Here is a 100875-nt window from a genome sequence, read left to right as displayed (position 1 = left end):
CGGTGGCAACCGGGGTGAAGGTGGCGACGGTGGCAACCGGGGCGAAGGGGGCGACGGTGGCAACCGAGGCGGCAATGGGGGCAGCCGCGCCGACAGCGGCCAGGCCGTGGCCACGGCCCGCGTCCGCAACAACGCCGCGCCGGGCAGTTACCACCTGACGGTCCGGTGCAACGACAGCCCGCGGACCGCCAGCGCCTCGTTCACCGTGATCTCCCCACGCGGTGCGGCGGGCGGTATCGGCGGGTCGATCGGCCCCACCAGCGCCGAAATGGCGGTCGGTGCCGGCCTGGTCGCCACGGCGGCCGTCGGCGGCAGCGTCTTCATCGTCCGCCGCCGCCGTACGGTCAGCGGTCAGGCTTGATCGGCCGAACCTCCCGATCGGAGCCAACCGCCCGTCGCCCCGAGTCCTGCGCAGGACTCGGGGCGACGGGCGGTTGGCTCCGACCAGTTGTGGAGTTGGTACGGCGGGTACTGCAGCAACACAGACGGCGGTGGCCGCTCATCAGTGACGGCGATCCGCCGAGCGCCTGCGGACGACGAAGACGGTCGCCGTGGCCGCGGCGGCGACCAGAGCGCCGCCCGCCGCGATCTCGGCGGTGTTCATGCCCTTGAAGCTGCCGCCGGTGCCACCGCGGACGCCGGAGGGGGCGACGGTCGTGACAGACCGGGTGGAGCCCGCGGTCGGCGTGGCGGTGCCGCCGGAGATGGTGAGATCGAGCGTGCCGATCCGCCCGATGCAGTTGAACTGGACCGAGTACACGGCACCCGGCCTGGCGTCCCAGTCGACCACCGCCGTGGCCGCGCCGTTCTGGGGAATTGTGACGGTGTCGAAGACACCTGACGTCACGGTGGTCGTGCTGGGGCAGCCGCCCGCGGTGAGGGTCACACGGCCGCCCGCGGCGACGGTCGAGGGCGTCACGGCGAAGTCGTACGGGGTGTTGTTGACGGCGAAAGCTGAGGTGGGAGCGGTCAGGGCGAGTGCGGCCGCTCCGAGCAGAGCGGCGGACGCGGCACGTATCGCGCGCATGGTCGGACCTCCGGGTCCCCGAGGAGCAGTAGCGGAACCGTTCCGCAGAGGTCGGGGAGTGCTCCTCGATCACCGAAACGCTAAGAGCGGCGGGGGACGCACGCGATCGGTGTAGGGCAAATGGGGCATGACGCTGCACCAGACGGGCGAAGCGCAGCGTGTCGGGGTGTCAGTGCCGGCCGTGGATGGGATGGGGGAGCGCGGCCGTGATCCGTTCGCGCATCGGTCGCCGGTCGAGCGCTTCGAGCGCCTCGGTGATCAGCTCGCTCAGCGGGTGGGACAGCTCGGTGTCGAACGCGGCTGCGGCGGCAGAGGTCGCCTCCCACTCGGTCTCCAGGGTGGGCAGCAGGTCCCGGGCCGTGGGGGTGAGCGACGCGAGGCGGCGGCGTGCGTCCCGACCGGTACCCACTCGCACGAGTCCCTCGCGGGCCGGCTGCGCGACCGTCTGGCTCGCGGCCGAGTGCGTCACGCCGACCACGGTGGCCAGGTCCTGGATAGTGGCCAGGTCCTGGATAGAGGAGGGGCCGCCGGCTGCGAGGGTGCGCAGAAACGGTACGTAGCGCGGGCGTATGCCCGCGAGGCCCAGGTCGGCGTGGACCGCCGCGACATCGGCCTCCAGGCGGCCGAGCAGCAGACGCAGCCGGGTGCCGAGCAGTTCGGGGCCGGGGCCGGCCGGGGCGGAGCGGGTCACGCCCATAATCCAACAGCACTGTTGTATTTCTTCGGGCCGGCCGCCGAGGCGGACCGCATCAGGGGAGAGGACGCCTGGTCATGGCTGAGCTGTATCCGCTTGTCGAGCCCCACGACGAGGGCATGCTGGACGTCGGCGACGGCAACCTTGTGCACTGGGAGGTGTGCGGCAACCCCCACGGCACGCCCGCGCTCGTCGTGCACGGCGGGCCGGGGTCGGGCTGCACGCCGGGCATGCGGCGGTACTTCGACCCCGATGCCTACCGGGTCGTCCTGTTCGACCAGCGCGGCTGCGGGCGCAGCACTCCCCATGCGGCGGAGACCGGCGCCGGCATGCGGCACAACACCACCGCACACCTGCTGGCCGACATGGAACTGCTGCGGGTCCACCTCGGGGTCGATCGCTGGGTGCTGCACGGCGGGTCGTGGGGTTCGACGCTGCTGCTCGCCTACGCCGAGCGGCATCCGGAGCGGGTCGCCGGCATCGTCATCAGCTCCGTCACCACGACGCGGCGTTGCGAGATCGACTGGCTCTACCGGGGAGTCGGGCGCTTCTTCCCCGAGCAGTGGGACCGGTTCCGCGCGGGAGTGCCCGAAGCCGCGCGGCCCGAGGACGTCGTGGCCGCGTATGCGCGCCGGATGGACGACCCGGATCCCGCCGTACGGGAGAAGGCGGCCGCCGACTGGTGCCGGTGGGAGGACGCCGTACTGTCGCTGGAACCCCACGGTGGACCGGACCCGTACAGCGGACGGCCCACGAAGGCGCGGCTGGCAATGGTGCGGATCGCCTCCCATTACTTCGCGCACGGCGCATGGCTCGAGGAAGGCGCGTTGCTGCGGGACGCCCATCGGCTGGACGGAATCGAGGGCGTGCTCTTCCACGGCCGTCTGGACCTGAGTTCACCGCTGGACACCGCCTGGGAGCTGGCGCGGCAGTGGAACGCCTGCGAGCTGGTCGTCATGGAGGACTCGGGGCACAAGGGCAGTGACGAACTGCGCTCGCGTGTGCGGGCCGCACTCGACCGCTTCCGTTGACGCGGCGGCGCGGGAGCGACACGAGCGCCGCATGGTTGAGTTGAGTTCAAGCCATTTCCCGTGCGGTGACTCAGGGGGCGAATTCGCCTGGTGACAACGGGATTTTTACCATTCGTGGCCACGGCTTCGAAGTTTTTCTCCCGCGCATTGAACAAGGGTCCGCCTTCCGTCCGTACCTAGGACCATGAACGGCGCCTCCGGGTGCCGCACCGGATGGAAGAACTACGGGAGTGGACATGAACACCTGGCGGAACGCCTCGCTCGCGGTGACCGCGGCGGCCGTACTCGCGCTGACGACGGCGTGCGGTCAGGACCAGGGCACCCAGACCCCCAACGGCCAGGCGGTCGGCGCCGCGAACCCCGCGGCCCCCGGAGGCGGAGGGTACGACTCGGACGCCGGGTACGGCTCCGACGCCGGAGGCGAGGCCGCCGCTGCGAAGCCCGCGGGCCAGCTCGCCGTCTGGGAGAGCAAGGACCTCGGCAAGGTCGTCACGGACAGCGAGGGCTTCACCCTCTACCGGTTCGACAAGGACACCGCCAAGCCGCCGAAGTCCAACTGCGAGGGCGACTGCGCGAAGGCATGGCCCGTCGTGGCCGCCGGCGGTGCGACGGCAGCCCCCGGTGTCGACCCGTCCCTGATCGGCGAGGTGACCCGGGCGGACGGCTCCAAGCAGCTCACCATCGGCGGCTGGCCCATGTACCGCTACGCCAAGGACACCAAGGCCGGTGACGTCAACGGCCAGGGCGTCGGTGGCACCTGGTACGCGTCCGCCCCGGACGGCAAGAAGGCGGCGCCCGGCGGTGGCGCGGAGGAAGGCGGCGCGGAGGAAGGCGGCGCGGAGGAAGGCGGCGAGGCCGCGGATCTCGCGGGCCTCTCCGTGCGCAAGGACCCCAAGCTCGGCGAGGTCGTGGTCGACAAGAACGGCATGACCGTCTACCGCTTCATGAAGGACTCCGCCTGGCCCATGAAGACGGCGTGCACCGGCGACTGCCTCGAGAAGTGGCCCGTGGTAGAGCCCGTCGACAAGAACGACACCGTGGGCATCCTCAAGAAGGGCTTCGTCACCTTCGACCGGCCTGACGGAATCGAGCAGCAGACCATCGACTGCTGGCCCATCTACACCTTCTCCGGCGACGCCAAGCCCGGCGACACCAACGGCCAGGGCGTCGGTGGCACATGGTACGCCGTGTCGCCGGAGGGCAAGCCGGTCGGAGCGCCCAAGTAGTCCCCACATCGCGCCTCCGACCCCGTCGGCCCGCCGCACACCTCCCGGGTGTGACGGCGGGCCGGCTGCATGTGCTGGGGGCCCGTACCGGGGGCCCGTGACGATCGGTCATGACCCGTGTACATGACCCATACGTGTGACCAAGAACGGACCGCTAATTTCCGTTTGGGGTCGCCCTCTTGGCGGGCGATCAGTAGCCTCGGCTCGAACGCTGGCCATGGACATGGCCGACCGCCGTGGCGACTTGTTGGAGACATCGATGGAGCGTCCCGCCTGGGCCCCGCAGAGCATCGACATATCGGTGCCGAGCGTGTCCCGCATTTACGACTTCTACCTGGGCGGCTCGCACAATTTCGAGGCCGACCGGGAAGCGGCGCGCAAGGCGATGCAGTTCCTGCCGGGTCTCCCCAAGATCATGCAGGCGAACCGGGCGTTCATGCGCAGGGCGGTGAATTACGCGGCGGGCCAGGGCGTCACCCAGTTCCTCGACATCGGCTCCGGCATTCCCACCTTCGGCAATGTGCACGAAGTGGCCCGCGCGGCGAACCCCGGGGCCCGCGTCGTCTACGTCGACCACGACGCCGTGGCCGTCGCCCACAGCCGCAACCTCCTCGACGGTGACGAGCGGTCGGCCGTGGTCTGCGCCGACCTGCGCAAGCCGCGGCAGATCCTCGACAGCCACGAGGTCACGGACCTGCTCGATCTGGAGCAGCCGGTGGCCCTGCTGCTCGTGGCCGTCCTGCACTTTCTCCCGGACGAGGACGACCCGTACGCGGCGGTGGCCGAGCTGCGGGACGCGCTCGCCCCCGGCAGCCTGCTGGTCCTCACCCACGCCTCGTACGAGGGGATACCGGTCCCCGAGGATGTGGCAGGCGGTGCCGTCGGTGTCTACGAGGACATCCGCAACCCCCTGATCATGCGCACCCGCGATCAGATCGCGGCCTTCTTCGAAGGATTCGAGATGGTCGAGCCCGGCCTGGTCGCGATGCCGCACTGGCGGCCCGACGCACCCGTCGACCAGGAGGACCCGTACGCCTTCTCGGGCTTCTCCGGGGTGGGGCGCAAGGCGTGAAGCCGTCGTCGCAGGCGACCGGTGCCGAGGTGGAGCCGGACGCTCTTGAGGACAGACTCAGGCGGTTCGCGACGATCTGGAGCCGGGCCATCTTCCCGGTGACGGCCACGTCGATGACACGACCCGAGTTCGAACAGCATCTGTTGCCCGTCGCGCGGGATCTGTGCCGCGCGCTGCGCGAGCGCCCGTTCGCCGCGCAGGCGGCCCAGCTGATCGGCAGGGCGCTCGTCGACGCGCACTGCACAAACCCCGACGCACTCAGCCGCACGCTCGGCGTCGTCGACTCCTACCTGGTCCTGTACTGCGGCGACCCGGAGCAGACCGCCGAGGAGAACAGGGCGCGCTGCGCCCGGCTCCAGCACGCGGTCGCCGCCGGATTCGCCCATGCCCTGCGCGAACGCACCCTCGCCGAGCAGGAGGCCATCGCCCGTTCCTCGCTGCTGGCGCGCAACGACGCCCTGGAGGCGATGCACGCCACCGAGGTCCGTTTCCGTGCGGTGTTCGACGGGGCCGCGATCGGTATCGGGATCGCCGACCTCGACGGCAATCTGCTGGAGGTCAACGACACCCTCATGCAGATGTTCGGCGGCCTGGAACACCATGTGCGCGGCCGGAAGGTCACCGAGTGGGTGCACCCCGAGGACCGGCCCCAGGTGTGGGAGCTGTACGGGGAACTGGTGCGGGGCGAGCGCGAGCACTACCGGACGGAGAAGCCGTTCTACCGCAACGACGGAACCGTTCTGTGGACCAACCTCACCGTCTCACTGCTGCGCGACGCCGAAGGAGCCCCGCAGTACCAGCTGGTCCTGCTGGAGGACACCACGGAACGCCGGCTGCTCAACCTGCGGCTGCGCTACGAGGCCACACACGACGCGCTGACCGGGCTGCCCAACCGCAGCCTGTTCTTCGAGCGGCTGGACAAGGCCGTGTCGGCGGGCAACGGCGCCCGCTTCGGGCTGTGTTACCTCGACCTCGACGGCTTCAAGGCCATCAACGACAGCCTCGGGCACGCCACCGGCGACCGGCTGCTCGTGGAGGTGGCGGACCGGTTGCAGAGCTGTGCCACCGCGCCGGGTGAGATGGTCGCGCGGCTCGGCGGGGACGAGTTCGTGGCGCTGACCACCGGCCCCGACACCGAGCGCGAGGTGGACGAGCTGGCCTCCCGTATCCTCGGCGCCCTCGCCACCCCGGTCGCCATCGACGGCCGTGAGTTCACCGTGCGCGGCAGCATCGGCATCGTCGAGGGACCGGCGGGCGAGCGGACGAGCGCGGAGGTGCTGCGCAGCGCCGACATCACCATGTACCGGGCCAAGTCGGCGGGGGGCAACCGTTCCGAGCTGGCCGACCCGGAGGCCGACGCCCGCGCCATCACCCGGCACGGGCTGACCAACGCGCTGCCCGCCGCGCTGGAGCGCGGCGAGTTCTTCATCGAGTACCAGCCGCTCGTGCATCTCGGCGACGGCAGCGTGCACGGCGCCGAGGCACTCGTGCGCTGGTGCCACCCGCAGCACGGGGTGCTCGGCCCGGACCGGTTCATCCCGCTCGCCGAACGGACCGGGCTGATCGTGCCGCTCGGCCGCTGGGTGCTCCAGGAGGCGGTACGCCAGGCCCGGTACTGGAGCAGACGGCACACCGACGGCGGTCCGCTGCGCATCAACGTCAACCTCTCGCCCGCCCAGCTCCAGCACCCGGGGCTCGTCGCGGACACGGTCGACGTGCTGGAGCGCTCCGGCCTGGAGCCCGGCGCCCTGTGCCTGGAGGTCACCGAGTCCGCGCTCATCGGAGCCGACGAGGACCTGCTCAAGCCGCTGCGGCAACTGGCCGAGATGGGCGTGGACATCGCGCTCGACGACTTCGGCACCGGCTACTCGAACCTGGCCAATCTGCGCCGGCTGCCGGTGAGCGTGCTCAAGCTGGATCGTTCCTTCACACAGGGCATGCAGCAGCACCCCGCCGACCCCGTCGATCTGAAGATCGTCGAGGGCATCGTGTCGCTGGCGCACAGTCTCGAACTCGCCGTGACCGTGGAGGGCGTGGAGACCGGCGCCCAGGCCGAGCAACTGCGCGAGATCGGCTGCGACACGGCTCAGGGCTGGTACTACGCGCGGCCCGGCGCGCCGGACCGCATCCACTCCCTGGTCCTCGTCGACGCGGTCTGACCGGCGCGGCCAGGGGATCGCGGGGCCGCGCAGGCTCGGGGCCGCCGGGGCACGGGCCCCGGCGGCCGCGTCGCAGGGCTCAGGCCCGCGAGTCCAGCAGCACGCGCTGCAGCTCGCGGGCCGCCCGCGGCGGCGCCACGTCGCTGCGGTGGGCGAGCGCGATCGTGCGCCGCAGGCCGGGAGGGGCGAGCGGGGTCACCCGCAGACCGCCTCCGGCTCCTTCGGCGACCATGCTCGGCACGACGGCGACGCCGAGGCCGGCCCGTACGAATCCCAGCACGGCGTCCATCTCGCCGCCCTCCACCGTGAACGTCGGCTCGAAACCCTCTGTCCGGCACGCGGCGACGGTCAGCTCCCGCAGGTCGTAGCCGTGCCGGAACATCACCAGCGGTTCGCCCGCGAGGTCCGCGATCCGCACCGGCGCCGACGGGGCAGCGGCCGCGGGCGCGGAGATCACCACGAGGTCCTCCCGCAGCAGTTCCACGGTGGTGAGCGCCGGCGAGGGAGAGGGGAGGGGCAGCACGACGAGCGCCAGATCGAGGGAGCCGCGGGCCAGGTCCCGTACGAGATCGTGCGAGCCGGACTCCTCGATCAGGATCTCGATCCCCGGGTGCAGATCGTGGAAGGTGCGCAGCACCTGGGGCAGCAGTCCGGTGCACAGGCTCGGGGTGGCGCCGAGGCGGACCCGCCCCCGGCGCAGCTGGGCCAGCTCCTGCACCTCGCGGCGGGCCGTCTCGGTGTCGGCGAGGATGCGGCGGGCCAGCGGGAGCAGCGCCTCACCGGCGTCGGTGAGGGCGATGTTGCCCCGGGCCCGGCCGAAGAGATCGGCGCCGAGCTCCTGTTCAAGCGCCCGGATCTGCTGGGACAGGGACGGCTGGGAGACATGGACGCGCTCGGCGGCGCGGGTGAAGTGGCGGGCTTCCGCGACTGCGACGAAGTAGCGGAGTTGCTGGAGCTGCATGCCACCACTGTAAAGGGTCGATAGGGGCAACCTATCGACATGAGCCGTATCATGTCTTGGACCTCTCGTGGTGTCCGGCCCTAGCGTCGACGGCATGGCTCTGGCAACGCGGACGGAACGGCAACCGTCCAGGACGCGCACCTTCTGGGCATCCACCATCGGCAAGAAGACCGTCATGGCCGTCAGCGGTCTGATCATGCTCGGCTATCTCGTCGCCCATATGTTCGGCAACCTGAAGATCTTCTTCGGACCGGGGGAGTTCAACGAGTACGGCCACTGGCTGCGCACCATGGGCGCCCCCGTCCTGCACGAGTCGTGGGCCCTGTGGCTCGTCCGCGTCGTGCTCCTCGCCGCGGTGGCCGCGCATGCCGTATCGGCGTACCAGCTCAGCAGGCGCGACATCAAGGCGCGCCCCAGCCGCTATGTCCACAAGCGGCCCCGCGCGAGCTACGCCACCCGCACCATGCGCTGGGGCGGCGTCATCCTCGCCCTGTTCATCGTCTGGCACATCCTGGACCTGACGACCGGCACCGTGCACACGGGCGGCTTCCAGGAGGGGCACCCGTACCAGAACGTCGTGGACACCTTCTCCACCTGGTACGGCAACGCCGTCTACATCGTCGCCATGCTCGCCGTCGGACTCCACATCCGCCACGGCTTCTGGAGCGCCGCCCAGACGCTCGGCGTCGGCAGCGCCGCCCGCGACCGCGTCCTCAAGACCGCCGCCAACGTGCTGGCGCTCGCGCTGACCGCCGGATTCCTCTCCGTACCCGTCGCCGTCATGACCGAAGTGGTGAGCTGAGATGAGTTTCCTCGACTACCGGACCGGCGCTCCGCTCGCCGACACCAAGGCGCCCGGCGGGCCCATCGCCGAACGCTGGGACACACGACGCTTCGAGGCCAGACTCGTCAACCCCGCCAACCGCCGCGGCCACACCGTGATCGTCGTCGGCACCGGGCTCGCCGGAGGGGCCGCGGGCGCGACACTCGCCGAACAGGGCTACCACGTCGAGCAGTTCTGCTATCAGGACTCCCCGCGGCGCGCCCACTCCATCGCCGCCCAGGGCGGCATCAACGCGGCCAAGAACTACCGCAACGACGGCGACTCGATCCACCGCCTCTTCTACGACACCGTCAAGGGCGGCGACTTCCGCGCCCGCGAGTCAGGCGTCCACCGGCTCGCCCAGATCTCCGTCGAGATCATCGACCAGTGCGTCGCGCAGGGCGTCCCGTTCGCCCGCGAGTACGGCGGACTGCTCGACACCCGCTCCTTCGGCGGCGTCCAGGTCTCGCGCACCTTCTACGCCCGCGGGCAGACGGGCCAGCAACTCCTCCTCGGCGCCTACCAGGCACTCTCCCGGCAGATCGCCGCCGGCAACGTCACCCTGCACGCCCGCACCGAGATGCTCGATCTGATCGTGGTCGACGGCCGCGCCCGCGGCATCCTCGCCCGCGACCTCGTCACCGGCGAGATCTCCACGTACTTCGCCGACGCCGTCGTGCTGGCGACCGGCGGCTACGGCAACGTCTTCTACCTGTCGACGAACGCCATGAACTCCAACGCGACCGCGATCTGGCGTGCCCACCGGCGCGGCGCGTACTTCGCCAACCCCTGCTTCACCCAGATCCACCCCACCTGCATCCCCCGCACCGGCGACCACCAGTCCAAGCTGACGCTGATGAGCGAGTCGCTGCGCAACGACGGCCGCATCTGGGTGCCCAAGGCGCGCGGCGAGACCCGCCCGCCGCACGAGATCCCCGAGGACGAGCGGGACTACTACCTGGAGCGGATCTACCCCTCCTTCGGCAACCTCGTGCCGCGCGACATCGCCTCGCGCGCCGCGAAGAACGTCTGCGACGAAGGACGCGGCGTCGGCCCCGGCGGCCAGGGCCAGAGGGGCGGAGCCGAAGGCTCCTCGGTTGAGGGCGGTGGTGGGCGACGGGAGGGCGTGTACCTCGACTTCGCCGACGCCATCGCCCGCATGGGCCGGGCCAAGGTCGAGGAGAAGTACGGCAACCTCTTCGACATGTACGAGCGGATCACCGCGGACAACCCGTACGAGGTGCCGATGCGGATCTACCCCGCCGTGCACTACACGATGGGCGGACTGTGGGTCGACTACGACCTCCAGACCACCGTCCCCGGCCTCTTCGCCATCGGCGAGGCGAACTTCTCCGACCACGGGGCCAACCGGCTCGGCGCCTCCGCGCTGATGCAGGGCCTCGCCGACGGCTATTTCGTCCTGCCCTCCACGATCAACGACTACCTGGCCCGCAACCCGCTGAACGACACCCCCGGCGAAGACCACCCCGCCGTGGCGGAAGCCGTCGCCGACACCGAGGACCGCCTGCGCCTGCTGCTCGCGGTCGCCGGCGACCGTACCCCGGACTCCTTCCACCGTGAGATCGGTGAACTCATGTGGGAATTCTGCGGCATGGCCCGCACCGACACCGGACTGCGCAAGGCGCTGGAGCGGATCCCCCGGATCCGCGAGGAGTTCTGGCGCCGCATCAAGGTCCCCGGCAGTGGCATGGAGTTCAACCAGTCGCTCGAGAAGGCCAACCGGATCGTCGACTACCTCGAACTGGCCGAGCTGATGTGCCTCGACGCACTGCACCGCACCGAGTCCTGCGGCGGCCACTTCCGCGAGGAGTCCCAGACCCCCGACGGCGAGGCCGCCCGCAGGGACGAGGCGTTCTCGTACGCCGCGGCCTGGGAGTTCTCCGGTACGGGCACGGCCCCCGTGCTCCACAAGGAAGACCTCGTCTTCGAGTACGTCCACCCCACCCAGCGGAGCTACGCATGAAGCTCAACCTGCGCGTCTGGCGCCAGAAGAACGCCGACGTCCCGGGTGCCATGGCCACCTACGAAGTGGACGGGATCTCCCCGGACATGTCGTTCCTGGAGATGCTCGACACCCTCAACGAGCACCTCATCCTGCGCGGCGAGGAACCGGTCGCCTTCGACCACGACTGCCGCGAGGGCATCTGCGGCGCCTGCTCGCTCGTCATCAACGGCGACGCGCACGGCCCCGAGCGCACCACCGCCTGCCAGCTCCACATGAGGTCCTTCCAGGACGGCGACACGATCGACGTCGAGCCGTGGCGGGCGGCCGCCTTCCCGGTCGTCAGGGACCTGGTCGTCGACCGCTCCGCCTTCGACCGGATCATCCAGGCCGGCGGCTACATCAGCGCCCCCACCGGGTCCGCCCCCGAGGCCCATGCGACGCCGGTGCCCAAGCCGGACGCCGAATCGGCCTTCGAGCACGCGGAGTGCATCGGCTGCGGCGCCTGTGTGGCGGCCTGCCCCAACGGCTCGGCGATGCTCTTCACCTCGGCGAAGGTCAACCACCTCAATGTGCTGCCGCAGGGCGCCCCGGAGCGCGAGACCCGGGTGCTCGACATGGTCGCCGCCATGGACGCGGAGGGCTTCGGCGGCTGCACCCTGACCGGCGAGTGCGCGACCGCCTGCCCCAAGGGCATCCCGCTGCCCTCGATCGCGGCGATGAACAGGGAGTGGCTGCGGGCGACCCGCAAGGTCAGGCGTTAGCGGCCGTCCTCGGCAGCATGTCCGCCCCGAAGACCGTCGCGTAGTCGGGGACGACCACCCGCGACGCCGGGCTGCACCGGTGGACCTCGGCCACGAAACCGTCGAGGTCCATTGCCGGATCACGCTGCGGCGGGCCGCTCAGTGGTCGCTCGAAGTTGTCCCAGTGCACCGGGACGACGGTCGCGGGGCCGCCGAGGGCGCCCAGCAGCCGCGGCACATAGCGATGCGTCGCCCGGCCGGCCGGCACCGCCGCCATCAGGACGTCCGGCCGCAGCCCGGCCACCGCGCGCTCGTCGAAGTCGCTCGCCCCCATGAAGAACACCGAAGGGCCGTCCGGCACCGACAACTGGAACGCCAGCGTGTCGCCCTCCGGCAGGTCCGAGATGGTGCGTGGGGCTTGCGGCGGCGGGGTGTTCAGGGTGCCCGGCGCGAAATACGACCAGTTCGCGTTGCGGCTGTGCCGACTGGAGACGACCTCGACCGTGCAGCCGCCGAAGTCCAGCACCTCACCGCCCTTGACCACACTGATCTGCGCCTTGTCGACACCGAGGGAGCGCAGCACGTGGTACGTCGTCTCCGTGCCGACGACCCGCGCGCCCGTGGACCGCGCGATGTACGGGACGTCGTTGACGTGGTCCCAGTGGGTGTGGCTGACCAGGATGATCTCCGGTCTGCCGGCGTGGCGGTCCACCAGCTCCCGGTCGCAGGTCAGCTCGGTGGCCGGGTCGAAGCTGCCCTTCGGGCCGAACAGCCCCGTGGGGAAACGTGTGATGTACGGGTCGACGAGGACACCGCGCCCGCCGATGCCGACGCGCCACCCCGAGGTGCCGAGCCACCGCAGCGTCGCACTGTCCGCGCGTACGCCCGCAGCCCCACTGCTGCCCTCCGCAGCCCCGCTGCTCCGTTCCGCCGCCCCCGCTCCCGCAGCCGTGGGCAGCAGGGGTACGGCCGCTCCGAGTGCGGCGCCGCGCAGCAGTGTCCTGCGGACCAACGACCGCCGGCCGCTGTCCTCCGTGCCGTTCATGAGTTCGCTCATGACGGGCAGAAGATCAGGCCCCGGCCGTCGGCGTCCAAGACCGCGGGCGCCCACGATCCATACCGTCAGGTGTATGTGACCTGGTCACAGGCTCTGCGCGTGGGCCGGTCCGCGCAGAAGATCCACCGCCGTCCGCGCCGCCGTGCCGATGGCCACGTCCGTGCCTGTACGGTTCGCCACCGGCTGTGGTGTGCGGGCGAAGACCGCGACCGCGTACCGGCTGCCGTCCGGGTACTCGGCCACCCCGACCTCGTTGTGCAGCCCCGGCAGGGTGCCCGTCTTCGCGGCGATCCGCACGCCGTCCTCGAACCCCGCCGCGAGGCGGTGCCGGAAAACCTGACGCGCCATCAGGGCGCGTACCTGGGCGCACGCCTGGGCCGGACCGGCCTCGTCGCGCCAGATCATTCTCAGCAGCCGCGTCATCTCGCGCGGCGTGCTCGCGTTCGTACGCGCCGGATCGAGGACGCCGAGGGCGCTCACCTCGGCGGCGGACAGCGCGGGGAAGAGGGCGGCGAACTCCTGCTCGTCACGGGCTCCCACCTCCGCGAGCATCGACTCCAGGACCTGCCGGGGGCCGCCCACGATCCTGGTGCGCGCGAGGCCCAGCTCCTTGGCCAGCAGGTCTACGGTGTCCACCCCCACCCGCTCCAGGAGCAGATCCGCGGCCGTGTTGTCGCTGACGGACATCGCGAAATGCGCGAGGTCCCGCAAGGACAGCTCCACATCGTCCAGGCACCCCGCCGTGCCCCAGCCCCCGAGCCGGTGCCCGGCCCTGACCAGCAGCCGCTCCCGCGGATCGAGCTGACCGGCCGCCGACTGCCGGGCGAACTCCAGGACCAGCAGCACCTTGAACACCGAGGCGAGCACGACCGGTTCATCGGCGCCGCACCCCACGTCCCGGCCGGAGTCGATGTCCACCGCGTGCAGCCTGCCCTCGGCCCCCGCCGCCGCGAACACCGCACGCAGCCTCTCCTCGACCGGCATCCCGAACTCCCGCCCATCGCCTACTGTCGTCTTGTGGATCTCTTGCGCCACCTGCGTATCTTCGTCGCCGTCGCCGACGAGATGAACTTCGGCCGGGCCGCCGAACGGCTCGGCACGGCCCAGCCGCCGCTCAGCCGCGCCGTCCGCCGGCTGGAGGAGGACCTCGGCGCCGAACTCTTCGACCGTTCACGGCGGCAGATCGCGCTCACCCCGGCCGGCGCGGTCCTCCTCGACGAGGCGCGGGACCTGCTGGCGCGCGAGGAACGCACGCGGGTCCTCGTACGGCGTGCCCGCGACGGCGACCTCGGCACCCTGCGCGCCGGAGTGCCGCCGGACACTTCCGCCGCGGTCCTCGGCGCCCTGCTCGCCGAGTGCGCGGACCGGGCACCCGCCCTGCGTATCGACCTCCAGGAGGTGACGACGGACGAGCAGCTGCGACTGCTGGCATCCGGCGGACTGGACGTCGGCCTGGTGCACGCCCCCGTCGACGCCACCGATGTCGCCCTCGGACCCGAGGTCGGCGTCGACCTCGGTGTCGTCCTGCCCCGGACCTCCCCCCTCGCCCGGCTGCCCGAGGTCGCGCTCGACGACCTCGCGGGCCACGACCTGGTGCTCTTCCCGCGTTCCGCCGCACCCGGCTGGTACGACAGGACACTCGACATCTGCCGCGCGGCGGGCTTCGTGCCCGGCCGCGTACGCCACGCCCGCAACCCCGAATTCCTCATCGGCCTCGTCACCGCGGGGCGCGGAGTGGCCTTCGACCAGGGACCTGTCGCCCGCAAGGAGCCCAGAGTGGCCTGGCGGCCACTGGCGGGACGGCCGCTCACCCAGCGGATCCGCGCAGCGTGGCCCCGGCAGTCGCCGCACCCCGGCACACGGGAGTTCGCCTCGGTCGCGGCGGACGTGCTGGCACGCGACCGTACGACGACGGCGCCACTGGACGGCTCGGCGGAGACGCCGCGCCCGTGGTCGGTGGTGTTCGGCTGATCGTGGGCCCGGCGTGCCGACGGCTCGCGGACCGCGGGTCGTGGTGAGTGCGTCGGGCGGAATGGTTTTGCGTCGGCCGCGGCGTGGCGTGGGCCGGGTGGGGGTGGTCTCGGGTCGTGGTGAGTGCGTCGGGCCAAAGGTCTTGCGTCGGCCGCCGCGTCGGACGGCCTGGAGCCGACCCACCGCAGGGGATCTCCTGGCCCCGACGGCCGCGTCCGGCGCCCACCGCCTGTGGGCCCTCAGCCGAGCGCCCCCGCCAGATACGGTGCGGTGCGGCTGCCCCGCGCGATGGCCACCTCGGACGGTGTGCCGGACGCCACGATCCTGCCGCCCTCGTCGCCGCCGCCCGGTCCGAGGTCGACCACCCAGTCCGCGCCGGCGACCACGTCCATGTCGTGCTCGACCACCACCACCGAGTTCCCCGCGTCCACGAGCCCGTTCAACTGGCGCATCAGCACCTCCACATCGGCCGGATGCAGACCGGTCGTCGGCTCGTCGAGGACGTAGAGCGTGTGACCTCGGCGCATCCGCTGAAGCTCGCTCGCGAGCTTGATGCGCTGCGCCTCGCCGCCCGACAGTTCCGTCGCCGGCTGGCCGAGCCGCAGATAGCCGAGTCCCACGTCCGTCAGCGCGCGCAGGCTGCGGGCCGCCGCCGGGACGTCCGCGAAGAAGGCGGACGCGGCCTCCACCGTCAGGTCCAGCACCTCGGCGATGTTCCGGCCCCGGTAGCCGACCTCCAGCGTCTCGGGCCGGTAGCGGGCGCCCTCGCAGTCCGGGCAGGGGGCGTAGGTGCTGGGCAGGAACAGCAGCTCGACGGAGACGAACCCCTCGCCCTGGCAGGTCTCGCACCGTCCGCCCGCCACGTTGAACGAGAAGCGGCCGGCCCGGTAGCCGCGTTCACGCGCCTCGCCGGTGGCGGCGAACAGCTTGCGCACCACGTCGAACAGGCCTGTGTACGTAGCCAGGTTGGACCGCGGAGTGCGGCCGATCGGCTTCTGGTCCACCGCCACCAGACGGCCCACGCCGGGCAGTTCCCCGGTGATCGATCCGACCAGGGTCGACTTTCCCGAGCCCGACACGCCCGTGACCGCCGTCAGGACGCCGAGCGGGAGGCGCGTCGTCAGGCCGCGCAGATTGTGGCGGGTCAGCGGCCCGAGCCGGAGGTGTCCCGACGGCTCCCTCGGCGTCCGCGCGGGCGCGGGTCCTGTGGCGAAGAGGAATCGGCGGGTCGCGGACTCGGCCACTCCGGCGAGCTCCTGCGGCGGACCGCTGTGCAGGACGAGCCCGCCGTGCTCTCCCGCGTGCGGCCCGACATCGACCAGCCAGTCGGCGCGCCGCACCACGTCCAGATGGTGTTCCACCACGAAGACCGTGTTGCCGCCCGCCTTCAGCCGGTCGAGGACCACCAGCAGCGCCTCCGTGTCAGCGGGATGCAGCCCGGCTGACGGCTCGTCCAGCACATAGACGACGCCGAACAGCCCGGACCGCAGCTGCGTCGCCAGCCGCAGCCGTTGCAGCTCCCCGCTGGACAGTGTCGGCGTCGCCCGGTCCAGGCTCAGATAGCCGAGGCCCAGTTCGGTCACCGTGGCGACCCGGGCCAGCAGATCCGCTGTGAGCACCCGGGCCGTCTCGCCGACCCCGCCGCCGCGCAGGACGGCCGCAAGCTCGGTCAGCGGCAGCGACGCCAGCTCGGCGATCGTACGCCCGGCGAAGGTGACCGCCAGCGCCTCCGGGCGCAGCCGGCCGCCCCGGCACACCGGGCACGGCTCACTGGTCAGAAACTGCTCGGCCCTCGCGCGCAGGGTCTGGCTCCTGGAGCCGGAGAAGGTGTGCATCACATAGCGGCGGGCGCTCATGTACGTGCCCTGGTAGGGGCGTTGGAAGCGCCCCGCCTCCCGGACCGGATGCACGGTGACGACCGGCTGTTCGTCGGTGAACAGGATCCAGTCCCGGTCCTTGGAGTCGAGTTCGCGCCATGGCCGGTCCACGTCGTATCCGAGGGCGTCCAGGACGTCCCGCAGGTTCTTGCCCTGCCAGGCACCGGGCCAGGCCGCGATCGCCCCCTCGCGGATCGGCAGGGAGGGATCGGGGACCAGCAGCTCCTCGGTGGTGCGGTGGACCCGGCCGAGACCGTGGCACTCGGGGCACGCGCCGGCGGCCGTGTTCGGCGAGAAGGCGTCGGAGTCGAGCCGTGCGGCCCCCTCGGGGTAGTCGCCCGCCCGCGAGAAGAGCATGCGCAGTGAATTGGACAGGGTGGTGACCGTGCCGACGGAGGAGCGCGATGTGGGGGCCGAGCGGCGCTGCTCCAGCGAGACGGCGGGCGGCAGCCCGGTGATCTCGCCGACCTTCGGTGCGCCGATCTGGTGGATCAGCCTGCGGGCGTAGGGCGCGACGGACTCGAAGTAACGCCGCTGCGCCTCCGCGTAGATCGTGCCGAACGCCAGCGAGGACTTCCCGGATCCGGAGACGCCGGTGAAGACGACGAGGGCGTCGCGGGGGATGTCGACGTCGACACCGCGCAGATTGTGCTCCCGCGCGCCGCGGACACGCACGTACGGGTCGTGGGGGCTGCTGTGCATGGAGGACGATTCTAGGCCGACCCGGGAAGGTCTCGCCTGGTCAGGCCGTCGGCCGCGGGGCCGGTGCGGCGCCCCGCAGATCTGCGACGCGGGCGAGGCGCCGGAAGGAGCCGAGCAGCGCGTCACGGTCGTACGTGCTCGTGGTGACCAGCACCTCGTCCGCGCCGCTGTCCTTGATCACCGCCTCCAGACCGTCCGCGACCTGCTCCGCCGTCCCGGCGACATGGCCCTTCAGCCCCGCCAGGAAGAAGCCGCGTTCCCTCTCCGTCATCGTCAGGGCCTCGATCCGCTCCGGCGGCAGCAGGGGCGGGAAGACGCCGTGCGTACGCGAACAGGCCCCGGACCACGCCTCGGACAGGAGCAGCCGCCGCGCCTCGTCCTCGCTCTCGGCCACCGCAACGGTCCCGGCGACGACCACGTACGGCCGTGCCGACCACTCGGACGGCTCGAAGCCGCGGCGGTAGTCCTCGACCGCGGACAGCAGTTTCTCCCTGTCGCGCAGATCCCCGATGACCAGCGGAAGCCCGGACCGCGCGGCGATCACGGCACCCTCACCCGTCGCCAGGACGAACGGCGGGACCCTCAGGCCCTCGGCAGGCCGGGCGTGGACCTGCGGATACGCCCGCTGCCCGCCCGTGAACCAGCCCAGCAGCTCGTCCAGCTGCGCCGCGAAGCCGTCGGCGTCCGTCTTGTCCCGGCCGAGCGCCCTGCGGATACCGTTCGTGAAGCCGGCCGAGCGCCCCAGCCCCATGTCGATCCGGCCCGGGAACAGCGACTCCAGCACGCCGAACTGCTCGGCGACCACGAGCGTTTGGTGGTTGGGCAACATCACCCCGCCCGTGCCGACCCGGATGGTGGAGGTGGCCGCGGCGACCGCCGCGGCGAGCACCGTGGGCGCCGAACCGGCGACGCCGGGCACGCTGTGGTGCTCGGACACCCAGAACCGGTGGTAGCCCAGGGCCTCCAGCTCCTGGGCGAGGCGCACGGTGTCCCGCAGCGCGGTCGGCCCATCCTGCCCCTCGCGGGTACGGGAACGGTCCAGCACGGACAGCCGGGTGGAAGCGATCAATGAGCTCACGCTGTGTTCAACGCCCGCGCGCCGGGCAGATTCCCGCACCCCGGGGCTCGGTCGCGTCCGGGCGCCTCGCCGCGGCGCTCCGTCGGACGCCGTCTAGTCTCATGGCGTGACGAGCAACAGCAGGCCGCTGGCCGTATTCGACCTCGACGGGACGCTCTCCGACGCCGGGCACCGCCAGTACCTGCTGGAACGCAGGCCGCGCGACTGGGACGCCTTCTTCGCCGCCGCGCCCCAGGACCCGCCGCTGCCCGAGGGCGTCCGGCTGTGCCTGGAGACGGCCGTGGAGTGCGAGGTCCTGTACCTCACCGGCCGGCCCGAGCGGTGCCGTGCCGACACCCTGGACTGGATAGCCGCCCAGGGACTGCCCGAGGGGCGCCTCTTCATGCGGCGCAACGACGACCGCCGGCCCGCCCGCAGGACCAAGCTGGACATCCTCCGGCGGCTCGGACGCGACCGGGAGGTCCGGGTGCTCGTCGACGACGACGAGCTGGTGTGCGACGACGCCGAGCGCGCCGGCTTCCGGGTCGTACGGGCACGGTGGGGTGCGCGGAGCACGAGCGAGGCCATGAAGGACGCGCAGGAGCGCGAGGGACGCACCTGATACTCCCGACCCTGCCCGGCCGGGAGCGTCAGTCGCCGTCCTCCAGGCGGAAGCCGACCTTCAGCCCGACCTGGAAATGCTCGATCCGACCTTCGACGATATGCCCCCTGACCTGCGTGACCTCGAACCAGTCGAGGCCGCGCAGCGTCTGGGACGCCCGCGTGATGCCATTGCGAATGGCCTGGTCGACGCCGTCGGGGGAACTGCCCACGATCTCGGTGACGCGGTAGGTGTGGTTCGACATGTGCGTCGCACTCCTCTCGGTGCATTGACTCCACGGTGCCCCACGGGGAGGCGTCCCGCGAGGCGTCGGGGCCGTGCGGTGGCATGTGGGGCGCGCCTTCCGGGACGCGCGGCGCTGCGGTGGCGGGTGGGGCGCGGGCCGGGACGCGCGCGTTGCGGTGGCCCGTATGGCGGTCGCGCTGCCGCCACCTCGAAGGCGGCCGCCTTCCCGGGCGCGCGAGTGAGTGACGGGTGTGGCCGATCCCGAAGGCGGCCGCCTTCCGGGACGCGCGAGTGAGTGATGGGGTGTCGCTCCGCGACGGCCCCGTCCCGCCGGTGCACCTCGCCGGGCGCCCGCGGCGCACGAGTCACGCCGCCAGCAGCTCGGCCCGGAACGCCGCCGCGGTCTGCCGGGCCTGACGCAACCCGATCCGCTCGAACTCGCTGTCCAGAGCGGTCAGTTCGGCCAGCGCCTCGCCCTGCGGGCGGCCCCGGCGGAAGCGTGACCGGGCGAGCCCCAGCCTGGCCAGCGCCGCACCACGCGCCTCGTCCATGTCCCGGAACGCGCTCAGCGCCACCTCGTACGCCGCGCAGGCCTCCTCGTAACGCCCGGCCCGGAACAGGACGTTGCCGCGCATCTTCAGGTTGTACGCGAGCGCTCCCGCCAGCTCCATCTCCCGGCAGACGGACTCCGCCTGTGTCAGCAGCGCGAGAGCCCGGTCCGTCGAGCCCCGAAGCGAGAGCACATCGGCCATGCCGCGCAGGGACCAGGCCCGCCCGCGGGCGTCGTCGGCCTCGGAGGCGATCCGTACGCACTCGGTGAACAGCTCCAGCGCCGTGGCGTGGTCGCCGCTGTTGCGGTGCATCTGCGCGATGCCGGACATCGCCCACACCACGTGCCGGGACTCGCCGTGCGCCCGGGCCTGCCGCAGCAGTTGCTCGTGCAGCTCCGCGACGGCGGCGTAGTCCCCCTGTATCCGGCCGGTCTCGGCGAGCCCGGCGAGGGCGTATCCGTGGGCGAGACGGTCGCCGGAGGCGTCGGCGAACGCGACGGACGCGGACAGCAGGCGCCGCGCGAGCCGCAGGGCGCCGCACTGGCGCGCGAGGGTGCCGCCGCTCCACAGCGCCCATGCCATCCCCGCCGGGTCACCGGCCTCCCGGGCGCAGCGGTAGCTGTCGTGCCAAGCGGCGCGGGCGTCGGCGGAGCGCCCCAGCCGCCGGTTGGCCTCGGCGAGCGCCAGGGCGGCCCTGGCCCGGTCGCGGGCCGAACCCGCCTCGTCCCGGGCGCGTCGCGCGGTGGCGAGGACCTCCTCGTAGGAGGAGTTCACACTGAGCGCCGAGCCCAGATCGCCCTGGTACTCCGGAGCGAATGCCTTGCCGTACATGTCGAAGGGGCCTCCTGACCGTGGGGGGTTCGATCAAGAAGCTATGTGCGGGGGGCTGTAGCGCGGATCAGCCTGCTTATGGGTTCGGGGGTCAGCCGCAAGTGCTACGCGACGGTGGCCGGTCATCATCGCGACGGACGGGGATCACGGCGAATCAGCGCACACGCGGGCACCGATCACGACCCCGCAGCACCAAGCGGGCCTGTCGGACGCGGGGTTGACCCGCCCTTTGGTCCATACCAAAATCCAGCCACACCCGTGCGAGCGCGGAGCGCTTCCCCCCATGTCGGGTCCATCCTCCGTGCCCTCACGCTGAAGGTGACCTCCGTGAAGAACCGCTCGCTCACCCTGTCCACCGCACTCGTGTGTGCGGTCACCCTCGGCGGCTGCGGGCTGATGCCGGGCGGCTCAGCCACCAGGACCGTGCACGTGTGGCTGATGAAGGACAGCGTCTCGCAGGACTTTCTCGACCGCTTCACCGAGGCGTTCGAGGACAAGCACCCCGACATCGAGCTCGATGTCACCTTCCAGGAGTGGACCGGCATCGGGAAGAAGGTCACCGAGGCACTGGAGGGCGACGACGCCCCCGAGATCATCGAGGTCGGCAACACCCAGGTCGCCCAGTACGCCGAGAGCGGCGGACTGCGCGACCTCACGCTCGAGTCCGTCCGCGACCTCGGCAACGAGGACTGGCTGCCCGGCCTCGCCGAACCGGGCAGCATCAACGGCTCCCAGTACGGCATCCCGTGGTACGCGGCCAACCGGGTCGTCATCTACCACAAGGACCTCTTCGCCCAGGCCGGCATCAAGGAGCCTCCGAAGACCCGTGCGCAGTGGCTGGCGATCTCCGAGCGGCTCAACACCCCTGGCACCGACGGGATCTACCTCTCCGGCCAGGACTGGTACACACTGGCCGGCTTCATCTGGGACGAGGGGGGAGAGCTCGCCGTGGACAGGGCCGGCGAATGGGAAGGCGCACTGCACACCTCCGCAGCCCTGCGCGGGATGGAGTTCTACCGACGACTCCAGTCGCACGGCTCCGGTCCGAAGGACGGTGACGAGGAGACCCCGCCCCAGGCCGAGGTGTTCGCCAAGGGCACGGTCGCCCAGATGATCGCGGTCCCCAGCGCGGCCACGGTCATCGAACAGGCCAATCCCGCGCTCAAGGGCAAGCTCGGCTTCTTCCCGGTGCCCGGCAAGAGCGCCAGGGAGCCGGGCGCCGTCTTCATCGGCGGTTCCGACCTGATCGTGCCGAAGAACTCCGAAGAACGGGCCGCCGCCGTCGAAGTGGTCTCCGCGCTGGCGAGCGACCCATGGCAGATCGACCTCGCCCGGACGATGAACTACGTGCCCAACAAGACCACGCTCGCCGACGAGCTGGAGGGCCAGGAGAGCACCTCGGCCATGGCCGCGGGCGCGGCCCGGGGCAGGGCGACCCCGAACTCCCCGCAGTGGGCGAACGTCGAGGCCGACAACCCGATCAAGCCGTACATGACGGCCGTTCTGACGGGCCAGGACCCGCGGCGCGCCGCACGGGCCGCCTCCGACCGCATCACCGCCGCCCTGCTGCCCTGACCGGCGGCAGCGGCGGCGCGGGTTGCAGCGGCGGGCATGGGACGGCACGGGCGGTACGGATCGGCACTGGCGGAACCGTGGGCACGGGTTCCACGGGCGGCACCTGTGGCACGGGATGCACCCTGGGCACGGGTCGGTGCCGGGCGGCAGCGGCGGCGCGGGTTGCAGCGGCGGGCATGGGACGGCACGGGCGGTACGGATCGGCACCGGCGGCACCGGCGGCACCGGCGGCAGTGGGCAGCACCGAAGCGCACACGGACGGCACGGCGGGTGGACGGATCCGTACACCGAATGCCCGGCATTCAGCGTCCGCACATCCACTCTCCGCCGGGCAGTCATGTCGAATCCAGTCGGCCACGGAAGAAGTAAGGAGCCGGGCCGCCGTACCCGCGGTCCGTCCCTTCGTCCGGCACAGGAGACCGCCATGCCAGCATCGCCCCTCGTCGCCACCGCCCCGGCGCCCGCCCTGATCCCGGCCCCCGCCCCCGCCCCCGCCCCCGGGGGCGACGAGCTCCGCTACATCGTCTCCCTCGCCCGGGACCAGGAGGACGTACGCGCCGCCCAGCGCCTGCGCCACCAGGTGTTCGCCGGCGAGATGGGCGCGCGCCTCGACGGCCCGGAGCCGGGTCTCGACTCCGACGCCTTCGACGCGTACTGCGACCACCTCCTCGTCCGCGAGGCGGCGACCGGCGATCTCGTCGGCACCTACCGGCTGCTGCCCCCCGAGCGCGCCCGCATCGCCGGCCGTCTGTACTCGGAGGGCGAGTTCGACCTCGCCCGCCTCGAGCCCATCCGTGACGACCTGGTCGAGGTCGGCCGCTCCTGCGTGCACCCCCTGCACCGCAACGGCGCCGTCATCGCGCTGATCTGGGCCGGCCTCGCCCGCTACATGACCCGCACCGGACACAACTGGCTGGCCGGCTGCTGCTCCCTGCCGCTCGCCGACGGCGGCACGCTCGCCGCCGCGACCTGGGACACTGTCCGCACCAAGCACCTCGCCCCCGAGGAGCACTGGGTCACCCCGCACAAGCTCTGGAACGCGGACGCCATCGCCCGCCCGAAGGGCCGCGTCGAACTCCCGCCGCTGCTGCGCGGCTATCTGCGCCTCGGCGCCTGGGTCTGCGGCGCCCCGGCCCACGACCCCGACTTCAACGTCGCCGACCTGTACGTCCTGCTCTCCCTGCGCCGGACCAACCCCCGCTACCTGCGCCACTTCCTCTCCCTCGCCCCGGTGCGATGAGCGTCTGGCTGCCCACGGCGCCCTGCACTCCCGAGGCCTGCGCCACCCACTCGGACAGGACGGCCGCCGCGCCGCTCGCCGTACTCCGCCTGTTCGCGGGGGTGTCGGCCGTCCTCGCCGGGGTGCTGCTGTCTCCGCTCGCGGCGCTGCTCGGCCTGCTGTTCGGTGCGCGGCTACGACACGCGCTGACCCGGTGCTGGGCGCGCGCCGTCCTCAGAGCCTTCGGCGTACGCGTCCGCGTCACGGGTGTCCCGCACGGCGAGCGCGCCTCGCTCGTCGTCGCGAACCACATCTCCTGGCTGGACATCCCCCTGATCGCCGCCGTGATGCCGGGCCGGATGCTCGCCAAGAGCGAGGTGCGCCGCTGGCCGGTCCTCGGCCCGCTCGCGGCCCGCGGCGGAACGCTGTTCCTGGAACGCGACCGGCTGCGCGCCCTGCCCCGTACGGTCGCAGCGATGGCCGACGCACTCCGTGGCGGCGCCCGTGTGATCGTCTTCCCCGAGGGCTCCACCTGGTGCGGGCGCGGCCAGGGCCGGTTTCGTCCCGCCGCCTTCCAGGCCGCGCTGGACGCGGGCGCCGCCGTACAGCCCGTGCGCATCGGCTACGGGCCCACCGGCGCGGCCGCGTTCGTGGGGGACGACCCGCTGCCCGCGTCCCTGTGGCGCGTCGCGGCGGCCGGTGCCGTGACCGCGGAGATACGGCTGCTGCCACCGATACTCCCCGGCTCTCGCACCGACCGCCGCTCACTCGCCCGCTCGGCTCAGCTCGCGGTGGACAGGCTCAGCGCGAACCGGGCCGCCTCGTCCGTCCACCAGTGCGTCAACTCCATGCCCGCAGTGGCAAGTTCCCGGCGCACGCCCTCCTGACGGAACTTCGCCGACACCTCGGTGCGCAGCTCCTCACCCGCCTCGAACGGCACCACCAGATCCAGCTCACGGATCTTCACACTCAGCGCGCAACGGGCCCGCAGCCGCATCTCGATCCACTCGTGCTCCCGGTCCCAGACCGCCACATGGTCGAAATCTGCCGGGTCCACGTCCGCCCCCAGCTCCCGGGCGATGACGGCGAGCACGTTCTTGTTGAACTGAGCCGTCACCCCGGCCGCGTCGTCGTACGCGCGCACCAGCACCTCCTCGTCCTTCACCAGGTCGGTACCGAGCAGCAGCGAGTCGCCCGGCGTCAGCAGATCCCGCACAGACCTGAGGAACAACGCGCGTTCGGCGGGCAGCAGATTGCCGATCGTGCCGCCGAGGAAGGCGACCAGCCGCGGTCCCGGTGTGCCGGGCAGCGCGAGACCCCGGGTGAAGTCGGCGATCAGCGCGTGCACATCGAGCCCGGGGCGCTCCGCGAGCAGCGCCTGCGCCGCGCCCGTCAGCGCGCTCTCGCTCACGTCCACGGGCACATATGTGTGCAGTTCCGTCAGCGCGTCCAGCAGGAAGCGCGTCTTCTCCGACGACCCCGACCCCAGCTCCACCAGGGTGCGGGCCCCGGTCGCGGCCGCGATCTCCCCGGCGCGCGCGGCGAGGATCTCCCGCTCGGCGCGGGTCGGGTAGTACTCGGGCAGCCGGGTGATCTCCTCGAACAGCTCGCTGCCCCGGGCGTCGTAGAACCACTTGGGCGGCAGCACCTTCGGCGTGCGGGTCAGGCCGTGCAGCACGTCGGCACGCAGGTCCGCGTCCGTCGCGTCCTCGGGCAGGGTACGGGTCAGCAGGAACGGGCTCACTCGGTTGGCTCCTTGAGCTCGGTCAGCAGGACTTCGGTGCGGGTGCCGGTCAGCAGCGTGCGGTCCGGCACCTCCTGCCAGCGGGGATCGTCGTCGTACGGCTCCGAGGCCACGACCAGGCGGCCGCCGGAGCCCGTGAGGTACCACAGGGTGTCGCCCCACGCGGTCGCGGCGATCGCCCGACCGTCCGTGAGGAGCAGGTTCAGCCGGGAGTCCGCGGCCGCCGCCGTGTCACACACGGTGTCGGCAAGGGCCTGACCGAGGCTGTCGCCCGTCCGCAGCCGGTGCAGCACCAGCGCCCAGATCAGGGCGGAGTCGTTGCGCGCCTCCAGCGACAGCAGCTCGGCCGCCGGCAGCGACGACGCCAGGCCCGCCATCGAGCCGGGCCAGCCCTTCACCGCGCCGTTGTGGCTGAACAGCCACCGGCCCGAGGAGAAGGGCGCGGCCGCCGCCTCGTTGTCCGCCCCGGGCTCGGTGGCGTCACGCACGGCCGCGAGGAGTGCCTCGCTGCGGACCACGCGGGCGAGGTCGGTGAAGGACAGGTCGGCCCAGATCGGCCCGGCGCGGCGGTAGCGGGCGGGCAGCGGATCACCGTCCGCGTACCAGCCGACACCGAAACCGTCCGCGTTCACCGTGCCGTAGCGCTGCCGGCGCGGTGCCCAGGACTGGCGCATCAGGGCGTGCTCAGGCTCGGTGAGCAGCGCGCCGAGCGGCTCCGGGGGCCCGAGATAGGCGAGGTGGCGGCACATCAGGCGGCACCTGCCTTGCGCACCTCGGCGTCCCGTGCGGTGCGGAAGCCGGAGAAGATCTGCCGGCGCACCGGCAGGTCCCAGTTGCGGAAGGTGCCTCGGCAGGCCACCGCGTCCACGGCGAACGAGCCGCCGCGCAGCACCTTGTGCGCGCTGCCGAAGAACACCTCCGAATACTCGCGGTACGGGAAAGCGGCGAAGCCGGGGTAGGGAAGGAAGTCGCTGGACGTCCACTCCCACACGTCGCCGATCAGCTGACGCACCCCCAGCGGCGATGCGCCCCGCGGGTAGCCGCCGGCCCGGGCGGGCCGCAGATGGCGCTGCCCCAGATTGGCGTGGAACGGCTCCGGATCGTCGTCGCCCCACGGGTAGCGCCGGGAGCGACCCGCCTCGGGATCGTGCCGGGCCGCCTTCTCCCACTCGGCCTCGGTCGGCAGCCGGCGGCCCGCCCAGCGGGCGTACGCGTCGGCCTCGTACCAGCTCACATGCAGCACCGGTTCGTCCGCAGGCACCTCCTCGGTGACCCCGAAGCGGCGCCGCAGCCACACCCCGTCCTCACGCCGCCAGAACAGCGGCGCGCCGATACCGTGGGCCCGGATCTGGTCCCAGCCCTCCTCGGCCCACCAGCGCCGCTCCGTGTACCCGCCGTCGTCGATGAACGCCTGATACGCGCCGCACGTCACCGGCACGGTGTCGATCCAGAAGGCGGGCACGTCCCGGCGGTGCGCGGGCCGCTCGTTGTCCAGCGCCCAGGGCTCCGTCGAGGTGCCCATGGTGAAGGGGCCACCGGGCACGAACACCTCGGCGGGCAGCGGCTCCACCGGATGGAGGGGCGGCTCCGGAGCGGCGAGCGCCGCGGGCCCCTTGCGCAGCTGATGGGTGATCAGCATCGTCTCGTCGTGCTGCTGCTCGTGCTGCGCGATCATGCCGAACGCGAAGGCGGCGTCGACGAGCGGCGCTCCCTCCAGCGGGGTCCGCTCCAGGACGTCCAGCACCCGGCCGCGTACGTCGGCGGCGTACCCCCGCGCCTCGGCCGGAGCCAGCAGCGGCAGTGACGGCCGGGCGGCCCGGGGATGCTCGAAGGCGTCGTAGAGGGAGTCGATCTCCGGCCGCAGCGCCTCACGGCCGCCGACCGCACGCAACAGCCACTGCTCCTCCTGGTTGCCGATGTGCGCCAGATCCCACACCAGGGGAGACATCAACGGCGAGTGCTGGGCGGTCAGTTCTCCGTCGTCGACGCACGAGGTGAGATGGGCGGTACGGGAACGGGCGCGGGTGAGCGCGTCGAGCGCGTGTCGTCGCAGTTCGTCGGTCATGTGACAGGCTCCCAGGCCACGGTGGAAATGCGCCGGTCGTCGGCGGGGCAGAGGCCCGGCAGGACATGGCGCTCGTTGAATGCGGCCACGCTCGCGCGCACGGCCTCGGACGCGCCGATGCGCTCCAGAGCCTCCAGAGCGGCGGCGAAGCAGGTGACGGCCGCGGCGTGCAGCTCCGGGTCGGACAGCCCCCGCCTCGCGGCGGCGACCCACAGCGGGTTGCGCGGCGCGGGCCGCGAAGCGGCGTACTCCGCAAGCGGTTTGACCGCCCGGTACACCGTCTCGGCCGCTTCCGGATCGTCGAACAGCGCGGTGGTGACGGCGAGCGGCACCATCCAGCCGTCCTCGCCCGGCTGGGCGTCGATCATGCGCAGTTCGAGGTGACCGCGCGGCCTGACCGGCGGGAACAGCGTGGTCAGGTGGTAGTCGAGGTCGTCTCTCGTCGGCGGCCGTGGCGCCCCCGAGCGCAGCCACTGCCGGAACGTGAGCCCGTCCGGGCAGTCCCAGGCCCCCTCGGCGCGGCGCAGGCACATCACCGGTGCGTCCAGCGCGTGCGCGGCCCATGCCGACCGTGGATCCCTCAACGGGTCCGGCGCCAGGGGCCGCACGGGGTCGAGGGCGTCCCACACGGCCTGCCTGGCCGAGCGCCAGCCGGTGCGACGACCGGCGCGGAGCGGGGAGTTGGCGAAGGCGGCGACGAGGACCGCGCCCAGCAGATGCGCGAGAACCCAGCGTCTTGCGTGTCCCAGCGGGCCGGGTTCCTCCTCGCCCGCGTCCAGGCAGACCTGGACGGATGCCGAGCTGCACATCATCGTGCGCCCGGCCGGACCCGAACGGTCCAGATGCCGTTCCATCGCGTCGTACCGCTGATCGTCGAGAAGCCTGCGGGGCGGGTGCCAGGGATCGAGACCGGATCCCGTCGTGGCCAGGCCCGCGGTGCGCAGCACGGCCCGTACGGCGCGCAGGTCGCCGGCGGTGGAGTCGATGCACTCCATCAGGGTCGCGGCGGGTCGTGAGCTGAGCTCCAGCTGGCCGCCCGGTTCGAACGTCAGAGCCGAGTCCAGCGGCAGGGCACGTACCTGGTCGAACGCCGCCGCGAGGCGCTCGGACGGTACCCGGGTCCGGGGCTGGTCGAGATCATGGACCAGCCACTCCACCTCCACCCCCACACGGCGGGGCGGGCCGGTCTTGAAGCAGATACATCGGAGCAGGTCCTCGGCCTCGTCCTCGGATATCGGGTGCCCGAAGCCGCCGGTATCTGGTGGATGCATAGATCGACTCCTCCTGTCGAAGGCCCCGCGGAAGGGCCTGATGTCAACCTAAAGCCACCGCCGCCGGTTCGCACAAGGGTGCCCCTGAGGAGCGGAAATCCGGTTGCCGGGGTCAGCGCCGACCGGCGAGCATGCCGCCATGAGCGCACGGCTGCGGGGGATCGCGAAGCAGAACGAGGAGATCGTCGCGGCGGGGGTGTACCGGCTGCCGGACGGCCGTGAGATCCCGCTGGGGGACGACATCGCCGCCGCCGCGGACGGCACCCGGCTGTACGGTCCCGAGCCCGTCGAGGTCACGCCGGACACCGACCGCGCCACCGCTGTCGAGGTCACCGCCGAGAGCAGCACCGAGGCCGCCCGGAGGATGACCGCCGTGGCACCGGCCCCCCTCGCCGTGCTGAACTTCGCCTCCGCGCGCAACCCCGGCGGCGGTTACCTGGGCGGCGCCCAGGCCCAGGAAGAGGCACTGTGCCGGGCCTCCGCGCTGTACACCACACTCCTGCGCGCGCCCGCGTACTACGAGCACCACCGCACGGACCGCAGCCTGTTCTACTCCGACCGGGTCATCCACTCGCCCAAGGTCCCGGTCTTCCGCGACGACCGCGGCCGGCTCCTCGACACGCCGTACCCGGCCGGATTCCTCACCTCGCCCGCGCCGAACGCGGGCGTGATCACCCGCCGTACGCCCGAGGAGGCGCACCGCATCCCCGCCGCGCTCGCCACCCGTGCGGAGCGGGTCCTGGAAGTCGCCGCCGTGACCGGATACCGGCGCCTCGTGCTCGGCGCCTGGGGCTGCGGCGTGTTCCGCAACGACCCCGTCGTCGTCGCCGGCGCCTTCCACGCGCTGCTGGGCCCGGGCGGCCGGTTCGCGGGGCACTTCGACGAGGTCGTCTTCGCGATCCTGGACCGCACGGCGGACAAGGCGACCCTCGGGGCCTTTCGCAGGGTCCTCACGGACGGGCCCGCGACCCAGCCGCAGACGTAGCACCCCGCGCCCCCGCGCCCCGGCGGGCCGGCGGGCCGGCGTGAGATCCGGCCATCCGCTGTTCCGGGGCCCCGGCCCGCACGGCGCCGCGCGGGCCCGCGACGCGGCGGACCCGCGCAGTACCGCGCCGCCCGCAGGACCGGATCGACCACGCAACGCCCGTCCCGGCAAGGCGAGTTCCCGGCACGGGCAATTCCGGCCATCCGCCCCGACCGGTGTGCCACCGGTCTGGAAGGATGGCGCGGGCGATGAGCCAGACACCCGAACTGCCCGTCCAACGCTCCGTCCCGACCAGTGCCGACGTCGCCCGGCTGGCCGGAGTCTCCCGGGCCACCGTCTCGTACGTCCTCAACAACACCGCGTCGGTCCGGATCAGCGAAGCCACCCGGCTCCGGGTCCGCACCGCCGCCGAGGAACTGGGGTACGTGCCGCACGCCGCGGCCCGCAGCCTGCGCGCCGGACACACCCGCACCGTGCTGCTCCCGACGGCCCATCTGCCGCTCGGCGAGCTGTCCCGGCCGTTCTCCGACGAGTTCCAGTGGGCGCTGCGCCGCCTGGACTACACCGTCGTCCAGTACGGCAGCCTCGGCCTGGAGGGCGACGAAGCCGCCCGCGCCTGGGCGGAGTTGCGTCCCGTCGCCGTCGTGTGCCTCGGGGACGCGGAACCGACGGCGCGCGGCGTGGAGGTGCTCAAGCGATCCGGTGCGCGCGCCGTCGTCACCCTGGGGCCGCGCACCGTGGCGGGCGCGCACGCGCTCGTCATGGACCAGCGCAGGGTCGGCGGCTGCGCCGTCGGGCATCTGATCCGGCGCGGGCGGCGGTCCGTTGGGGTGGTCGTGCCCGAGGAAGCGGCGCTCCGCCCGTTCGCCGAGCCGCGTCTGGAGGGCGCACGCGCCGCCGCCGAGGGCAGCGGCACGCGCCTCGTGCCGCTGCCCATGGCGTACGAGGAGGAGTCGGCGGCAGGGCTCGCCGCCCGCTGGCGCTCGCTCGCCCTGGACGCCGTCTACGCCTACGACGACGAGTACGCGATGCTGCTGATGCGCGCCCTGCAGGACGAGGGCGTGGACATCCCCGGCGAGACCGCCGTGATCGGCGCCGGCGATCTGCTGCTCGGCAGGCTCCTGCGGCCCCGGCTGAGCACGGTGGGCATCGACATGGTCAGCGGGCGCAGGCTCGCCGAGCTCGTGGACCGCGTGGTGCGCGAACCCGGCACGAGGCCGGAGCGGCACGAGCTGATGGCGGCGGGAGCGGTGCACCGCGAGTCGACCTGACGACGGCGGGACCGTGCGTGGTGAGTGCGCCTGCACGACGGTTGCGGAGTCCGCACTGCCGTGACTCCGCCGCGCCCTGCTCTCAGCCACCGTCTGGAGTCCTGGGCTGTGAATGCGCCTGTACGACGGCCGCGTAGTCCCGCACTGCCGTGAGTCCGCCTGCCTCGGTCCGCAGCCGCCGGCCGGAGCGGTGCACCGCGAGTGCACCTGACGACGGCCGTGGAGCCACACACCGCGGCGGTCCGCCTGCTCCGGCGCCCCCAGCCGCCGGCCGAAGCCCTGCACAGCGGGGTGCACCTGCACGACGGCCGGAGTCCTGCACCGCTGCCGCCCGACCCGCCCGCCGCGGGGGACGCCCCGTGCCGACGACATACGGGGCCGACGACGTGCGGGTAAGGCGGGGGGTGTCTAGCGTCGCCTGCATGAGCACTCAACCGAAGCGCTTCGGGATCCTGGTCCTGCCCGAGCACGTCGAGGGCGACGACCCCGTCACCGCCGCCGACAGCGCGATCCGCTCGGCTGTCGTCGACGCCACCGGTGAGATGGGGTCCTCCGGCTATCCGCGCTACGTCGGGGACGGGGTCGAGGCCGACATCGACCCGGAGACCCGCACGGTGGAGGCGCTGCTGGTCGACGGGGCCGAGCTCGCCTACGGGCTGACGGTACGCGTGGTGGATGCCACGGACGCCTGAGGGCGGCCGGGGCTGGGCCTCGACGGCCGGCCCCGGCCGTCAGGCCCGGCCCGGCGGCCGGCCCTCGGCGGGCGCCGTTGACACGGCGCGGCACCCGGCACAGACTCGGGCGACTCGATTGTGGACCATGGTTCCTCAGGGAAACGTCGGTCCTGGCCCGGGAGAGATTCGATGAGCATCCGCGACGTCTACATCGTCGACGCCGTCCGTACGCCGATCGGAAAGTTCGGGGGCGCCCTCTCCTCCGTGCGACCCGACGACCTCGCCGCCCATGTCGTCAGAGCGCTCGTGGACCGCACCCCCGAGCTCGACCCGGCCCGTATCGACGACGTCGTCTTCGGTGACGCCAACGGCGCGGGCGAGGACAACCGCGATGTCGCCCGGATGGCGGTACTGCTGGCGGGCCTGCCGGTCTCCGTGCCCGGTGTCACCGTCAACCGGCTGTGCGGCTCGGGACTCGAAGCCGTCATCCATGCCGCCCGTGCCGTCGCGCTGGGCGACGCCTCGATCGCGGTCGCGGGAGGCGTCGAATCCATGTCGCGGGCGCCCTGGGTGCTGCAAAAGCCGGAACGCGCCTTTCCGGCCGGTCACCAGCAGCTCCACTCGACCACTCTCGGCTGGCGCATGACCAACCCGCGCATGCCCGCCGAGTGGACCGTGCAGCTCGGCGAGGGGGCCGAGCTCGTGGCCGACAAGCACGGCATCGGCCGCGAGGAGCAGGACGCCTTCGCACTCGCCAGCCACCGCAAGGCCGCCGAGGCCTGGGCCAAGGGTCTGTACGACGGCGAGGTCGTCGCCTACGACGGCGTGGACCTCCCGCGCGACGAATGCATCCGCGACGCCACCTCCATGGAGGCGCTCGCCAAGCTGAAGCCTTCCTTCCGCCCCGACGGCACCGTGACCGCGGGCAACGCCTCACCGCTCAACGACGGCGCCGCCGCGCTGCTCCTGGTCGACGACGAAGGCCTGCGGGCGACCGGCCGGGAGCCGCTCGCCCGCATCCGTGCATCTGCGGTCACGGGCATCGAGCCGCAGCTGTTCGGCCTCGGTCCGGTGGAGGCGGTGCAGCGGGCGCTGGCCAAGGCGGACCGGTCGTTCGGCGACCTGACGACCTTCGAGCTCAACGAGGCCTTCGCCGCCCAGTCGCTCGGCTGCCTCGCCGAATGGCCGGAACTGGACCCGTCGGTGGTCAACCCGCGTGGCGGGGCCATCGCCATCGGACATCCGCTGGGCGCTTCGGGGGCCCGGCTGGCCGGTGCGGTCGCGCACCAGCTCGCGACGGCCGGCTCGGGCACGGGCGTCGCGGCGCTGTGCATCGGTGTCGGGCAGGGACTGGCCCTCGTGCTCGAACGCTGACGGAGCGCCTGCCGCGGCCGAGGCCGAGCCTGGGGCGCGAGGACACACGTACGGCCGGGGTGCCGAGACGGGCGAACCCTCGCGGCACCCCGGCCGTTCCCGTGCGTGCGGAGCGCCGGCCGCCGGCGTCAGGACGGCGCCGGGCCGCCCGCTTCCGGCGCGCCGTTCTCCTGCGCCGCCTCGATCGACTTGCGCACCTCGTCCATGTCCAGCGCACGCGCCTGGCCGATCACGTCCTCCAGCGCGGCCTCCGGCAGCGCACCGGGCTGCGCGAACACGGCCACGTTGTCCCGGACGATCATCAGGGTCGGGATGGACCTGATCTCGAAGGCGGCGGCCAGCTCCTGCTGTGCCTCCGTGTCGACCTTGGCGAAGACCAGGTCGGGATGCCGCTCCGAGGCACCCTCGAAGACCGGCGCGAACTGACGGCACGGTCCACACCAGGAAGCCCAGAAATCGATCAGGATGAAGTCGTTGTCGGTCACGACCTGATCGAAGTTTTCCTTGGTGAGCTCAAGTGTGCTCATCTCCTGTTTACCTCTTCCTGATGTCCGGTGGACTCGTCCCGCACAACGGCGCCCGGGGCCGTGCTATTCCTGCCCCTGCCCATGTGGCCAGGACGCACACCCGGCAGCAGACTTGACCGTATGACCCAAGCTGTGGAGTACGACGTCGTAGTGCTCGGTGCGGGCCCCGTGGGGGAGAACGTTGCCGACCGGACGAGAGCGGCGGGCCTGAGCACCGCGGTGGTGGAGAGCGAGCTGCTGGGCGGCGACTGCTCGTACTGGGCCTGTATCCCGAGCAAGGCGCTGCTGAGGCCCGCGCTCGCCCGTGCCGACGCCCGACGGATCCCCGGACTGAGCGTCGCGGTCCAGGGGCCTCTCCACACCCAGGCCGTACTCGCACGCCGTGACGAGCAGGTCTCCCACTGGAAGGACGACGGCCAGGTCGGCTGGCTCGACTCGATCGGCGCCCGCGTCTACCGCGGCCGCGGCAAACTGCACGGCCCCCGGTCCGTCGTCGTCGACGGCCCGGAGGGCGAACACCATCTGCTGACAGCACGGCACGCCGTCGTGGTCTGCACCGGCAGCCGCGCCGTCCTGCCCGAACTGCCCGGCCTCATCGGCGCGCACGCGTGGACCAGCCGCGAGGCCACCAGCGCACATGAGGCGCCCGGGCGGCTCGCGATCGTGGGCGGCGGAGTCGTCGGCGTCGAGATGGCGACGGCCTGGCAGGCGCTGGGCTCGCAGGTGACGCTGCTCGCGCGCGGCGACGGACTGCTGCCCCGCATGGAGCCGTTCGTCGGCGAACACGTCGCTGCGGCGCTCAAGGAGGCGGGCGCGGACGTGCGGCTCGGCGCCTCCGTCGCGGCCGTCGACCGTCCGGGCGGCGGCACCGGCCCCGTGACGCTCGTCCTGGAGGACGGCAGCCGTGTCGAGGCGGACGAGGTCCTGTTCGCCACGGGACGGGCGCCGCGCACGGACGGCATCGGACTGGAGTCCGTCGGCCTGGAGGACGGATCCTGGCTGTCCGTCGACGACAGCTGCCGGGTCGAGGGAACCGAGTGGCTCTACGCGGTCGGGGACGTCAACCGCCGCGCCCTGCTGACCCATCAGGGCAAGTACCAGGCGAGGATCGCGGGAGCGGCCATCGCGGCCAGGGCCCAGCACGTGCCCCTGCTGGAGAGCGACCGCTGGGGCGCGCACAGTGCGTCGGCCGATCGCCTGGCGGTGCCCCAAGTCGTCTTCAGCGACCCAGAGGCGGCGGCCGTGGGCCTTTCGCTCGCCGATGCGGAGAAGGCCGGCCACCGCGTACGCGCCGTCGACTACGACATCGGTTCGGTGTCGGGGGCGGCGCTCTACGCGGAGGGCTACCGCGGCCAGGCCCGCATGGTCGTCGATCTGGACCGTGAAGTGCTGCTCGGCGTCACCTTCGTCGGCCCGGGTGTGGGCGAGCTGCTGCACTCGGCGACCGTCGCGGTCGCCGGCGAGGTGCCGATCGAGCGCCTGTGGCACGCGGTTCCGGCGTTCCCGACGATCAGTGAGGTCTGGCTGCGGCTGCTGGAGACATACCGGGGCTGATCCCACCGAGCTGTGCCCGGTCCGGTGCGTGCGGACCGGGCACAGCCGTGTCCGGGTCCGGAAATCCTTGCCGGAAACCTTGACGAGGCGCTTGCCGCCCCCGACGCTGAGAGCGCTCTCAGGGGCGTCCTGCAGGGCGCGGGCGTCCTTCCCCCACATCGACTGCCCAGGAGGTGGGACATGCGTGTTCCACGAAAGTTGCTTGCGGCGGCGGCCGCCGCCCTGCTGTGTGCCGCGGGCTTCACGGCCGCCGGGCCCACAAAGCCGGCGGCCGCCGCGGTCCCGGCGACCGTACCGCTGACCTTCACGAACAACTCGGGCCGCAGCGAACCGATTTACCTCTACAACATCGGAACCGAACTCAGCAGCGGCCGCCAGGGCTGGGCCGACGCCGCGGGGACGTTCCACCCCTGGCCGGCCGGCGGCAATCCGCCGACCCCCGCCCCCGACGCCTCGATCCCCGGCCCCGCCAACGGCCGTTCCGTCACGCTCCAGGTCCCCAAGTTCTCCGGCCGGATCTACTTCTCCTACGGCCAGAAGCTGGTCTTCAAGCTCACCACCGGCGGACTGGTGCAGCCCGCCGTGCAGAATCCGTCCGACCCGAACCGCGCCATCGTGTTCAACTGGTCCGAGTACACGCTCAATGACGCCGGCATCTGGCTCAACAGCACCCAGGTCGACATGTTCTCCGCTCCGTACGCGGTCGGTGTGAAGGCGGCCGACGGCACGGTGCGGAACACCGGACGGCTGAAGCCCGGCGGTTACCGGGGTTTCCTCAACGCGCTGCGCGGCCAGCCCGGCGGCTGGGCGAAGCTCATCCAGACGCGCTCCGACGGCACCGTCCTGCGCGCCCTCGCCCCCGGCCACGGCATCGCGGCCGGAGCCCTCCCGGCGGGCGTCATGGACGACTACATCAACCGCGTCTGGAGCAAGTACGCCACCTCGACGCTCACCGTCACACCGTTCGCCGACCGACCCGGCACCAAGTACTACGGCCGCGTCTCCGGCGGCGTCATGAACTTCACCGACACCTCCGGCGCTGTCGTCACCTCGTTCCAGAAGCCAGACGCGGACAGCATCTTCGGCTGCTACAAGAAGCTGGATGCGCCCAACGACCAAGTCCGCGGCCCCATTTCACGCACCCTGTGTGCCGGGTTCAACCGCTCCACGCTGCTGACCAACCCCAACCAGCCCGACACCGGCAGCACCGGCTTCTACCGGGACGCGGTCACCAACCACTACGCCCGCAAGATCCATGCGCAGATGGCGGACGGGAAGGCGTACGCCTTCGCCTTCGACGACGTCGGCGCCCATGAATCACTGGTGCACGACGGCAACCCGCAACGCGCGTACATCACGCTCGACCCGTTCGACTGACCCGGCCCGCCGGCCCGCCGGCCCGCCGGCCCGCCGACAGGCGGCCGGCCCGTCGGTGCGGCCGCCTGTCGAGGACCGTCGGTCCCCGGGGCGGCCGCAGCACCTTGATCACCGTCGGGCATGCTGGGCCGGTGACTGTGCTCTCCGGCTTTCTGCCCATCTGGGCGATCACCGCCGTCGGCTGGGCCGCCGGCCGCTACGACGTGCTGGGCAAGCAGGCGCAGTCGGTGCTCGGCCGCTTCGCCTTCGCGTTCGCCATGCCCGCGCTGCTCTTCCTGACGCTCGCCCGCGCCGACGTCTCCCGGCTGGCCACCCTGGGGCTTGCCGTGTTCGCGGTGAGCGTGCTCGTCGTGTTCGCGATCGGACTGCTGCTGGGGCGCCGGGTGTTCCGCAGGCGCCCGGGCGACCGGGCCATCGGCGCGATGGCGGGCTCGTACGTGAATTCGGCCAACCTGGGCATCCCGGTGGCCGTCCATGTCCTCGACGACGCGTCGTTCGTGATCGCGGCCGCACTCTTCCAGACCCTGTTCATCACCCCGCTGATCCTGGTCCTGATCGACCTCGACGCGGGCGGCAGCGCCACGCGTGAGCGCTTCAGGCGCATCCTGCGGCTGCCCCTGCACAACCCGATCATCGCGGCCTCGGCCGCCGGGATCACCGTGGCCGCGCTGGGCTGGCAACTGCCGCACGCCGTGACGGAACCGGTGCGGATGCTCAGCGGCGCTGCGGTTCCGGCCGCGCTGTTCGCGCTGGGCATGTCCCTGAACGCAGGCCGGGGCGGGAAGCTGCCTCCGGCGGGCGAGCCGCGGCCCCGGCCCGGAGGCGCGGGCGCCCAGGAGCCCGCGGGGCCGCCGCCCCGCTCGGCCGCGCTCCCGGTCGGCGGCTCGCTCGCGCCGGGACCTGGGGGGCCGTCCGGGTCCTCGGCGCTCGTTCAGAAGCCCGCCGCACCGCCCCCGCCCGGCGGCCGGCTCGCCCAGAGGCCCGCCGCACCGCCCCGGCCCGCCGGCCCCCTTGCCCACAAGACGGACGCGCCGCCCCGGCCCACGGCATTCCAGCCCGTTGCTCGCCGCGCCGAACGGCAGGTGCTGGTGGCCCTGAAGACCGTCGTCCAGCCGTTGCTCGCCTACGCGCTCGCCCGCTGGGCCTTCGGCCTCGATGGACACGATCTTTTCGCGGTCGTGCTGTGCGCGGGTCTGCCGACGGCGCAGAACGCGTTCATCTTCGCGTCCGAGTACCGGCTCGACACCGCGCTGGCCAGGGACACGGTCCTGATGTCGACGTTCGTGTCCATGGGCTCGCTGTCCCTGATCACCTGGCTGCTGGCGTGAGCCGGGCCGGCCCCGGCTCACGGGCGTGGCCCGGACGTCAGGCCGGCTGCTCGCCGCCCATCGCCGCCGCCATCCGCAGATGGGGCGCCGCCTCGTCCGGCCGTCCCTGCCGTTCCAGCGTGCGGCCGAGCATCAGCCGCGCGTAGTGCTCGACCGGATCACGCTCCAGGACGGCACGCAGCTCGGTCTCGGCCCTGCGCAGCTGCGCCGAGTGGTAGTAGGCGCGGGCCAGCAGCAGCCGGGGTGCCACCTGCTCGGGCACTTCCTCGACCAGACCGCGCAGGATACGGACGGCCGTCACGTACTCCTTGGCGTCGAAGAACAGCTGGGCCCGGTTCCACCTCTCGGCGGCCGTCCCGAACTCGTAGTAGGTCTCGCTCACGTGCTTCCCTTTTCCTGGTCACGTGCCTGGCGCCCCCGTCAACAGCGGAGCGGTCCACTCCATTCCACTTCGGGAAGTCGGGGCCACGAAAGGACCGGGGCGGCGCACAGGAACTAAGTTGGGGCCATGAGCAATCTCGACCGTCAGGCTGCCCTGTCCGTGTGCGGCGGCCGGGGCTTTGTCGTTGCCGAGCCCGTCCGCGAGCTCCTGAGCCCCCGCCGCGTCCAGCTCGGCGAATCCACCGAGGTCCGCCGGCTCCTGCCCAACCTCGGCCGCCGCATGGTGGGCGCGTGGGCCTTCGTCGACCACTACGGCCCCGATGACATCGCCGACGAGCCCGGCATGCAGGTCCCGCCGCACCCGCACATGGGTCTGCAGACCGTCAGCTGGCTCCATGAGGGGGAGGTGCTGCACCGCGACAGCACAGGCTCCCTGGCGACCATCGGCCCGAAGGAACTGGGGCTGATGACCTCGGGCAGGGCGATCAGCCACTCGGAGGAGAGCCCCAAGAAGCACGCCCGGTTCCTGCACGGCGCACAGCTCTGGGTGGCGCTGCCGGACACCCACCGGACGGTCGAGCCGCACTTCCAGCACCACACCGATCTTCCGCAGGTCTTGGCCCCCGGCCTGACCGCGACGGTCGTGCTCGGCACCCTCGACGGAGCGACGTCGCCGGGTACGACGTACACCCCGATCGTCGGCGCGGACCTCGCCCTGGCGCGCGGCGCGGAGACCATGCTGCCCCTCGACCCGGACTTCGAGTACGCGGTGCTGTCCATGTCGGGCGAGGCCCACGTGGACGGCGTCCCGGTGCTGCCCGGCTCGATGCTCTACCTCGGCTGCGGCCGTTCCCAACTGCCCCTGCGCGCCGAGTCCGACGCCGGACTGATGCTGCTGGGCGGGGAGCCGTTCGAGGAGGAGATCGTGATGTGGTGGAACTTCATCGGCCGGTCGCACGAGGAGATCGAGGCGGCGCGCGACGACTGGATGCAGAGCACCCGCTTCGGCGAGGTCCACGGCTACGAGGGCGGTCGGCTGCCCGCTCCCGAACTCCCGCCTGTGGCGCTGAAACCGCGGGGGAGGGTGCGCTGACCTGCGTTGAGGGAAGGGGCTGGGTTGCCTGTCGAGCAGGCAACCCAGCCCCGCGCCGGTTAAGCGGATCAGTTCTTCCGCCCTCTCGCGGCCTTTGCCAACGGCTCTCGGCCGCCCAGGCCGTATGCCAACCCGGCTGGAGACACGCAGGGTCGACGTGGCCGGTGCAGGCCGCGCCGAACACACCGCCCGTTGATCCGACACATCCCCTGCTGTGCGGTCACCACTTGTACGTCCAGACCGTGTCGTTCTGCGCATCGGAGCTGTTCACGTAGATCCGGATGCGGGCGGTGTCGTCCTGGAAATACTGGCCGGGCTTCCAGGTCTGCATGTCCCGCGAGGTGCAGCTCCCGGTGGGCGCCGCGGCGTTCGGATTGGTCACCACCCGGATCGGCCCGTTGCCGGTGGTGATGGAGGTGTCGACCTTGTAGATGACCACGCCTGTGGCGCAGGCGTTGGAGTCGTTGTTGACGGCCTTGCGGGACTCGGCGACGTAGGCGGTGGTGGCGCTGGTCCTGATCACCGCCAGCTTGTAGGCGCTGCCCCAGTACTCCACTCCCTTCAGGGTGGTGGAGTACGTGCCATTCATGGACAGACAGGAGACCTGGTTGTCATTGATCCAGCCGAACTTCCACGCGTGCCAGCCGAAGTACTGCGGGGCCGGGCCGCTCATGTTGCCCATGACGTCCCAGCCGCCGACGTACTGGTGCAGCGTGCCGCTGAAGGCGTAGAGGTCGGGCAGGCCGAAGGTGTGGCCTGTCTCATGGACAGCGACCTTGTAGCCCGATGTCCAGATGTCCTGACCGAAGGTCACAGCCGAGTGGATTTTCACCCAGCTCTGCGTCGGTGTGTTCCAGACCCAGGTCACGTTGTTGGGGTCCTGGACGAAGGTCGGGGAGTGAGCGATCGCGGCCGCGGTGCTGGTCGGCACGATGTAGAACATGTCGTAGTTGGCCAGGTTGACGCCCGCATTCGCGGCGCCGGTGAGCGCGTCCTTGACGTAGGTCTGGTGCGTGTTCCAGGAGAATCCGCGCTCCCAGTTGTACTCGTTGGAGTTCTTCGGCATGCGCACCCAGTTGCCGTTCGGGACCTGCATGTCCAACCAGGTCTTGCCGTAGGAGGCGTCCCACAGCCATTGGGCCGCGCCGGAGATCTGGTTGTAGTAGGGGGTGAGGGGCAGGGTGGTCCCGACGGCGTCCGGGAAGTCCACGTAGAGCACGCCTACGCGCTTGGTGCCCGTCGGGTTGATGAACCGGTTGTAGTCGGTCTGCTGGCCCTCGTCGGTGTAGCCCGTCGTCCCCTGGAGCGCACACGCCGAGGTGCTCCCGTTGTACGCATGGGCGGGGCCGGCGGGGACGATGACCAGGGCGAGCAGAGCGAGCAGGGCGGACAGGACGAGTGGGGGCGCTGCGAGGAGAACGCGCCGCGCCCCGACGGAAAAGCTCATGATGTGCCTCCAGGGAAAGCGGTCCGGACTTCGGAATCGGGTGGCTGCGACCTCCTGGCAGGCGGCATGGCGACGCGGCGAATGCCGGAGAAGGGGAGCAGCTCTGTCAAGTGATGCGAGCGTGACAGTCGGAACTGTCGCGTCCTTGAGGTCGCGTCGGATTCCGGAGGTTCGCGCCGGATCACCGCATCGCGGGTCCTGCCTGCCCGTCCGGGGTGGGTGGCCTCCCGGAACCGCCACTGGCCAGGCTCCGTTGGTGGATTCGTTGGGGATAGGATGCGGATGCGGCGATGAGGGCGGAAGCTACTGCTTCGCCATAACATCGCACTATGAACCTGGACATGCGACGCCGCCCGGGTGCCCGCGACGATGTGCCGTTCACCGGCCGGTGGAACGGTCCGGGACAGGCCGCACATCTCCCCTCGGAAGGGCCTTGACGAGCGGATGCCAGACGCTCGTCGAACAGCCCTGCCCCCCGAACACGCCAGTCTGGGCCCGAGGCAGCCCGACGCAGGCGGCGGCCTCAAGGTCTTCGGCCGGCGCAGCCGCTGCGGAGTGGAGCCGCTCGCAAGCCGGTCATGCCCGGGGAACCTCGGCGCGCGGCCCGGAAGTTCATGACTGCCGGAAGCGCGCCCTCCTTCAAGCGCGCCGGTTCGGCGGCGCGGTGCGGGCAGACCTGCCGCGGGAGTGCACGTTCGGATCACTGAGCGGCGCGAGTCCCACCGGTGCCTGTAGCTCGCCCCTTCAGGGGGAGCCGCAGCCCGGAGGTTCAGGTGTCTCGGGCGGGGTGGCGCCCGGTGTGCCCGGCCGTCGTCTCCGGGATGTCCGGCGCGTCGCTGGTCCCCAGGGCGCCCTCGCGGGCATCTCCCGAACGGAACGAAGCGCTGTGCCACGGACGACCGGGACGCGTCGCTGGTGGCGGGGAGCGCCTACTGGCCTGTGACGCCGGCCAGAGCCGCTCGCAGCCGGTTACGAAACCCCGCCCAGATAGGCCTGCGCGACGCGGGGGTCGGCGGACAGGTCGGCTGCTGTGCCCTCCAGCACCGTCTCCCCGTTCTCGATCACATATCCTCGATGTGCGATCTTCAGCGCAGCCGTGGCGTTCTGTTCGACGAGGAGTACCGCCGTGCCGCCGAGGTTGATGTCCTTGATCACCTCCATCACCGCGGCGACCATGAGCGGGGCCAGGCCCATCGACGGTTCGTCCAGCATCAGCAGACCGGGGCGGGCGACGAGCGCCCGGCCGATGGCGAGCATCTGCTGCTCCCCACCGGAGAGCGTCCCGCCCTGCTGAGAGCGCCGTTCGGCCAGCCGGGGCAGCAACTCGTAGACTTTCTCGACCCGACGGGTGAGATCGGCGCCGTCACGGACCAGATAGCCGCCGAGCAACAGGTTCTCCTGCACGGTCAGCGTGCTGAAGATGCGCCGTCCCTCGGGGACGTGCACCACACCTCGCGCCACGATCTTCGACGGAGCGGTCCTCGTGATGTCTTCGCCCGCGTGCACGATCCGGCCTGCGGCGGACCGGACGAGCCCGGACACCGCCGACAGCGTGGTTGTCTTGCCCGCGCCGTTGTTGCCGAGCAGGGCGACGGTCTCCCCTTCGGCCACGTTGAGGTCGAGCCCCCGCAGTGCGTGCACTCCTCCGTAACGGACGTCGAGGCCGCGGATCTCAAGCATGGTGTGCCCCTTCCCCTTCGAAACCGGCGCGGGCGGCATGGCCCTCGTCATCGTCGGCTGCCCGGCCGAGATAGGCCTCGATGACGGCCGGATCCTGCCGCACCTCCTCCGGCGGCCCGTCGGCGATCTCCTTTCCGAAGTTCAGCACGACCACCCGCTCGGACACCTCCATGACCAGGCCCATGTCGTGCTCGATGAGCGCGATCGCCGTCCCCAGCTCCCGGATCCGGCGGACGAGGGCGAGCAACTCGGCCTTCTCGCCGTGGTTGAGCCCGGCGGCCGGCTCGTCGAGCAGCAGCAGCTTCGGCCGTCTGGCCAGGGCGCGGGCGATCTCCACCCGGCGCTGCTCGCCGTACGGGAGGTGACGCGCGAGGCCGGCCCGGTCGCCGCGGAGGCCGACGAAGTCCAGCCATTTGTGGGCCTCGTCGGTGCTCTCGCGCTCGCTGCGCCGGTAACGGGGAGTGTGGAGCACCGCGTCGAGGGCGCTCTGTCTCAGCCACAGATGCGTGCCCGCCCGTACGTTGTCCAGCACCGACAGCTCGCCGAACAGCCGCAGGTTCTGGAAGGTGCGGGCCAGGCCGCGGGCGGCGACTGCCGAAGGGCGCAGGCCCGTCACGTTCTCTCCGGCCAGCCGGATGGTGCCCCCGGTCGGCTGGTAGAACCCGCTGACGCAGTTGAAGGCCGAGGTCTTCCCCGCGCCGTTGGGACCGATGATCGAGACGATTTCGCCCTCGCCGACCGAGAAGGTGAGGCCGTCGACGGCGCGGACCCCGCCGAAGGCCAGCCGTAGATCCGTTACCTCGAGCATCATTCTTCCTCCTTCGCCGGCGCTCCGGGTGCGCCGGGCGTGCTCGCGACGCTCCGCGCAGCCGTGTGGCCGGACTCGCGCGAGCGGTGCGGCCACAGGCCCTGCGGGCGGAGCAGCATCACGACGATGAGCAGTACGCCGAACACGAAGTAGCGGTAGTCGGCCAGGCCCCGCAGCATCTCGGGCAGCAGACTGATGACCACGGCGCCGACCACGACGCCGGGGGTGGAGCCCATGCCGCCGAGCACGACCGCCATCAGGACGAGGGCGGACTGCAGGAAGGTGAAGCTGGCGGGGGAGATCGCCGAGAGCTGCGCGGCGAACAGCACGCCCGCGAGTCCTCCCCAGACCGCACCCGCGACATAGGCGGCCAGCTTGACCCGGTAGGTATGGATACCGCTGGCCTCCGCGGCGTCCTCGTCCTCCCTGATGAAGCGCCAGGCACGGCCGATACGGGAGCGGCCGAGCCGCGCGGCGAAGAGCACCGCGACCGAGACGATCAGTACGGCGGTGTAGTAGAAGACGACCGGGTCGGAGAGCATGTCACCGAGCAGCCCGGGGATGCCGTAGATCCCCGAGGGACCACCGGTGATGTCCAGGTTGCTCGCGACGATCCGGATGATCTCCCCGAAGCCGAGCGTCACGATGGCCAGGTAGTCGCTGCGCAGCCGCAGCGTGGGGCCTCCGATCACCACTCCGGCGACCACGGTCACCACGACGACGACCGGCACGGTGGCCAGGAGCGGGATCTTCAGGGACGTGGCGAGTATCCCGCCGGTGTACGCGCCGACTGCGAGGAAGGCGGCGAAGCCGAGGTCGAGCAGACCGCAGTAGCCGACGACGATGTTGAGGCCGACGGCCAGCATCACGAAGACGACCGCGCTGGTCATCACGTTCATCGCGTACGGAGTGGCGATGACGAACGGTGCGAGCAGGGCGGTCGTCAGCCCGGCCCAGCCCAGCCTTCGGCTTTCCAGCAGTCGCGTGACGGGGGAGGGGCCACGGCCCTTGACGGGCTTCACCGGGGGGTTCTGAACGGTTGTCATCACACGCGCTCCGTCACACGCTCGCCGAGCAGGCCGGTCGGCCGCACGGTCAGGAAGAGGATGAGGAAGCCGAAGGCGAACACATCGCGCCACTGGCCGCCGAGCCAGTCGGTGCCGAAGGACTCCAGCAGGCCCAGGATCAGGCCGCCCAGCATGGTGCCCTTCATGTTGCCGATGCCGCCGATGACGGCCGCGGTGAACGCCTTGAGCCCGATGATGAAGCCCATCAGGAAGTCGATCTTTCCGTAGTACGCGCCGGCCATGACCCCGGCGGCGCCGGCCAGGGCCGAACCGATGAAGAAGGTACGGGAGATGATCGCGTCGACGTTGATGCCCATCAGCTGGCACGCCTTCGGATCGAGCGCGATGGCACGCATCGCCCGGCCCTGGCGGCTGCGCATGACCAGGGTGTTCAGCGCCACCATCAGCCCGAGGGTGATCGCCATGAGGACGAGCTGGGTAGTGGTGATCTTGGCGCCGAGCACCGACACGCCGGTTCCGTCCAGACGTACCGGATAGACCCTCGGGTTGGGGCCGGCGAGGATACGGACGCCGTACTCCAGCGCGAACGAGGCGCCCACCGCGGTGATGAGCAGAGAGAGGCGCGGCGCCCCGCGCAGCGGCCGGTAGGCCACCCGCTCCAGTGCGACGCCGCCCAGGCCGGTCGCCAGCATCGTCAGCACGAGCACGGCGAACAGTGCGGTCAGCGAACCCGAGGGGACGAAGCCACCCGCGGCGCCGAGCATCGCGAAGCCGGAGAAGGCTCCGAGCATATAGAGGTCGCCGTGGGCGAAGTTGAGCAGCTTGATGATCCCGTACACCATGCTGTACCCCAGTGCGACCAGGGCGTAGAACGAGCCGACGAACAACCCGTTCCAAATGAGCTGTGCCATGTGACCGCTCCGGGTTACTTGAGGGAGTCCTGCAGGACGAACGCCCCGTCCTTGACGGTGAGGATCACGAAGCCGCCGTTGCTCAGCGTGTGTTCGGGGGTGAACTTCAGCGGGCCGGAGAACATCCGGAAACCGTCGATGTCCTCCAGCGCCGCCGTGACCTTGTCGCCGTCGGTGCTGCCGGCGTTCTCGATGGCCTCCGCAGCAACCCGCACGGCGTCGTAGGACTGCGTGGAGTACGGGCCGGGGTCGGTGCCGAACTTCTTCTTGTAGGCGGCGATCCAGCTCTCGGCGCCCGGGGTGGTCTGCGGGGTCTGGGTCATGGTGGCGAAAACGCCCTCGCCGTGCTCGGCGCCCGCGATCTTGACGAGCTTCGGGTCGACCGAGCCGTCGCCGATGAGGAACTTGCCCTTGTACCCGGCCTGGCGGAACTGCCGGATGAGCAGGCCGCCCTCCTGGTAGTAGCCGGTCCAGTAGATGTAGTCGGGGGCCGACTTCAGCACGCTGGTGACATTGGGGCTGTAGTCGCTCTCACCCGGGTTGACCGCTGCCTCGACGGCCTTGGCCGGAGCACCCGCGGCGCCCAGCTTGGCCCAGGTGAGGTCGGCGATGTCCTTGGAGTAGCTGGTGTTGTCGTCCATGACGGCGACCTTCTTGGCCCCGTCCTTGCCCAGCCAGGCGACCGCGGCGGCGGCCTGCTGGCTGCCGGTGCCGTTGATGAGGAAGACGTGCTTGAGGTGCTGGCTGACGAGTTGGTTGGAGTTGGCCGCTGGAATGACCATGGGGATGTTCCGCTTGCCGAAGATCGGCAGCGTGGGCAGCGTGGCGCCCGAGCAGTAGCCACCGACCGACACGGCCGCGTTCGCCGCGACCAGCTTGTTGGCCGCCGCGACTGCGGTCTTCGGATCGCAGGCGTCGTCTTCCACCTGCAGCCGCAGCTTCCGGCCGAGCACGCCGCCCTTGGCGTTGATCTCATCGACCGCGAGCTGTGCGCCGTTCTTCATGTGGGGGCCGGTGTCCGCACTGCTGCCGGACATCGGCACGGCCATGCCGAGCACGATGGGCCCCTCGTCGTCGCCGGCGGCGCTGCCGCCGACCAGCCCGTTGCAGCCCGTGGTGGACAGTGCGGTCACCGCGAGAAGTGAGGTCAGCGCCACGACGCGGGACGTGGTGCGGGCGGTGGAGGGCAGAACGGGGAGGGTGGGTCTCTTCACGGGGGCACGCTCCTCTGCGAGGCGTTGCGGGCGGTCACGGGTGCGACGGCCTGGGGATCGATCAGCGGGCGAGACGGTGAGTCGCAGTCGGCTCGGAACTCGGCGCTTCCTTCTGCGGGCCGAATCTCTGCTGTCACACGCTGCGCGCGATGTGGCGTGTGACATTGCACATCGCACTGAAGTGATCGGTCAATGGCTGGAACGCGACCGTTATCCGGCCGGTCTCCCGCCGGACCGCGGACAGGGGTGTGGAACGGGATGCCGTCGTCGCGCTGCCCGGGTCACCACCGCTTGCTGGGCCGTGGCTGAGGGGACCACCGTCCCGCGGGCACGGCGCCACGGCCGCGCATGCCGGAGGCAGCGCCACCGGATCAGACGGCTCCGGTCCGCGGTTCCCCGCGGCGTGGAGGGGTGGGAGCTCCAGCACCGTACAGCCGAGGCCGGTGATCCGTCCGACGATTGCGGAGGCCTCACGATCGTGCATGGAGAAGACGAACGGTCCGGGTACCAGCAGCACGTCGTAGGCGTCGCACGCCACCAGTTCCATCAGCCGTCCCAGGCTCGGCAGCGGCCCTCGGGAGCGCACGCCGTTGTCCAGGTAGAACCGGGGCTCAGGCAGGCCGAGTTCTCCGGCATACCTGCGGAGTGCGGACCGGTGCAGGTCCATTCCCCAGGTATCGAAGGGAAAGCACCGAAGGTACGCCGCGATCCTGGCTCTGCCGGGCGCATTGATGTCGAGGTCCACGATTTTCTCCTCCGCCATCGGATTCTCCGGTCACCAGGGGATGTCATCCGGAGACATAGGGCCTGTCATTCCAGGAGAGGGAGAGAAGGCCGCCGGGTCCATGGCCGGACGAACTCAGTCCGGTCACCGATGGCAGTCCCTACCGGGGATCGCTGGGTAGGGGAGTACCGCACGTAGGGCGGAACGCTACGTAGCGGACGAGGCGAGCCCATCGCGCCCGTACCTGCTTCACGCCACGGGTTGGTGGCCGCGCACCGGGTACCCCGCGGCGACTACGTGTCGTTGGTGGCAAGGGCGTCGCCGACGGCGTGCCGACTGGTGACGCCGAGTTTCTTCAGGACGCTGGCCACATGGTGTTCCGCCGTGCGGGGGGAGAGGAAGAGGGCCTGGGCGATGTCGCGGTTGGTGGCGCCCGAGGCGAGGAGGCAGGCGACCTCCTGCTCGCGTGGGGAGAGTTGCTCGCCGTAGCCGCGACGACCGACCGGAGAGCGGGCTTGGCCGAGGTCGCGCAGAGCGCGCCGGCAGCGGGCGGCGTCGAAGGTGGCCCCCAGGCGCCGATAGACCTCGTCGATCTCTGTCAGGTCCTCGGCCGCACGGTGGGGCGTGGTGGGGATCCGGGTGCGGGCGGCGCGTTCGGCGGCCTGGGCCGTGGGATAGGGGCGGCCGATGCCCTGGAACGTGGCGCGAGCACGGTCGAAGTGATCGCGAGCCCGGTCCGGGTCGTCGTCGCGCAGCAGCAGTCCGAGGCAGAGCTGCAGGTGGGCGAGGGCAGCCGGCGCGTTCCGGCCCTGGACGGCGCGCTCGAACTCCTTGGTCAGCCGCGTGGCCGACGCGCGCTCCCCGGCGGCCATGGCGGCCTCGACGGCGACCGGGACCAGGGCCGAGGCTCTGAGCGAGGGCCCGTCGCGCCGCAGGCTGTCCATGGCCGGGGCGGTGATCGCCCAGGCTGTCAGGGGGTCACCCTGGGCAAGCCTGACCCGGCCGATTCCCGCGGCCGCATCAGCGGTCCACACCGCATAGCCACTCGCGTCCCTCGCGGTGGTGTACCTCTTCAGAGCCTGGCCCCACTGTCCGCGGGCTTCGGCGAGTGCCCCAAGAACCAGCGATCCCTCGACTTCCAGCATCAGGATGTCCGGGACCTGGGCGAACAAGGAGGCATAGGCGTCCTCCAAGCCTCCCCAGGAGCCCTGGTACCAGGCGAGTTCCTGGCGCAGAACGCGGCATATGGCGTCGAGATGCGGGGCGCCGGTGCGGTGGGCGAGGTCCTGGCTCTGCTCGAGCAGGGCTCCCACCCGATCGTCGTGGCCGAGATCCAGCGCTGCGTCGGCCGCGTTGTACAGGGCCCTGGCGGTCTGCCTCAGCACGGACAGGTCCCTGCCTTCCCGGGGCAGGCGGTCGATCAGCACCCACACCTCCGGCTGCCCCATCTGGGCCAGCACCGCGATCTTGTTGGCGCGCACCGTGGCCCGCGCCGCCTCATCGGGACTGGCCTGCACAGCGCGCTCGGCGCGCTCGATCCAGGCCAGTGCCTCTGCAGCGGGCCGCCCTCTGAACGTCGCCCACAGCGCCAGATGACTCATCGCGTGCGCGGCGGTCTCAGGTCGCCGGTCGCCCAGCTCCTCGATGGCGCGTTCCAGCTCCCGGATGCCTGCCGGGTCGCCGGCCTGACTGGTGAGAAGGAGGCCGAGTCCGACGCGGATCTCACCGCGGGTGGTGGCGGACAGTTGGGGGTCGGAGAGGATGCGTCGCAGGACCGCAACCGACGCCGTGTATTCGGCGCTGTAGGTCGCGGTGCGGCTGAGGGCCAGCGCTACGCGGGTACGGACATCCTCGTCCAGTCCGGGTTCGGCGAGGATGGCGTGGAGAAGGGCGGCGGCGGTGCCCTGGTCACCCAGCGCGAGCGCTTGGGCGGCGGCCGTCTCGGCCTGGGTGAGCCAGCCCTCCCGGTCGCCCAGGGCGCGGAAGTGATGGGCGATCTGCACCAGCGGAGGGCTGTCCAAGGCACGCAGGGCCGCGATCGCCCGTTCATGCAGGCGGCGACGCTGCGGACCCGGGATGGTCTGGTAGACGGCCTGCTGGGCGAGAGCGTGGCGGAACCCGTACTGCATTGGCCGGTTCTCGAGCAGCACTGCGGCGCCCAGGACCTCCATCAGGGCCTCCATGCCCTGTTCGGGGTCGAGTTCGGCGACCTGAGCCAGCACGGGTTCGGCGGTGGACACCGCCAGCACCGCGGCGGCCTCCACCACCGCTACGGCCTGCGCCGACAGGCCTCGCACCCGTGTGGTGAACGCCTCCCGCAGTCCACGAGGCACCACCGCTTGGTCGAGCCCGGTCACCGGATCGACCACCCCCACGCTCAGGTGTCCCCGATGTCCCCCTTCACTCAAGGTGATCAGGTCCTCCTCGACCACCAAGGGCAGGCCCGCACTGCGCTCGAACAGGACGCGTCCCAGTGCGTGAGTGGCGCGCGGGCCCAGGACGGCAGCGGTCAGGTCATGAATGTCGGATTCGGTCAGCGGAGCCAGGTGGATCTCCGCGCCGCTGGTGCCCGGCGGGCGGCGGTAGGCCGCGCCCAGGACGGGCGCGCGGGGCGGAAGCTCTTCCTGCCGGTAGGTGAGCACCAGGCCCAGGTGCGGTGGCAGATCGCGGGCCAGGAGCAGCAGCAGCTCGCGGGTGGCTTCGTCCACCCAGTGCAGGTCCTCGATGACCAGGATCGCGGTATCGCAGGCCTCCAGGACCGCGCGTACCGCCCGGACCAGCTGGTAGCGCTCAGACCCGGTCTCCTGCACGTCGGCGGGGGCGGGAGGCAGATGGTCGGCCAGTTCTGGCAGCAGCGGCGCCAGGGCGCCGGCCAGCGGGGGCATCTCGGGGGCCGGCGGCAGATAGGGGCCGACCTGGCGCAGAGCGTCGATGACCGGCCCATAGGGAAAGGGTTCGCGCAGGGGGTGGCAGCACCCGTACAGGACCCGGCCGCCCCGGCCGACCAATTCCCCGGTCACCTCGCTGACGAGGCGGGACTTGCCGACCCCGGCCTCTCCCTCGATCAGTACCACGGCGGGTGGATGCTGCAGGGCGCCCCGCAGCAGACCGGACTCCTGTCGACGGCCCACAAAGGCGAAACCTCCGCCCGCGGTGCGGAGGCTGGGATCGGGACTCACCATGACGCACCCAGTCACAACGGCTACGGGCCGGCGGCTGCCCGTTACATTCCGCATCAAACCCCGCAACCTGGTATGCATCACGCTAATCCGGCGCCGCGAAGAGCAAAAGGACCCCGCCTAGGTCGGATGTGACATTTCACATTGTTCCTGTGGATCCTTTCTGTCAGGAGGTCCCGTCGGCGACCCAGGCGCACAACACACCGGCCGAGCGCGCGGTCCGGAGCGACAGGTCTGCGTCCGCGCATGTCGTCGTGATGGATCGCCGCGGCCACGGGTGCTTTATTGCCCGCCGGTGCTCAGGAGGCAGGGCCGGGGCTTGAGAGCCCACGTGCCGAGCGGAGCCGCTACCCATTGTTTCCCTCTCTTGATGGGTGCGCCTACGCGTTGATCTCCCGGTGGCCGCCGACGTTCTGTGGAGACAGAGGTCCAGGACAACCGGAATGCGAAAGGGCGGCAGCACCATGACGACAAACGAAGGGGACGGCCTGCTGACCGGTCGCCCGGCCCACGTCCTGGCCCACCTCACCCGTCTCGTTCCCAAGCCATGCCCAGGTGAGGACAGACCCCGATGGTTCGATCGTGACCCGGCCTCCGTGGCCGCCGCTCGCAGCTTCACCCGCGCCGTCCTGGTCGAACAGCCCCTTGAGCAAGCGGAGACCGCAGAGCTGCTTGTCAGCGAACTGGTGACCAACGCTGTGCACCACGGGGCCGGCCCCATCCTGCTCAGTGTGACTGTCCGCGGTGCATCACTGCGGTGCGAAGTCACCGATGCACATCCCGCTTTCCCCTGCCTCAGGGCGGCCGGCGCCGACGACGAATCCGGTCGAGGCATGCGGTTGCTCCATGCGCTGTCCCACCGCTGTGGTGTCCGTCCGGCTCGCCGAGGAAAGACGGTCTGGTTCGAACTGCAGGCTCCTGGTGCGACCGAGGCCTCTGTCCCGGCTTCTGTCCCCGCCCTCCCCGGCTTCAACCACGCGTAGCGTCCCTGCCCCGCCGCTGCGGTGCAAGTCGGCTCGCATGACTGCGGGTTATCGGCTCCCGAGATCTCCCCGACAGCACACCAGAGGCAGGATGCTGATCGAGCCACGCCGCTCGGACGCCGTGCCTCCTCCGCGGTTTCACCCACGAGTCGGGGGCGAGTCGGCGACGGCGGACGGTACACCCTCCCGCATCGGGGAGAACGGCTGCCGACTCGGTGCCGACCTTGCTGACGGTGCGTCAGGGGATGCGGGCGTCACGCTCGCTGGTCCGTGGTCGGAAAGGAACTGGCGGGTGTTGCGGCGTTCCCGCTATTGCCGCCGAGCACTTTCTCTTGACCGTTCAGCATTCGCCTACATCCGGGAGCCAGGCGGCCGGATGATCGATGAAGATGTTGGAAATGTAACCACCGAAGTCCGGCAAGTGCGACCAGGCGTCATTATTGCGGCCTGCCGTGTTCACCATGTCGCCGCGCGTCTGGCACCCGACCCGTACTCGGGTCGGCCCCGCGAGGACGGTGACGACCGGCGCGCCCAGGCGTGGCTCGGTGCGGACGTTCACGCCGGTGCCCCAGGTGACGAACATGCCGGGTTCGGCGCCGCCGCCGTTCCCTCCGCCGAGAATGGGCAGGGCCCAGGGGTGGGCGTCGTCGCACCGCGGGTCGGCCACGACGGAGATGTGGAAGTGCGCCTCGTGCGGGTTCGCCCCGTCGTACGGCGCCCACTGCCAGTCGCGATTGGTGGCGATCCGGCCGTTGGCGATGACGTACTTGATCCGGGGATCACGGCTCGCGAGCAGCTGGTCGGCGATCTCCTGGATGTTCAGGCCGTGCGCCGGGTCATGGGTGAAATCCCGGGCCGTGACGATTCCAGGGCCGTACCACGGATTGTGATCGCTGGCCTTCCCCTTCTTCTGGTGTGCCTCGTCGCCCACGCCGCCATCGCTGGCGATATTCCGGCCCGGAAACCGGGCATTGATCTGATCCCGTAGCGTTTCGAGGCTGTTCGCAACGCGAGTCATGGCACTCCCTCCCAGTCGAATGCACGGAAAGAGCGGAGTGATTCGTTCATCTCACTATACGTCTGAAGAGCGAGTGCCACGACCGGAGTTGTGGTATTAGCTCGACGCGCGACGCGAAGCCATCGGGTCCATACTGGCGGTGTGCGCACTATTCTGTTTCCCTGTCAACAAATCGGTGGTAGGAAACCATGGCCGCAACCGCCAGGATTCTGAATATCTGGTGCCTGCGAGCGGCGACCGGTACGGACGCCGCGGTGGCCAATGCGGTGGCCGGACTCGCGCCCTCCGTCGCGCTGAACGACCTCGGCGGACGGTCACTGGAGGACTTCTCCTAACGTCACGTACGAGGTCAACTAGCCCCGTAGTACGGGAGCGGACCGCATGAGCAGCGGATGGATATGCGACAGCTGCGGCCACAGGGAGCCTGTCGGCGCGCGGCGGTGCAGCGAGTGCGGGGAGCGTTTCACGGGCAAGTGGATACAGCCGCCTCCTCCTCCGCCTCCACCCCCACCTCCTCCGCCACCCCCACCTCCTCCGCCACCACCCCCTCCACCGCCTCCACCGCCTCCTCCGCCTCCTCCGCCTCCTGTCCGGCGTCCCGACTGGCGCGCGATCATCCAGGCGGGAGGGACGATCCAAGGGCTGGCGCGCGATGTGCAGCTGCGGACCGAGGTGTCCGGAAGCTCGTCGGGAAGCACCTGGACCACGGTGGTTTGCACGTTCCGCGTGGAGATGTACGACGACTACGGCCGTTCGCTGGTGCTGGTGCCGGTGGAGATACGGGGCCGCGGGTTCGACGGAGCCCTGAGCAGCGGTGACCGGGTGCGGGTCGGCGGCCGGGTGCGGTCCGGGACGCTGCGCGCGCCGGAAGTGCAGAACCTGACGACCGGGGCGGTCGTCAGCGCCAAGCACACGCCGAAGATCGTGGTCGGGATCGCCGTGGTCCTCTTCCTCGCGTGGATCGTGTTCATCATCGTGCTGGTCAGCGGCTGACCAGCACGACGTGCGCTAGCGCCGTTGTGGGATGGGCACCCGCAGGTCCACCATCCGGTAGTCGCTGTCGCCGTAGGGCTGGAGGAGAGCGAGGGCCGCGTAGCGGTAGTCGATCCCGTGCGGCGTCCGCGACGCGGGGCGGCCACTGCGGCTCGTCGGCCATTCGACGTCGCCGGTGAGCACCCTGGCCGGGATCAGCCAGTGGTCACCCCTGCGGTACGTACGGGGCTCGCTGTCGCTCCGTTCGAACCGTACTTCGATGCCGTCCTCCAGCGAAAGCCACTCCCCCTCCAAGACCGGCAGTCCCCATTCCGCGTCCACGGGCTCGGCGGAACCGCCGTCACGGCTGCCCCACCCGGCCGCCCCTTGGTCCCAGCGGCGCAGGTAGGGATGGTGCTCGGGCACCCGGCCGCCGGTGGGGTGGTGCGGATCGCCGGCCGGTTGCGCGTCCAGCAGCACCCTGAAGCCGGCGTGGTCGACCTCCTTGATCGTGTAGAGCCGGGGAGAGCGCTCCGCGAGGTTGTCGGTGGCGGCCCGGCAGACGGAGGCGTCGTCGACGATTTCGACGACGTCGCCGATCTCCAGGCCGAGCTTGTCGTCCCTGCCCAGCGTCTCCAGCTCGACCGAGGGACCGGAGACGGATCTGATCGGGAGGACCACCGAGCCGTTCTCCCGGGACCACTTGAACCTCGCGGTCTCCGCGGTTCCGGCCTGATGCACCTCCACGCGGTAGAGCTGGTTCTCGGGTCCGCGATAGCCGGAAGAGGGAGACAGATCGCAGGGGACGCCGTCGCCCTCGGGGCGGCGGGCCCGGGCGGCGAGCAGTCCGCGCGGCTTGTACATACGGCCGAGGCGTTCGCGCAGGTACCGCGTCGCGCTGCGCATGTCGGGATGGAACGCGTGGGCTTCCAGGGGCATCCAGCACACCTGCCAGACCACCTGGGTCCGCGCGGCCGTGTCGGGTCCGTTCAGTCCGAGGGCCACTTCCCGGATGCCCGGAGCTTCGACAGCGGTGACCAGACGCTCCCACACCCGCAGATAGACCAGGAACGGGCCGTTCGGCAGCCGGTCGCTCTCCCTCTCGGGGTCGAGGTGGCCGTCGGGCTGCTTCCAGTAGTCCGTGCCGTCGCACTCGCAAAGGATGCCGTCGACGTACATGCGTCCCGGTGCCAGGGTGAAGTTCTCCCCGTCGAACGCGTCGACACCGAACCCGCCGAGGGTTTCGTCGTCGGCGTCGGACGGGTACGCCGCCGGCCCCAGGAGGTCGGCGGCCAGGGTACGGAGATAGTGGAGAAGGATCGCCGACTGCTCGTTGATCTCGGAATCGAGCTGTACCCGGCCCTGTTGGGACAGCACGGCCGAGAACCGCCGGGCGGGGTCGAAGGTGACACGCGAGAAGTCGGCGTGCATGGGTGCTCCCTGACTGAAGCGATGGTGGACTTGCCTGTCGTCGGTGGTGGGGCGGCGGCGTCGCGGCCGCTGGTCCCGCGGGTGGGCTCAAGTGGCGAAGAACAGCCCGGCGTCGCATCCGGCCGGTGTGAACTCGGCCAGCCGGACGCGGAGGTTGTCCTCCCGGAGGAGCTGGAACAGGTCGTGCAACGCGCCCGGCTCCGCCCCGTCGTGCGCGCCCCTGGTGATCTCCTCGGCGCACCCGTCGGCGAGCCGGACGTAGTCGGACGTGCCGTACCGGGTGCCGGCGAACCGCAGGGCGACGCGCTCGGCGTCGCCGGAGTGCTCGGGTTCGCAGTGGAAACGGGGCGGGGTGCGGGAGCCCGTCGGCAGCCAGCAGAACCGTACCGAGCCCTGGGCGCGCCGGGTGATCTGTGCTTCCCCGTGCAGCAGGCAGTCCTCCAGCAGGTCCACGGCGCGGGCGCGGACGACTCCGATGACGGTGGTGCGGTGCGCCGTGAGGACGGCGTGGGCGGGTTCACCGTGGGAGCCGGTGAGCGCGGCGGCGTCGCGGCTGGTGGCGTCGAGCACGGAGTCGGAGAGGGCGACCACATTGGGTTCGGGGGCTTCGTCGGCGCGGGCGATCCCGACGGTGCCGATGACGCTGTGCTCCACGTCGACGCGGACCGGACTGTCGAAGATCTCCAGGCCGGCTGCATCAGGGTGCCGCGGCTCGCTCCGGGGGCCGAGTTCCCAGCCGGGCACGAAGGTGCAGTGCCGGATGGTGAGCCGTCCCACGCTCCCGCGCACCTGAACGCTTCCGCCGGTGATCACGAGGCCGTCGAGGACCAGGTGCGGCGGTTGTTTCCTGCCTGCGGCGACGTGGATGTCGTGGACGTCATGGATATCGGAGTCGGTGCCCGCGGCCTCGCCGGTGCCGGAGGCGGCGTCGGTGCCGGCGTCCGCGTCGGTGCCGGTGATCTGCAGGGCACGCGGGCGGTCTCCGGACGGGAGCGGCAGCCGGATCACGGGCCGTACGCCGTCCACGGCACGGATGGTCAGGCGGTCTCCCAGGTCCAGGCGGATCTCCGTGAGGTCCTGGTACAGGTCGTTCCCGGTGATCTCGACGACTGCCTCCGCCTTCTCGGGGTGCCACCGCTTGTCGGAGCGCCACTGGTCGATCGCGTCACTGATCCGCCCGTACTCCCGGTCCGGCCCGACCTTGTAGCGGTTCGGGGCGGTTGTGACGGCGGCCGCGCCAGCCCGCGGGTACTCGCCGCCGCCCAGGTCCCCGGGGACGGCGTGGTGATAGGTCACGCGGATGTCGTGTCCGCCCGCGGGGGCCTCGCCCGGCGGGAACGCGATGCGGCCGAGGACCGGGTCCAGGGCCACCTGTCCGGACCGAGGCCGGTAGTGCCATCCGGAAAGGTCCGCGGACACGATCCGGTTCGGTGCGACCACCTGCCCGCCGGTCCACACGCAGACGCTCTTGGACGGGCCGTAGTAGTCGTACAGCCTCTCCGCCAGGGCTCGTCTCCTGAGGGGGGCCGGGACGTTCATCTCGTCGGCGACGTGACAGGGCGACGGTTCGGGCACCGGTGCGGTGAACAGCGGAGTGTCGTTGCCCAGGACGCTGAAGGTGTACCGGGCCCGGGCCCGGTCCACGCACAGCGCCGGAGCCTGCGTCACGGAGTGGGTGCGCAGCCGCCACACGTGCAGGCCCACGCCGGGGATCCCGTATCTGCCGGGGCGGCGGGCGGATCCGGTGCGGGGGACCTCGACGGTACGGGCCAGCTCGTCGAAGGGACCGCCGACGCGGTCCAGGACATCGACGTGCCGCACGTCGACCAGGCCGCCGCGGAGCAGCCGCCGGCGCGCGTCGTGCGGATCGGCGCCGTAACGGCGGACCGGCTGGGTGACCGCGAGCAGGCGGCGGTATTCCACGGCGCGGGCGGGCCAGCCGGCGACACCCGCGGCGAGGTCCTCCAGGAGGGCGAGCGTGCCCTTGCGGCGGCGGTGCGCGATGGTGTCGGCGACGTCGCGGCGGGGCACGGTGACGGCCGTCGCCCCGTTCGGGGAGCCGGCGCCGTCGGCCAGGGCGGCGGCGGTTCCCGGCAGGAGGCGGTGGCCGACGAGGTCGCCGATGTACGGCACGACCCAGTCCTCGCAGGTCTCGATGAACCAATTGTCGTAGAGCTGCTCCATGTCCTCCTGAACCGTGCGGGCCTGTTCGGCGATCACGGACAGCAGCGCGTAGAGGCGGTGGCCGTTCTCCGCGTCGAGTCTCCGGTGGACGGCGGGCAGCAGCGCGTACAGGTCGTCAGGCGTCATGGAATCCTCCGCAGTACGAGGGTCTCCGGCAACGCCGGGTCGACAAGGGCCAGTTGGGCGGGGCGCAGGACGCGCCGGGTGGCGGCGGCGTCCGTTGTGCCACGGGGCCCTCCCCGGGCGCCGCCCCTGGGCCCCTGCGACCTGCGCATGGGGTCGAAGGCGGCGTCCACCGGAGTGGTCGTGGTCCCGCCGCCCGATGCCTGGCGGACCTCGCGGTATCCGGCGGGGAGGGCCATCACGCAGGGTTCGACCGTGGGGTGGGTGGCGAAGCGGACGATGTCGGCGGCGTCGGAGCCCTCCGGTACGCCGCCGAAGGCGTCGACGTCGAGGAACTCGACGCCCGGCACCGCCTGCGCGACGGCGATGGCGGCGCTCAGGAAGACGGGCCGGCCGAGGTCTGCCGCGAGGAAGCCCAGCCGGGCCAGCAGGGCCTCCCGGACCAGCCGTTCGACCTTGTCCGGGGAGTGGTCGGGCGCCGTGCGGACGCCGAGGGACAGGACGATCCGGACCCGTTCGCACGCCTCGACGCGTACCGGCAGGGCCGGATCCCCGTACCGGCTCAGAGCCGCCCGCAGCGAGGTGAGCAGCAGTGAGCCCGGTTCGAGGGGGGCGTCATCGGCGGCGGCGACGGTGACATGCACCAGTTGGCGGCTGCCGTCGATGCAGCGCCGCGCTTCGGCCTTGCCGACGCCGGCGAACGCCCGGGCGAAGTCCTGGTAGTCGTGGACCGACACCAGACGGTCGAGCGCGGCGAGCCGCAATGGCACCCCGCACCGGGTGTCGTCGGGGCCGTCGGCGTCGGCGCCTCCGGTGGCGGGCAGCGGATTGGTGACGCCGCTGACCCCGAGGGGCTTGGTGACCACCTGGCTGAGCTGCCCGGCGGCCACGTTGCCCGCGGCGCCGCCGCCGATGCGGTACCGGGCGGTGACGTTCTCCATGCCGGTGGGGAGCCGGGAGCCGCTGCGGCCGTCGCCGAACTCGACGGCCGCCATGCCATCGGCCCCGACGCGCAGCCGGTAGGCGTGGGCGGCCGGATCGGCCACGGCCAGATCGGTGGTACGCCGCCAGGTCACACCGGCGACCCGGACGGTGAGGGCCTCCTTGCCGCCGTCGGAGTTGGCCGCCGGGAGCCAGGTGAGCGGTCCGTGGCGCAGCGGGAAGACCTGTCCGGCCTGGGTGGCGTCGCCGCTGCCGAGAACCTCGGTGCGGGTCTCCCCGGCCGTCGCGGGAACGACGTTGCCGTGGATGGCGACGGAGTCCCTGCGGTAGCGGCGGGCGAGGGGGGCGGTCAGCTGGAGCGTGGTGCGCACCCGGTCGTCGAAGGGCGTGCCGTCGAGTCCGTGGTGCGCTCCCGCGAGCCTGACGAGTTCGGTGCCGGGGATCTGGGCGGTGCCCCCGGCGCCGGTGCCGTCGCCGGGGAGGATGTCGGTGCGTTCCCCGGAGACAAACAGCAGACGGCCGGGCGTCAGCCCCTCGTAGGTGCCGTCGAGCTGGATCCGGTCCCCGGCGACGTCGGAGAGGTCGGGTCGGGCGGCGAGCGGCAACCTCTCGCCCGCGGCCCACACGGTGGTGGCGCGCACGACCGCGAGGTCGCCGGGGTCCTCGGCCCACGGTCCGGCGAGGCGCAGCCGGGTGACCCGTACCGCGTGGTGTTCGTCGGCGACGGCGAGCTGAGTGACGTCGGTGACCCGGATGATCCGGGCTCGTCCACCGTCCGCCTGGTGCACGGCGATCCAGCTGCCGGGCAGAATTGCGTCGTAGACCGCGTCGAGCATGAGGACGTCGTCCGCGAGACCGCCGCTCTCCCCCGCCATGGGGGAACCGGCGGCGCGGAGCAGGCTGGTGACGCGTGCGTCGTCCGGGATGGTGGCTCCGAACGGTGTGGCCTTCACGCGGAAACACTGCACGCCCGGCGGGTCGGCGGCGGCCAGGGAGACGGTGCCGAGGGCGCGGTAGAGCGAGTCGGTGAGGTCGGGTCGGTTGCCGGCCACCAGGCGGGGCAGGGCGTCGGAGCCGGGGCCGAGGATGTCGCCCACGGGCGCGGGCGAGCCGCGGTCGTCCCCGCGTGGCCGTGACGCGCGGCGCCCCAGTGCACGCAGCAGCGGATTGAGGGCGCGCAGGATCCAACGGCCTGGACTCTGCCGGTCCGCCAGCAGCGCCTCCCTGCCCGAATCGCCGGGCGGCCGGCTGACCGGGGCCGCGTCGGAAGCCCTGGCGTCGATCTGCCGGGCGGCGGCTCGAATGGCCGCGAGACGGACGTCGGCCCTGTCGAGCAGGGCGCCGGTGTCCGGTGTGTCGTCCTCGCCGCCGGCGATGCGCTCCCGGACCTTGCGGATCCGGCTGTCGAGGGAGGCCGCGAGCGCGTCCGGGTCGTGCAGGACGTCGGCCTTGCGGCGGACGTCGCGCACCAGCCGCAGCAGGTCCTCGAACGGGCCGCCGGACGGCCTCTCGCGTGCGGTCTCTTCCATGTCCTCCTGGAGCGCCCGCACCGCCTCGTCGAGTTGGTGCCGCGGGTCGGGGACCTTCAGGAGCACGGTGGTGCGCCCCTCCTTGGCGTCCAGCTCGATGCCGTCCACGACCCGGACCAGGTTCAGGCGGGGGTCGCCGAACGTGAAGAGCAGACGGTCGCCCGGCCGGAGACCGGGCTGCAGGCCGTCGACGGGGAGCGAGCGCACATGCGCGGCGACGTCGGCGGTGATCGCCGGGGGAGTGGTCTTACGGACCGGGAGCCGGTTCCATTCGGCGCGGGCGGCGAGGTCCGTCGCGGTCTCGAAGGTCTGGGGCAGTCCGCCGGGCGGGGGCGCGCTCTTGACCTGGGAGCCGGCCGGGACGGTGGCGCGCGCGTCCGCGTCGAGGGTGTAGGCGAGATGGGTGGCGGCGGCGAGGGCGGGACGCGGCCGGTGACCGACGAGCCGCCCGAGCCGGATCAGGGACTCCTGCTCGGTGGCGGTGCGCAGGTATCCCTCGTTGGCGATCCGTTCCTGATAGAAGGTCAGTACGTCGGCGACGACGGCCCAGCCGTCCAGCAGGGCGATCGTCGGGTCGTCCGGCTCGCGGGTGGTCAGGTCCGCGAGCGCCCCGGCGTCCGAGCCGTACAGCCGGGCCAGCATCGCGTGCAGGAACCGGTCGTAGGTGCCCACGCGGTAGTTCAGCGCGGGCAGTGCGGGCCGGTTCCGCACCGGTGCCGGGGCGGCGGTCCGGGCGGCGGTGCCGCAGCCGCAGCGGCAGGCGGTGTCGCTCATCGTCCTCCTCGCAGGCGGAGGGTCAGCCGTCCGTTCTCGGGGCGTGTCACATCGGCGTCCAGCCGGGCGATTTCCAGGGCCCCCAGCCGCAGCTCCCCGGACGGAGGTACGTCGGGGCCCGGGCGTCCGCCGTGGCTGGGGGAGTGGAGCCGGCGCAGCCGGATGACGTCGGCGTGCCGGACCCCGGGGACGCTCACGGCGACGGCGACGAGTTCGCTCGCGCGCACGGGGGTGCCGAAGGTGAGGGCGTCGGGGTCGAAGAAGCCCCGGCCGCCATCGGGTCGTACTCCGGGGCGGAGCCGGGTCAGGAGCGCCTCGCGGACGTGGCCGGCGATGTGGTCGTCCTCGACGAGGACGTCGAGGGCCACGTCGAGGGGCACCTGGAGGGCGGGGCGGGTCACGACGTCGTGGCCGATGCGGCGGAAGCGGTACAGGCTCGACCGGACGTCCTCCAGCAGCCGGTGGGGCACGTCGTACGTCCCGATCGGGTCCAGCGCCACATCGGCCTCGTACCAGCTGCCCGTCCAGCGCAGGGCGGCGGCGGCCCGTTGCATGTCGGGCCGACGAGCGGCGAGGGTGGCGTAGTCCTCGGCCGTGACGGCGCGCAGCAGCTTGCGGAACGGCTCGCGCGGTGCTGCCAGCCGTACTTCGGCGACGGATTCGGGATCGGTGCCGCCGGTCGCGGGCACCGGATTGCGTACGCGGGTGACGCACTTGAGCTCCGTCTCACGGCAGACGATCCGGTTGACGGCTTCACTGCCGAGGTTGCCCGCCCGGCCGTTGCCGGTGCGGTACGTGGCGCACAGCGTCGTCCCCGGGGTCGGCGCCGCTCCCGCGCGGCCGTCGCCGAACCTGATCCGCAGCACCCCGTCGTCGTCGGTCTCGCCCACCACATGGCGGTCGCGGGGGCCGCTGGCCAGCAGATCCCTGCGGGGCGTCCAGGCGTGCTCCGGGTGGGTGTCGTCCTCCTCGCAGCAGACGATGCGTACCTGGGGCAGTGCCTCGCGGGGGTCGGGGTTCAGGGCGGCGGACACGGGCCCGTGCAGGGCGGGGTTGTCCGGGTGGACGGCCCGCGCGGCGTCCTCGCCCCAGGTCTGGGTGAGCTCCCAGCCGGTCTCCGCCCCGTCGAGCACGTAGCCGGACCGGGCGCGCCGGGCCAGTGCCTCCAGGCGCCGCAGTTCGGGTTCCAGGTACTCGTCGAAGCGGGCGAGCAGCGGGGTGAGGGCACGCCCGGGGCCCTCGTCGTCGAGCAGGCCGTCCAGCAGCTGCGTGCCGAACAGGCGCCCGAAATAGGCCCGGTCGTCCGGGGAGGGGTTCGCCGCGGCGTGCTGGAGGTCCAGCAGCCGGTCCCGTGCCCGGTCGGCGATACGGAGCAGTTGCCGGGCCTGCGCCGCGGCGACGTCCGCCGGGCGGGGGTGCGGCGCGGACCGGGTGACGGGGGTGCCGCCCAGCGTCGCGACGAAGGGCCGGGGGCGCCCGGGGTCCTGCGCATGGCGCGGCAGGGGCGGAGCTCCGGGAGTCCGCGTGGTCACCGGGCCGGGTACGGGGACCTCCTCGGCCGTGTCCTCGGGGAGCCAGACGTTCTCGATGCCGTGCTCGACCAGTACGGCGTTCCCCCGGGCGACGGCGACCTCGACGGGACAGCCGTGGGCCGTGTCGCGGGACCTGACGCACAGGGGGAAGGTCAGGGCGTCCTCGTCCGCCCAGGCGACGTCGAGCACCTGGGTGCCGGACAGGACGTCGACGTCCCGGGTGACGTCGGTGAGCCGGACGGCCTGCCGGTGCGTGGGGTCGCGGTCCGCCTCGTGCCCCGAGCCGGGCCCCAGGACCTCCTCGAAGACGAGCACGTCGCCGGGGACGAGCTTCAGCACACGGCCCCCGCCGTGTCCCGGGGACGCCTGGTCGAGCAGGGTGGCCCGGGTCGCGCCGGTGTGCAGGTGGTATTCGTCCTCGCCCCAGGCCCACAGGGAGATGCTGTTGTGCGCCGGGTGCAGGACGACGTTGCGCCGCTCCATCGGCCGGTAGACGGGGTGCGGGCTCGACTTGAGCGTCGCGACGGAGATCTCCGGGCTGCTCGCCTGGAGGACACCGTGCTCCGGGAAGGAGGTGAAGGCGAGGGAGTCGAGGTGCACCTTGCGCCTCGCCTTCGTCTCGACACACACGACGGTGCGGGCGGCACAGCCGTCGTGCATGGGGTAGTCGACGAGCCGGGCGTGGCGTCGCACGGAGGTGCGCAGCCGGGCCGTGTCGAGGTACGCCTCGGTGGCCACGGCATCCTGCTGGTAGCTCAGCCGGTCACCGATGTGGGCGAGGAGTTCGACGAGGGTGACGCCGAGGTCGGGTGCGCGCCGTTCGGTCCACTCCGGCATGGTGAGCGCGAGTCGCTCGAGGAGCAGTCGGCGGAAGCTCGCGTAGTCCTTGGCCAGGTAGTCGATCGACGGTGCGGGGTGCCGCGACGGCAGGTGCCCGTCCACGGCCGGGGCATGGTCGGGGGGCACGAGGCCCGCCGGCCGGAACGTGAACTCCATCCGGTCGTAGCGGCGGTCGAAGCCCCAGCCGAGTGCGCGCAACTGGTAGAGGGAGTCGTCGCCCGGCCGGTCGAGCGTCAGGACCAGCCGGTCGGCGGAGCGGCGCCGCGAGTCCGGCTCGGTGTGGTGGCCGACGCGCAGGACCCGGATGCCACTGATCCGCCGTCCGCCTTCGATCAGGAAGCTGTGACGGTCCAGCCGTTGCGGAAGCGTGCCGAAGAAGGACACGGTGAGGGTGCGCCGCTCGGGGTCCACCGTCACGGTCTCGATACCGGCCAGCCCGGCGTCCCGCACCGCGGCGCGGCGGTGCTCGTCGTCGCGTACCGGGGGGCTGGTCATGGCGTGGTCCCGCCGCGGAAGAGGCTGCTGTGGCTCTCGCCGGTGGCCGTCAGCGCGTAGTTCACCCGCACCGAGAGGCTCGACTCCTCCGCGGTCACGGTCAGGGACTGGACGGTGATCAGGTCGCCGAGCCAGCGCTGCAGGGCGGCTTGTGCGGTCATCTCCACGGTCGCGGCCAGTTCCGGGCCGTTGCCGGCGAAGACGAGGTCGAGCAGACCACAGCCGAAATCGGGCCGGTTCACCCGCTCGCCGGGGGTGGTGAAGAGTACCTGCTCGATCATGTTGCGTACGTGGCCTGCGTGGTTGGTCTTCGCGGTCCGGCCGCGCGCGTCGACGCGGTACGGGAAGTCGATGTTCACACCGGTCACATCCCCCGGACCCGGAACTGCACGGCATACACCATCGGCGGGTTCGGCGGCGGGGTGCCGATGCCGATCGCCGGGGCGATGCCCGGTGGCGGCGTCGGCTGGAGCAGCACCGGCAGGCCGTTGACCAGCACCCGGCTGGAGGTGTGGAGCCAGGTGACGCTGGTGCACGGGGGTGCGCCCATGGACATGGCCGGGAATCCGCAGCCGGCGACGAGGAACGTGTCCGCGACCGTGGCCACGGGCTGCGCGCCGACCAGGACGCGCTGCTGGGAGGGCGCGGGAATCATCACCTGTCCCGGCGGATGGGCGCACATCATCACGGCGCCGAAGTGGAGCAACAGTCCTGGCATGCCGAACCTCACTGCACCATCAGGGCACCGCCGTTGACGATGACCTGTGCCCCGACGAGCTGGATGCTGGCGAGCCCCGGCCCGCAGGAGATCTCGATGGACACCTCGTTGACCTTGATGAACGGGCCGTTGTCGCCGTGCAGTTGGAGCTTGATCCCGCCTGCCGGCCCGGGCAGGTCACTGATGACGAGGGCGTTCTTGGACGGTGTGGCGAGGACGATCTGCGGGATACCCGGCGGCGTGGCCTTCGCCGCCGACGGTACGTCGTCCGGTCCGCCGCGCCAGAACCCCATCACCACGGCCCTGTTGGGGTCTCCGTCCAGGAACCGCACCCACACCCCGGCGTCCGGGGGCGGAACGACGTACATGCCGCAGTCCGCCCCCGCCAGGGGGGTGAGCGGTGAGGCCCAGACGCACACGTCGTCGCCCAGCACCTCCGGTACCCGTACGCTCAGCCGGCCCGTGCCGGTGGGGTCCAGGGCGGAGACGACCACCCCCTGGTACAGGCCGTGCCACGTGTTCACGGTCCCGGCTGTCATGGGGTCACCACCTGTGTGTTCGTGACGAGACCGTCCCTGACGAGGCTGAAGTCCTGCTGGTACCGCTCGCGGGTGATGTGGTGGGTGACCTCGCGCACGTAGTACAGCCCGTCGTACGCGGGGCCCGCGCCCCGCACGCCGACCAGGTGCCGGGCGCTGAGCACCCGGCCGTACCGCAGTACGTCCAGCGTTCCGTGGCCCGTGACGGCGTCGGCGGACCGCACGGCGCGACCGAGGCTGCTGAGCAGGGACTGTGTGAGCGACCTGCCGGTCTGGCCGGTGAGCGGGTGTTCGCGTACGGGTGCCGCCGGGCGTGCGGCCAGGCTGCGGTGGAGCAGCCCGGTGTCGGGGGCGGAGACGGCGGAGGCCGTTCTGGAAGCTGGGTCCATGTGCCGGGTCGTGTGGCGCGCCGCGGACAGCCCGTCGAAGGCGAAGCCGAGCTCTTCGACGTTGTCCGCCGCGCCCGATCCGGTGGTGAGGGCCGGTTGGGGCTCTCCGTCGCGTTGCTGCGGTCCCCAGTAGGCCGTGCTGGCTCCGGGGGCGGGTCCGGGTTCGATGTGGAAGACGTGCCCGACGTCGGCGGCCATGGCCCGGAGGTACGCCAGGTCGGTCGCCGACTGAACGGGGATCTCCACGGCGGGATTGGGGACGTCGCTGAGCGCCGGGGCGACAGTCCGCGGGGTGATCCCGTACTGGGCGTACGCGGCGCACACCGCCATGGCCCGCAGATGGGGCGGCAGGCCCGGGTAGCTCCGCTCGACGTGCTCCAGGTCCATGAGGAGGGACAGGTCCTCACCGGTCACCGTCAGGAAGGAGGAACCGGGAACACGTCCGGGGTGCATCTCCTGACGGGTGATCAACCCGTCCATGAGCACATGGGACCGTCCGGCGACCACGGCCACCACGATGACGCGTTTCTTCGGGTCCAGCACCCCCTCGGGCAGCATCACCCGGGTCAGCTCGGAGCGTGCGCTCACCGCGAAGGTCAGCTGGAAACCGCTCGTCGCGCCGCTGGACGAGGTGATCCGTGCAGTGTGCAGGGCGTCGATGAGCACGGCGGACGCCGGACGCGGCACCACGTCCCCGATGAGCAGCATCAGCTGCAGGTCCCGTGTCATCACCGGGCCCCGCCGGGTTCCGTGGTCGCCGGTACGCCGACCGGCAGGGTGAGCCGCAGGCGTCTGCCGACGGCTGCCGTGAGGTCCTCGGGCCGCATCGCCCGGTTGGCGTCCGCGAGTTGCCAGGACTGCTCCGGATCGCCGTACCGCCGGGCCGCGATCCGGTCGAGGCGGTCCCCGGGCGCGACGATGTGCTCGCCGATGGTCATCAGTTCCTCGGGCCGGGGCAGGAACCGGCGCCGCACATAGGGGACGGTCCGCCCGTCGGGGAGGGTGTACGCCGCCGTGGCGATGCCGTGGTACCTGCTGGTGCGCTCGAACATGTCTGTCTCCCTCGGGGCTCTGTCACCCCGCTCACGTCTCCGTGTAGCCGACGGCGCCGGGGCCGTATCCGACGAGTGCCGCGAACCGTTCCCGGCTCTGCTGGTGGCGGAGGTAGAGGCCACCGGCCTTGTGGGTGAAGCCGACGTCGTCAACGGTGAGGACCCGGACGGACAGTGCCACCCTCGCCCGCACGGGGTTCAGGTCCCTGTCGTAGGACTCTTCCGTGACGGTGAAGTCCATGATGCGTACGGGCAGGACGCGGCGTCGGCCGAGCACCAGCACCGGCAGCGGAGCCTCCACCGGGGCGATCTGGAGGATGCCCCTCGACGCCATGTCGTTCTGCTGCGTCAACTGTGCGCTCGTGGGGCAGACGGCCGTCTCCAGCGCCGACAGCGCCCCGAACAGGTCCCCTCCGGCGGCGGGCGCCGGACCGGTGGCCGCCGTGGGCTGGTCCACCACGTCGAACTCGGCGTCGATCTGGAAGGTTTCGAGCGGCGGCCCGTGCAGCCTCAGCGCCTCCAACCGGTCCCCGGTGTCGCCGCGGCCGTCCTGCGGTCGGAGCGTGCGGGTGATGCTGTCGGGGTTGTACTGGAACGGCACGACCCGCAGGACGCGTCCCTGCTCGGGATCGAGGAAGACGAAGCCGCCACGCTGCGGTGCGGGGGTGGTCATGGTGCCGGCTCACCTGCCGTCCGTGGTTCCGTCATCGTGGACCTCCCTGCTCGTCGGCGCGCAGACTGCTGTGGATGGCACGGGCGATGTGGCGGCCCAGGGCCGCGGGGCCGGGGTCCGCGGACGCGTCGGGCACGGAGGCGGGCGCCCAGGGGATGTGGCGGTCACGGCGCGCGACGACGGGGTCGCACCTGAGGAGTTCGGCGAGTTCGGCCTCCAGAGCGGTACGCAGGACGCCGACTTCCGACGGTGCGTTGACGTGGTCGAGCACCAGGCGGCCGATGCGCACCTCGATACGGGTGGCAGTCGTGTCACTGCTGCCGACCGTGCAGGTCTCGGTGCCGATGTCCATGGTCGTGTCGATGCTCATGTACGTGGTCGGGTCGATGTTCATGTACGTGGTCGCGTCCGTGTTCACGTCACCTCCACCGCCGTGTCCGCGTCCAACTGCTCGGCGTCCGTACCGGTCAGAGGGCTGTCGACGCCGTCGACCCGCAGTCTGAGCGCGTACCGGCCGGGACGGCCGTGCGGCAACCGGAACCGGATCCGGAGCGAACGGGTCGGCCGGACCACGGGTTCCGCGGGCACCGGTAGGTCACCGACCAGCAGCTCGACCCGCTGTCCGGGGTGCACCTGTGGTGTGCACCCCACCTTGAGCGTCACCGTGCCGTCGCCGTCCCGTGCGGCGGTCATCGGCAGCCGGCCGGTGATACTCGGCGTCACGTCCAGCGGACGGCTGCGCGTGGTCCGTTCGCTCCCGTCCGGGGCCGTGAGGACCACGACGACCGACCAGCGGCCGGCAGCGTGGTCATCGGGGAGTGCGGCGCGCACCTGTGAGGCGTGCACCGCCCGGGCCGGCAGGACGACGGGCCCCCCGAGCAGAGGATGCGTGAGGCGCACCGACGGCTGCCCGGCGTCGAGCCCCCTTCCGGTCAGGACGAGATCGGCGCCGGGCGCCGCCACCGCAGGAGTGAGGGCGTGCAGCTCGGGCCACCCGCCGACGGTGGTCGCGGCTGCTGCCTCCGGGCCGCGCCCTTCCGCCCCACGGCGTACCACCGGCAGCGGTGTGCGGCCCGGTACCGAGCTGTCGATCAGCACGACACGGGCCTCGTAGGCGACGGAAGGCCGGTACCTCGCGCCCAGCGCCGTCCAGAGCCGGCACATCTCCTCGGTGCTCATGACGGCCGGGGTGATCCTCACCGGTTCCTGCTGGAGGTGCAGATTGCTGAAGCCCGCGGCGGAACCGATGTCCGAGGGACGCAGCACGGGCCGGTCGTGGAAGGCCGCCATCGCCGCGCCGAGGAGGCGGTGGGCGGCCGAGTGGTCGTCCTCGCCGGTGGCGTAGGCGGTGACCATGTAGTGCAGGACGAGAGGGAGCGGCGGGCGGTGCGTCTCGCCGGGGCGCGTGCCCACCGGGTCGGTGTTGCGCCAGACGCCGTCGACGGTCATCCGGTAGAGGAAGAGGTTGAGGACGGCCCCGGCCGCTCCGGCGGCTGCTTCGTCGGGAGGACGGGCCGTCACGGCGGTACCGGCAACCGCACGGCCGACGGCCTCGTGGAGGACGACCCGCAGTGTCTCCGTCGCCGCGGCCACGGCGAGGGCGTCACTCACGACCGCCCCCTGAGGTATTCGTCCAGGCCCAGTCTGGGCCGCCGGTCGGAACGGGCCGGGTCGGCGGGTGGCTTGGGAGGGGCGTTACGGACCTCGAGCCGGTCGATGGTGATGCGCACGACGGTCTCAGCCGCACGGGGAGTGCCGTGGCCGGCAGCCGACACGGTGACGTCGGCGGACGAGGGAGATGAGGGAGACGAGGGACCAGAAGGCCGCCCGCGACGCCGCCGCGTGCCGGGGCCCAGCGGGGGAGGCCCCACGGAACCCGTAGGAGCCGGGGCATGCGCCGTACGCCTCGCGGTCTCTTTCGCCTGGGCTGCTGCCACGGCTGGCACCGCAGGCACCGCAGGCACCGCAGGCACCGCCGAAACCGCTGGAACCGCCGCCATGAATGGTGTGGGCGGCTCGGGCCTCGCGGCCGGACCCTTCGGGGCGCCGGGCGACGGATGACGGGGCGGCACCCGCTCCTCCGACACGGGACGAGCCTGTGCGGGTTGGGCGGGCTCGGGCCCTTTCGGCCGGTGGAGGGCAGCGGTCTCGGCCCTTTCCGCGTGGTGGGGGGCAGCGTTCTCGACCCCTTCCGTCCGGTGGAAGTCGGCCGTCTCGGGCACGGGCCGCTTGCCGGTGACGGAACCCGCCACAGGGGATTCGCCGCGCAACGCCTCCGGGTCGACGCCGACACCCAGGCCGAGGCCCTGACGCCGGCGTGGGCCCCGTGGGCTCACGGGGGACTCGGCCGCCCCCGATCGGGACAGCACCGCCTCGGGCGGCATCCGCTGTTCCTCTTCTTCCACGCCTTCCACGCCCACGTTCACGCCCGGTTCGATCGCCCCCGGCCGGGAGGGGGCGGAGGCCACGGGCACCCACCGCTCCTCCGCGACGGGGCCCGTCGCGGGGGCCTCGCCCGGCAGCATGCCTGCGCCTGCGCCCGGCTCGGGCGGCACGCCGTGGCTCAGGGGAGCTGCGCGGCCGGGGCGTGAGGATGCTTCCGACGGCGGGAGGGGTTCCGTGTCCGAGCCGCGGGGACTGTCCGCTCGGGAGCCCGGACGACGACCCGCGTCGTCCGGCGCGGGTCCGCGTTCGGCCTCGGCTGTGCGCCCGGCACCGGGCGGGAGCGGGTGTCGGCCAGTTGTATGCGGCGACCTGCCGGGGGCCCGGCGTCCGGCGTCGGCCCGGACCGACGGGCTCGGGTCGGGGTACGGGCTCGGGTCCTGGAGCGACGGGCTCGGGTCGGGGTACGGGCTCGGGTCCTGGAGCGACGGGCTCGGGTCGGGGTACGGGCTCGGGTCCTGGAGCGACGGGCTCGGGTCGGGGTACGGGCTCGGGTCCTGGAGCGACGGGCTCGGGTCCGGGTAGGGGCCCGGGTCCGGGTACGGGGTCGGACCCGCTTGCCCTCTCCGGCCCGATGCCGACTGCGGATGCGGCGAAGAGGAGGGCGGATGTGTCTCGCGGGGCGGATGTGACTCGAGCGGGCGGGTGGGTTCGTCCCGTTCGGCCCGGCGTCCCTCACGCATGGCTGCATGGGGCGTGCCACCAGGCGCGGTGGCCTCGTTCCGTACGGCCCGATCCCCGGCCTCGCCGGCCGGACGGTGCCCCGTCGCGGCCACAGAATTGTCCCCGACAGCGACAGAAGCGTCACGCTCGCCGGCCCGGTCCCCCTGTGCGCAGGGAGCAGCCTTGCTTGCGCGAGGAGGATCCGGTGGCATCGTCTCCGGTCCCGAGGCCGGTCCCGAGGCCGGTACCGAGGCGGAAGCCAGTTCCGCGACCGAGCCAGGCACCGGTGGCAGGGGGGTCCACGGCTGCCCGGGCGGGTCGGCCGGTTGGGGCGTCGGTGTTCCCTGGGAGAGGGCTCCGGCGGACGCCGCCGGAGCGGCACTGGGGGTCACGCTCCGGCCGCGCACCACGCTCGGGCGGACGGCTGCCGCGACGGACCACCGCGGCTCCGCGGACGCCCGCCCCGGGTCACCGTCGGCCCGCAAGCGCGGCGCGGCCGGGTCGAACACGTTCGGCAGCAGAGGCCGCAGTCTCGGTCCCGGCTCCCGGAGCAGCCGGCCGACGAAGTCACTCATCCGGCAGCGGCCTCCAGGTAGAACTGGCGTCGCGCCGGGCTCACCGTGAGAACGTCGGATTCCGACCAGCCGTACGCGCGGGCCAGCACGTGGATGTCGTGCAGGAGCCGACGGGCGTAGGCGTCGACTTCGGCCCAAAGGTGGTCGGCGACGTCGAGTGCCGCCCACCATTCGTGGTGGCAGTGGGGGCAGCTGAGGGAGAGGACGGTGTCGGCGCCGGGATCGAGGTCCGGCAGCCGCTGCGCCACCTCTTCGAGCACCTCGTCCGGCAGGGCGTCCGTCGGCGGCTCGACGCTCACGACACATCTGCTGAGGAGCGTGCGGCGGGCCTGGGGGGCGACGGGGTCGACCGCCAGCAGGTCCCGGCCGGTGAGCGCGCGAAACGTGATCTCGTATGACCCGGCCGTCAGTCCGGCTGTCATCGGTCCTGGACCAGCGGCGGGGCGGGGGTCGGGGGCAGGGGCGGTGCCTGTCCCGGGCGTCGCCCGCAGTTCCTCCGCACCGACCATGACCTCGAGGGACTCGTCGCAGGCCGGGCAGTCGGTGGTGCAGGGCAGGACGTCGCCGAAGGAACCGCAGCGCAGGTCCAGGAGCAGGGACCGCAGGGCGGCGAGTGGGCGGTCCGCGACATCCTCGCCGGCTGACGCCGCGACTGCGGCGAGCAGGAGAGCGCGTACCGGCGGTTCCTGCCGGACTCCGCTCTCCCATACATCCAGCACCTGCGCCTCGGTCAGTTCCGGCTGCACAGGGTCACCCGGACGCGGTGTCGCTGAACTGCGGCAGCTCGGGCGGGTTGGTGCGTTCCCGTACCCAGCCGTGGTGTTCCACGGTGATGCGCTCGAAGGCGACCTCGTTGGCGTTGGCGTCGAGCTCGGGCAGGCCGTGGTACTCCGATACCCAGCACTCGCGGACGGAGTAGGAGATCACCTGCTGGCCGCCTTCGTCGAAGACGTCGATGATGAGATCCCGCCGGAAGTCCTTGAGGGAGGTCTCCAGGCCGCCCGAGGAATTCCTCAGGCTCCAGACCCTGTTGGCCCACTCCTCGAACGCCGTGTCGATGGTGCAGCCGCGCTCGAAGGTGATCGGCTCGTACTCGGTACGCCCGGGGAGCTTGCGGCTGGATCCGGGATCACCGCCGTCGCGGTGCTTGATCACTTCGGTGGTCCGCCTGAGGCCGCTGACCTTGCTGATCCCCGCGATGTACTCCGTGGCTCCGCTGAATTTCACCCGGAACCGGAAATTCTTGAAGGGGTCCCGGCGCGTCACTTCCGGCATCAGGTGTCCTCCTAGACCTGGATCTGTCCGGCGAGCTGCTGAATGTGGATGATGACGAACTCCGCCGGTTTCAGCGGCGCGAAGCCCACCTGGATGTTGACGATCCCCCGGTCGATGTCGTTCTGCGGGTTGTTCTCCTTGTCGCACTTGACCAGGTAGGCCTCCTGAGGGGTCCGGCCCTGGAAGGCGCCCGCGCGGAAGAGCGAGTTCATGAAGGCCCCGACGTTCAGCCGGATCGACGCCCACAGCGGTTCGTCGTTGGGCTCGAAGACCACCCACTGGGTGCCCCGGAACAGGCTCTCCTCCACGAAGAGCGCCAGGCGGCGCACCGGCAGGTACTTCCATTCGTCGGCGAGGCGGTCGTCGCCGCGCATGGTGCGCGCTCCCCACGCGACCGGTCCGGCGGCCGGTAGCTGGCGCAGACAGTTGATGCCGAGCGGGTTCAGCCTGCCGATCTCCAGATCGGTCAGCTGCACCTCCAGGTCGCTCACGCCGTTCAGCGACGCGTCCGTGCCCGCCGCGGCCTTCCACACGCCACGTTGCACATCGGTGCGGGCGAGGACTCCCGCCATGACACCGCAAGGCGGGAACGCCGTGGGCACTCCGGCGCGCAGGGGGTCGGGCGCCATGATGCGGGGGTAGTACACCGCGGCGTTCCTGTGCGAGTCCGTTCGCTTGATCGGGGCGTCCACGACGGTGCCGACGGTGACGGTGTCTCCGTTCCCGTCGCCGGTCCACTGGCGCGGTGGGTCCACCAGAAGAATGGCGCGCCGGTCGAAACACAACTCCAGAGCCTCGTTCCGGAGCACCTCTGCCTCGTCTTCCACCAGTGTGATGTGGAGATCGGGCAGACAGAGAATATTGAAGATGTCGGTCTTGAGCAGCGCGTACAAGCCGGTCTTGTTCTGCGCCTCTCCCCTGTAGTCCTTGAGCTTCGGAGGACTGTCGCTGTCATCTTCGATCTCGGCGGTGGAGTGGTACTTGGTGTCGCCGAAGGGGTCGCCATCCTCCGCCTTCTGGTTCGCTGCGGGAAACCTCACGAGACTGCCCGGGACCAGCTCGACGAGCTGTGACGATGCCAAGAGGTGCTTGATATAGCGCGGGTTGTCCTCCTCGACGCTGGCGTTGAGGTACTTCTCCTCCACACCGCTGCCGGAGTCAAAGACGGTCAGGTTGAACAACCTGTCCCTTTTCCCCGTCTTGAGTTCCTCTTTCTCCGCCTTGAGCTCCTTCGCGTCCGAGGTGTCGTGGTCGACCCTGGCACGAAGGAACCGCCCCCACTGACCCCGGCTCGCGGCCTGGAGGCGGAGCGGGGCGGCGGAGGAGCGCTCGGCTGCCGGGGTTCCGGCCTCCTGGCCCGCGTCCTCCTCGGCATTCCCGTCGGCGCCTGTGTCTCCTTCGGCCTTGCGCTCCGCTTTCGCGCCCCCGGACGGGCGGGGAGGACGTGCCGACGAGCTGCCGATCGCGGACTGCGGCTTCCCGAGAGGAATTTCCGCGATGGCGTCCCTCTCGTTCACCACCCTGACGATCTCGGCCTCGCTGCCGCCGTTCAGGTAGAACTGGTAGACGGCGTAGCTCATGGGGCTGCTCGCTTGCAGACCGCCGAAGACCGCTTCGTAGTCGGCCCATCCGGTGATGTGCACCGGGCGGTTGACCGGCCCGCGGGGCGCGTAGCCGATGAAGGCGGCGACCGAGGTCGGTACGCCGGTGATGGTCCTGACCGAACTCTTGACCTCGTTGATGTAGACGCCGGGGTATGTGGCGTTCACAGGCATGAAAGCCTCTTCTCTCCATCCTGGATACGCCCTACCACGTCAGCCGCCTTGGATGTGCAGGCAGACCGCCGGGGCTGTGCAGACGCGAACTGGGATGACACGGCTCGTGATCCATCGTCACCGTACGCGGGACGGGCGTGCCCAGCGCGCTGAGCACGGGCGTCTGCTTCGATCAGGTGACGTCCTTGCGCTGATCAGCGGGCCTGGTCGGCTCCATCGGGTCCGGCGAGTGGGCCCCCGGTGCATCAGCCGGGGACGGCGGGCAGGCACAGCCCGTCGATGGAGCCGTCGCGACCCACCGTCGCAGGGCCGGCTTCGTGGGAGGCCGTCCTCTGCCGTGCGTCGGGTCGCGCTGGCAGGGGACTGTGTGGAGCGGTCGACCTCGGGTAGTCGGTCAGGAAAGGAAACGAGGACCGGATGGGGAGGTGAGAGCGATGCTCGCGCTGGCGCTTCTGCTGGTGCTGGCCACCGGCGCATTCGCGGCCATCGCCGTCGTGGAGAACTTCTCGGGCGGGCCCGAGTACACCGTGGAGATATTCGGCAATCAGATCGCGACGCTGAATGCGCCGGGACTGTTCCTCTCCGGCGTGGGACTGGCGCTGCTCTTCTGCCTGGGGCTGGCGATGCTCACCTCCGGACGGAAGCGGCGGCATCACGTGCGTGAACCCGTGCCGGACGCTTCCACGGCAGGGCAGCGGGAAGCAGATCGCCCCCCGTCACAGCCGGTTCATCGCCACCGCGGATGGCGCTTCAGGCATTGACGAATCCACCGGTGCGTGGCGGTGTTTCGAGGTCCTCCCCACTCCTCGAACTGACTCAGCCCACGGCCCTCGCCTTTCGGCAGCGGGCCCACATGTCAGGGGCTCACGTCATCTGCGCGGCCGCGAACCCGCCCGGCCGCCTCATGCCGAGGGACGGTACAGGGTGCGGCAGCCGCACCACTGGGCGACAGATTCCCGTCCGACGGGGGTATGTGGTCAGCGCCGGCGCGCCTCACGCGCCCGCGTCGAGCCCGGGTGCGCCCCAGACCGGGAACCAGCGGGTCAGGTCCGCCTCGATGCGCAGGTCGGTCTTGAGCAGGGCCCTGATCTCGAGTTCGAGCGCGTTGTCGCGTCTCTGCGTGCCGTCGGGCAGCGGCGCGAAGGGATAGAAAGTGCCGCGTTTGTAGAGGTAGACCAGTGCCAGGACGCGCTGCCCCGCCGCCTCGCGGAAGCCGATCAGGGAGCAGAGGAGATGCGGACCGAAGCCGGCGTCCTGAAGGAGGGTGTTGACGGCGTGCAGGTCGTTGACCAGGGAGGCGGTGTCGTCAGCGGGGTGCCGGGCGAGGAGCCAGGTGTAGTCGTACGCGTCCTGGCTGAACTCGACCGGTATGCCACCCCGGTCGGTGTCCGCGTCCAGCAGCTCCCGCACCTCCTTCCGGAGCTCGGCGAAGGCGCCGCCCTCGACGCGGGCGAAACACACGGCGCCGATGCCGGTCGGGGTGAATCCGGCCCCGGCCTGGAGGCTGATCGCGGCGGACGGCAGAGCGAAGAGCTGGTCGAGGTCGGGACGTACCGGTTTGCTGCGGCCGAGGATGACATCCAGGAGTCCCACAGGAGAACCTCCGCTCCCGATCTAGGGACGGCCGAGCCGCGCCGAGATACGGCCGAGCTGGTCGAGGCGCTGCTCGAGTGTCGGATGGGAGGAGAGCAGCCTGCTGAGGCTCTCCTTGGAGGAGAACGCGGGGGCGAACCAGAAGGCGTTGAACGGCTCAGCCTTGCGCAGGTCACGGGTGGGGATCTTCGCCATCTCGCCGGTCACCTTGGTCAGCGCGGAGGCGAGTGCGGACGGGCGGCCCGTGAGCAGTGCGGCGGCGCGGTCCGCGGACAACTCGCGGTAGCGGGAGAGCACCCGGGTCAGCAGGAAGCTGATCACGTACACGACACCACTGATCACCGGCACCAGGATCACCGCGATGGCGGCGTTGCTGTCACGGCTGTTGCGGCCGAGCCCGCTGTAGAGCGCGACGCGAGCCATCATGCCCGCGAGGACACCTAGGAACGAGGCGATGGTCATCACCGCGACATCGCGATGGGCGACATGCGACAGCTCGTGCGCGAGGACGCCCTCCAGCTCCTCCGGATTCAGGCGGCGCAGCAGGCCGGTGGTGGCGCAGACCAGGGCAGACTTCTGGTTACGGCCCGTGGCGAAGGCGTTCGGCACGTCGCTGTCGGCGATCGCCACCCGCGGCTTGGGCATGTCGGCGAGGGCACAGATGCGGTCCACGGCGCCGTGCAGCTCAGGCGCCTGCTCGGGGGTGACCTCCCGGGCCCCCATGCTGTAGGCCGCGATCCGGTCGCTGAACCAGAACTGCACGACGAACAGGCCGCCCGCGATCAGCAGGATGACGGGCCAGGAGTCCCGCAGGAGGACGAGCAGGACACCGACGAAGACGACATAGAGCAGCCCGATCAGGAACATCGTCGTCACCATGCGGGTGGCGAGTCCCCGATCCGGGACGTAGCGCGAACGCGACCGGCCCCTGGGCATCCGCATCACCTCCGCACCGCCCACGCTGTACACCTGCCCTTCTGCCAGTGTGCTCCTCTTCTGCACGCGTTGGACATGTGCGTCGGGTCGAACGCTCCTGACCTGCGCGAAGAGGGGCTGTTGTACGGACGTGGGCTCCGGACGCGGTCGGGTCTCGGCTCCTGTGGGCGCCCCGCTCGCGCCGCGTGCCCGGCGCCTGCCCGCCCCGGCACGGCAAGGGTGCGGATTCGGGCGCGGTGGGCCGGCGTGACAGCATCGAGCGCATGACGGAACGGATCATTGCCGCGTGTGACGGTGCGTCGAAGGGGAATCCCGGGCCTGCGGCCTGGGCGTGGGTCATCGCCGGCGACGACGGCGAGGTGGCCTCCTGGGAGGCGGGACCGCTCGGCGCCGCGACGAACAATGTCGCCGAACTGACCGCGTTGCGCCGGCTGTTGGAGGCCACCGACCCAGCGGTGCCGCTGGAGGTGCGCATGGACTCGCAGTACGCGATGAAGGCGGTCACCACCTGGCTGCCGGGCTGGCGCCGGAAGGGCTGGAAGACCGCCGCGGGCACGCCGGTGGCCAACCGGGATCTGGTGGTGGCGATCGACGAACTGCTGGCCGACCGGGACGTGACCTTCGTCTACACCCCGGCGCACCAGATCGACGGGGACCGGCTGAACGCGGCCGCGGACGGTGCGGCCGGCCACACCGCCCGTACGCAGCAGGCGGCAGGCTCCGCGGCCGGGTCGGCTCTTCCGCCGCCCGACAGCCCGGTGCAGGGGGCGGCCGGAGCGCACTCCCGCCGGCCCCGGTCGGCGCGGCGCTCCCCGGTGTCCTCCCGCGGTTCGGTCACCGCGAAGTTCCCCGGCCGGTGCCGCTGCGGCCGGCCGTACGCCAAGGGCGAGACGATCGCGAAGAACGCCGACGGCTGGGGCCACCCCTCCTGTGCCTCGGCGAGCGCTCCTGCTCCCTGAAGGCGGCCGGGGCCGACAGTCTGAGTCACGCGGCTCGCGCCCGGATGAGCGTGGTCGGCCGGCCCACGCGGTGCAGCCCGGCGGCGACGTCGGCCGGACTGCCGCCGGGCGAGGTGGACGAGCACCTCGCCAGATGGCGACGGCGGTCGTCGAGCCCGCTCCGCATCGGGCCGTTAGTCCTGGATCTCCGGAGCGATCACCTGCCAGGCTTCGACGGCGTACCGCACGGGTGCCGCGCCCTCTGCCGTCACGTGGAGCTCAGCTCCACGGCCTCACCACCCATCACGCCATGGTGGCCACGCCGTAGCAGGAGTGCCCGGGCCACCCTTGGCTGTCACACGGCGCCGGCCCGGCCTGACTCCCGGGATGGACCGAGGCCCCATGGGTGCCGCCACCCATCTCAGGCCCTTGGCACGGGCCTGCCGGTTTCCGGCAGGCCCGATCCTGCGGGCAGGCGCGCGGCGCCGGCTCACGCCCGTTGTGGGAACTCAGAGACCCGTCCCGCCCCGGTGCCCGTCCTCGCTGTCGTGAGGTAATTACTCATGACCCACCACCACCCGAGAGGACGTGCTTCAGTGAACTCCCTGTCGTACCAGGACCTGCACCACAAATTCGCGGCGGACATCGACGCGGAGACAGCCGGCGCGCTGGAAAGGCTCGGCGCGACATCGAGCGGGACGAAGAACGCCGTCGTCGGCCTTTTACGGCACCAGCAGCTGAAGCACCCGCTCTCGGTGCTGCCCCTGCTGGTGCACGGCGCCGAGACCGGCAGCCCGGAACCGGCCGTCCCGATAGCGGCTGTGCATGTGCTGTGGTGGACATCGGCGTGCTACTTCGACGATCTGTCCGACGGGAACGGCTCGACTCCTGTCGGCGACGAACTCGGCCCTCACGAAGCCTTGCTCGCCTCGGTCGTCGCCGGGCATGTGCTGCCCCTGCAGATCCTCCGGGCCCTACAGGCACCGGAGGAGGTCCGCGGCGCGCTGACGACGGAAGCCCTGACCTGCGGAGCCGTCGCCGCCGAAGGCCAACTCGCCGACATTCGCGGCGACCTTTCCGGGGCCACGCGGAAATCGGTCGCCGAGGTGTACCGGGGCAAGTCGGGCGCGCCCTTCGGCATGATCACCGCCATGGCCGCGATCCTCGCGGAAGCGCCGCCCGAACAGATAGGGCTGTGGCGCGAGTTCGGCCACGTCTTCGGCATTCTGTGGCAGCTGTTCAACGATCAGGAGGACATCCTCTCCGGCCGCAACGAGGACCTGCTGAACGGCACGGTGACGTATCTCCTCGCGTGCGCCCTGGAGGAGGGTGCGCCCGGGACCGCAGAGCGCCTCACGGACCTGCACGCCGCCGCCCGGGAATCCGCCCGCGCCAGGAACGCGCTCACCGAACTGCTCCTCGCACCCGCCAACCAGCACCGGTACCAGCGGGACCTCACCGCCTTCCGCGAGGAGGCACACCGCCTTCTCGCGGACCTGGGCGGCGACGAAGCGTACGTCACGGCACTGCGTCAACTGGTGGACCACTCGTCCCGGCTGTATCTGTGACGCGGCGGAGCCGCGGACGCGAGAAGCGGACACCGCCCCCGTCCGGCCCTGTCACCTGACCCTGGTGCCGGGCCGCCCCAGCGGGCGAGGGGCGGCGTAGGTCCGGTTCGCCCAGGCCTGGAAGTGCGGGGCCTGGGTGATGAGTTCCCGGTAGGCCGCGGCCGCGTAGTGGTGGAGCGCCTCCGCCGTCACGTCGTCGACGCTGTCGCACCGCCAGATCATCAGGTGCCTCAGCCACAGCGGCGTACCGGCCGGCGGTTTGATCAGCACACCGTCGAAGGGCCTGTGGGCAGCCTGGATCGCGGAGACGCCGTGTCCGCCGGCGACCAGCACCTGCAACTGGTCGAGCGGGCTGAACTCGTGCTCGGCCGCCGGGGCGAATCCGGCCGCCCGGCACGCGTCGTAGAAGGCACCCGGCCGGCCCACCCCGTCGTCGGGTGTCACGAACCAGGTGTCCTGAGCCAGCTCCTCGAGCGGCACCTCCACCCGGTGTGCCAGCGGGTGATCGGCGGGCAGCGCCACGAACACCGGCGCGGTGACGATGGCGCGGTGCGCAAGGGCGGGGGAGTGGCGCAGTTCCAGCCCCGGGTGGTCGACGCCCAGCGCGGCGTCAGCTCGCCGTTCTCCATCAGTCTGACCAGTTCCCCGGTGGCGTACACACTGCTCATCGACATCGCCAGGTCAGGGAAGGCCGTGCGTATCGCGGCCACGAGGCTGGGCAGGACCGGGGTGTTCGTGGCGCCGAGCCGCAGGGTGCGCGTGGTGCCCGGGGTGAGAGTCCGCCGCCGGCCGAGGACATCCGCGCGGGCAAGGACGTCACGGGCCCGGCTGACCACCTCGACACCGCACGCGGTGAGCTCCACCCCCGTACTGCCCTTGGTGAACAGACGGCGCGCCGATTTGGCGCCCGCCCTTCTGCGGTGATGCGGAGCTACCGGCGCTGCTGCCAGTCGGCCCGGGTGAGCTCGTACTCGACCTCGCCGTGCTCGGATCCCGCGATCGCCTCCGGCCAGTCCCCGGTGAATTTCCGGAGGAACGACAGGCCCGCCTTCTCCATCACACGCCGGGAACCGGCGTTCACCGTCATGGTGTTCGCGGTGACCCGCTCCACCGCGAGGTCGGTGAACCCTTTGCTGATCAGGGCCCGCGAGCCCTCGGTGGCAAAGCCCTTGCCCCAGGCGGCCTTGTTCAGCCGGTAGCCGAGCTCGACCACGGCAGGGCTGTGGTCGTCGAGGGGACGGAACTCGAACCAGCCCAGGAACGTCCCGGTGGCCTTCTCCTCCGCCGCCCAGTAGCTTCGGGTCCGAAGGCACGGACAGTCGCGGAGGAGCCGTGGCAGAGTCTGCTCCCGGATCGCCTCGCGGCTCGTCGGCCGGCCGCCGTTGATGAAGCGCATGACATCGGGATCGTTGTCCAGCGCGAACAGGTCGTCGGTGTCGGCGTCGGTGAACGAACGCAAGCCGAGCCGTTCGGTCGTCAGGAAGACGTGCATCCCGCGATGATGACCACGGACGGCCGGGCCCGCCACCGGATATTCACGGCAGCCGTGACGCGTCCGTCACAGCGCCCCGCACGGACTGCTTGCAGGCCGCCTGGTTCACCGTCGAGGACATCCGCGTACACAAAGGGCGCAGGGCGACCAGCTCGGCGACAACGGCCACCCCAGGCATGTGGCCGCAGGCTGCGTCACCGGTGTTGCCGAGGCGGGAGCCGACTCATCAGCCCTGGTGCATGGGCGCATCCGCCCAACCCAGTGGAGACAGACCGTTGTGTCCCGCCATCACGCCGGGCTCGTCACCTGCCTCGGTGAATGCGGTCAAGGCGTCTATGAGAGCGGAGCGTTGATCAAAAGACAGGCGCTCCACAATCGTTGCAATCTCCTGTCGGCGTCTCGCCATGACGTCCTCGACGAGCGCGCAGCCTTCGCGGGTGAGCCGCAGTACGGTTTCGCGCCGGTTCTCGGGGTTGGTCTGGCGGTCCGCGAGACCGGCCGCGATCAGCCGGTCGATCATGCGCATGGCTGTGGAAGGATTGACGCCGAGCCGGTCCGCGAGCACGACGAGTTTGGCCGGGCCGTGGGTGGACAGCACGACGAGCAGCCGGAACTGCGCCAGCGTCACCCTGTCCTCGACCGCCGCGAGGGAGCGCGCGGAGACCGCGACCAGCAGTCGCGAGGCAGTGAGCACCGCACGGGTCACCGCGTCGACATCGTCGACGCGCTGGGGGGACTGCACCTCGTCGGCCATGCTCCCTTTCTACCGTGCCCCGCCGGATCGCCGTCTCGCCGCCCCCGGGCCAGAGCCTTGTCAGCTCCCGTGGTAACGCAGCAACAGCATGGCCGCGTCGTCGTGGAGGGGGCCTTCCGCGTGCCGAACCAGGTCCTCGCGCAGCGCCTGGAGAGCCAGTTCGGGATCCGGGTCCTTGAGGAGGGCGGCCCGCTCGGCGAGGGGATAGAAGCCGTTTTTACGGTCGCGGGCCTCGGAGACACCGTCGGTGTACAGCAGGAGTTGATCTTCCGGCGTGAAGTCCGCCCGGTACGGGTCCGGCCCTTCCGTGGCGTGTATGCCGAGACCGAGCGGCAGAGCATGGCGAGGTGGCGCGGCGAAGCGCACCCCCCCGTCGGCTCGCACGATCAAGGGCGCCGGATGACCGTAGTTGAGCAGGGTGACGCTCCGGTCGTCGCCCACCTCGGCCAGCACGGCGGTGACGAACTTCTCGCCGTGGAGCTCGCGGTCGGCGACACGTTCGAGCCGTGCGCCGACGCTTCGCAGGTCGGGCTCGTCATGTGCGGCCTCGCGGAAGGCACCCAGCACGACGGCCGCGGTCTCCACCGCCTCCAGCCCCTTGCCCTGTACGTCTCCCACGATCACCCGTACGCCGCCGGGCGAGGCCACGACCTCGTACAGGTCCCCGCCGATCCGTGCCTCGGCGACCGCCGAGGTGTACGAGACGCCGACGCGCAGGTGCCCGGCGCTGCGTGGCACCGGTCGCAGCAGCACCCGCTGAGCGACCTCCGCGATGGAGCGGACGCTGGCGAGTTCGGCCTCCCGCCGCTGCCTCATCACCGCGGCCAGCAGTCCGGCCGCGGTCACTCCCGCCACCGAAGCCAGCGCGGTGTAGCCGCGGCGGCCGGCGAACAGGCCGTCGTAGACCCCGAGTCCGAGGCAGAGCAGGAGGGCGAGGGCTCCGATGAACGCCGTACGCCGCCATCCGCCGGCCAGGCCCGCGAATGCCGGACCGAGGGACACCAGCGGCAGGAATCCCACCGAGGGCCCTGCGGTGATGTCGACCACGGTGACCACTGCCATGACGGCGTACGGCAGTACGGACAGCAGGGCAAAGCGCTGCGGTGACTCCTCGGCCAAGTCCACCCTCGCGGTGTCACAGGCGGTGCGGGCGGTCTTCCTCCGGTCGCCTGGCACCGCGCAGCAGAGCGACCGAAAGCTTGAGACTATGCAAAAATTTCACAGGCGAAGCATTCTGGCGTGGCCCCGTTACCGAACCGCAGCTCAGGAAGGCCGTCCGCGCGGGACGGTGACCTCGCGTGCTGGGCGGTCGCTACGGATCCTTGTCGCCGGCTGAACGCCCCGGCGCCCGCGTCCGTACACCTGGCTGCGTGCCGTGCCAGCCGCCTCAACAGCTCCCGATGACATGAACGACCATTTCATGCCGAACCGGGAGGCATCATGCGTCCGAATCGACGCGCAGTACAGCCCAGGATCTCGATGCGGGCCATCGCGGTGATCGCCGCCGTATGCGCCGCCGTCGCGACCGTTTTCATCGTCGTACGGGGCAGTGGCGGTGAGGCCGCGGCCACGCAGTCGCCGGCGGGAGTCGCGGCACAGAACGGCTATGGACACTCCTCCGGCGCGGGTGCCGGCCACTCCTCCGGCGCGGGAGCCGGCACGACCGGTGCCCAGTCCGCCCCTTCGGGCCCGCAACCGGTGACCGAGATCGACAAGACCTTCCTCGTGAAGGTGCGGCAGGCGGGTCTGTGGGAGATCCCCGCGGGTCGACTGGCCCAGACGCATGCGTCGAGCGAGGCCGTCAAGCGCGCCGGACTGCATCTGATGGACGGTCACAGCAAGCTCGACCAACTGGTCCGCGAAGACGCCCGGATCCTCGGCGTCCAGCTCCCCAATGAGGCGACTGCCGAGCAGCAGGACTTCGTCAGGCAATTGGAGAACGCCCAGGGAGCCGAGTTCGACCGCCTCTTCGCCAACCTGCTGCGGGCCTCGCACGGGAAGATTTTCGCCACGATCGGTGAAGTCAGGGCGGCCAGCCAGAACGACCTCATCCGCCGTCATGCCCGTCAGGCCAACCAGACCGTCCTGGACCACATGGAAGTCCTGGAGGACACCGGCCTCGTGGACGGCGCGACCTTCGAGGACGTCGAGAAGGCCGTGGCTCCGAGGTAGCCGGGAAGGGACGTATCGAACCCTGGCACTCTCCTTTGCACTGTGCAATGCTGCGGGGCGAGGAGGGCTCGGCGGACGGTCGGCCCTTGCCTGGGAGCTGGGCGCTGGCACGGTGACGCAGCTGTACGTGGCACGCCGGCCCAATGACCGAAGCCCTCCTCGCCAACACGTGTACCGGCGGCTCAGGCGTCGGAGCCGGGCCAGTCCAGGAGCCGGGCGCCGATGACCGCCGTCTGCAGGGTGTAGCGATGCATCGGGTCCGCCGGGTTGGCGCCGGTGAGACGGTGGATGCGTTCGAGGCGGTAGGTGGGGGCGCGGACGCTGAGGTTGAGCCGGCGGGCCGCCTCGGCCGAGACGCAGCCCGAGTCGAAGTACGCAGTGAGGGTGTCTTGGCGCGCAGGACCGGATCTTCGAGGAGCATGCGCTCAGCCAGGTCAGGTGTGTTGAGCGCCTCCTCGTAGGAGTGCACCACGCCTCTGGGGCCCGGATGTGCGCGGCCGATGGCGACCCGGCCCCCGTCGGTGGCGGCGTGGGCGTGCTCGGCGGAGAAGGTGAGGATCTCGTCCTGGTCGCCGGAGGCGATGCGCACGAGCCTGCCGTCCTTGGTGGTGAGCAGGATGTTGCGGTTCTCGGCAGGCGGTGAGCCGAGAGACCGCAGCGGAGGGCCGCCGACGGCCGAGTTCGAACGGCCCCACTGCGCCGGGTGCTCTCCTCAGGCGACCGGCTCGCCGATGCCCAGCAGTTCGCTGGTGACCCGGCCCGGGTTCTGGGTGGCCGACGAGGCGAGCCTGGGCGGCACCGCGGCCGAAGAAGGCGCGTCGATGGTGGTGAAACATCCCGAGCACGGCGAATTCCCGGTGCGTGTGGAGAAGGTCGAGCCGCCCACGTACGTGGCGTACCGCTGGACCAGCGCGTTCCCCGGCGAAGAGCTGCGCGAGAACAACAGCACTCTCGTGGAGTTCACGCTGACGCAGGAAGGCGACCAGACGCGGCTCCGTGTCGTCGAGAGCGGGTTCTCGGCGCTGGCCGGGTCCGAGGAACTGCGCAGCCAGAACCTGAAGGACCACGCGGTCGGCTGGCCCCAGTGCTTCGACGCGCTCAAGGCGCGCGCCGAACAGTCATCCGTGTGACGGGCGAACGTCCCGGCCCCGGCGAGGCGGTCGACGGCGTCCTCGTCGCGCTGGCCGACCCGACCCGACGCCAGCTGCTCGACCTGCTGGCCGCCAAGGGCGAGGCCACCGCGACGACGCTCGCCGAACGACTTCCCGTCTCGCGGCAGGCGGTGGTCAAGCACCTCGCCGTCCTGGACGCCGCCGGGCTGGTTTCCGGCCGCCGGGCCGGACGGGAGGTGCGGTACGCGGTGCGGCCCGCGGCTCTGGACGCGACGGCTCGGTGGATGGCCGCGCTCGCGGCCGACTGGGATCGGCGACTGGCGAACATCAAGCGCGTCGCTGAGGCAACGGAGCGGGACTTGCGCTAGTCGCTCCAGGTCGCGGTGCACCGATTGCCCAGGTCGGGGTGCCTGTTCCTCCGCAGCCCCCGTCGAGCAGGCCGCAGGGCGCGGAGGCGGTGTGCGGCGTCGGCGATCGGATCGTCGCGGTCGGCAGGGACGGACAGCGGTCGGGCCTGCCCGCCGGCCGCCCCGAGCGGTGGAGGTGGTCCACCATCGCCTCCTGCCGGCGGACGAGGCCCTCGGCTCCCTCACCGTCCCCGAGGGCCTCGGTCCCCTCTGCCGCCGGCTGTTCGCCGAAGCCGGGATCGCCCTCAGCTGAGCTCGGCGAAGGCCTCCACGGCGTGCGTCTTCCCGGTGACGACGATGACGTCTCCGTGCTTCACCACGGTCTCGGCGGTGGCGTAGGTGAAGTCCTCGCCCGGCCGCTTGATGCCGACCACGGTCACCCCGTACTTCGAGCGGACCGCGCTCTGCCCGAGCGGCATGCCGGTCACGATGTCCGGCGCGACGGTCTTCACCAGCGCGTAGTCGTCGTCGAACTGGATGAAGTCGAGCATGCGTCCCGTCACCAGATGCGCGACGCGTTCTCCCATGTCGTGCTCGGGGAGAATGACGTGGTGCGCCCCGAGCCGTTTCAGGATCTGGCCGTGCTGGCGGCTGATGGCCTTCGCCCAGATATTGGGCACTCCGGCCTCCAGCAGATTGGACGTGACCAGGATGCTGGCCTCGACGTCGTTGCCGATGCCGACCACCGCGCTGGTGAACTCGTTCACGCCGAGCTGGTTGAGGACCTCCGGGTCGGTGCAGTCGGCGACGGCGGAGTGGGTGAGCGCGTCGCTGTGCTTCTGGACGAGCGATGTGCTGGTGTCGATGCCGAGGACGTCCCAGCCGCGCCGGGTCAGTTCGTGGGCGAGGGAGCTGCCGAACCGGCCCAGGCCGATGACGGCGACCCGCTGGTCGCCATGATCGCCGACCGGGGCGCCGAGGCGCTTGGGACGGCGTCGGCGCAGTGAGTGCAGAAACCTAGCCAATGACAGGTCGCTCCTCCGGTAGCTGGTAGCGGCGGGTCCGTTCGCGCAGCGCGAGGGCCGAGACCAGGGTGACCGGCCCGAGCCGGCCGACGAACATGAGCATGATCAAAATGAGTTGTCCGGAGACCGGGATGTCCGCGGTGATTCCCGTGGAGAGTCCCACGGTGCCGAAGGCGGAAACGGCCTCGAACAGCACACCTTCGAAGGGAGCCCTGCTCACGGTCAGCAGGGCCAGCGTGGCGGCGATCACCAGACCCACGCCCAGCAGTGCAACGGTCAGGGCCTGGCGCAGCACATGGGGACTGAGCCGGCGGCCGAGGATGGAGGAGCTGGGCTCCCCGCGCACCTCGGCGACCATCGCCGCGGCGAGCACCGCGAACGTGGTGACCTTGATGCCGCCCGCGGTGCTCGCGCTGCCGCCGCCGATGAACATCAGCGCGCACGTGACCAGCAGGGTGGACGCGTTCATGGCGCCGATGTCGAGCGCGTTGAACCCGGCGGAGCGGCTCATCGCCGAGTGGAAGAATCCGTTGAGGATCTTCTCGTCCCAGTCGAAGGACCCCAGCGTGGACCGGTTGGTCCACTCCAGCAGGCAGGTCAGCACCGTCCCGGTCAACAGCAGGATGACGCTCGTGATCACGGTGAGCTTGGCGTGGAGTGACCAGGTGCGCCGACCGGTGGTGCGCCGCCGGTTGCGGTACCGCAGCAGCTCCAGCAGGACCGGGAACCCGATGCCGCCCAGGATGACGGCGGCAGCGATGGGAAGGGTCACCCACGGGTCCTGGGCGTAGCGGGTCAGGTTGTCGGCGTGGAATGCGAATCCGGCGTTGTTGAAGGCCGACACCGCATGGAAGAAGCCCAGGTAGACGGCGTCGCCGAGCGAGTTTCCGTAGCCGAATCGGAAGCGCAGTGCGAGGACGGTGCCCACGCAGAGTTCCACGGCGAGGGTGGTGCCGGCGACTCCGAGCAGGACGCGGCGTACGTCCCCGATGCCCAGGCTCCTGGTCTCCGCCAGCGCGGTCAGCTGCATACGCAGGCGCAGCTTCCCCGAGACGAGCAGGCCGAGCAGAGAGGCGAGGGTCATGATGCCGAAACCGCCGACCTGGATCAGCGCGAGGATGACCCCTACACCGAAGCCGCTCCAGTACGTAGTGGCGTCCACGACCGCGAGTCCGGTGACGCAGACCGCGGACGTGGCGGTGAACAAGGCCGTGACGACCCCGGTCGCCCGATCCGCTTCGGCGGACAGGGGCAGGGCCAGAAGGGCGGTCCCGCCCAGGATGACCATGGCGAAGGACATCACCACCGTGCGTGCGGGGTGGGCGGTGAACAGTGACTGCCACACGCGCACTGTGCGTCCTACCACGCGGTCGGCCTTCCTGGTGCTGTGGTACGTCCTCGCAACTGTCCGGGGGCCGTCACCCTATCCGCCAAGGCAGTCTCCGGCCTCCAGGACAACGGCGGCGTCCGTGCGAAGGCGGCAGGCGGCCCACCCCGACGGCGGCGACAGGCTGCCGTCGTCCGGCCGAACCCGCGCGTGTAGCGCGTCCGGCGGCGGGTACTGGGGCAGGGCACATCACTTCCTGCGGGCGGGTGATGATCACTTACGCGGTCTTCACCCCAGGCGTTCGCCAATGCCGGCGCAGATCGCACGGCACCCGCAGGACGCGGGACGCGTTCCCGCCCCCATGAAGGAGATCACCATGGCCACTGGCACCGTGAAGTGGTTCAACCCGGAAAAGGGCTTCGGCTTCATCGAGCAGGACGGCGGCGGCCCCGACGTGTTCGTCCACTACTCGGCCATCGCCAGCACCGGATACCGCGAGCTCTCGGAAGGACAGAAAGTCCAATTCGACGTCACGCAGGGCCCAAAGGGGCCGCAGGCCGAGAACGTCACACCCGCCTGACCCTCTCCCGCCGATGCGCCCGCGCGCGACACCCAGGCGCGGGCGCGGGGGGATTGTGCGCTGTCCGCCCTTGGGACCGCCCGGGACGAAACGCGGCGTCAGTCGCAGGACGCGGCCGGCCGAACTGCCACCACGTCGCTCAGGGGGACGGGCAGCACGCGCTCGTCCACACGCACGGTGAGGAAACCGTCGCCGCCCTCCCCGAGGGAGCCGCAGACGGTGCCGGCCGCCGTGCTCACCCGGATGAGGGCCGCGCCCGCCCCGCCGTCCTCGTCAGAAGGCCACCAGGAGACGGACGTGGACAGGGCGAGCAACGCGACCGCCGTGAACGTCAGCGCGATCCCCACCCGGAGGTCGCGGCTCGCGCGACGTGGCTCAGGCGGGTGGGACCCGGTCCGCGGCCCGTACAGCGGCCACGCGGCCCGGCCGACCAGGAACGCCGAACAGCAGGCGATGGCCAGCGCCGACAGCGCCAGAACCGCGGCGACGATCTGGACGCCACGCGGTGCCTGGACCGGACCACCCTCCCGCAGGACACCGCACAGGCCGACGAAGCCGAGGACGGCGAGCTGCAGCCCGTGCCACCCCTGCGCGGACGCCCGCAGGTCCTTCGGGCTGGGCGCCGGCGCGACGTCGCCACCGCCGGGCCTCGGCACGTGTTCACCGGAATCGGTCATGTCCCGCCTCCTTGTCGAGCGGGGGCCCATGCTCTCAGCGCCTCGGCGGCGCGGAGACGGGCCTCGTCCGTGTCCTCCTCCTGCCACCCTTTCGCCGTAAGGCTGCCGGTTTCCCCGAGCTCGCTCCCGCGGCCCGGCTTCTCGTCATCATGAGCGGCGCGCCGAGCCGGACGAGGCCGAGCCGGACGAGGCCGTCGAGCGGGTCAACGGCGCCCGTCAGGGGTGAACGGCACACGTCCGCGGCCCGGCCCCGGACGCCTCGCGCAGGGGCGCGGCACCGCGGACAGTGCCGTCGCCCCTGCCGTACAGGACTCAGGTGGGCGACGCCGCCGTCGCCGCCGGAGACGGGTCGGGGGTCGGGGCCGCCGCCGGGGTCGGGTCGGGTGTCGGGGCCGGCAGCCGGGGTCGGTGGAGGCGGCTGACCGCCGGTGATGTGACCGCCGTGGTGATCAGGGCCATGAGGACCAGCATCGTGAACAGTTCCGGCCCGATGACCCCCAGTTCCAGGCCGATGTTCAGGACCACCAGCTCCGTCAGGCCCCGGCAGTTCATCAGGGCGCCGATCGACAGGGCCTCGCGCCAGGAGCGGCCGCAGACGCGGGCCGCTCCTGCCGCACCGCCCCATTTGCCGAGCACCGCGACGACGACCACCGCCCCCGCCCACAGCCACTGCACCGGATCGGCGGCCAGGGCCCCGATCTCCGTGCGCAGACCGGTGTGCACGAAGAACAGCGGCAGCAGGACGGGGACCGCCACGGCGCGGAGCCGGGCGGCCGACGCCTCGACGCGGCGATGGCCGCGTGGGGTGACCACGCCGAACAGGAAGGCCCCGAACAGCGTGTGCACCCCGATCAGATCCGTCATGAGCGCGGACAGACTCAACCCGCTGAACAACAGGACCAGGATCACTCCGTCGTTCGTGCGGTCCGCCCGTGCCGCGGCCCACCGTGCGAGCAGCGGGCGGACCATCAGCACCATGGCACCGGCGAAGAGCACCGTGAGCCCGGCAGTCGTCAGCGCGTCGAGCGGCGAGCCCGCCGAGGCGAGCGCCACCACCAGCGCCAGCAGGCACCATGCGGCCACGTCGTCGACCGCGGCGCAGGCCATCGCGAGCGCGCCGAGCGGTGTCCCGTACAGGCCCCGGTCCACCAGGATCCGCGCCAGCACCGGGAACGCCGTGACACTCATGGCCACCGCCACGAACAGGGTGAACGGCACCAAGCCCACGCCGTCGGGGGCCAGTTGCCCGTACATGGCGAGGGCCAGCAGTGCGCCCAGGCCCAGCGGCAGCAGCATGCCCGCCTGGCTGACGGCCACCGCGATCCGCGAATGGCCGCGCAGCGCGCCCAGGTCCAGTTCCAGGCCGACGAGGAACATGAACGCCAGCAGACCGAACTGCCCGAGGACCGAGGTGTACGGCAGGACCGCGTCCGGGAACAGCCAGGCCTGCGCCTCCGGCCACACCCAGCCGATCAGCGAGGGGCCGAGCACGATGCCCATGGCGATCTCGCCGATCACGGGCGGCTGGCCCAGTCGTCTGAGGAGAGTCGCCCCCATCTGACAGGCGAGTATGACCACGGGTACGGCGACGAGCAGCGCGGGCAGCGGGTCAGCGGCGGGCACCGGCGGCTCCTTCGGACGGCAGCACGGGCGGCGCGGGCCGGGCGGCCGCATCGGCCGGCTGCGGCGCGGCCGCGGCGTCGGACCAGCCCGCGTAGCGGCGCAGGCCGTACAGCAGCGGGTGCGCCGCCGGGCGCACCGTCACCCGGGTCGCTTCCGCGAAGACGGCCGTGTGATCGCCGAAGGCGACCGACTGCACGACCGTGCAGTCGGCGATGGCGTGCGCGGCCGCGGTCAGGTGAGGGCCGCTCGCGCCCAGCGGCAGCCGCCATTCCGTCCGCTCGAAGCGGTCCGGGGCCCCGGAGGCGAACAGGTCCGAGGTCGCCCTGGCCCGCTCGTGCAGCAGGTTGAGCGCGAACTGCCCCTGATCGAGGAGTGCTTCGAGGGTGGGACTCGCCGTGCGGATGCACACCACGAGGGTCGGCGGGGCGAGTGCCACGCTCGCCAGTGAGCTACAGGTCAGGCCGCGTGGCCGGGCGTCGGCGTCGAGGGTGGTGACCACCGAGACCCCGGAGGGGAAGGCGGCCATGAAGGGGCGGAGGTCGGTCTGCCGGAGGACGGCCAAGTGCTCGGCCCCGGGCGTCCCCTCGTTGTCGTCGCTACCCGGTATGTCCTGGTGCGGCGCGGAGTTGGGCATGTCTGACTCCCTGTGGGTGACGAAACAGTGCGGCCCGGCACCCGGCGGGTCGCGCCGGGTGCCGGGCCGTGGGAGCGGCGGCAGGGCCGGCAGCCCGAGGGCACCGGATCTGCGCCGGAGCGCGGCCGGGCCCGGGCCCTGTCGGAGTCCGGGCGGGCCGGGGCCTGGGGAGGAGACGCGCGGTGCGGTCTCCCGGCCGGGCCAGGGGCCTACGCGTGCAGTCGCTTCAGGTACTCGTAGGCGCTGGGCAGCGTCTCCAGCAGGTTCTGCTGCTGGCGCTTGACCGTCTCGAACAAGGGCTCCGCACCCGCCACGGACTCGGGCTTGTGCGCCAGCGCCGGCAGGGGCGCGTCCGGCTCCAGGCCCATGCCCGCGAAGATGCAGTAGTAGCTGCCGTTGGTCCAGAAGTTGCGGAACTCGGCCTCGAAGTTGCCGTAGTACGTCGACTCGTCGGTGATCGGCGAGTTGATGGGCAGGCCCGCCCGGTACGCGGCGATCTTCTCCTGGATGTTGTCGGGGAGGGTCAGCTTCTTGTTGGCCTGCCAGAAGGGTGTGTCGTTGCGCGGCGCGTAGAAGAAGTGCGCCTGGATGAAGTCGCGGGTGTCGTCGAACATCACCTCGATCTCGTGGTTGAAGCTGTCGATCAGGCCGTCGTTGAACGTCTTGTCGGGGAAGTGCTTGGCCAACTGGTAGATCGCCGCGGTGATGAAGTAGATCCCGGTCGACTCCAGCGGCTCCAGGAAGCAGGACGACAGGCCGATGCTGACCACGTTCTTCACCCACGCCCGGCGGTTGCGGCCGACCCGGAACCGGATGTGGTTGAACTTGGTCGTCTCGGGGTCCAGCCCCCACATGGCGGCGAACTCGGCGGTGGCCTCGTCCTGTTCGGTGAACTTGCTGGAGTAGACGTAGCCGGTGCCGAAGCGGCCCAGCATCGGGATCTTCCACGCCCAGCCCGACGACATCGCGATGGCCGAGGTGTACGGCTCCACACCGCCCGCCTCGTCGTCGTGCGGTACGGCGGTGGCCACCGCGCTGTCGCACAGCAGATGGTCGCTCATGTCGATGAACGGCTCCGCCATCGCCTTGTTGATCAACAGTCCGCGGAAACCGGAGCAGTCCACGAAGAGGTCGGCGTCCAGCACCCGGCCGCCCTTGGTCTCCAGCGCCGTGACATAGCCGCGCTCGTCCTGCCGTACCTGCGTCATCTCGTCCTGGATGTGGCGGACGCCCTGCTTCTCGATGGCGAAGCGGCGCAGGAAGTCCGCCACGAGCTGGGCGTCGAAGTGCCAGGCGTAGCGGGTGGCGGACCGGCCGTCGAGCCAGCGCGGCGACTTCATCGCGTCCATCACCGGGGGCTCGCGGAAGCAGGCGTAGTCGAACGGCTCGGTGGTGCGGCCCTCGTACTTGCGCTTGAACCAGTAGTGCGACAGCGGTGTCTGGTCGTAGTCGGGCAGCAGCCCGAACGGGTGGTAGAAGTGGTCGGGCCGGCCGTCGGGCAGCTCCCGGGCCGTCGACTCGCCCTGACCCTCGGTGCGCCAGTTCACGAACCGGACCGCCATCTTGAAGCTGGCGTTGCACTCGCGCATCCACTCGTCCTCGGCGATACCGAGGTAGTCGAAGAACGCCCGCTGCAGATTGGGCACGGTGGCCTCGCCGACGCCGATCCGCGGGATCGCCGGCGCTTCCAGGACAGTGATGTCGACCGTGCCCTGGAGAGCCTTGCCGAGATACGCGGCAGTCATCCAGCCGGCCGTGCCGCCGCCCAGGATGACGACCTTCTTCAATCGGTTGTCGGTGCTGGTCATGGAGCAGCCCTCATTTCGTCAGTCGGGATTCGCGGCCGGAAGCCGAGGAGCTGAAGGAGAGGCAGAGGCCGGTGGGGGCAGGGACGGCCGCGTCGGCGGACAGCCCGGGCAGGTCCTGCGGCGCCGGACGGGTCCGTCGAAGCCTCACTCTGGCCACTCGGCCTATGACGGACCTACAGAGGCGAGATCCGGCCGGTATAGGGCGTTTGTAGAGCGCGGGAACACACTCGCCGCAGGCAGAACGGCATACGACCGACCCCGGGAGGAAGCGATGACCACCGCGGTGACCGGAACTGCGCGGCAGGCGGTGCGGATCCGCTTCCTGGGCGACTTCGAACTGACCGTGAACGGCACGCCGGTGCGGCACTGGCGGGCCGGCAAGGCCCGCGGGCTCTTCCAGTACCTGGTGATCCACCGCGGCCAGACACTCACCCGCGACCGGCTGTACGAGGCCCTGTGGCCCCGCTCCGACCGGTCCGCCGGCGGCAGTTCGCTGAAGGTCGCCGCACACGCGCTGCGCCGTGTCCTCGATGCCCACCCCGACAACCCCGAAGACTCCGGAATCCGCCTGCACTACCGCGACTTCGGCTACGTCCTGGACATCGCCGAGCTCTGGTCCGACGTGGACCGCTTCCAGGAGCTGGTGCACACCGGGCTGCGGGCGGCCAGCGCGGGAGACCGCGGGCTCGCCCGCGGACAACTGCGTGCCGCCCTCTCGCTGTACGGCGGCGAGTTCCTGCGCGGCGAGAGCGCCGACTGGGTCGTCGAACAGCGCGAGTACCTGCGGTCCCTGGCGCTCCGGGCGCTGGACGTGCTGCGGACCGACGCCGCCGAACGCGAGGACTTCCCCGACCTCATCGAGACCTGTCGGCGCACCCTCGGCATCGACCGGCACCACGAGGAGACCTACCGCGCGCTGATGGCGGCGCACGGCAGGCGGGGCGAACACGCCTGCGTGCGCAACTGGTACGAGCTGTGCGCGCGCCGGCTCCGCGACGACCTCGCGGTCGCCCCCTCCCGGGAGACCGACCAGTTGCTCGCCGCGATACTCCCGGCCCAGGCCCAGGCCCAGGCCCTGGCCGCAGGACCGCAGCGCCCGCCGCGGCCGTCACCGGCGCCGGACGGGACGCGCCCCGGGCTGCGGCCGCGGGCGGCGCGCCGTGCCCGGCCCGACGCCCGCGCCGCCGCCGGCGGCCCCGCCCGCATGGCCGGTTCCTGGTCGGTCCCCCGCGCCGTATCCGTTCCAGGACTCGTACCGCCCGCACGCCTTCAGTGACCGAGCGACCCAGTGAGGACTTCACCGTGACCGTGCTGACCGTGCCGCAGGGCTCCGCCGCACCGACGGCCGAACCGTCCGCGGCCCCCTTGCCGCCCCGCTACGACGACCAGTGGATCGGCGGCCGCTGGACACCGTCCGACGCCGACAGCCGGCTGGTCGTCACCGATCCCAGCAGCGAGGCGCCGCTGGCCACCGTGCCCGCCGGAACCGCCCGCGACGCCGACCTCGCGGTACGAGCGGCCGCCGCGGCCTTTCCCGGCTGGGCCGCCACGCCCGTACGGGAGCGGGCCGCGCTGCTGCGCCGCGTGGTCGAGGGTCTGGAGCGCAACGCCGGGCGGTTCGCCGGCCTCATCACCGCCGAGGTCGGCGCACCCTCGCGCATGTCCCTGCAGACCCATGTCGGGCTGTCCGTCGGTATGGCGGCGCACTGCGTGGAGACCGCCGCTTCCTACGGGTTCGAGGAACGGGTGGGCCACTCCCTGGTGGTGCGCGAGGCCGCCGGCGTCGCCGCCTGCATCACGCCCTGGAACACACCGCTGCTGCTCACGGTGCAGAAGCTGCTGCCCGCCCTCGCGGCCGGCTGCACCGTGGTCCACAAGCCCAGTGAGATCACGCCCCTGCACGCCCGGCTGCTGGCCGAGGTGTTCGCCGAGGCCGACCTGCCGCCCGGCGTCGTCAACATGGTCGTGGGCACCGGCGACGTCCTCGGCACGGCGCTCGTCACCCACCCGCTCACCGACGTGGTGTCCCTGACCGGCTCGACCCGCGCCGGGCGCCAGGTGTCCGCCCTGGGCGCCGACGGCATCAAGCGGATCCACCTGGAGCTCGGCGGCAAGAACGCCGCCCTCGTCCTGGACGACGCCGACCTCGCGGCAGCGGTCGGCGCCACCGTCGACCAGGTGCTCTTCAACACCGGTCAGACATGCCTGCAGTGGAGCCGGCTGCTGGTGCCCCGCGACCGCCAGGACGAGGCCGTGGAGCTGGCCGGACAGGCCATGGACGGATACGTCACCGGCGACCCCCGGGACCCCGCGACCGACCTCGGTCCGCTGGTGTCCGCCGCCGCGCACGCCCGGGTGAACGACTACATCCGGCGGGGCGTGTCGGAGGGCGGCGCCCGCCTGGTGCGCGGCGGCACGGGCCGTCCCGACGGCCTGTCCACCGGCTACTACGTCCGGCCCACGATCTTCGCCGACGTCGACCCGCTGTCCACCCTCGGCCAGGAGGAGATCTTCGGCCCGGTGCTGTGCGTCATCCCGTACGACGACGAGGAGCAGGCCGTACGGATCGTCAACGGCACCCGGTACGGCCTCCACGGCGCGGTCTGGTCGGGTGACGACGCCCGGGCCGAGCGCGTCGCACGGCGGTTCCGCACCGGCCTCGTCGACGTCAACGGGGGAGCGTTCAACCCAGCCGCGCCCTTCGGCGGTTTCAAGCAGTCCGGGATCGGCCGCGAGTGCGGCACCGCCGGACTAGAGGCGTTCCTGGAGACCAAATCGATGCAGCTGCCCCAGGGCCCCGAGGGACGGCTGGTCGGCCCGCGCCTGCGCGCCACCGCGCCGCCGGCCACCGTCCCGCACCCGGAGAGGAACGACGGATGACCGCCCAGCATGCCGGTCCCGGACCCCGGCCCGCCGACGCGCGGCCGGACGGCGCCCTGCCCCCGCTGTTCGCCGCAGTGGAACGCTGGACGCGGGACCAAGCGGACGAACACGCCGTCAGCGCCGAGGACGGCACCCTCACGTACAGACAGCTCACCGCCCGTACCGCGGCGACCGCGGCAGCGCTCGCCGCCGCCGGCGTCGGACCCGAGACCGCCGTCGGGCTGCTCCTCGACCGCTCCCGGCAGAGCGTGCCCGCACTCCTCGCCGTCTGGAGCCTCGGCGCCACCGCCGTCCTGCTCGACGCCGGCCACCCGGTCGAACGGCTCGGCTCCGTGCTGCGGGACGCCCAGGTCTCCGTCCTGGTCGCCGCCGACGTACCCGAAGGGCTCGACGTCACCGGCATCCGCACGCTCGACCCCGCCGGCCTGCCCGGCACCCCGGCCGGCGCGCTCCACGTGGCCGATCCCGTACCCGGCACCTGCGCCTACGTCATCTACACCTCGGGGACCACGGGCCGGCCCAAGGGCGTCGAGGTCACCTACCGCGGCCTGGACACCTTCGTCGAGGCACTCGCCGGCATCGGCCTGCCACCCGGCGGCCTCGGCCTCAACGCCGTCTCACCCGCATTCGACGGCTGGCTCTGGTGCACCCTGCTCTACCTCGTCCACGGCCAGGGCGTGGCCCTGGTGGACCTCTCACTCGACGGGCTGCGCCGCGCCGCCGACGAAGGCCGCGAACCGCTCCCCCCCGGACTGCGCACCGTTTCCCTCACCCCCTCGCTGCTCGCCGCCCACGGCGACGCGCTGGAGGAGGCCGAGGTCGTGGTCGTCGCCGGTGAGGCGTGCCCGGCGGCGCTCGCCGAACGCTTCGCACGCGGCCGCAGGCTGCTGAACGTGTACGGGCCGACGGAGACGACCATCGCGGCGACCTGGGCCGACAGCGAGAAGGGTGACGACGTGAGCGCCATCGGACGCGTGCTGCCCGGCTACCGGGCGTACGTCCTGGACGACGACCTGATCCCGGTGCCCGCAGGTACCGAGGGCGAGCTCTACCTCGGCGGCCCCGCCGTCGCCCGCGGCTACCGCAACCGGCCCGGCCTCACCGCCACCCGGTTCCTGCCCGATCCCTTCCAGGGCGGCGGCGCGCGGATGTACCGCACCGGCGACCTGGTCGTCAGCCGGGCAGGCGGCGAACTGGAGTACCGGGGCCGCCGCGACGACCAGGTGAAGATCCGCGGCCACCGCATCGAACTCGGCGAGGTGGAGCGGATCGCCGCCGAACTCCCCGAGGTCGTCGCCGCCGCCTGCTGCCCCCTCCCCTCCGGCCAGTCCCTGGGGCTCGCGGTCGTCGCGGCCCCCGGCACGGGCGCTGCCGAGGACCTGGCCGCCGCGGTCGCCGCACACTGCGCCAAGCTCCTGCCCGAGGCCGCGGTGCCCGCCACCGTCCGCGTCGTGGACCGCATCCCCACCCTCACCACCGGCAAGGCCGACCGCGACGAGCTCGCCCGCCGACTCGCCGACACCGCCCAGGGAGCGGAGCCGGCAGCAGCCGCCGCAACGGCACGCGAGCGCGAGGTGATGGCCGTCTGGGCGGACGTCCTGGAGCGCGACGTCCCTGGACCGGACGCTGACTTCTTCGAACTCGGCGGGCACTCGCTGGCCGCGGCCCGCGTCGTCGCGGACCTGCGCCGGACCACCGGGCTGCGCATCACCCTCGGGAAGGTGCTCAGCCGGCCCACCGTCGCGGACGTCGCCGCCGAACTCGACCGGCTGGCCGCCGAGGCCGGGGCGCCGGGCGTGTCCGTCCTGACCGCCGAGGGGGCCTGAAGCCATGGGGTCCTGGATCTCCACCTGGCCGGCCGGGCCGGGTGACGCCGACCTGCCGGCCCTGCTCTGCCTGCCGCCGGCCGGCGCGGGCTGCCAGCAGTTCCGCGCCTGGACACCTGCCCTCGCCGGGGTCGCCCAGGTCTACGGAGTGCAGTTGCCGGGACGGGAGAACCGCTGGCGCGAGCCCATGCCGGACACGTTCGGTGAGGCCGTCGAGGCGATCGCCGCCGAGCTGCGGCCGATCGCCGCCGCCGGCCGCCGCCTCGTCGTCTTCGGCCACAGCTTCGGCGGTCTGCTGGGCTACGAGGTCGCCCGCCGCGTCACTCCCGACGCCCTGGTGGTCAGCGCCTGCCGGGCACCCGGCCACTGGACCGGGGCCGGCCGGGGCATCGTCGACGACGACGAGGAGCTGGACAAGCTCTTCGACACCGCGGGACTCGACCCCGCCTTCCTGGACGAGGACACGCGCGCGCTGATGGTCGAGATGCTCCGCAAGGACGCCCGGCTGTCGCTGAGTTACACCCATGTCCCCGGCGGCCCGCTCCCCGTCCCGGTGCACACCTGGGGAGCCGACGGCGACGAGACCGTCACCGCACAGGAGCTGGCCGGCTGGGCCGCGGTCACCACGGCGGGTTTCCACGTCCACCGCGTCCAGGGCGGCCATCACGCCGTCCTGCGCCGCCCGGAGCCCCTCCTGGAGCACCTGACCGCCCTGCTGAGCGAATCCGCGGACCGACCTGCCCGACCGGAGCAACCTGCCCGACCGGCCCGCACCGCCTGACCCAGCCGAAGCCCGCCCACCGATTCCGGAGGACGTCGTGCCCACCACCTACCAAGTCCTCGTCAACCACGAGGAGCAGTACGCGCTGTACCCCACGGCACACCGGCTGCCCGACGGCTGGACGCCGATCGGGTTCAGCGGCACCGAGGACGCGTGCGCCGCTCATGTGGACGCGCACTGGACCGATATGCGTCCCCGCAGCGTGCGCACGGCGGCAACCACCCGCGCGGACACGGGCGAAGGAGTCTGACGATGCGTATCGATCTGCTCGACCCGGCCCCCTTCGGACGCAACGACTTCTGGTCCGCGTTCACCTGGCTCCGCGCCAACTCGCCCGTCCACTGGCACCCGGAGCCCGGCGGCGACGACGGCTTCTGGGTGCTCAGCAAGCACCGCGACATCATGAGCGTGTATGCCGACAGCGACACCTTCAGCTCCGCGCAGGGCATGCGGCTCGGCAGCGACCCCGCCGCCGTCGCCGCCGTCACCCAGCGCATGCTGATCGTCTCCGACGCGCCCCACCACACGCGCCTCAAGCGGGCCCTGTACCAGGCGTTCGGGCCCCAGCAGATGCCGAGAATGGAGGCCCTCGTCGAGACGGTGGTCGGGGAGCTGGTGGCCGAGGCCGCCGAGCAGGACGAACTGGACTTCATCGACCTCGCCAAGCAGCTCCCCAACCGGGTGGTGTGCGCGATGATGGGCATCCCGCGGGCCGACTGGTCCTGGATCGGGGCGCTCACCACCGACGCCTTCGACTCACCGGACGAGAGCGTGCGCAGCAACGCGCACTCCGAGATCTTCCTCTACTTCATCGAACTCCTCGGCGAGCGGCGCGCCCGCCCCGGCGACGACCTCGTCAGCCAGATCGCCCACGACACCCTCGTCGACGAGGGCGACGGCACCGAACGGCCGCTCAGCGACGAGGAGATCGTCTTCAACTGCAACGGCGTGCTGTCCGGCGCCAACGAGACCACGCGCTACTCAGCCGCCGGCGCGGTGCACATGTTCGCGCAGCTTCCCGAGCAGTGGGAGCTGCTGCGCGGCCGCGGCCCCGCCGGCATCGCCCCGGCCGTCGAGGAGATCCTGCGCTGGACCACGCCCGGCGTGCACGCCCTGCGCACCGCCGTCCGTGACACCGAGATCAACGGGACGCCGATCGCCGCCGGCGACCGGGTAACCCTGTGGAACGTCTCGGCCAACCGCGACGAGGACGTCTTCACCGACCCGCACAGCTTCCGGGTCGACCGGCGCCCCAACCGGCATGTCGCCTTCGGCCACGGACGCCATCTCTGCCTCGGTGCCCGGCTGGCCCGCTTCGAACTCGGCGCCCTCCTCACCGAGATGCTGGGCCGCTTCGACGGTTTCGAACTGACCGGTCCCACCCTGTTCAACTCGTCCAACTTCACCTGGGGCATCAGGAGTCTCCCGGTGCGGCTGCTGCGCAGCCGAGCCTACGCACAGGCAGAAAGGGCCGCGCTGTGACCACCGCACTGATCGACTTCAACCGCACCGACGCCGACTTCCCCGCCACCGGCTACCCCGAACTCCTCGCCGAGCAGGCCGCCCGCACCCCGAGCGCCACTGCCCTCGTCCAGGGCGAGCGTCGCTGGACGTACGCGGAACTCCAGGCCGCCACCAACCGGCTGGCCCACGCGCTGATCACCCACGGCGCGGCCCCCGGCGAGCGGATCGGCCTCTGCTACCCGCGCAGCGCCGACTACGTCATCGGCTCTCTCGCCATCCTCAAGACCGGCGCCGCGATCGTCGCGCTCGACCCGGTCAACCCGGACGACCGGCTGGCCGCGATGATCGCCGACGCGGCCCCGCTGCTCGCCCTCACCCCCGCCGAACTCGGCCCACGGATGCCAAAGGGCACGGCCACGGCAGAAGTCGCCACCGCCGGCGACGGCCGGCCCGAGACGCCGCCCGGCGTCGCCACCGGTCCCGACACGATCAGCCACCTGATCTACACCTCGGGTTCCACGGGCACCCCCAAGGCCGTACTGGAACGCCATGGCGCGCTGACCAACCTGGTCCACTGGACCGCCCGCGCCTATGGAGTGCGCCCGGGAGACCGCGCCTCCTGGATGTCCACCCCCGGCTTCGCCGTGCAGATCATGGAGTGGCTGCCGTACCTGCCCATGGGCGCGGCGATCCACATCCCCGAGGCCGGCCAGGCCCAGACCCCCGACCAGATCCGCGACTGGCTCGCCGCCGAGCGCATCACCCACACCATGCTGGTCGCCGCGCTCGCCGAACCGGTGTGGGGGCTCGAGTGGCCGGCGGACACCGCGCTGCGCGTCCTGGTGACCACGGCCGAGCGGGTGCACAGCTGGCCGCCCGTGGACACCCCCTTCCGGGTCGTCATGACGTACGGCACCACCGAAACCACCAATGTCCTCACCTGCCTCGACCTCGGCGCAGGAGTCGACTTCACCAGCCAGGCCACCCCGGAGGAGATCCGCACCACCCGCCAGGTGCCCGTCGGCGTCCCGATCGCGAACATGCGCGTGCACCTCCTGGACGAGGAGGACCGCCCGGTCGCCGACGGCGACGTCGGCCGGCTGCACGTCTCGGGCGCCGGGGTGTCCGCCGGTTACCACGGACGCCCCGAGCTGACCGAGGGGAAGTTCCGCACCGGTGTCGTACCGGGCGACCCGTATCCGGTGCTCTACGACACCGGCGACCTGGCCCGCCGCCGAGAGGACGGCGCCGTCGAACTGCTCGGCCGCTCCGATGCCCAGGTCAAGATCCGCGGCTTCCGCGTCGAACTCGGCGAGGTCGAGAGCCATGTCGCCCGCCTCGACGGCGTCGCCGAGGCCGTCGTCGTCACCCACGAACGCGGCGCCGGCGACAAGCGGCTCATCGCGTACGTCTCCGCCGACGGCGACGCGTCCCCCGACCCCAGTGCGATCCGGGCCGCCGTGGCCCGCACCCTGCCCTACTACATGGTCCCCGCCACGGTCGTCGTCCTGCCCGCCCTGCCCCGCCTGCCCAACGGCAAGGTCGACCGGCGCAGCCTGCCCGAGCCGCCCGCCTCCCGCGAGGCGGTCAGCGCCGGGTACGAGCCCCCGCGCAACGAGATCGAGGACCAGCTGGTCCGCATGTGGGCCGAGGCGTTCCGTACCGACGGCGTCGGCATCCATGACAACTTCTTCGAACTGGGCGGCCACTCGCTGCTCGCGTTCCAGCTGATCGACGAGATCCGCCGCCGCTACGGCGTAGAACTCAGCCTCTCCGACCTGTCCTCCTGCCCGACCGTCGCCGAACTGGGCGCCCTCGTCGTCACCGAACGCGGCGGCGGCCGGGGAGAGTTCGGCGGCCTGCCCGCGATCGTCCCCGACCCGGCCGCCCGCTTCGAGCCCTTCCCGCTCACCGAGAGCCAGCAGGCCCTGTGGATCGGCCGGGGCGGCCTCGTCGAACTCGGCAACGTCGGCTGCCACGGCTACTTCGAGTGGGAGAGCGAGCGCCTCGACGTCGCCCGCTTCGAGCACGCCTGGCGTCGCCTCGTCGAACGCCACGACGCGCTGCGCACCCGCATCCTGCCCAACGGCACCCAGCAGGTGTACAGGGAGATCCCCGACTATGCCATCCCCGTCACCGACCTCGGCTCCCTGGACCCGGCCGCCCAGCAGGCGGAACTCGCCGCCCTGCGCGAGCAGTTGTCGCATCAGGTGCTCGACGCCGACGGCTGGCCCCTGTTCGACGTGCGGATCAGCCTCCTCGGTGGCGGGCGCGCCCGCATCCACCTCTGCCTCGACTTCCTCGTCGCCGACGCCTGGAGCTACTTCCAGGTACTGATCCCGGACCTGGTCGGCTACTACACCGAGCCCGGCGCCGGCCCCGTGGAAGCC

At 71.7% G+C, this 100875-nt stretch carries 90 protein-coding genes and 1 pseudogene; 39 read left to right on the top strand and 52 right to left on the bottom strand.

Going from position 1 to position 100875, the window contains the following annotated elements; all coding sequences use genetic code 11:
- A partial coding sequence (locus tag J7E88_RS32725) for a hypothetical protein (protein ID WP_215187089.1) occupies positions 1-361 on the top strand: 361 nt, incomplete at its 5' end.
- A 141-nt stretch (positions 362-502) separates the two neighbouring features.
- Here the strand turns inward: J7E88_RS32725 and J7E88_RS32720 are convergent.
- Together J7E88_RS32720 and J7E88_RS32715 are read right to left on the bottom strand one after the other, a co-directional pair.
- The gene (locus J7E88_RS32720; RefSeq protein WP_215187088.1) at positions 503-1027 is read right to left on the bottom strand and encodes a hypothetical protein; all 525 of its coding nucleotides are present in this window, start codon (positions 1025-1027) and stop codon (positions 503-505) included.
- A 169-nt stretch (positions 1028-1196) separates the two neighbouring features.
- A complete protein-coding gene (locus tag J7E88_RS32715; RefSeq protein WP_308307696.1) occupies positions 1197-1718 on the bottom strand; it encodes a helix-turn-helix domain-containing protein in 522 nt (173 codons plus the stop codon).
- Positions 1719-1798: 80 nt separating this feature from the next.
- Here J7E88_RS32715 and pip point away from each other — a divergent pair, with 80 nt between their 5' ends.
- From pip to J7E88_RS32695, 4 genes are all read left to right on the top strand, one after another.
- Positions 1799-2752: a prolyl aminopeptidase gene (gene pip / locus J7E88_RS32710; RefSeq protein ID WP_215187086.1), complete on the top strand. Its 954-nt coding sequence runs from the start codon at positions 1799-1801 to the stop codon at positions 2750-2752.
- A 236-nt stretch (positions 2753-2988) separates the two neighbouring features.
- Positions 2989-3978, top strand: a complete 990-nt coding sequence (locus J7E88_RS32705) for an SCO0930 family lipoprotein (protein WP_215187085.1) — start codon at positions 2989-2991, stop codon at positions 3976-3978.
- 259 nt (positions 3979-4237) lie between these two features.
- Entirely contained in the window at positions 4238-5050 is an 813-nt protein-coding gene (locus J7E88_RS32700; RefSeq protein ID WP_215187101.1) for an SAM-dependent methyltransferase, read from the top strand.
- Positions 5047-7209: a bifunctional diguanylate cyclase/phosphodiesterase gene (locus tag J7E88_RS32695; protein WP_215187084.1), complete on the top strand. Its 2163-nt coding sequence runs from the start codon at positions 5047-5049 to the stop codon at positions 7207-7209. The genes J7E88_RS32700 and J7E88_RS32695 overlap by 4 nt, the downstream gene beginning before the upstream one ends.
- A 79-nt stretch (positions 7210-7288) precedes the next feature.
- Here the strand turns inward: J7E88_RS32695 and J7E88_RS32690 are convergent, their stop codons facing one another.
- Positions 7289-8170 (bottom strand): LysR family transcriptional regulator, encoded by an 882-nt coding sequence (locus J7E88_RS32690; protein WP_215187083.1) that lies wholly within the window; start codon positions 8168-8170, stop codon positions 7289-7291.
- Between the two features lie 94 nt (positions 8171-8264).
- Between J7E88_RS32690 and J7E88_RS32685 the strand changes: the two genes are divergently transcribed.
- The 3 genes from J7E88_RS32685 to J7E88_RS32675 are packed head-to-tail and all read left to right on the top strand — an operon-like array spanning position 8265 to position 11720.
- A complete protein-coding gene (locus J7E88_RS32685) occupies positions 8265-8972 on the top strand; it encodes a succinate dehydrogenase (RefSeq protein ID WP_215187082.1) in 708 nt (235 codons plus the stop codon).
- A 1-nt stretch (position 8973) separates the two neighbouring features.
- Positions 8974-10977 carry a fumarate reductase/succinate dehydrogenase flavoprotein subunit gene (locus J7E88_RS32680; RefSeq protein ID WP_215187081.1) on the top strand — a complete coding sequence of 668 codons (2004 nt, stop codon included), beginning with the start codon at positions 8974-8976 and terminating at the stop codon, positions 10975-10977.
- Positions 10974-11720, top strand: coding sequence for a succinate dehydrogenase/fumarate reductase iron-sulfur subunit (locus J7E88_RS32675; protein WP_215187080.1), 747 nt, complete (start codon positions 10974-10976; stop codon positions 11718-11720). Before J7E88_RS32680 ends, J7E88_RS32675 begins: the two co-directional genes overlap by 4 nt.
- Here the strand turns inward: J7E88_RS32675 and J7E88_RS32670 are convergent.
- Both J7E88_RS32670 and J7E88_RS32665 read right to left on the bottom strand, forming a co-directional pair.
- The gene (locus tag J7E88_RS32670) at positions 11710-12756 is read right to left on the bottom strand and encodes an MBL fold metallo-hydrolase (protein WP_251023544.1); all 1047 of its coding nucleotides are present in this window, start codon (positions 12754-12756) and stop codon (positions 11710-11712) included. The two genes, J7E88_RS32675 and J7E88_RS32670, sit on opposite strands and share 11 nt — an antisense overlap.
- Positions 12757-12840: 84 nt before the next feature.
- Positions 12841-13740 carry a serine hydrolase gene (locus J7E88_RS32665; RefSeq protein WP_215187099.1) on the bottom strand — a complete coding sequence of 300 codons (900 nt, stop codon included), beginning with the start codon at positions 13738-13740 and terminating at the stop codon, positions 12841-12843.
- 42 nt (positions 13741-13782) lie between these two features.
- On the opposite strand from J7E88_RS32665, the gene J7E88_RS32660 reads away from it, so the two are divergent.
- Complete coding sequence (locus J7E88_RS32660) at positions 13783-14727, top strand: LysR family transcriptional regulator (protein ID WP_215187098.1); 945 nt, start codon at positions 13783-13785, stop codon at positions 14725-14727.
- Between the two features lie 239 nt (positions 14728-14966).
- Here J7E88_RS32660 and J7E88_RS32655 read toward each other — a convergent pair whose 3' ends face one another.
- Positions 14967-17306, bottom strand: a complete 2340-nt coding sequence (locus J7E88_RS32655; RefSeq protein WP_215187079.1) for an excinuclease ABC subunit UvrA — start codon at positions 17304-17306, stop codon at positions 14967-14969.
- A gap of 40 nt (positions 17307-17346) precedes the next feature.
- On the bottom strand, positions 17347-18384 hold the full coding sequence (locus J7E88_RS32650) for an MsnO8 family LLM class oxidoreductase (protein WP_215187078.1): 1038 nt from the start codon (positions 18382-18384) through the stop codon (positions 17347-17349).
- A gap of 106 nt (positions 18385-18490) precedes the next feature.
- Between J7E88_RS32650 and J7E88_RS32645 the strand changes: the two genes are divergently transcribed.
- Positions 18491-18985 carry a hypothetical protein gene (locus J7E88_RS32645; RefSeq protein WP_215187077.1) on the top strand — a complete coding sequence of 165 codons (495 nt, stop codon included), beginning with the start codon at positions 18491-18493 and terminating at the stop codon, positions 18983-18985.
- 28 nt (positions 18986-19013) lie between these two features.
- On the opposite strand, the gene J7E88_RS32640 is transcribed toward J7E88_RS32645, so the two are convergent.
- Entirely contained in the window at positions 19014-19229 is a 216-nt protein-coding gene (locus tag J7E88_RS32640; protein ID WP_215187076.1) for a dodecin, read from the bottom strand.
- Positions 19230-19575: 346 nt separating this feature from the next.
- Entirely contained in the window at positions 19576-20592 is a 1017-nt protein-coding gene (locus J7E88_RS32635) for a tetratricopeptide repeat protein (protein WP_215187075.1), read from the bottom strand.
- 327 nt (positions 20593-20919) lie between these two features.
- On the opposite strand from J7E88_RS32635, the gene J7E88_RS32630 reads away from it, so the two are divergent.
- The 3 genes from J7E88_RS32630 to J7E88_RS32620 all read left to right on the top strand — a co-directional run bounded on the left by J7E88_RS32630 (position 20920) and on the right by J7E88_RS32620 (position 24273).
- The gene (locus J7E88_RS32630) at positions 20920-22167 is read left to right on the top strand and encodes an extracellular solute-binding protein (protein WP_215187074.1); all 1248 of its coding nucleotides are present in this window, start codon (positions 20920-20922) and stop codon (positions 22165-22167) included.
- A 424-nt stretch (positions 22168-22591) separates the two neighbouring features.
- Positions 22592-23407: a GNAT family N-acetyltransferase gene (locus J7E88_RS32625; protein WP_215187073.1), complete on the top strand. Its 816-nt coding sequence runs from the start codon at positions 22592-22594 to the stop codon at positions 23405-23407.
- Positions 23404-24273: a 1-acyl-sn-glycerol-3-phosphate acyltransferase gene (locus tag J7E88_RS32620; RefSeq protein ID WP_215187072.1), complete on the top strand. Its 870-nt coding sequence runs from the start codon at positions 23404-23406 to the stop codon at positions 24271-24273. Before J7E88_RS32625 ends, J7E88_RS32620 begins: the two co-directional genes overlap by 4 nt.
- Here the strand turns inward: J7E88_RS32620 and egtD are convergent.
- From egtD to egtA, 4 genes are read right to left on the bottom strand one after another with little or no spacing between them, the layout of a single operon-like run.
- On the bottom strand, positions 24168-25130 hold the full coding sequence (gene egtD / locus J7E88_RS32615; RefSeq protein ID WP_215187071.1) for an L-histidine N(alpha)-methyltransferase: 963 nt from the start codon (positions 25128-25130) through the stop codon (positions 24168-24170). The genes J7E88_RS32620 and egtD overlap by 106 nt on opposite strands.
- Positions 25127-25879 (bottom strand): ergothioneine biosynthesis protein EgtC, encoded by a 753-nt coding sequence (egtC, locus tag J7E88_RS32610; RefSeq protein ID WP_215187070.1) that lies wholly within the window; start codon positions 25877-25879, stop codon positions 25127-25129. The genes egtD and egtC overlap by 4 nt, the downstream gene beginning before the upstream one ends.
- Positions 25879-27195 (bottom strand): ergothioneine biosynthesis protein EgtB, encoded by a 1317-nt coding sequence (gene egtB, locus J7E88_RS32605; RefSeq protein WP_215187069.1) that lies wholly within the window; start codon positions 27193-27195, stop codon positions 25879-25881. Before egtB ends, egtC begins: the two co-directional genes overlap by 1 nt.
- Positions 27192-28466 carry an ergothioneine biosynthesis glutamate--cysteine ligase EgtA gene (gene egtA / locus J7E88_RS32600; protein WP_215187068.1) on the bottom strand — a complete coding sequence of 425 codons (1275 nt, stop codon included), beginning with the start codon at positions 28464-28466 and terminating at the stop codon, positions 27192-27194. Before egtA ends, egtB begins: the two co-directional genes overlap by 4 nt.
- A gap of 139 nt (positions 28467-28605) precedes the next feature.
- Between egtA and J7E88_RS32595 the strand changes: the two genes are divergently transcribed.
- The 4 genes from J7E88_RS32595 to J7E88_RS32580 all read left to right on the top strand — a co-directional run bounded on the left by J7E88_RS32595 (position 28606) and on the right by J7E88_RS32580 (position 32770).
- Complete coding sequence (locus J7E88_RS32595; RefSeq protein ID WP_215187067.1) at positions 28606-29451, top strand: TIGR02452 family protein; 846 nt, start codon at positions 28606-28608, stop codon at positions 29449-29451.
- Positions 29452-29699: 248 nt separating this feature from the next.
- Complete coding sequence (locus J7E88_RS32590; protein WP_215187066.1) at positions 29700-30722, top strand: LacI family DNA-binding transcriptional regulator; 1023 nt, start codon at positions 29700-29702, stop codon at positions 30720-30722.
- A 422-nt stretch (positions 30723-31144) separates the two neighbouring features.
- Entirely contained in the window at positions 31145-31414 is a 270-nt protein-coding gene (locus tag J7E88_RS32585) for a hypothetical protein (protein WP_215187065.1), read from the top strand.
- 171 nt (positions 31415-31585) lie between these two features.
- Positions 31586-32770 (top strand): thiolase family protein, encoded by a 1185-nt coding sequence (locus J7E88_RS32580; RefSeq protein ID WP_215187064.1) that lies wholly within the window; start codon positions 31586-31588, stop codon positions 32768-32770.
- A gap of 128 nt (positions 32771-32898) precedes the next feature.
- Here J7E88_RS32580 and trxA read toward each other — a convergent pair whose 3' ends face one another.
- Positions 32899-33297, bottom strand: a complete 399-nt coding sequence (gene trxA, locus J7E88_RS32575) for a thioredoxin (RefSeq protein ID WP_215187063.1) — start codon at positions 33295-33297, stop codon at positions 32899-32901.
- Between the two features lie 120 nt (positions 33298-33417).
- On the opposite strand from trxA, the gene J7E88_RS32570 reads away from it, so the two are divergent.
- From J7E88_RS32570 to J7E88_RS32560, 3 genes are all read left to right on the top strand, one after another.
- A complete protein-coding gene (locus tag J7E88_RS32570; RefSeq protein ID WP_215187062.1) occupies positions 33418-34851 on the top strand; it encodes an NAD(P)/FAD-dependent oxidoreductase in 1434 nt (477 codons plus the stop codon).
- A 180-nt stretch (positions 34852-35031) separates the two neighbouring features.
- Positions 35032-36228 (top strand): glycoside hydrolase family 64 protein, encoded by a 1197-nt coding sequence (locus J7E88_RS32565; protein ID WP_215187061.1) that lies wholly within the window; start codon positions 35032-35034, stop codon positions 36226-36228.
- Between the two features lie 131 nt (positions 36229-36359).
- Complete coding sequence (locus tag J7E88_RS32560) at positions 36360-37556, top strand: AEC family transporter (protein ID WP_215187060.1); 1197 nt, start codon at positions 36360-36362, stop codon at positions 37554-37556.
- A 37-nt stretch (positions 37557-37593) separates the two neighbouring features.
- Here the strand turns inward: J7E88_RS32560 and J7E88_RS32555 are convergent, their stop codons facing one another.
- Positions 37594-37938: a tetratricopeptide repeat protein gene (locus J7E88_RS32555; RefSeq protein WP_215187059.1), complete on the bottom strand. Its 345-nt coding sequence runs from the start codon at positions 37936-37938 to the stop codon at positions 37594-37596.
- Between the two features lie 126 nt (positions 37939-38064).
- On the opposite strand from J7E88_RS32555, the gene J7E88_RS32550 reads away from it, so the two are divergent.
- The gene (locus tag J7E88_RS32550) at positions 38065-39030 is read left to right on the top strand and encodes a pirin family protein (RefSeq protein ID WP_215187058.1); all 966 of its coding nucleotides are present in this window, start codon (positions 38065-38067) and stop codon (positions 39028-39030) included.
- 220 nt (positions 39031-39250) lie between these two features.
- Here the strand turns inward: J7E88_RS32550 and J7E88_RS32545 are convergent, their stop codons facing one another.
- The 8 genes from J7E88_RS32545 to J7E88_RS32510 form a co-directional block, all read right to left on the bottom strand.
- Entirely contained in the window at positions 39251-40477 is a 1227-nt protein-coding gene (locus J7E88_RS32545; protein ID WP_215187057.1) for a M6 family metalloprotease domain-containing protein, read from the bottom strand.
- A 969-nt stretch (positions 40478-41446) separates the two neighbouring features.
- The gene (locus J7E88_RS32540; protein WP_251023541.1) at positions 41447-42157 is read right to left on the bottom strand and encodes an ABC transporter ATP-binding protein; all 711 of its coding nucleotides are present in this window, start codon (positions 42155-42157) and stop codon (positions 41447-41449) included.
- Entirely contained in the window at positions 42150-42968 is an 819-nt protein-coding gene (locus J7E88_RS32535; protein ID WP_215187055.1) for an ABC transporter ATP-binding protein, read from the bottom strand. The genes J7E88_RS32540 and J7E88_RS32535 overlap by 8 nt, the downstream gene beginning before the upstream one ends.
- Positions 42965-44011 (bottom strand): branched-chain amino acid ABC transporter permease, encoded by a 1047-nt coding sequence (locus J7E88_RS32530; RefSeq protein ID WP_215187054.1) that lies wholly within the window; start codon positions 44009-44011, stop codon positions 42965-42967. The genes J7E88_RS32535 and J7E88_RS32530 overlap by 4 nt, the downstream gene beginning before the upstream one ends.
- Entirely contained in the window at positions 44011-44904 is an 894-nt protein-coding gene (locus J7E88_RS32525; protein ID WP_215187053.1) for a branched-chain amino acid ABC transporter permease, read from the bottom strand. Before J7E88_RS32525 ends, J7E88_RS32530 begins: the two co-directional genes overlap by 1 nt.
- Positions 44905-44918: 14 nt before the next feature.
- A complete protein-coding gene (locus tag J7E88_RS32520) occupies positions 44919-46118 on the bottom strand; it encodes a branched-chain amino acid ABC transporter substrate-binding protein (RefSeq protein WP_308307695.1) in 1200 nt (399 codons plus the stop codon).
- Between the two features lie 133 nt (positions 46119-46251).
- Positions 46252-46881, bottom strand: a complete 630-nt coding sequence (locus tag J7E88_RS32515) for a hypothetical protein (RefSeq protein ID WP_215187052.1) — start codon at positions 46879-46881, stop codon at positions 46252-46254.
- 254 nt (positions 46882-47135) lie between these two features.
- Positions 47136-49973 (bottom strand): AAA family ATPase, encoded by a 2838-nt coding sequence (locus tag J7E88_RS32510; protein WP_308307694.1) that lies wholly within the window; start codon positions 49971-49973, stop codon positions 47136-47138.
- 491 nt (positions 49974-50464) lie between these two features.
- Between J7E88_RS32510 and J7E88_RS37560 the strand changes: the two genes are divergently transcribed.
- Positions 50465-51004: an ATP-binding protein gene (locus J7E88_RS37560; protein ID WP_374196351.1), complete on the top strand. Its 540-nt coding sequence runs from the start codon at positions 50465-50467 to the stop codon at positions 51002-51004.
- Between the two features lie 340 nt (positions 51005-51344).
- Here J7E88_RS37560 and J7E88_RS32500 read toward each other — a convergent pair whose 3' ends face one another.
- Positions 51345-52022 carry a hypothetical protein gene (locus J7E88_RS32500; protein WP_215187049.1) on the bottom strand — a complete coding sequence of 226 codons (678 nt, stop codon included), beginning with the start codon at positions 52020-52022 and terminating at the stop codon, positions 51345-51347.
- Between the two features lie 188 nt (positions 52023-52210).
- Between J7E88_RS32500 and J7E88_RS32495 the strand changes: the two genes are divergently transcribed.
- Together J7E88_RS32495 and J7E88_RS32490 are read left to right on the top strand one after the other, a co-directional pair.
- Positions 52211-52357 carry a hypothetical protein gene (locus J7E88_RS32495; RefSeq protein WP_215187048.1) on the top strand — a complete coding sequence of 49 codons (147 nt, stop codon included), beginning with the start codon at positions 52211-52213 and terminating at the stop codon, positions 52355-52357.
- Between the two features lie 391 nt (positions 52358-52748).
- Positions 52749-53015 carry a hypothetical protein gene (locus tag J7E88_RS32490; protein WP_215187047.1) on the top strand — a complete coding sequence of 89 codons (267 nt, stop codon included), beginning with the start codon at positions 52749-52751 and terminating at the stop codon, positions 53013-53015.
- A gap of 15 nt (positions 53016-53030) precedes the next feature.
- Here J7E88_RS32490 and J7E88_RS32485 read toward each other — a convergent pair whose 3' ends face one another.
- The 15 genes from J7E88_RS32485 to J7E88_RS32415 form a co-directional block, all read right to left on the bottom strand.
- The gene (locus J7E88_RS32485) at positions 53031-54425 is read right to left on the bottom strand and encodes a DUF6519 domain-containing protein (protein ID WP_215187046.1); all 1395 of its coding nucleotides are present in this window, start codon (positions 54423-54425) and stop codon (positions 53031-53033) included.
- Between the two features lie 87 nt (positions 54426-54512).
- Positions 54513-56735 (bottom strand): hypothetical protein, encoded by a 2223-nt coding sequence (locus tag J7E88_RS32480; RefSeq protein WP_215187045.1) that lies wholly within the window; start codon positions 56733-56735, stop codon positions 54513-54515.
- Positions 56732-59977 (bottom strand): putative baseplate assembly protein, encoded by a 3246-nt coding sequence (locus J7E88_RS36530; protein ID WP_251023540.1) that lies wholly within the window; start codon positions 59975-59977, stop codon positions 56732-56734. The genes J7E88_RS32480 and J7E88_RS36530 overlap by 4 nt, the downstream gene beginning before the upstream one ends.
- A complete protein-coding gene (locus tag J7E88_RS32470) occupies positions 59974-62844 on the bottom strand; it encodes a putative baseplate assembly protein (RefSeq protein WP_215187044.1) in 2871 nt (956 codons plus the stop codon). Before J7E88_RS32470 ends, J7E88_RS36530 begins: the two co-directional genes overlap by 4 nt.
- The gene (locus J7E88_RS32465; RefSeq protein WP_374196350.1) at positions 62841-63203 is read right to left on the bottom strand and encodes a GPW/gp25 family protein; all 363 of its coding nucleotides are present in this window, start codon (positions 63201-63203) and stop codon (positions 62841-62843) included. Before J7E88_RS32465 ends, J7E88_RS32470 begins: the two co-directional genes overlap by 4 nt.
- Before the next feature lie 5 nt (positions 63204-63208).
- Positions 63209-63562: a hypothetical protein gene (locus J7E88_RS32460; protein ID WP_215187043.1), complete on the bottom strand. Its 354-nt coding sequence runs from the start codon at positions 63560-63562 to the stop codon at positions 63209-63211.
- 8 nt (positions 63563-63570) lie between these two features.
- A complete protein-coding gene (locus J7E88_RS32455; protein ID WP_215187042.1) occupies positions 63571-64101 on the bottom strand; it encodes a phage baseplate assembly protein V in 531 nt (176 codons plus the stop codon).
- Positions 64098-65219 carry a hypothetical protein gene (locus J7E88_RS32450; RefSeq protein WP_215187041.1) on the bottom strand — a complete coding sequence of 374 codons (1122 nt, stop codon included), beginning with the start codon at positions 65217-65219 and terminating at the stop codon, positions 64098-64100. The genes J7E88_RS32455 and J7E88_RS32450 overlap by 4 nt, the downstream gene beginning before the upstream one ends.
- Positions 65219-65542 (bottom strand): LysM domain-containing protein, encoded by a 324-nt coding sequence (locus tag J7E88_RS32445; RefSeq protein WP_215187040.1) that lies wholly within the window; start codon positions 65540-65542, stop codon positions 65219-65221. The genes J7E88_RS32450 and J7E88_RS32445 overlap by 1 nt, the downstream gene beginning before the upstream one ends.
- A gap of 31 nt (positions 65543-65573) precedes the next feature.
- Positions 65574-66215 carry a hypothetical protein gene (locus tag J7E88_RS32440; protein ID WP_215187039.1) on the bottom strand — a complete coding sequence of 214 codons (642 nt, stop codon included), beginning with the start codon at positions 66213-66215 and terminating at the stop codon, positions 65574-65576.
- A gap of 31 nt (positions 66216-66246) precedes the next feature.
- Positions 66247-66633, bottom strand: a complete 387-nt coding sequence (locus tag J7E88_RS32435; RefSeq protein WP_215187038.1) for a hypothetical protein — start codon at positions 66631-66633, stop codon at positions 66247-66249.
- The gene (locus J7E88_RS32430) at positions 66630-67826 is read right to left on the bottom strand and encodes a DUF4255 domain-containing protein (RefSeq protein ID WP_215187037.1); all 1197 of its coding nucleotides are present in this window, start codon (positions 67824-67826) and stop codon (positions 66630-66632) included. The genes J7E88_RS32435 and J7E88_RS32430 overlap by 4 nt, the downstream gene beginning before the upstream one ends.
- Positions 67827-69891: 2065 nt before the next feature.
- Positions 69892-70641 (bottom strand): hypothetical protein, encoded by a 750-nt coding sequence (locus tag J7E88_RS32425; protein ID WP_215187036.1) that lies wholly within the window; start codon positions 70639-70641, stop codon positions 69892-69894.
- A gap of 4 nt (positions 70642-70645) precedes the next feature.
- Positions 70646-71170 (bottom strand): phage tail protein, encoded by a 525-nt coding sequence (locus tag J7E88_RS32420; protein WP_215187035.1) that lies wholly within the window; start codon positions 71168-71170, stop codon positions 70646-70648.
- 11 nt (positions 71171-71181) lie between these two features.
- The gene (locus tag J7E88_RS32415) at positions 71182-72945 is read right to left on the bottom strand and encodes a phage tail sheath C-terminal domain-containing protein (RefSeq protein WP_215187034.1); all 1764 of its coding nucleotides are present in this window, start codon (positions 72943-72945) and stop codon (positions 71182-71184) included.
- 434 nt (positions 72946-73379) lie between these two features.
- Between J7E88_RS32415 and J7E88_RS32410 the strand changes: the two genes are divergently transcribed.
- The gene (locus J7E88_RS32410) at positions 73380-73706 is read left to right on the top strand and encodes a hypothetical protein (RefSeq protein ID WP_215187033.1); all 327 of its coding nucleotides are present in this window, start codon (positions 73380-73382) and stop codon (positions 73704-73706) included.
- Positions 73707-73938: 232 nt separating this feature from the next.
- Here the strand turns inward: J7E88_RS32410 and J7E88_RS32405 are convergent, their stop codons facing one another.
- Positions 73939-74538 (bottom strand): hypothetical protein, encoded by a 600-nt coding sequence (locus tag J7E88_RS32405; protein ID WP_215187032.1) that lies wholly within the window; start codon positions 74536-74538, stop codon positions 73939-73941.
- Positions 74539-74559: 21 nt separating this feature from the next.
- Positions 74560-75474, bottom strand: coding sequence for a zinc metalloprotease HtpX (gene htpX, locus J7E88_RS32400; protein WP_215187031.1), 915 nt, complete (start codon positions 75472-75474; stop codon positions 74560-74562).
- Positions 75475-75737: 263 nt separating this feature from the next.
- Here htpX and J7E88_RS32395 point away from each other — a divergent pair, with 263 nt between their 5' ends.
- Positions 75738-76433: a ribonuclease H gene (locus tag J7E88_RS32395; protein ID WP_215187030.1), complete on the top strand. Its 696-nt coding sequence runs from the start codon at positions 75738-75740 to the stop codon at positions 76431-76433.
- A 575-nt stretch (positions 76434-77008) separates the two neighbouring features.
- Positions 77009-77980 (top strand): polyprenyl synthetase family protein, encoded by a 972-nt coding sequence (locus tag J7E88_RS32390; protein WP_308307692.1) that lies wholly within the window; start codon positions 77009-77011, stop codon positions 77978-77980.
- 51 nt (positions 77981-78031) lie between these two features.
- Here the strand turns inward: J7E88_RS32390 and J7E88_RS36525 are convergent, their stop codons facing one another.
- The gene (locus J7E88_RS36525; protein ID WP_251023551.1) at positions 78032-78556 is read right to left on the bottom strand and encodes a LysR substrate-binding domain-containing protein; all 525 of its coding nucleotides are present in this window, start codon (positions 78554-78556) and stop codon (positions 78032-78034) included.
- On the opposite strand from J7E88_RS36525, the gene J7E88_RS36520 reads away from it, so the two are divergent.
- Positions 78530-78904, top strand: a complete 375-nt coding sequence (locus J7E88_RS36520) for a hypothetical protein (protein WP_251023538.1) — start codon at positions 78530-78532, stop codon at positions 78902-78904. The genes J7E88_RS36525 and J7E88_RS36520 overlap by 27 nt on opposite strands.
- 7 nt (positions 78905-78911) lie before the next feature.
- Here J7E88_RS36520 and J7E88_RS32380 read toward each other — a convergent pair whose 3' ends face one another.
- From J7E88_RS32380 to J7E88_RS32370, 3 genes are all read right to left on the bottom strand, one after another.
- On the bottom strand, positions 78912-79472 hold the full coding sequence (locus tag J7E88_RS32380; RefSeq protein ID WP_215187029.1) for a GNAT family N-acetyltransferase: 561 nt from the start codon (positions 79470-79472) through the stop codon (positions 78912-78914).
- 226 nt (positions 79473-79698) lie between these two features.
- Positions 79699-80226, bottom strand: coding sequence for a MarR family winged helix-turn-helix transcriptional regulator (locus J7E88_RS32375; RefSeq protein WP_215187028.1), 528 nt, complete (start codon positions 80224-80226; stop codon positions 79699-79701).
- Positions 80227-80286: 60 nt separating this feature from the next.
- Entirely contained in the window at positions 80287-81288 is a 1002-nt protein-coding gene (locus J7E88_RS32370) for a PP2C family protein-serine/threonine phosphatase (RefSeq protein WP_215187093.1), read from the bottom strand.
- 378 nt (positions 81289-81666) lie between these two features.
- On the opposite strand from J7E88_RS32370, the gene J7E88_RS32365 reads away from it, so the two are divergent.
- Positions 81667-82398: a DUF4142 domain-containing protein gene (locus tag J7E88_RS32365; RefSeq protein ID WP_251023537.1), complete on the top strand. Its 732-nt coding sequence runs from the start codon at positions 81667-81669 to the stop codon at positions 82396-82398.
- A gap of 182 nt (positions 82399-82580) precedes the next feature.
- Here the strand turns inward: J7E88_RS32365 and J7E88_RS32360 are convergent.
- Positions 82581-83026: pseudogene (locus J7E88_RS32360) on the bottom strand (PucR family transcriptional regulator); the annotation flags it as partial.
- A 103-nt stretch (positions 83027-83129) separates the two neighbouring features.
- Between J7E88_RS32360 and J7E88_RS32355 the strand changes: the two are divergent.
- Together J7E88_RS32355 and J7E88_RS32350 are read left to right on the top strand one after the other, a co-directional pair.
- The gene (locus tag J7E88_RS32355; RefSeq protein ID WP_215187027.1) at positions 83130-83528 is read left to right on the top strand and encodes an SRPBCC domain-containing protein; all 399 of its coding nucleotides are present in this window, start codon (positions 83130-83132) and stop codon (positions 83526-83528) included.
- Positions 83525-83878 carry a helix-turn-helix transcriptional regulator gene (locus tag J7E88_RS32350; protein ID WP_215187026.1) on the top strand — a complete coding sequence of 118 codons (354 nt, stop codon included), beginning with the start codon at positions 83525-83527 and terminating at the stop codon, positions 83876-83878. Before J7E88_RS32355 ends, J7E88_RS32350 begins: the two co-directional genes overlap by 4 nt.
- A gap of 284 nt (positions 83879-84162) precedes the next feature.
- Here J7E88_RS32350 and J7E88_RS32345 read toward each other — a convergent pair whose 3' ends face one another.
- Together J7E88_RS32345 and J7E88_RS32340 are read right to left on the bottom strand one after the other, a co-directional pair.
- Positions 84163-84882, bottom strand: coding sequence for a TrkA family potassium uptake protein (locus tag J7E88_RS32345; RefSeq protein WP_215187025.1), 720 nt, complete (start codon positions 84880-84882; stop codon positions 84163-84165).
- The gene (locus tag J7E88_RS32340; protein ID WP_308307691.1) at positions 84875-86248 is read right to left on the bottom strand and encodes a potassium transporter TrkG; all 1374 of its coding nucleotides are present in this window, start codon (positions 86246-86248) and stop codon (positions 84875-84877) included. The genes J7E88_RS32345 and J7E88_RS32340 overlap by 8 nt, the downstream gene beginning before the upstream one ends.
- 337 nt (positions 86249-86585) lie before the next feature.
- Between J7E88_RS32340 and J7E88_RS32335 the strand changes: the two genes are divergently transcribed.
- Complete coding sequence (locus J7E88_RS32335) at positions 86586-86789, top strand: cold-shock protein (protein ID WP_215187024.1); 204 nt, start codon at positions 86586-86588, stop codon at positions 86787-86789.
- Positions 86790-86887: 98 nt separating this feature from the next.
- Here the strand turns inward: J7E88_RS32335 and J7E88_RS32330 are convergent, their stop codons facing one another.
- The 4 genes from J7E88_RS32330 to J7E88_RS32315 all read right to left on the bottom strand — a co-directional run bounded on the left by J7E88_RS32330 (position 86888) and on the right by J7E88_RS32315 (position 91531).
- Complete coding sequence (locus J7E88_RS32330; RefSeq protein WP_215187023.1) at positions 86888-87466, bottom strand: hypothetical protein; 579 nt, start codon at positions 87464-87466, stop codon at positions 86888-86890.
- Positions 87467-87778: 312 nt separating this feature from the next.
- Positions 87779-89089 (bottom strand): cation:proton antiporter, encoded by a 1311-nt coding sequence (locus J7E88_RS32325; protein WP_308307690.1) that lies wholly within the window; start codon positions 89087-89089, stop codon positions 87779-87781.
- Positions 89076-89723, bottom strand: a complete 648-nt coding sequence (locus tag J7E88_RS32320) for a flavin reductase family protein (RefSeq protein ID WP_215187021.1) — start codon at positions 89721-89723, stop codon at positions 89076-89078. Before J7E88_RS32320 ends, J7E88_RS32325 begins: the two co-directional genes overlap by 14 nt.
- Before the next feature lie 209 nt (positions 89724-89932).
- On the bottom strand, positions 89933-91531 hold the full coding sequence (locus J7E88_RS32315) for a tryptophan halogenase family protein (RefSeq protein WP_215187020.1): 1599 nt from the start codon (positions 91529-91531) through the stop codon (positions 89933-89935).
- A 271-nt stretch (positions 91532-91802) separates the two neighbouring features.
- Between J7E88_RS32315 and J7E88_RS32310 the strand changes: the two genes are divergently transcribed.
- From J7E88_RS32310 to J7E88_RS32280, 7 genes are all read left to right on the top strand, one after another.
- A complete protein-coding gene (locus J7E88_RS32310; protein ID WP_215187019.1) occupies positions 91803-92807 on the top strand; it encodes a BTAD domain-containing putative transcriptional regulator in 1005 nt (334 codons plus the stop codon).
- 89 nt (positions 92808-92896) lie between these two features.
- Positions 92897-94411, top strand: coding sequence for an aldehyde dehydrogenase family protein (locus J7E88_RS32305; RefSeq protein ID WP_215187090.1), 1515 nt, complete (start codon positions 92897-92899; stop codon positions 94409-94411).
- On the top strand, positions 94408-96240 hold the full coding sequence (locus J7E88_RS32300; protein WP_215187018.1) for a non-ribosomal peptide synthetase: 1833 nt from the start codon (positions 94408-94410) through the stop codon (positions 96238-96240). The genes J7E88_RS32305 and J7E88_RS32300 overlap by 4 nt, the downstream gene beginning before the upstream one ends.
- A 4-nt stretch (positions 96241-96244) precedes the next feature.
- Positions 96245-97021 carry a thioesterase II family protein gene (locus J7E88_RS32295; RefSeq protein ID WP_215187017.1) on the top strand — a complete coding sequence of 259 codons (777 nt, stop codon included), beginning with the start codon at positions 96245-96247 and terminating at the stop codon, positions 97019-97021.
- A gap of 37 nt (positions 97022-97058) precedes the next feature.
- Positions 97059-97271: an MbtH family NRPS accessory protein gene (locus J7E88_RS32290; protein WP_215187016.1), complete on the top strand. Its 213-nt coding sequence runs from the start codon at positions 97059-97061 to the stop codon at positions 97269-97271.
- A 2-nt stretch (positions 97272-97273) separates the two neighbouring features.
- A complete protein-coding gene (locus J7E88_RS32285) occupies positions 97274-98503 on the top strand; it encodes a cytochrome P450 (protein WP_215187015.1) in 1230 nt (409 codons plus the stop codon).
- A partial coding sequence (locus J7E88_RS32280; protein WP_215187014.1) for a non-ribosomal peptide synthetase occupies positions 98500-100875 on the top strand: 2376 nt, incomplete at its 3' end. The genes J7E88_RS32285 and J7E88_RS32280, both read left to right, overlap by 4 nt.

Source organism: Streptomyces sp. ISL-10, assembly GCF_018614575.1.
GTDB lineage: Bacteria > Actinomycetota > Actinomycetes > Streptomycetales > Streptomycetaceae > Streptomyces.
The sequence above is the reverse complement of the archived record's forward strand: the minus strand, read 5'-3'. Positions and strand labels throughout refer to the sequence as shown.

Bases quoted from the DNA above. Each gene is read 5' to 3' on its own strand.
- J7E88_RS32485 (WP_215187046.1), bottom strand. From the start codon at position 54,425: ATGCACGCCGACTTCTCGCGTGTCACCTTCGACCCCGCCCGGCGGTTC.
- J7E88_RS32310 (WP_215187019.1), top strand. From the start codon at position 91,803: ATGACCACCGCGGTGACCGGAACTGCGCGGCAGGCGGTGCGGATCCGC.
- J7E88_RS32450 (WP_215187041.1), bottom strand. From the start codon at position 65,219: ATGACACGGGACCTGCAGCTGATGCTGCTCATCGGGGACGTGGTGCCG.
- J7E88_RS32690 (WP_215187083.1), bottom strand. From the start codon at position 8,170: ATGCAGCTCCAGCAACTCCGCTACTTCGTCGCAGTCGCGGAAGCCCGC.
- J7E88_RS32595 (WP_215187067.1), top strand. From the start codon at position 28,606: ATGAGCGCACGGCTGCGGGGGATCGCGAAGCAGAACGAGGAGATCGTC.
- egtB (WP_215187069.1), bottom strand. From the start codon at position 27,195: ATGACCGACGAACTGCGACGACACGCGCTCGACGCGCTCACCCGCGCC.
- J7E88_RS32495 (WP_215187048.1), top strand. From the start codon at position 52,211: ATGGCCGCAACCGCCAGGATTCTGAATATCTGGTGCCTGCGAGCGGCG.
- J7E88_RS32330 (WP_215187023.1), bottom strand. From the start codon at position 87,466: ATGACCGATTCCGGTGAACACGTGCCGAGGCCCGGCGGTGGCGACGTC.
- J7E88_RS32470 (WP_215187044.1), bottom strand. From the start codon at position 62,844: ATGACCAGCCCCCCGGTACGCGACGACGAGCACCGCCGCGCCGCGGTG.
- J7E88_RS32570 (WP_215187062.1), top strand. From the start codon at position 33,418: ATGACCCAAGCTGTGGAGTACGACGTCGTAGTGCTCGGTGCGGGCCCC.
- J7E88_RS32530 (WP_215187054.1), bottom strand. From the start codon at position 44,011: ATGACAACCGTTCAGAACCCCCCGGTGAAGCCCGTCAAGGGCCGTGGC.
- J7E88_RS32365 (WP_251023537.1), top strand. From the start codon at position 81,667: ATGCGTCCGAATCGACGCGCAGTACAGCCCAGGATCTCGATGCGGGCC.
- pip (WP_215187086.1), top strand. From the start codon at position 1,799: ATGGCTGAGCTGTATCCGCTTGTCGAGCCCCACGACGAGGGCATGCTG.
- J7E88_RS32370 (WP_215187093.1), bottom strand. From the start codon at position 81,288: ATGGCAGTGGTCACCGTGGTCGACATCACCGCAGGGCCCTCGGTGGGA.
- J7E88_RS32320 (WP_215187021.1), bottom strand. From the start codon at position 89,723: ATGCCCAACTCCGCGCCGCACCAGGACATACCGGGTAGCGACGACAAC.
- J7E88_RS32685 (WP_215187082.1), top strand. From the start codon at position 8,265: ATGGCTCTGGCAACGCGGACGGAACGGCAACCGTCCAGGACGCGCACC.
- htpX (WP_215187031.1), bottom strand. From the start codon at position 75,474: ATGCCCAGGGGCCGGTCGCGTTCGCGCTACGTCCCGGATCGGGGACTC.
- egtA (WP_215187068.1), bottom strand. From the start codon at position 28,466: ATGCATCCACCAGATACCGGCGGCTTCGGGCACCCGATATCCGAGGAC.
- J7E88_RS32625 (WP_215187073.1), top strand. From the start codon at position 22,592: ATGCCAGCATCGCCCCTCGTCGCCACCGCCCCGGCGCCCGCCCTGATC.
- J7E88_RS32545 (WP_215187057.1), bottom strand. From the start codon at position 40,477: ATGAGCTTTTCCGTCGGGGCGCGGCGCGTTCTCCTCGCAGCGCCCCCA.
- J7E88_RS32655 (WP_215187079.1), bottom strand. From the start codon at position 17,306: ATGCACAGCAGCCCCCACGACCCGTACGTGCGTGTCCGCGGCGCGCGG.
- J7E88_RS32395 (WP_215187030.1), top strand. From the start codon at position 75,738: ATGACGGAACGGATCATTGCCGCGTGTGACGGTGCGTCGAAGGGGAAT.
- J7E88_RS32380 (WP_215187029.1), bottom strand. From the start codon at position 79,472: ATGCACGTCTTCCTGACGACCGAACGGCTCGGCTTGCGTTCGTTCACC.
- J7E88_RS32420 (WP_215187035.1), bottom strand. From the start codon at position 71,170: ATGCCGGAAGTGACGCGCCGGGACCCCTTCAAGAATTTCCGGTTCCGG.
- J7E88_RS32540 (WP_251023541.1), bottom strand. From the start codon at position 42,157: ATGCTTGAGATCCGCGGCCTCGACGTCCGTTACGGAGGAGTGCACGCA.
- J7E88_RS32285 (WP_215187015.1), top strand. From the start codon at position 97,274: ATGCGTATCGATCTGCTCGACCCGGCCCCCTTCGGACGCAACGACTTC.
- J7E88_RS32675 (WP_215187080.1), top strand. From the start codon at position 10,974: ATGAAGCTCAACCTGCGCGTCTGGCGCCAGAAGAACGCCGACGTCCCG.
- J7E88_RS32375 (WP_215187028.1), bottom strand. From the start codon at position 80,226: ATGGCCGACGAGGTGCAGTCCCCCCAGCGCGTCGACGATGTCGACGCG.
- J7E88_RS32665 (WP_215187099.1), bottom strand. From the start codon at position 13,740: ATGCCGGTCGAGGAGAGGCTGCGTGCGGTGTTCGCGGCGGCGGGGGCC.
- J7E88_RS32590 (WP_215187066.1), top strand. From the start codon at position 29,700: ATGAGCCAGACACCCGAACTGCCCGTCCAACGCTCCGTCCCGACCAGT.
- J7E88_RS32535 (WP_215187055.1), bottom strand. From the start codon at position 42,968: ATGATGCTCGAGGTAACGGATCTACGGCTGGCCTTCGGCGGGGTCCGC.
- J7E88_RS32440 (WP_215187039.1), bottom strand. From the start codon at position 66,215: ATGACCACCCCCGCACCGCAGCGTGGCGGCTTCGTCTTCCTCGATCCC.
- J7E88_RS32620 (WP_215187072.1), top strand. From the start codon at position 23,404: ATGAGCGTCTGGCTGCCCACGGCGCCCTGCACTCCCGAGGCCTGCGCC.
- J7E88_RS32300 (WP_215187018.1), top strand. From the start codon at position 94,408: ATGACCGCCCAGCATGCCGGTCCCGGACCCCGGCCCGCCGACGCGCGG.
- J7E88_RS32460 (WP_215187043.1), bottom strand. From the start codon at position 63,562: ATGCCAGGACTGTTGCTCCACTTCGGCGCCGTGATGATGTGCGCCCAT.
- J7E88_RS36530 (WP_251023540.1), bottom strand. From the start codon at position 59,977: ATGAGCGACACCGCCTGCCGCTGCGGCTGCGGCACCGCCGCCCGGACC.
- J7E88_RS32720 (WP_215187088.1), bottom strand. From the start codon at position 1,027: ATGCGCGCGATACGTGCCGCGTCCGCCGCTCTGCTCGGAGCGGCCGCA.
- trxA (WP_215187063.1), bottom strand. From the start codon at position 33,297: ATGAGCACACTTGAGCTCACCAAGGAAAACTTCGATCAGGTCGTGACC.
- J7E88_RS32565 (WP_215187061.1), top strand. From the start codon at position 35,032: ATGCGTGTTCCACGAAAGTTGCTTGCGGCGGCGGCCGCCGCCCTGCTG.
- J7E88_RS32515 (WP_215187052.1), bottom strand. From the start codon at position 46,881: ATGGCGGAGGAGAAAATCGTGGACCTCGACATCAATGCGCCCGGCAGA.
- J7E88_RS32705 (WP_215187085.1), top strand. From the start codon at position 2,989: ATGAACACCTGGCGGAACGCCTCGCTCGCGGTGACCGCGGCGGCCGTA.
- J7E88_RS32455 (WP_215187042.1), bottom strand. From the start codon at position 64,101: ATGACAGCCGGGACCGTGAACACGTGGCACGGCCTGTACCAGGGGGTG.
- J7E88_RS32640 (WP_215187076.1), bottom strand. From the start codon at position 19,229: ATGTCGAACCACACCTACCGCGTCACCGAGATCGTGGGCAGTTCCCCC.
- J7E88_RS32670 (WP_251023544.1), bottom strand. From the start codon at position 12,756: ATGAGCGAACTCATGAACGGCACGGAGGACAGCGGCCGGCGGTCGTTG.
- J7E88_RS32415 (WP_215187034.1), bottom strand. From the start codon at position 72,945: ATGCCTGTGAACGCCACATACCCCGGCGTCTACATCAACGAGGTCAAG.
- J7E88_RS32635 (WP_215187075.1), bottom strand. From the start codon at position 20,592: ATGTACGGCAAGGCATTCGCTCCGGAGTACCAGGGCGATCTGGGCTCG.
- J7E88_RS32525 (WP_215187053.1), bottom strand. From the start codon at position 44,904: ATGGCACAGCTCATTTGGAACGGGTTGTTCGTCGGCTCGTTCTACGCC.
- J7E88_RS32295 (WP_215187017.1), top strand. From the start codon at position 96,245: ATGGGGTCCTGGATCTCCACCTGGCCGGCCGGGCCGGGTGACGCCGAC.
- J7E88_RS32500 (WP_215187049.1), bottom strand. From the start codon at position 52,022: ATGACTCGCGTTGCGAACAGCCTCGAAACGCTACGGGATCAGATCAAT.
- J7E88_RS32410 (WP_215187033.1), top strand. From the start codon at position 73,380: ATGCTCGCGCTGGCGCTTCTGCTGGTGCTGGCCACCGGCGCATTCGCG.
- J7E88_RS32480 (WP_215187045.1), bottom strand. From the start codon at position 56,735: ATGACGCCTGACGACCTGTACGCGCTGCTGCCCGCCGTCCACCGGAGA.
- J7E88_RS32700 (WP_215187101.1), top strand. From the start codon at position 4,238: ATGGAGCGTCCCGCCTGGGCCCCGCAGAGCATCGACATATCGGTGCCG.
- J7E88_RS32580 (WP_215187064.1), top strand. From the start codon at position 31,586: ATGAGCATCCGCGACGTCTACATCGTCGACGCCGTCCGTACGCCGATC.
- J7E88_RS32680 (WP_215187081.1), top strand. From the start codon at position 8,974: ATGAGTTTCCTCGACTACCGGACCGGCGCTCCGCTCGCCGACACCAAG.
- J7E88_RS32315 (WP_215187020.1), bottom strand. From the start codon at position 91,531: ATGACCAGCACCGACAACCGATTGAAGAAGGTCGTCATCCTGGGCGGC.
- J7E88_RS37560 (WP_374196351.1), top strand. From the start codon at position 50,465: ATGCGAAAGGGCGGCAGCACCATGACGACAAACGAAGGGGACGGCCTG.
- J7E88_RS32355 (WP_215187027.1), top strand. From the start codon at position 83,130: ATGCCCAGCAGTTCGCTGGTGACCCGGCCCGGGTTCTGGGTGGCCGAC.
- J7E88_RS32585 (WP_215187065.1), top strand. From the start codon at position 31,145: ATGAGCACTCAACCGAAGCGCTTCGGGATCCTGGTCCTGCCCGAGCAC.
- J7E88_RS32335 (WP_215187024.1), top strand. From the start codon at position 86,586: ATGGCCACTGGCACCGTGAAGTGGTTCAACCCGGAAAAGGGCTTCGGC.
- J7E88_RS32445 (WP_215187040.1), bottom strand. From the start codon at position 65,542: ATGTTCGAGCGCACCAGCAGGTACCACGGCATCGCCACGGCGGCGTAC.
- J7E88_RS32550 (WP_215187058.1), top strand. From the start codon at position 38,065: ATGAGCAATCTCGACCGTCAGGCTGCCCTGTCCGTGTGCGGCGGCCGG.
- egtC (WP_215187070.1), bottom strand. From the start codon at position 25,879: ATGTGCCGCCACCTCGCCTATCTCGGGCCCCCGGAGCCGCTCGGCGCG.